We start from the raw sequence: 113,389 nt of genomic DNA, 5'->3' as shown, positions 1-113,389 counted from the left end.
ATCCTCGGTGTCGGGTCCGGCGAGGCGCTGAACGAGATCGCGGTGTCGGGGCGGGAGTGGCCGGAGTTCAAGGAGCGCTTCGCCCGGCTGCGCGAGTCGATCAAGCTGATCCGTGAGCTGTGGACCAGCGACAACGTGAACTTCAAGGGCGACTACTACGAGCTGGTGGACGCCAAGATCTACGACCGGCCGGAGCAGCCGGTGCCGGTGTACGTCGCGGCCGGCGGCCCGGTGGTGGCCAAGTACGCGGGCCGGGCGGGGGACGGGTTCATCTGCACGTCCGGCAAGGGCATGGAGCTCTACACCGACAAGCTGATGCCGGCCGTCAAGGAAGGCGCGGAGGCGGCCGGGAAGGCCGTCGAGGACGTCGACCGGACGATCGAGATCAAGCTGTCGTATGACCGCGACCACGAGAAGGCGCTGGAGAACACGCGGTTCTGGGCGCCGCTTTCGCTGTCGGCGGAGCAGAAGCACAGCGTCTCCTCGGCCGAGGAGATGGAACGGCTGGCCGACGAGCTGCCGATCGACCAGGTCGCCAAGCGGTGGATCGTGGCGTCGGACCCGGACGAGGCCGTGGCGCAGATCAAGCCGTACCTCGACGCGGGCCTCAACCACCTCGTCTTCCACGGCCCGGGCCACGACCAGGAACGCTTCCTGACCCAGTTCTCCGAGGACGTCCTGCCGAAGCTGCGCGCCCTCGGCTGACCGGCCCGCGATGCAGTGAATGACTCATTCCTGACGTCTGATGCCAGGAATGAGTCATTCACTGCGATCGCTTCAGAGGCGTTCGATGATGGTGACGTTGGCGGTGCCGCCGCCTTCGCACATCGTCTGCAGCCCGTACCGGCCACCTCGGCGCTCCAGTTCGTGCAGGAGCGTGGCGAGGAGCTTGGTGCCGGTGGCCCCGATCGGGTGGCCGAGGGCGATCCCGCCCCCGTTCACGTTGACCCGGCCGGGGTCCGCGCCGGTTTCGTCCAGCCAGGCCAGGACGACGCTCGCGAAAGCTTCGTTGACCTCGAACAGGTCGATGTCCTCGATCTTCAGCCCGGCGTTGCGCAGCGCGTGCGCCGTCGCCGGGATCGGGCCGGTCAGCATCCACACCGGGTCCGCGGCGCGCACCGACAGGTGGTGGATGCGGGCCCGCGGCGTCAGGCCGTGCTCCTTGACGAACGTCTCCGACGCCAGGATGGCCGCGCTCGCGCCGTCGGAGATCTGGCTGGCCACCGCCGCCGTCAGCCGCGAACCCTCGCTCAGCGGCTTCAGGCCGCGCATCCGCTCCAGTGACGTGTCCCGGCGCGGGCCCTCGTCGTGCCGGAAGCCGTCGACCGGGGCGATCTCGGCGTCGAACCGGCCTTCGTCGATCGCGGCCAGCGCTCGCCGGTGGCTGCGCAGCGCGTATTCCTCCATGGCCGCGCGGCTGATGTCCCAGTGCTCGGCGATCATGTCGGCGCTGCGGAACTGCGACACCTCGGCACTGCCGTAGCGCTCCTGCCAGCCCTTCGAGCCGGAGAACGGGTCGTCGAAGCCGTACTCGCGCCCGGCCAGCATCGCCGCGCTGATCGGGATGCGGCTCATGTTCTGCACGCCCCCGGCCAGCACCAGGTCCTGGGTGCCGGACATGACGGCCTGCGCGGCGAAGTGCACGGCCTGCTGGCTCGACCCGCACTGCCGGTCGATCGTCACGCCGGGCACGTGGTCGCCGAACCCGGCGGCGAGCCAGGCGGTGCGCGCGATGTTGCCCGACTGCGGGCCGAGGGTGTCGGTGCAGCCGAGGATGACGTCGTCGACCAGGTCCGGGTCGACGCCGGCGCGCGCGACGGCCGCCTTGATGACGTGCGCGCCGAGGTCGGCCGGGTGCCACCCGGACAGTGCGCCGCCGCGCCGGCCGACGGGGGTGCGGACCGCGTCGAGGAGGAAGGCTTCGGGCACGGGGGCTCCTAGGGGTGCTGGCTGGAGACGGAGACGACTTCGCCGGTGAGGTAGCTGGCGTAGTCACTGGCGAGGAAGACCATCACGTTGGCGACCTCCCACGGTTCGGCCGCGCGGCCGAACGCTTCGCGTTTGGTGAGGTCTTCGAGGAGTTCGTCGCTGGTGACCTTGGCGAGGAAGGGGTGCATGGCGAGGCTGGGGGCGACGGCGTTGATCCGGACGCCGTGTTCGGCGGCGTCGAGGGCCGAGCACCGGGTCAGGGCCATGACGCCGGCTTTGGCGGCGGCGTAGTGGGCTTGGCCGGCTTGGGCGCGCCAGCCGATCACCGAGGCGTTGTTGACGATCGCGCCGCCACCGCCTTGGGCGACGAACTGCTTCAGGGCCGCGCGGGTGCAGCGGAACGTGCCGGTGAGGGTGATGTCGAGGACGCGCGACCACTCCTCGTCGGCCATCTCCAGGACCGACTTCGTGCCGCCGAGGCCCGCGTTGTTGACCATGACGTCGATGCGTCCGAAGTGGTCGACGGCGCCGTCGACGAGGGCTTGGACGTGCTCTTCGCGGGTGACGTCGCAGGGGAGGGCGTGGACCTTGCCCAGTTCGGCGAGCTCGGCCGCCTTCTCGGCGAGTCGGCGTTCGTGCCAGTCGCTGATGACCACGCTCGCGCCTTCTTCGAGGCAGCGTCTCGCCACCGCCGAGCCGATCCCGGTGCCGGCCGCCGCGGTGACCACGACGACCTTCCCCCGCAGCAGGTCGTGGCCGGGTGGGTACTGGGGGATCACGGGCGGGCCTCCCGGGGTAGGCCGAGGACGCGCTCGGCGATGATGGTGCGTTCGATTTCGTCGGAGCCGCCGTAGATGGTGTCGGCGCGGGTGAACAGGAACAGCCGCTGCCACTCGTCGAGTTCGTCCCCGTCGGAGGTGAGGGACCGGGCGCCGCGGGCCCGCATCGCGAGTTCGCCGAGGCCGCGGTGCCACTGGGCCCACAGCAGTTTCCCGACGGCGACTTCCGGCCCGGCGGCCTCGCCGAGGGTGCGCAGGGCGTGGGCGCGCAGCACCCGCAAGCCGATGCGGGCGCGGGCGAGGCCGGCGCGCAGGAGCGGGTCGTCGTAGGTGCCGAGCCGTTTCGCTTCGGCGGTGATGTCCTCGAGTTCGCGGCGGAAGCCGATCTGCTGGCCCAGCGTCGAAACGCCGCGTTCGAAGCCGAGGGTGGCCATCGCGATCTTCCAGCCCTCGCCCGGTTCGCCCACGACGTGATCGGCGGGGGTGCGGGCGTCGTCGAAGAAGACTTCGTTGAACTCGGAGGTGCCGGTGAGCTGCTGGATCGGGCGGATGGTGACGCCGTCCTGGCGCAAGGGAACCAGCAGGTAGGACAGGCCGTGGTGGCGCTGGGAACCGGGTTCGGTCCGGGCGACGACGAAGCACCAGCCGGCCACGTGGGCCAGGGAGGTCCAGATCTTCTGGCCGTTGATCACCCACTCGCCGTCGCGCCGCACCGCGGTGGTGGAGACGGCGGCGAGGTCGGACCCGGCGCCGGGTTCGGAGTAGCCCTGGCACCACAGCTCCTCGACTGCGACGATCCTGGGGAGGAAGCGGGCCCGCTGCTCGGGGGTGCCGAACGCGATGAGCGTGGGGCCGAGCAGTTGTTCGCCGATGTGGTTGACCCGGGCGGGTGCGCCGGAGGCGGCGTATTCCTCGTGGAAGGCGACCTGCTCCGCCAGGGACAAGCCCCGGCCGCCGTGCTCGACCGGCCAGCCCACGCAGGTCCAGCCCGCCGCGGCGAGGTGGCGTTCCCAGGCGAGGCGCAGGTCGAACTCCTCGTGCTCCCGCCCCGGGCCGCCGAGACCGCGCAGCCGGGCGAACTCGCCGGTCAGGTTGCCGGCGAGCCAGTCCGCGACCTCACGGCGGAATCGCGACGGTTCCACGCACGCCTCCTTGCTGCCGGGCCGGTCCGGCACCTAGGGTAATGAGAACACGTTCTACTTTGTCGGTCCAGAGGAGGCTGTGGTGGGACAGACCACGATCCCGGCCGTCGTCCGTGATGCCGCCGCGAAGTTCGGATCCGCGGAAGCACTGGTCGACGGCTCGGTGCGGATCGGCTACGACCAGCTTCTGGAACGTGTTCAAACGGTCGCGCGGGCGTTCGCCGCGTGCGGCGTCCAGGCGGGCGACCGGGTCGCGGTCGCCCTGCCCAACACCCACCACTGGGTCTTCGCGGCGCTCGGCGCCCTCTACGCGGGCGCGGCCCTGATCCCGGTCAACACCCGCTTCACCGCCACCGAAACGGTCGACCTGCTCGTCCGCGGCCGGGCCACGGCGCTCGTCGTGGCCGCCGACTTCCTCGGCACCGACCGCCACGCCGCGATCCGGGAGACCGGTGCCGCGCTGCCGGACCTCGGCACGGTCGTCCGGGTGCCGCTGCAGGAGCCGCACCGGCCGGTCGAGGGGACGCTGGGCTGGGACGAGTTCCTGGGCGGGGCCGAGCGGGTCTCGCCGGCCGAAGCCGAGGCACGGGCGGACGCCGTCGGCCCGGACGACGTCAGCGACATCCTCTTCACCTCCGGCACCAGCGGCCGCTCCAAGGGCGTGCTGTCGGCCCACCGCCAGGCGGTCGAGGTCGCCGCGGCGTGGGCGGACTGCGGCCAGGTCACCGCGGACGACCGGTACCTGGTGATCAACCCGTTCTTCCACAGCTTCGGCTACAAGGCCGGCATCGTGGTGGGCCTGCTGACCGGCGCGACGATCGTCCCGCAGGCGGTGTTCGACGTCCGCGAGGCGCTGAAGGCGATCGAGCGGGAGCGGATCTCCGTGGTGCCGGGCGCGCCGACGGTCTTCCAGTCGCTGCTGCACGAGCCGCGCAAGGGCGATCTGTCGTCGCTGCGGCTCGCGGTCACCGGGGCGGCCACCGTGCCCGCGTCGCTCGTGCGCCGGATGCGGGCCGAGCTCGGGTTCGAGACCGTGCTGACCGCCTACGGCCTGACCGAGGCCGTCGTGGTGACGATGTGCCGCCCGGGCGATTCCGCGGAGCTGGTGGCGAGCACGTCGGGCCGGGCGACGGCGGGCTTCGAAGTGGCGATCCAGGGTTCGCCGGGGGAGATCGTGGTGCGCGGGCCGAACGTGATGCTCGGCTACCTCGACGACCCGGAGGCGACGGCGAAGGCCGTCGACGAGCGGGGCTGGCTGCACACCGGTGACGTCGGCGAGCTCGACGCCGACGGCAACCTCACCATCACCGGCCGGCTCAAGGACATGTACATCTGCGGCGGCTTCAACGTCTACCCGGCCGAGGTCGAACACGCCCTGACCGAGCTGCCCGGCGTCCGCGACGTCGCCGTCGTCGGCGTCCCGGACGAGCGGCTCGGCGAGGTCGGAAAGGCGTTCGTCGTCGGAGCCGGGCTGACCGGGGAGGCGGTCATCGCCTTCTGCCGCGAGCGGCTCGCCAACTACAAGACCCCGCGGTTCGTCGAGTTCCTGGACGAACTGCCCCGCAACGCTTCCGGCAAGGTGCTGAAGCGGCTGCTGACCGAGGAGAAGGCATGAGTGAATCGGTGGTCCGGTCGCAGCGGCGGGGGCCGGTCGCGGTCGTGACGATGAACCGGCCGGAGTACCGCAACGCCCAGAACTCGGCCATGACCTACGCCCTCGACGACGCCTTCACCGAGGCGGTGAACGATCCCGAGGTCAAGGTGATCGTCCTGGCCGGGGAAGGGAAGCACTTCTCGGCGGGGCACGACATCGGCAGCCCGGGCCGGGATGCGGACCAGTCGTTCGAGCGGCGGGCCGTGATGTGGTGGGACCACACCGACCGGGCCGGCGGCGATCAGCGGTTCGCCCGCGAGTCCGAGGTCTACCTCGGGATGTGCCGCCGGTGGCGGGAGATCCCGAAGCCGATGATCGCCAGCGTCCAGGGCGCCTGCATCGCGGGCGGGCTGATGCTGGCCTGGGTGTGCGACCTGATCGTGGCTTCCGATGACGCGTTCTTCGCCGATCCGGTGGTGCGGATGGGCATTCCGGGGGTCGAGTACTTCGCGCACCCGTGGGTCCTCGGGCCTCGCGCGGCGAAGGAGGTCCTGTTCACCGGCGAGCGGTTCACCGTCCAGCAGGCCAAGGACTGGGGCATGGTCACCCGGATCGTGCCGCGCGCCGAACTGGAACAGCGCACTCTGGAGCTGGCCGAGAAGATCGCCGGGATGCCGTCGTTCGGGTTGGCGCTGGCGAAGAAGGCGGTCAACCAGGCCGAAGACCTGATGGGGCTGCGGTCCGGAATGGACTCGGTCTTCGGACTGCACCACTTCGCGCACGCCCACAACGCGGAAACCTCCGAAGACGCCCTCGGTGGGCAGTCCGCGCGGTCGATGCGCGACGCGAACAAGGAGGCGTGATGGACCTCGACATCGACGAGGCTTCGGCGGCCTTCCGGGACGAGGCCCGGGCATGGCTCGCCTCGCACGTCCGTTCGCTGCCGTCGATGGACACCGCGGAAGGCTTCGAAGCCCACCGCGCGTGGGAAGCCGAACTCGCCGAGGCGCGCTGGTCGGTCGTGTCGTGGCCGGCGGAGTACCACGGCCGGGACGCGTCGATGCTGCAGTGGCTGTTGTTCGAGGAGGAGTACTACGCCTCGGGGGCGCCGGGGCGGGTGTCGCAGAACGGGATCTTCATGCTGGGCCCGACGTTGTTCGCGCACGGCACGCAGGAGCAGCGCGATCGCATCCTGCCCGCCATGGCGACCGGCGAGCAGGTGTGGGCGCAGGCGTGGTCGGAGCCCGAGGCGGGCAGCGACATCGCCGCGTTGCGCAGCACGGCGGTCCGCACCGACGGCGGCTGGCTGCTGTCGGGCCAGAAGACGTGGAGTTCCCGAGCCACTTTCGCCGACCGTGCGTTCGGCCTGTTCCGGACCGACCCCGAAGCCCGGCGCCACCACGGCTTGACGTACTTCATGGCCGATCTGAAGGCCGAGGGGGTCACCGTGCGGCCGATTCCGCAGCTGGACGGTGAGCCGGGGTTCGCGGAGATCTTCTTCGACGACGTGTTCGTGCCCGACGCGGACGTGATCGGCGAGGTCGGGCAGGGCTGGCGGGTGGCGATGACGACGGCGAACAACGAGCGCGGGCTGTCGCTGCGCAGCCCGGGCCGGTTCCTCGCCGCGGCCGATCGCCTGGTGGACCTCTGGCGGTCCCACGGCGCCGCGGAGTCCACAAAGGACCGGGTGGCGGACGCGTGGATCGGGGCCCGCGCCTACCAGCTCTACACCTTCGGCACGGTGAGCCGCCTGGCCGAGGGCGGCGAGCTGGGGCCGGAGTCGAGTGTGAACAAGCTGTTCTGGTCCCACCTCGACGTCGAACTCCACGAAACCGCGCTCGACGTCCTGGGCCCGGAAGCGGAGACGAACGCGGAATGGGTCGACGGCTACCTGTTCTCCCTCGCCGGCCCGATCTACGGCGGTACCGACCAGATCCAGCGCAACACGATCGCCGAACGGCTGCTGAAGCTCCCGAGGGAGGCCCGCCGATGAGGTTCCTGCTCTCGCCGGAGCAACGGCAGTTCGCCGCGACGCTGCACGAGCTGCTGGGCGGGGCGGACACCGCGGCCGCCGCCCGGGCGTGGGCGGCGGGGGAGCACGACCGCGGCCTCAAGCTCTGGCACGCACTCGCCGACGTCGGCGTCTTCGCGCTGCTGGTCGACGAGGACCACGGCGGTCTCGGCGCCGGCCCGGTCGACCTGGTGGTCGCCTGCGAAGCGCTCGGCTACCACGCCGTCCCGGGCCCGCTCGTCGAGTCGGCCGCGGTCGCGCCGGCGTTGCTGACCGGGCACCGGCTCACCTCGCTCGCCGAGGGCGACCTCGTGGCCACCGTCGTCGCGCCGCCGGAAGTCCCCCTCGCCCTCGACGCCGACATCGCGGGCGTGGTCCTCGACCTGACCGGCGCGCACCTCGCCGGCGCCGGCGCCGGGGCCGGGCCCGTGCGCTCGATCGATCCGCCGCGGCGGTTGTTCCGGGTCCCGGCCGCGGCCGGCCGATCGGGTGGCACCGCGTTCGACCGCGGTGTCCTCGCCGTGGCCGCCCAGCTCCTGGGGGCGGCCCAGTGGCTCCTCGACACCTCGGTGGCGTACGCCGGGCAACGCAGGCAGTACGGCCGGGCCATCGGCGAGTACCAGGCGATCAAGCACCTTCTCGCCGACGTCGTCACCCGGCTGGAACTGGCCCGGCCGCTGCTCTACGGCGCGGCCGTGGCCGGGGAGACCTTCGCCCGCGACGTCTCGGCGGCGAAGGTCATGGCCGGCGACGCGGCGCTCCTCGCGGCGCGGACCGCCCTGCAGGTGCACGGCGCCATCGGCTACACGGCCGAGCACGACCTCGGCCTCCGGCTGACGAAGGTCCGGGCCCTCGCCGGGGCCTGGGGGACCGGGTCGTTCCACCGCGCGCGGGTCCTCCGATGACGGACCCGATGGAGACCGAGGAAGCCCGGGCGCTGCGGGACGCCGTCCGGGCCCTGCTGACGCGCCGGTCGGGACCGGCGGCGGTGCGGGCCGCGCTGGAGTCGCCGCTGGGCTACGACGACAAGCTGTGGTCGACGCTCTGCGAACAGATCGGCGTCGCCGCCCTGGCGATTCCCGAGCAGTACGGCGGCGCGGGCGCCGGGCTCGCCGAGGCGTGCGTCGTGCTCGCGGAACTCGGCCGGACGCTCACCCCCGCGCCGATGCTCGGCTCGGCGGTGCTGTCGGCTCAGGCCCTGCTCCTGACCGGCAACGACGCGGCGTGCGGCGAACTGCTGCCGGGCATCGCCGCGGGCACCACACTGGCGGCGCTGGCCTGGTCCGGCGCGGACGGCCCGTGGACACCGGCCCTGAGCGCGTCGGACGCCGGCCTCGACGGCCGCGCCTGCTACGTCCTGGACGGCGACATCGCCGACGTCCTGGTCGCCGTGGCCCGCACGGACGACGGGACCGGCCTGTTCGAGGTGCCCCTCGACGGGGTCCGCCGGGAACGGGTCACCAGCCTGGACCCGGGCCGGCGCCTCGCGGTCGTCGAATGCGCTTCGGCACCCGCCCGCCGCCTCGACACCGGCGGGTTCGCCGAGCCGCTGCGGCAGCTGCGCGACACGGCGACGGTCGCCGTCGCCGCGGAGCAGGTCGGCGCGGCCGCGCGGGCGTTGGAGCTGACGGTCGAGTACACGAAGCAACGCCGCCAGTTCGGCCGCCCGATCGGATCGTTCCAGGCGCTGAAGCACCGGATGGCCGACGTGCACGTCCACATCGAAGCAGCACGCTCGGCGCTCTACGCGGCCCTGGTGGACGGCGACGCCGAGGCCGTCGCGACCGCGAAGGTGGTGTGCGGCGAGGCGTTCGAGCACGCCGCGGCGGAGATGATCCAGCTCCACGGCGGGATTGCGATCACCTGGGAGCACGACGCCCACCTGTACTTCAAGCGGGCGCACGGGACCGCGCTGCTTTTCGGTGATCCGGGCTCGTGGCTCAGCCGGTGAGCCGGGCGGCTGAGCCGGGTAGTGCGCGGTTGGCTCCGGTCAGGGTGACGGGCACTTCGCGGCTGGCTCCGGTCGGGCCGCGGGCGACCGGCCGGCGGGCTCGGCAGCGGGCGCACGGGACTGCCTTGCTCTTCGGCGGCCCCCGCGGGCTTCCCGGGCTTCCGGCTCAGCCGGTGAGCCGGGCGGCGGAACCGGGCAGTTCGCGGTTGGCCTCGTCCAGGCCGCGGGCGACCAGCCGGCAGGCCGGGCAGCCGGCGACGTGCTCGGCGACCGTGTTCGCCCTCCGCGGCGGCAGGGCCCCGCGGACCCAGGCGCCCATCCGGCGGCGGGGTTCGCGGCAGCTCGGCTCGTCCGGCTCGGGCACCTGGACCTGCAGGTAGGCCTGCCGCAGCCCTTCCCGCGCCCGCATGGCCAGCGCCGCGACGCTGTTCGGCGACAGGCCGAGCGAGGGCGCGACCTCCGTCGGCGTACCGCCCTCGGCCTCGGTCCGCCACAGCACCGTCCGCCACCGGCCGGGCAGTGTGCAGTAGGCCGACCACACGAGGCGGGCGTTCGACCGGCGGAGGGCGAGTTCGTCGGCGCCCCCGGCGGGGGCTTCGGGGAGCGTGGCCCGCAGCTCCACCCGGCTGCGCTGCTTGCTCCACCGCGCCACCAGGTTGCGCAGGGTCACGACGAGGTAGGGCCGCAGATCCCCGTGCGGCCCGCCCCCGGCGCGCACCACGGTCAGCACCCGGGCGAACGTCTCGGCCACGAGGTCGTCGCGCTCGGCGGGCTGCCGCGCCCACGCCCCGGCGGTCCGCCACAGCGGCTCGGCGTGCCGGCGGAAGAGCCGCCCGGCGGCCTCGAGATCCCCGGCCCGCAGGGCGGCGAGCAGCACGGAGTCCGGCTCGTCGTCGGCTGGTTCCATGGCGGTCTCCCCGGGGTCAGGCACGCTCCGTGCCTCCGGGTACCCAAAGTGAAGAGGACATTCATGTCCGTAATCGCCGGTCGGCCCGATCGGGTGGTTAAGCTCGGCCGGCGATTATCGGCACTTCACGAGGGCAGGCCGGGTGGACGACCGAAGGTGGCAGCGGGATCGGCCGGTCCTCGCCCGGCTCCGTGCCGAGTGGACCGCGGCGCTGACCCGCGCCGGGATTTCCGCCGAGACGCTCGCCATCGAGTTCGAGCCGTCGGCCGAACCCGGGCCCGGCATCCTCTGGAACTGGTGGGTTTCGTTCTCGCTCGGCGACGTCACCGTCGACGCGATGATCGCGGAGGGACTCGACACGATGGCGTTCGAGGACGAGGCCGGCTACTTCGACGACGACGTGGCGCCGGGCGACGTGCCGGACTACCTCGCCGGCCGGGTCCGGGGCCTCAGACCGCGAAGACCTGGGCGTCGTCGGCGAAGGCTTTGAACTCCAGGGCGTTGCCGGCCGGGTCGAGCAGGAACATCGTCCACTGCTCACCGGCCTGGCCCGCGAAGCGGACGTAGGGCTCGATCACGAACTCCGTGCCCGCCGCCCGCAGCCGGTCGGCGAGGGCCTGGAACCGCGGCACGGTGAGGATCAGGCCGAAGTGCGGCACCGGCACGTCGTGGCCGTCGACCGGGTTGTGGACGCGCTCCGGCCCCGCCGGGGCCAGGTGCGTGACGAACTGGTGGCCGTGCAGGTTCCAGTCGACCCACGTGTCCGCGCTGCGCCCCTGCTCGAGGCCGAGGACTTCGCCGTAGAACCGCCGGGCGGCGGCCAGGTCGTCCACCGGCATCGCCAGGTGGAACCGGGGGATGGAGGGGGTCATCGGGCTCCCTTCGTCGAGACTCATGTCTTAATGTTAACATTACGACATGAGTGGTTCGCTGGTTCCCGCCCGGCGTCGCGGGCTGGCCGACGAGGTCGCGGACCGGATCCGCGACGCGATCTTCGACGGCGTCTACGCCCCCGGCAGCCAGCTGCGCGAAGTGGAGCTGGCCCAAGTGCTGGGCGTCAGCCGCGGGCCGGTGCGGGAGGCGCTACTCAAGCTGGAGCGGGAAGGTCTCGTCCGCAGCGAGTGGCACCGCGGCGCCACGGTGACCACGCTCTCCGGCGAGGACGTCGCCGAGCTGGACAGCCTGCGGGCGGCCCTCGAGCACCTCGCCGTCGAGCTGGTGGTCGAGCGCGCCGCCGACGATGCCCTGACCGCGCTCGAAGCCGTGGTGCGGCGCATGGAACGAGCGCACGACGAGCACGAAATGGTCCGGTGCGACCTGGAGTTCCACGACGCGGTCTACGCGGCCACCGGCCACCGGCGGCTGCGCGAGGCCTGGCAGGCGATCCGCTCGCAGGTGCACCTGTTCCTGCTGACCCGGATCGGCGTCGCCACCGACGGCTACCTCGCGGGCATCCCGGCCGAACACCGGGAACTCGTGGCGGCCCTGCGCGCCCGCGACCGCGAAACGGCGCTCGCGCTGTTCGCCGAGCACCGCCGCCACGCCTTCGAAATCCTCAATGGACGGACGACCCAGGGCATCAGAGCACCAGGTCCGCCGCCGTCCTGAGCTCCTGGGCTTCGCTCGTCGACTCCAGGCCGCCGAGGGGATCGGCGGCCTCGAGGTCGCCGAACGACAGGCCGGTCAGCTCGGCGATCCGGCGGACCGGCACCTGGTACGTGCGATAAGCGCCGTAATCGAACTCGACCGCCGCCTCCAGCCCGTGGATGAGCTCCTCCTGGCTCAGCAGGTACGCCGTCGCCGAGAGGGCGCCGCCGGACTTGACCATCGCGACGACCTTCCAGAACTGGCGCGGCAGCTGCACCCCGCGGTACCGGTCGTCGTCCGCGGCCAGCACCGGGCCGGTCACCACGCTGACCTTGAGGTCGAAGTTGTCCGCGTTGGTCAGCACGTAGTCCTCGAGCCCGGCCCAGGTCGTCTTGTTCTGGTTGAAGTCCTTGTGCTGCGGCGAGCAGTTCGTGAAGTGGAACGTGTCGTCGTTGCCCAGCTGCGCGATCGGCTCCGTCGCGCCCCACGCCGGGTCGAGGCGGCGGACCAGGTGCCCGCGGTCCAGGGGGTTGTCCCGGTAGATCTCCTCGCCGATCTGCTCGGTCACGGCCACGCGCGGGTCGAGCGACCAGTGGTCGGCTTCGCGCCGCAGCGACCGGCTGGTGCGCCCGTCGATGTTGACCGCGGTGAACATCGCCAGCCGCCGCTCGCGGTGCATGACGACGCTGAAGTGGTGGTACGGCAGCACGTACTTCGGCTCGCCGGTGGCCTGCCGGTTGAGCGCGGCCAGCGGGAGGAGTGCGTCGGACAGGCCGGGCAGCGGCACGGTGTGCCCGGGCAGGAAGGCCGGGTCGTACCCTTCGCGGTTCGAATAGTCGGGATCGATCCGCCCGGTGGCCGCTTCGGCGCGCAGCCGGATGTCGAACGGCATCGAGAGCGACAGGACCGGTGCGGCGCCGCCGGCGGCCGGCCGCGCGCGCTCGGGGCGGGTGGCCAGCCGGTCGAGCAGCGCCTGCTGCGCCGGCGCGAACTGCCGGCCCCGCAGGAACTTCAGCAGTTTGCTGACCCGGATGCCTTCGTTGAGGAAACCGCCGTACTCGGCGTGGCCCGCCGCCGGGACGCTCGCGTGGTGCAGCGCGACGATCTCCCACTGGTCGTTGAACACCGGCGAGCCGGACGAGCCGGGTTCGGTGTCGGTTTCGTAGTGCAGGAATTCGTCGAGGACGTCGACGACCCGGTTTTCCCGCAGCGCGACCTGTTTCTTGCCGCCACCGGGGTGCTGCACGATGGTGACGAAGTCGCCGACGATCGCCTTGCCCTCGCTGGCGATCAGCCGGTTGAAGCCGAAGGGGCGCAGCTCGTCCGCGGTCGCCTTCACCGCGACCAGCGCGAAATCCAGCTCCCGGTCGGCGGCGAAGAACCGGTCCGGGTCGAGGGTGAAGGCCCGCACCGGCCGGGGCAGGCCGTCGATGCCGTCCTGGTAGTCGAACTCGATGACGCTGAACCCGGCGGCCCCGGCGTCCGGCAGCACGTGGTGGTTGGTCAGCAGCAGCTCCGGCGACACCAGCGATCCCGTGCCGTAGCCGACGAGCCGGCCCTGGGCGGTGCGGATGTTCACCCGGCCGACGGCGGCCGACGCCGCGACACCGCCTTCGAGGTAGCCCACGCCGAGCAGGTCGTTCGTGAGCACGATGCGTTCGAGGATCGCGCCGGCGGCCGTCATCGCTTCCGGGTCCCCGGCCGCGATCGCCGCCGGGCTCACCGGCCGGACGTCGGGGTAGTAGCGGCCGAGCCGGTCGATCCGGGTGGCGATCCGGCTCGGCTCGTCGGCCTCGGCGATCCCGCCGGGTTTGCGCAGCAGCGCGATCTTGGCCTGCCGTGGCCCGGTGCGCTCGGCGGCCCGGGCCGCCGCGGCCTGTTCCTGTTCGGACTGCCGGTCCGTTTTGACGTCCACGATGCCTCCCGGCTGGCGGGGCGGAAACACCGCGTTAGTCGCGCGACCGGAGGGTGCGTTACACGATTTCCGGCGAGTCGCCGGGAATTCTTTTTCAATCCACTTCGCGGTATTTTCCCGCGATCGAAGCTATTCCCGAAAATCTCGCACCGGAAGCACGATCGCCGACGCGCGCGCGGGGTCGTGGTGGACCTCCTGGTCCGCCGCGCGCAGTGTGACCGCCGTGGCGTGGGGTTCACCGGTGCCGGGATTGCGGGCGTAGCGCGGGAAAGCACCACTGGAGACCTGGACCCGGATGCGGTGCCCGCGCCGGAACCGGTGCGCCGTCGGCCACAACCGGACCGGGACGGCGGCCAACTCGGCCGCGTCGCGCAAGCTGGTGAGGCCGTCGCAGACGTTGACCGAGCGGCCGTCCGGGCCGACGTCGCAGAGCCGGACGAAGACGTCGGCGAACCGCAGGCTCGAGCGGAACCAGATCTCCGCGTGCACGTCCCCGATCACTTCGACGTCTTCGCCGAGCACGTCCGTGGTGTAGGTGAGGACGTCGGCGCGGGCTTCGAGCGCCGCGTTGTCCACCCGGCCGGCGTCGGGTGCCATGCGCACGCCACCGGCCGCGGGGGTCGGGTCGGCCGGGTCGTAGCGGTAGCGGTCCGGGGCCGACCCGCCGGGAACGTCCGTGGCCAACGTGCCCCCGGCCTGCAGGTGGAACCGTTGCGGCGCATAGCCTTCCGGCGGCCACGAAGCGAAGTCGCGCCAGGCTTCCTCGCCCATGACGAACAGCCGCACCGGCGCCCGCTCCGGCGGTTCCTCGCCGCGCGCGAGCGCGAGCCCGAACTCACACGTTTCCCGGAGGGAGACGCCCGCGCCGGTGAGCAGGTCGCCGGCGTGGGTCCACGGCCCGACCGTGAGCCGCGGCCGCCGGCCGGCGTCCTGCAGGGTCCGGAAGTCGCGGAGCTGGCCGGGCAGGAAGATGTCGTACCAGCCGCCGACCGAGCTGACCGGCACGGTGACGCCGGCGACGCGGTCCCGGTGGTCGAGCGCCGCCCACCGGGGGCTCGTCTCCGGGTGGGCGAGGACGTCCTGGATGTAGTCCGAGCGGTGGCCGATGGCGACGACGTCGGCCTGGGCGAGCGGCAGTGTGGACAGCGCCTGCTGCACTTTCTTCGCCTGCCTGCGTTGCCGGAGCAGCGCGAAGCGGCGCTCCTGGGTCGCGACCTGGACACCCCAGCCGAACGGTGTCTCCAGCGAAAGGCCGTCCTCCCGCAGGAATTCCAGCGTCAGGCCGGACTCGGTGACGTGCGGGACCATCGCCTTGACCTGCGGCGGCAGGCGGTCGGCCACGGCCCACTGCACGTAACCCAGGTAGCTGGGGCCGGTGAGCACGATCGCGTCGCCGAACCAAGGCTGCTGCACGACCCAGTCCAGCGTCGCGAGGCCGTCCTCGCGCTCCTGTCGCAGCGGATCGAAGGCACCGCCGGAACCGAAGCCGCCGCGGGTGCTCTGGATCAGCACCTGGAAACCGCGCTCGGCCAGCGGGCGGGCCATGATCGCCCCGAACACGCCCCGGCGGCCGTAGGGGCTGCGCAGCACCGCCGTCGGCAGGCCCGCACCCCCGGTGCGCGGCGCCCAGTGGTCCGCCAGCAGCTCGGCGCCGTCGGGCATCGGGACCCGCAGGTCCCGCTGGACGGTGAGGCGCCGGGTGGCCGGCGCGGGCAGCTTCAGCAGGCGTTCGACAAGACGGCTGATCATCGGCCGGCCTCCTTCGTGATCATCGCGGTGACGACCGTGCGCATGCGCATCAGCCGGTCGGCGAACTCTTCCGGGTCGAGCGGGTCCGGCCCGTCGACGACCCACGTGTTGACGAACGCCCCCGCGCCCCCGGTCAGGAAGGTGGCCAGGTCGTCGATACCCGCGGCGTCGAGGTGACCGCCGAGTGCGTGGCCGAGGTGCTCCCGGTTGAGCGGGAGGAACAGGCCGGTCAGCGCCTTGTTGAGGGCATACGCCGACGCCCCGGTCAGCAGGGCGCGGTAGAAGCGCCGGTGGGCGGCGAAGTGCCGGCCGAGCGCCAGGAACGATCCGTGCTCGTCGGTGGCGGACGCCAGGCCGTCGAGGTCGCCGAGCAGTTCGCGCCGCACGAGGTCGAGCGCGGCCTCCAGCAGCAGCGTGTCGCGGTCGCCGAACTGCTGGTACAGCACCTGGCGGCTGACGTCCGCGGCCTCGGCGATCTCGGACACCGGGACGCCCGTGGAGTCGCGTTCGGACACGAGCTCGACCGCGGCCCGCATCAGCGCCGCGCGCGACCGGCGCACTCGCCGGTCCTTCACGGGCGCTTCGGTCGTCCAGTCACCGGGCACAGCGTTGATAATGGACAGGTGTCAAGAAAATAGCAAGTGTTCGGTAATTCCGCCTCTGCCGGGGATGCGAGGATGCGGCCATGTCTTCGACCATGCGGGCCTTCGTGCTCACCGGGCCGGGCGAGTGCTCGGTGCAGGAGGTCCCCGCGCCGCGGGCCGTGGCGGGCGAGGTCGTCGTCGACGTCGACCGGGCGGGCGTCTGCGGCACCGACGTCGAGTTCTTCACCGGCGAGATGACCTACCTCCACCAGGGACATTCGGCGTACCCGATGCGGCTCGGCCACGAGTGGGCGGGCACGGTCACCGAGGTGGGGGCGGGCGTGGACCCGGCCTGGCTCGGCCGCCGCGTCATGGGCGACACGATGCTCGGCGACCGGACGTGCCGCCGCTGCCGCCGGGGGCACCAGCACACCTGCGAGCGGCGCCAGGAGGTCGGCATCCGCGGCGGCCGGGCCGGTGCGCTGGCCGAGCGGCTCGCCGTGCCCGCCTGGTCGCTGCACGCCCTGCCCGACACGGTGGACGCCGTGCTCGGTGCCCTCGTCGAACCGGGCGGCAACGCCCTGCGCGCGGCCCGCGCGGCCGGCGCCGGCACGGGCGACCGGGCGCTGGTGCTGGGACCGGGCACGATCGGGCTGCTCACGGCGATGTTCCTGCGCGCGGCGGGTGCCGAAGTGCACGTGCTGGGCGTCGGTTCCCCCGAATTCCCCCGCAGCCTCGGCTTCGCGGACACCTGGACCCGGGAAACGCTGCCGGACCTGCCCTTCGACGCGGTCGTCGACGCGACCGGCGCCGCCGGCGCACCCGCGCTGGCGGTGGAACTGGTGGAGCCCGCGGGCCGGGTCGTCTACATCGGACTGTCCGGGCGGCCCAGCCACCTCGACACCCGCGAGCTGGTGCTGAAGGACGTCACGGCGGTCGGCGTCCTGTCCGCGTCGCCGGGCCTGGCCGAGACGATCGCCGCGTACGCGAGCGGCGCCGTCGACCCACGGCCGCTCGTCGCGGCGACCGTGGGCCTGGGTGAGGTCGGGGCCGTGCTGGCGGGGGAGCGGATCGGCGGTGCGGGACCGAAGGTGCACATCGACCCGCGCCGCTGAGGCGCTCAGTACGGATCGCTCAGGACATCCGCTCTGGCGGCGGACTTGGCGGCATCGCGCAAGCCCGCGAGTTCGGTGAGGTCGTCCTTGATCCGCCAGTTCATTTCGCTGCCCCGCTCGGCGAACCGCTTGGCCTGGACCGCCAGCCGGGTAGCCCGGAACATCTTCGACAGCATCGCGTTGACTTTTTCGGTGACCTCGCTCGACCCGGTCAGCTCCAGGGCTTCCGCCGCGCGTGCGCAAACCGAGTACTGCGACGCGAAGGCCTCCTCGTCGAACGCCATCGTCTTGAGCTCACCGAGTGATGCCGAGGCGAGGTGGCGGACGGCGTTGCTCCAGACTTCGTAGGCGGCGAAGAAGTCGGCGTAGGCGCTCACGCGCTCTGCGCGCCACACCGTTCGAGCGTCATGGTCACGTTGCTCTCGAAACTTCTGCTGTTCGCGTTCGAACCTGAGGTCTTCCCGTTCCCGCTCGCGCTCGTAGCGCGCGTCTTCGCGGTCGCGCTCCCGCACCCAGCGCTTGTCGTCCCGGCGCGAGGCCAGCTGCTGACCGCCGATCGCGCCCAGCAGCGCCAGCGAGCCCGAAACGACCGCGGCTATCCAGTCGGCCATCCGGGCAGCATACGGAGATCAGAGCTGCTTGAAGTCAGAGCTGTTTGAAAAACGCCAGCAGCGCGGTGTTCACCTCGTCCGGGCGTTCCATCTGGACCCAGTGCCGGGCACCCGGGACGTCGACGGCGCCGCGCAGGTCGGGCGCGGCTTCGGCGATCCGGCTGGTGTCGGTGAACGCGCGGGTCAGGTCGCCGTCGCCGCACAGGTAGAACGCCGGCGGTGTGATCGGCGTGTCCCGCCACGCGGCCAGGAGCTCCCAGTTGCGGTCGATGTTGCGGTACCAGTTGAGCCCGCCGGTGAACCCCGAGCGGCCGAACGACTCGACGGCGGCGTCGACGTCCTCGTCGCTCAGCCAGGCCGGCAGCGCGGCCGGTTCGGTGAAGCGATCGAGGAAGCCCTCGCCGTCCCGGACGACCGGTGCGTCCGCGGCCCCGCCGAGCAGTTTGCGGAACGTCGTGCGCAGGTCCGCGCCCAATTCGGCCTCGGCGACGCCGGGCCGCTGGAAGTAGATCTGGTAGAAGCCGTCGCCGAACCGCTCGCGCAGCAGGCTCAGCGGCGGCGCGGGAGCCCGGAGCGTCGGCGGCACGCTGAGGCCGGCGACGCCGCGGACCACGTCCGGGCGCAGCAGCGCGGTGTGCCACGCGACGGGGGCACCCCAGTCGTGGCCCACCACGATGGCCTCGCGCTCGCCGAGGGCGTGGATCAGCCCGACGACGTCGCCGACGAGGTGCAGGAGCGTGTACCGGTCCGCGTCCGCCGGGCAATCGGTGCCGCCGTAGCCGCGCTGGTCCGGCGCCACGACGTGGTAGCCGGCGTCGGCCAGTGGCCCCATCTGGTGGCGCCACGAGTGCGACGTCTCCGGCCAGCCGTGCAGCAGCAGCACCAGCGGGCCGGTGCCCTGCTCGGCGATCTGCATGCGGAGGCCGCCGACCTCGATGGTCCGGTGCGTGGGCATTCGTCTTCCCCTGTTCGCCGTCGTCCACTCAGGACGGTACGGCAGGGTGCGGCGGGCGGCCGCCCGGCGGAGCCGTTTCCGCAGATCGCGGAACCGTTGGTGTGACGGGATTCTCAGCCGGGCGGCCGGGGTTCGGCGAGCGTCGTGGGCCGGGTGCGGCCGCGCAGGGTGACGTCCCCGGTCGCCGTCCAGCGGGCGGCCTCGTCCGCGGCCGCGGACTCGACGGCCGTCCACGAGGCGAGCAGGCGGCCGGACGCGTTCTTGGCCAGTTCGGTCAGCCGGGCGGCTTCGTTGACCGGGTCGCCGATCACCGTGTACTCGAAGCGGCGCGGGTCGCCGACGTTGCCCGCGACCGCGTCGCCGGTCGCCACGCCGATGCCGGCCGGGCCGTCCGGCACCTCGGCGGCCAGCCGGGCCGCGATGGCGCGGCCGGCGGCCAGCGCGCAGGTGGCGTGGTCGGCGAGTGGCGCGGGCGCCCCGAACACGGCCAGCGCGGCGTCGCCGACGAACTTGTTGACCAGGCCGTGGTGCCGGTCGACCTCGTCGACCACCACCGCGAAGAACCGGTTGAGCAGGCCGACGACCTCCTCCGGCGGGCGGCTCGCGGCCAGCGTCGTCGACCCGACGAGGTCGACGAACAGCACCGAGACCGTGCGGACCGTGCCGCCCAGCCCGGTCGACGTGCGCATGGCCTCGACCGCGACCTCGTGGCCGACGTGCTTGCCGAACAGGTCGCGCAGCCGTTCGCGTTCGGCCAGCCCGGCCGTCATGTCGTTGAACCCGGCCTGCAGCAGGCCCAGCTCGGTGCCGTCGTAGACCGGGATTTCGACGCTGAAGTCCCCGGCCCGGACGCGCCCGAGCGCGTCGCGGACCGAGGAGAGCGGGTTGACCACCGAGCGGGCGGTGAACACGGTGACCAGCAGCCCGAAGCACAGCACGACCAGCCCGAGCGCGATCACCGACACGGCGAGCTTCGTGGTGGAGACGTCGCCGCGCACCCAGGCCAGCACCGCGGTGACGACCAGCCCGGCCACCGGCACCCCGGTGCCCAGGCACCAGAACAGCAGCATCCGCCGGTTGACGCCGCCGCTGACCGGCCGCGGCGGCGCGGTGCCCGCCAGCGCCAGCGCCACGTACGGCCGCAACGCGAATTCGCCGAAGAGGTAGGCGATCGCGCAGACGACGACCGCGGCGAACGCGACCACGAGGAACTCGGTGAGCACGACCGCCGGCTGCACGAGCGCGGCGAGCCCGCCGAAGAGCAGCGTCGCGATGCCCCACAGCACGGCCTGCACGAAGGTCAGCCGCAACGGGACACGCAGGCTCGCGGCGCGCTCGGCGTCGGTCGGACGTCGTCCGTCGGCCGCCCAGCGCAGGGTCCGGAGGGCGCCGCGGGTGCCCCACAGCGTGCCGGCGACGACCGCCGAAACGACGTACACGGGTACTGCGACCGCCGTGACGCGGACCAGCTCGCCGGACATCCCGGGCGCCGGCATGAGCAGCGCCGCGAGCCCGACGACGACCAGCGCGCCGATCACGTTGGTGGCGATCAAAGCGGCCGTGAGCAGGCCTTGGACACGCCGGCGCAGGGCCGTGGCGTGCTGGTCCAGTGGTCCGAGCAGACCGGAGCCGAACGGCTCCGCCGGGGCGCGTCCTGGGTTCACCATCTGAGTGTACGGTCGTTCACTGAACTGACCGGAGACGGGTGCCGGGAGTATGTGTTACGGTTGGTAACAGTGAACTTCGGTAACACCTGACGAGGAGGTCGGTCGTGACGAGCATCAGCGAATCGGGCGTGTCGGACCGGGAGACCGTGGCGCGGCGGCTGCTCGACTCGTCGGAGCAGCTGTCCTACGACCCCGTCAAGGAGGTCGACTGGGAGACGCCGCTGGACACCGGCTACCACGGCGCGAGTCCGGAGTGGAGCACGCTCTACGGCACCTCCTACTGGGCCGACCTGACTCCGGAGCAGCAGCGCGAGCTGACCCGCCAGGAGGCGGCGTCGGTGGCCAGCACCGGGATCTGGTTCGAAATGATCCTGCAGCAGATGATGTTGCGCGACTTCTACGCCAAGGATCCGACCGATCCGGCGTTCCAGTGGGCGCTGACCGAGATCGCCGACGAGTGCCGCCACTCGATCATGTTCGCCCGCGGCGCGGCGAAACTGCGGGCGCCGGCCTACCGGCCGCGCCGGTTCGTCGTCGAGCTGGGCCGGGTCTTCAAGGCCACCGCGAGCGGGGAGGCCGCCTACGCGGCGATCCTCGTCGCCGAAGAGGTCCTCGACGTCATGCAGCGCGACTGGATGCGCGACGAGCGGGTGGTCCCGTTCGTGCGCACCATCAACAACATCCACGTCGTCGAAGAGTCGCGGCACATGAAGTTCGCCCGCGAGGAGACCCGCGAGCGGCTGAAGAGCGCCGGGTGGCTGCGGCGGCAGATCAACGCCCTGGTCGTCGCGATCGCGTCGTACTTCATCGTGACGAGCATGGTGAACGGCAAGGTCTACGAGAACGCCGGGCTGGACGGCAAGCGCGCGCGGCGCGAGGCGAAGGCCAACGAGCACCACAAGTCGATGCTGCGCTCCAGCTGTTCCGGGCTGATGGAGTTCCTGCACTCGGCCGGGCTGCTGACCAAGCCCTCGCTGTGGTTCTACAAGCGGGCGAACCTGATCTGACATGGCGTTCGCGATCACCCAGACCTGCTGCACCGACGCGACCTGCGTGTCGGTCTGCCCGGTCAACTGCATCCACCCGACGCCGGACGAGCCGGGCTTCGGGACGACCGACCTGCTCTACATCGACCCGGACACCTGCATCGACTGCGGCGCCTGCGCCGACGCCTGCCCGGTCGACGCGATCTTCCCGGCCGGCGACCTGACCGGGCCGCTGCGGGCGTACGAGGAGATCAACGCGGAGTACTACGCGGGCCGGGACGTCCTGGCGGACGTTTCGGTGGCGCCGAACTTCCACCGGTGGTCCCCGCCGTCGTTCGGGCGGGTGCTGCCGAGCGACTTCGCGCCCTTGGACGTCGCCGTCGTCGGCACCGGCCCGGCCGGGATGTACGCGGTGGAAGACCTGCTGCTGCACACGAACGCCCGCGTGACGCTCATCGACCGCCTGCCGGTGGCCGGGGGGCTGATCCGCTACGGCGTCGCGCCCGATCACCCGTCGACGAAGAAGATCGGCGAGACGTTCGCGCGGTTCCACGACCACCCGCGGCTGCGCCTGCGCCTCGGCGCGCCGGCCGGCCCCGGCCTGGCCGATCGCCACGACGCGGTGATCTACGCGGTCGGCGCGACCGAGGCCCGGCGCCTCGGTGTCCCGGGCGAAGACCTGCCCGGAAGCCTCCCGGCGGCGACGGTCGTGGGCTGGTACAACGGCCACCCGGACGTCGAGCCGGACGCCGTCGACCTTTCGGCGGAGCGCGTGGTCGTGGTGGGCACCGGCAACGTCGCCCTGGACATCGCCCGCATCCTCACGGCCGAACCGGACGCCCTCGCCGCAACGTCGATCGCGCCGGAAGCGCTGGCCCGCCTGCGATCGGCCAAGGTCCGCGAGGTGGTGGTGCTGGCCCGCCGCGGCCCGGAGGCGGCGGCCTACACGCGCCCGGAGCTGCTGGCCCTGGCGGCTCGTGGCGGCTTGGTGGTGGACGCGCACGACCCGCGTGTCGCGGCGGCGATCGAAGGCGACTCGCCGGGCGGGAAGGCGGCGTGGCTGCGGGAAGTGCCGCGCGAGAAAGTCGACTGGTCGACACCGCCCCCGGAGGGCCGCCGCATCGTGCTGCGCTTCCACTCGGCACCGGTGGCCTTCGGGGGCGACACCGAGGTCCGCGCGGTGGTGACGTCGGGACCGGAGGGCGAGGTCGAGATCCCGGCGGGCCGCGTGGTCCGGGCGGCGGGCTTCCGCGGGGTCGCGGTGCCGGGCCTGCCGTTCGACGAGCAGGCGGGGATCGTCCCGAACGAGGCGGGCCGGGTCACCGGGCGGCCGGGGGTGTACGTGGCGGGGTGGATCAAGCGCGGGCCGTCGGGCGGGATCGGCGCGAACAAGGCCTGCGCCCGGGAGACCGTGGGGACGTTGCTGGAGGACGCAGTGTCCGGGCGGCTCCCGGCGCGGCGCAAGGGAAATGGCGCGCGGAGGTTGCTGGGCCGCGCTTGAGCGTTGCCGGTGCTGGGCGAGCGAGGCAACCCTTCCGGCCGGGTGTGGGTGGCTGCCGGCGCGGCGCGGAAAAGGGGCGACGCTCCCGGCCGGAAACCGCGGTGGGAAACGGTTTCCGGCCGAGTCCAAGCCGGGCGATCCGCCGCTGATCCACTCCATGCGCTTTCCCGCACCGGCCACGATGAGCCGCCGCGGGCCTCGGGGCGACCCGGCTTTTCCGGCCGGCGCGGCGCACAGGTACGGCCCGCAGACCGGCTCCGGGGGCTCCGAGCGGCCGGGCGACCGCCCCGGGCGGGGGCGAGATTCGGACTGCCGAGAGCCGCGGAGCGGGGTTAGAATAAACCCGAATCAAAGTCTGATTCAGGTTGGAGGCCGTATGACCGGCCCGGAGCCCATCGAAGCGGGTGTCCGCCTGCGCCGGGTGCCTCGCCAGGCCCGCTCGCGGCAGAAGCTGGCCCAGGTGCTCGCGGCCGCCGACCGGCTGCTCGCCGCGGACGGCGTCGAGGCCCTGACGACCACCCGCGTCGCCGCCGAGGCCGGTGTCTCGGTGGGCGCGCTGTACCAGTACCTGCCGGACCGCGACGCCATCACCGAAGCGCTGGGCGAGGTGTACCTCGCCCGCCTTGAAGACCTCATGACGTCGTTCGCCGAGCGAGCGGCCGAGGAGACCTGGGCGGATCCCGTCGGCCTGCTCGTCGACGCCTTCGCCGGGCTCTACCGCGCCGAGCCCGGGTTCCGCGCGCTGTGGTTCGGCCGCGGCCTCACCGACGGAACCCGGGAAGCCGACCTCGCGCACAAGCGCGTGATGGCCACCGGCGTGCACCGCATCCTCGTCGCGCAGCACCTGCTGCGCGACGACTACGAGGCGGCGGTGGCGTGCCGCACGGCGTTCATCGCCGCCGACGCCGTGATCCAGGAGGCCTTCCGCCGCGACGGTTCCCCCGAGCTCCTGGAGCCGGTCAAGACGATGCTGCGGGCGTACCTCGGGCAGCAGCCCCGCCCGTAGTTCCCGTGGTGGCCACCAGGAATTCTTCGCCTCGCACGACCTGGAGCCCGTCGGTGCGGCCCGCGAAGTACCGCGCGTCCAGCTCGGCGCCCGAAACGTGGACGACGTCGCGGAACCCGGCCGCGCGGGCCATCGCCAGCATTTCGGCGGGGGAGAACGAGCTGAGGAACGGCGTCCCCGCCGCCTTCGCCCTGCTCGCGGTGGCTTGGTGGCGGGCGCGTTCGCCCTCTTCGAGCAGGTCGGCCGGCAGCATGAACGTCATCGCGAGCGTGGAGCCCGGGGCGAACCCGGCGATCCGGTGCAGCGTGGCCGCGTTCACCTCCTTCGTGAGGTACATGCTGACGCCGGTGGACGCCACCACCGCCGGTTCGTCCGGCGCGAAGCCCGCGGCCGTGAGCCGCTCCCACCACGACGCCGTCTCGAAGTCGACCGGCACGAAGTGCAGCCAGTCCGGTGCGTCCAGGCCGAGTTCGGCCAGCCGGGCGCGCTTCCAGGCCTGCGGGCCCGGCTGGTCCACTTCGAACACGCGCAGCCGGGACGCGATTTCCGGGCGCCGCTGGGCGAACGTGTCGAGCCCGGCCCCGAGGATCACGTACTGGCCGACACCCCGGCCGGCCTGCTCGGTGACCAGGTCTTCGACGAACCGGGCCCGGGCCACCATGCCGGCCCGGTAGCGGCCGGCGGTCGCCGGGTCCATGTCGTCGCGGTGCCGCCAGCCCTCGCCCGGGTCCGCGAGCCGCAGGCCGAGTTCGTCGGCGAAGACGTGCGGCGGCGGATCGACGGCGACGTGCAGGGCCCGCCACAGGGCCGTGCGCACCGCCGTGCTGTCCGGCGCGGCCACGTCAGGCCGCACCCGGCGCCGACAACGTCCACGTCCGCCCGTCGGGGTCGCGGACGGTCATTTCCCTTGTCCCGTAATGGGTTTCTTCGAAGGGGGAGACCACCTCGACGATCTCGCCGGCTTCGAACTCGTCCGCGTCGGGGACCTTGAACACGATCTGCGTTCGCGGTTCCCGGCTCTCGGGCACCTCGGCGATGAACAGCCGGGGGCCGTCGCCGTTGCGCAGCTGCCCGGAGTTGTGGTCGGTCGCGAAGTCGATCTCGTAGCCCAGCGCCTGGAAGAACTTGGCCGCCTTGCCCCAGTTGTGCGTCTCCAGGTACATCGCCTCGATGCCCTCGGTCGTCATGTCAGTGCTCCTCTTCGGGATCGGTCGCGAGGTAGGCGCGCAGTGCTTCGGCGACGAGCGCCGAGAGCGACTGCTCCGTCTCGATGGCTCGGTGCTTGACCTGCCGGATCAGGCCGATCGGCAGGTACACGTTGAACTGCTTGACGTCGTCATCGCCCACTCGCCAAGGCTAGCATGCTAGCAAGCTACCCACGCAAGTCCCGCCGACCGACCCTTGACGTGGCGTCGCGAGACGTCAACAATTCAGACGCAGCGCGGAATGTTAGCGCTAACAGTTTTCGACGACGAAGTCGGAGTCATGTCATGAAGCTGCGCCTCGGATTGTCCGCGCTCGTGCTGATCGCCGGAATCATCCCCGGATTCGGGGTCGCTTCGGCGAGCACGACCGCCGCGGAGGTGGCCGTCCCGCCGCCGGCGATGGGCTGGGCGTCGTGGAACACCTTCGCCGCCAAGATCGACTACCCCACCATCAAGGCGCAGGCCGACGCGCTCGTCTCGGCCGGGCTGAAGGACGCCGGCTACAGCTACGTCAACATCGACGAAGGCTGGTGGCAGGGCACGCGCGACAGTTCCGGGAACATCACCGTGGACACCGCCGAATGGCCCGGCGGGATGAAGGCGATCGCGGACTACTTGCACGGCAAGGGACTCAAGGCCGGGATCTACACCGACGCCGGCCGCGACGGCTGCGGCTACTACTTCCCGACCGGCCGGCCCGCGGCGCCCGGGAGTGGCAGCGAGGGCCACTACCTACAGGACATGCTGCAGTTCCAGCGGTGGGGCTTCGACTTCGTCAAGGTCGACTGGTGCGGCGGCGACGCCGAGGGTCTCGACCCGAAGAGCACTTATCAGGCGATCAGCGACGCCAACAAGGCCGCCACCGCGCAGACCGGGCGTTCCCTCACGCTCTCGATCTGCGACTGGGGCAAGAAGAACCCGTGGAACTGGGGTGCCGGGACGGCGCCGATGTGGCGCACCAGCACGGACATCATCTACTACGGCCAGACGGCGAACCTCGGCCAGGTGCTGACCAACTTCGACCAGGCGCAGCACCCCGTTTCGCAGCACACCGGGTACGTCAACGACCCCGACATGCTCACGGTCGGCATGCCCGGCCTCACCGACGCGCAGGCCCGCACGGAGATGAGCCTGTGGTCCGTTTCGGGTGCGCCGCTGCTGGCGGGCAACAACCTCGCGACGATGAGCGCGGCCACGAAGGCGATCCTGGCGAACCGGGAGGTCATCGCCGTCGACCAGGACCCGCGCGGCCTGCAGGGCGTCAAGGTCGCCGAGGACGCCGCCGGGCTCCAGGTCTACTCGAAGGTCCTCAGTGGATCCGGCAAGCGCGCGGTGGTCCTGCTGAACCGGACGTCCGCGGCCGCGACGATGAACGTCCGCTGGGCCGACCTCGGCCTGACGCCGGCCACGGCGCACGTCCGGAACGTCTGGGGCGCCACCGATGCGGGTGATTTCGCCACCGGCTACAGCGTGAACGTCCCCGCAGGGGACTCGGTGCTGCTGACCGTCCGGGGGACCGATGCCGCGTCGGCGAGTTACCCGGCGAGCGGCTCCCGGTTCACCGGCGTCACCGCCGCCGCGACCGGGCTCGCCGTCGCGACCTTCTCCTACAGCGCGACCGCCGCGCAGACGGCGACGCTCGCCGTGAACGGCCAGCAGCCGACCGTCCTCGCCTTCCCGGCCACCGGCGGAACGCCGAAGACCGTCTCCGCCGTCGTGTCGCTGGGCAAGGGCAACACCAACACCCTCACGCTCTCCGGGACTCCGCCGCAACTCGCGGCCGTCGCCATCCTGCCGCTGCCGGGCAGCACCGGCGTCCAGCTCGCCGGTGGCCAATCCGGACGGTGCGTCGACGTCGACGACAACGGCATCACCAACGGGATCCAGGCCCAGCTGTGGGACTGCGCCGCCGGGCCGAACCAGACCTGGGCGCCGGTGCGCGGACAGCTCGTCGTCAACGGCACCAAGTGCCTCGACGCCTACGACAGCGGAACGGCCAACGGCACGGCCGTGGTCGTCTGGGACTGCAACGGCCAGCGCAACCAGCAGTGGACGTTCAACGCGAACGGGACCATCACGAACGCGGTGTCCGGACTGTGCCTGGACGCGAGCGGCGCGGCCACCGCGAACGCCACGAAGATCATCCTCTGGACCTGCGGCGGCGGCGCCAACCAGCAGTGGACCCGCCGTTAGGCGGTCGACTCCCGGATCACCAGCCGGCACGGCCGGGTGTGCCGGCCGGGGGAGGGCTCGCCGTTGATCGCCGCCAGCAGGCGGTCGGCGGCGGTCCGCCCGAGTGCCTCCAGTTCCATGTCGACGCTGGTCAGCGGCGGCTGGCAGCCCAGCGCCATGACGTCCCAGTTGTCGAAGCCGACCAGGGCGACGTCACCCGGCACGCGGCGGCCGGCCGCCCGCAGCGCGTCCGCGGCACCGCGGGCGATCTGATCGCTGCCGCAGAAGACGGCGTCGAACGGGGTGTCGGCGCCCAGCAGCATCCGGACCGCCTGGCGGCCCCAGGCCTCGCTCCACTCGCCGAACAGCGGGGCCCCGGCCGGCTCGAGCCCGGCTTCGGCGAGCCGCCCGGCCGCGGCCGCCGCGCGCACGGTCGCCGAGTGGTGCCGCTCGGGGCCGGTGATGTGGGCGATCCGGCGCCGTCCGGTGGCCAGGAGGTGCTCGACGGCCTTGCGTGCCCCGCCGGCTTCGTCCGGCACGACGGAACAGTCGTTCGGGTCGGTCGAGCTGATGAAGGCGTACACGACCGGGATCGGCAGGTCCGCGCCGATCGGCGGGCGGGCGTGGGTCCGGCGGCCGGTGACGATGATGCCGTCGACCCGGCGGGACAGCAGCGTGCGCAGGTAGTACTGCTCGCGGATCGGGTCGTCGCGGGCGTCGCAGAGGAAGACCGACATCTCCCCGGCGCCGAGGGCGTCCTCGGCGCCCATCATCAGCGGGATGCTGAACCGGCCGATCGTGTCGGTGGTGATCATGCCGACGGTGTAGGTGCGCCCGGAGTTGAGGGACACCGCCGCGCGGTTCGGCTGGAACCCCAGCTGCTCGGCCGCCGACAGCACCCGCTGCCGGGTCTCCGCGCGCAGCGACCCGCGGCCGTTGAGGGCCTTCGACGCGGTGCCGACCGAGACACCCGCCAGCAGGGCGACCTCGCTGATCGTGGCCGGCTTCGCAACGGCGCCGGGAGTTTCCGAAAGTTTCCGCGGGGGCATGGTGGCACAGTACCTCCGCCGACGGCCGCGACCCAACACAACCCACGCCATATCCGGCAAACGGCCCCTTGACGAGCTGATCGATCGGCTCTAGCTTGAGTCGGAAACCGGTTTCTGAAAGTTTCCCGGTTCTTCTTCTTCGACACCGCAGGCGGCGGCCTCCCGTTAGGAGAGAGTCGATGACTTCGCACATCCGAACCAGGGCACGGTGGGGGCGTGCCGCAGCCGCCGTCGCCGGCGTCCTCGTCCTCGTGGCCTGCCAGAGCGGCCCGTCCGGGGCGGCCGCGGGGGACACCGCGAGCGTGGACGACGGCACCACGATCACCATGTGGACCCGGTCGCCGACGGCGACCTTCAGCCAGACGCTGATCGACGCCTACAACGCGAGCCACAAGAACAAGGTCAAGCTGACCGTCTTCCCGGCCGACTCCTACCAGCAGAAGGTCGGCACGGCCGCGGGCGCGAAGCAGCTGCCGGACCTCCTCGCGGCCGACGTCGTCTACGCGCCCGACTACGCGGCCAAGGGCCTGTTCCTCGACCTCACCGCCCGCGTGACGCAGCTGCCGTTCAGCGGCAGCCTCGCCGCGGCCCACATGAAGGCGGCCACCGCCGGCGGCAAGCACTACGCCGTGCCGCACGACATCGACCTGTCCGCGGTGTTCTACAACAAAGTCCTCTTCATCAGGGCCGGCCTCGACCCGGAGAAGCCACCGTCCACTTTAGACGAAATCTCGGCCGACGCGCGCAAGATCGCCGCACTCGGCGGGGACACCAAGGGCTACTTCTTCGGCGGTGCCTGCCCGGGCTGCCAGCTGTTCACCAGCTGGCCGATGATCTGGGCCTCCGGCGGGACCGTGCTCAACGACCAGGGCACCGCCGCCACGCTCGACAGTCCTCAGGCGGCGAAGGTCTATTCGTGGCTGCGGCAGCTCTACGCCGACGGCGTCGTGCCGGCGTCGGCGAAGAACGAGTCCGGGCCCACCTGGACGCAGTCCTTCCTCGACGGCAAGATCGGCATCCAGCCGATGGGCGCGACCGCGTTGCAGGGCATGAAGGAGGGGCCGGACCTGCAGGTCGGCGTGGCTCCGATCCCCGGGCTGACCGGGGGCAGCTCGTCGTTCGTCGGCGGGGACGTGCTCGGCATCGGCGGCAACAGCACGCACGCCGCGGCGGCCTGGGACTTCATCGCCTGGACGCTGTCGGACCAGGCGCAGGTCGACGTCGTCGCGAAGAACAAGAACATCACCGTCCGGTCCGATCTCGCGGACAACACCCACGCCAAGCAGGATCCGCGGCTGGGGGTGTTCAACCGGCTCGCGAGCCAGGGCCAGACGCCGATCTCGGTCAACTTCGGCAAGACGTTCAACGACACGAACGGGCCGTGGACGGCGACGGTGATCGACGCGGTCTTCGGCAGCGGTGACGCCGGATCGATCCTCAAGCAGCACAACACGGCCGTCACCGAGTCCCTCTCCGGCGGCAGCTGATCATGGTGTCGCTGCTTCCCCCGCGGGTGTCGGCGCCGGAGACCCCGGCGCCGACACCCCGCCGCCGCGGCTCGATCGCCCGGGGCCGCCGCCGGCTGGGGATCGCCTACGCCACTCCGATGGCCGTGCTGGTCGCCGTCTTCTTCGTCATCCCGCTCGGGCTGATGCTGTGGATGTCGGTCAGCCACTGGCCCCTGGTCGGCGCGTCCTACCCGAACGGCGTCAAGAACTACGACGCGCTGAGCGACCCGCTCTTCCTGCGCGCGGTCTGGTTCACGCTGAAGTACACGCTGGTCACGACCGTGGTGCTCAGCCTCGTCGCCTTCGGGCTGGCGCTGCTGGTGCAGCACGACCGGCGTGGCACCGGCTTCGCCCGCACGGTCTTCTTCCTGCCCAGCGCCGTGGGCCTGGCGTCGACGAGCCTGCTGTTCTACGGCCTGTTCAACACCGACTCCTCGGCGCTGAACCACCTCGTGGACTTCCTCGGGTTCGGCCGGGTGGACTGGCTCGGCTCCGGCGGCGGCGCGCTCGGCTCGACGGTCGGGATGATCACCTGGCGGTTCGCCGGGTTCTACATGCTGATCCTGATGACCGGCCTGCAGGGCATCGATCCGGCGTTGTACGAGGCCGCGCGCATCGACGGCGCGAACCGGTGGCAGATCCTGGGGCGGGTCACGCTGCCGCTGCTGCGGCCGACCCTCGCCCTGGCGATGGTGCTGTCGCTGACCGGCTCGCTGCTGGCGTTCGACCAGTTCTTCATCCTCACCGGCGGCCGCCACGACACGGCCACGGTCGTCATCGACATCTACCGCGAGGCGTTCCTGTCCCAGGACCTCGGGCGCGCCGCCGCGGTTTCGGTGGCCACGCTCGCCGTGCTCATCGTCCTCAACGTCGCCCAGCTGCGCCTGATCCGCCGGGAGGGGAAGTGAACCGGCTCCGGGCCGCGGGCGTGGGCGTCACGAGCGCCGCCCTGGCCGTGCTGTTCCTGCTGCCGCTGCTGTGGACGTTGTATTCGTCGCTCAGCGGGCGGGAAGCCGGGGACTCCGGGACAGACAACTACCGGCGGCTCGCGGACTACGGCAGTGGCCTGGGCACCTACCTGGTCAACACGACCGTGGTCGCGCTGGTCGCGGTGACCGTCACGGTGGTGGCGACGACGCTCGGCGGCTACGCGATGGCCCGGCTCGCCTTTCCCGGGCGCACGCTGCTGTTCCTGGTCACCCTGGCCATCCTGATGGTGCCCTACACGACGATCCTGGTCCCGCTCTACATCCTGCTCGGCTGGCTCGGCCTGCAGAACTCCCTGCTCGGCCTGGGCCTGGTGATGGCCGTGCTGCAGCTGCCGTTCGGCCTGTTCATGATGCGCAACTCCTTCGAAGCGCTGCCGGTGGAACTGGAAGAGGCGGCGCTGATCGACGGTTGTTCGATCGGCGGCGCGCTGCGGAGGGTGCTGCTGCGTGGCGTCCTGCCCGGCGTGGTCACCGTGGCGCTGTTCTCGTTCCTGGCGGCCTGGAACGAGTTCGTCGCCCCGCTGATCTTCCTCACCGACGGCGAGAAGTTCACCCTGCCGGTCGCGCTGTTCAACCTCCAGTCCGGCAGCCTCGGCTCGGTCGACTTCGGGGCCCTGCAAGCGGGAGTGGTGGTCTCCGCCCTGCCGTGCGTGGCGGTCTTCCTCGTCCTGCAGCGCTACTACGTCCGCGGCTTCACTTCGGGAGCCCTCAAGGGCTGAGTCATTCAACGGCGTGACAGGAGCACTCGATGACCGAACGCATCCTCGGCCCCGTCCACCCCACGGCCACCGCGAAGTCGGCGCTGCGGCCGCTCTTCCTCGGCGCCGCCGCCTTCGCGCCGGACAGCCTGCTCGGTGAGTGGCAGGCGCGCAACGCGACCCGGACCCTGCCGCACTGCGTCGAGCAGCTCGACGTAGCGGGCGCGCTGGACAACCTCCGCCGCGTCACCGGCGAGGTCGACGGCGACCGCCGCAACATGTGGTTCTCCGACTCCGACGTCTACAAGACGCTCGAAGCCGCCGCCTGGCAGCTCGGGCGCGACCCGGGCGACGCCGAACTGCGCGCGTTCCTCGACTCCACCGCGGCCCTGGTCGCCAAGGCCCAGGAGGAGGACGGCTACCTGAACTCCTACTTCAGCGTCGACAAGCCGGAGCTGAAGTGGCGGGAGCTGCACTGGAGCCACGAGCTGTACTGCGCGGGCCACCTGATCCAGGCAGCGGTCGCCGCCGCGCGGGCCGGGGTCGGGGCCCAGCTCGTCACGGTCGCGCGGCGTTTCGCGGACCTCATCGTGGAGCGGTTCGGCGGCGTCGAAGACGTCGACGGGCACCCGGAGATCGAGACGGCGCTGGTGGAGCTGTACCGGGTGACCGGGCACCGGCCGTACCTCGACCTGGCGTTGCGTTTCCTCGACCTGCGGGGCCGCGGCCTGCTCGACGGCGAGCGGTTCGGCTCGCGGTACCTGCAGGACCACGTCCCGGTCCGCGAGGCCGACGAGGTCGCCGGGCACGTCGTGCGCCAGCTCTACCTGCTCGCCGGCGTCGTGGACGTCGCCGTCGAAACCCGGGACGACACCCTGCTGGAAGCGGCCCGCCGCCTGTGGGCCGACGCGTTCGGCGCCAAGACCTACCTCACCGGCGCCCACGGCTCCCGCCACCGCGACGAGGCGTTCGGCGACCCGTACGAGCTGCCGCCCGACCGGGCCTACGGCGAGACCTGCGCCGCGATCGCGAGCTTCCAGTGGAACTGGCGGCTGCTGCTCGCCACCGGGGAGGGCAAGTACGCCGACGAGATGGAACGCGCGCTGTACAACGCGATCGCCGGGTCGACCGCGCTCGACGGCACGCACTTCTTCTACGCCAACCCGCTGCACCTGCGGACTGGCCACGACGGCTCGCACGAAGACGCCCCGTCGCAGCGCCTGCCGTGGTACTCGTGCGCGTGCTGCCCGCCCAACCTGGCCCGGCTGGTCGCCTCGCTGTCCGGTTACGTGGCGACCACCGATCCCGGTGGCCTGCAGGTGCACCTGTATGCGGCCGGGACGATCCGGACCACTGTGGACGGTGCCGACGTCCGCGTCGAAACCCGCACCCGGTACCCGTGGGACGGCCGCGTCGAGTTGACCGTGACGGCTCCGGCGCCGTTCATGCTGTCCCTGCGCGTCCCCGGCTGGGCCGAGGGTGCCCTGATCGACGGCGTCCCCGCCGAGGTCCGCGACGGCTACGCGGAGGTGCGGCGAGACTGGACGGGCGGCACCACGGTGACCCTCGACCTGCCGATGCCCGCCCGCGTCGTCCGCCCGCACCCGCGGATCGACGCCGTGCGCGGCTGCGTCGCGGTCACGCGCGGGCCGCTCGTCTTCTGCGTGGAGCAGGCCGACCTGCCGGACGACGTCACCCTCGAGGACGTGCGGATCGACCCGGCGGCGCCGTTCTCCGAGGCGTCGCTGCCCGACGTACCGGTGGCTCTCACCGCGCGTGGCCGGGTCGAAGTGCCCGCGTCGGGCGAGCTGTACGGCGCCGGGGACACCGCGCCCGGCGAGCCCGTCGAGCTGACTGCCGTCCCGTACTTCCTTTGGGGCAACCGGCAACCCGGCCCGATGCGGGTCTGGCTCCCGGTCGCCACCGAATAGCCGCCACCCCCTGATCGGCACCCGGGAGCGCACCCAGCCGACAAATGTTAACGCTCACAAAACCGAAGATTGCGAGGACTCGATGATGCGTCCTGTGTTTCGGCATTCGCGTGGCATGACACGGCTGGCCGCCGCGGCGGTGGCCTGCCTGGTGGCCGGGCTGCTCTCGGTGAGCAGTGCGCAAGCCGCGACCGCGTTCACCAGCACGATCGTCAACCAGGCCGGCGGTCAGTGCGCCACCGTGCCCAACGGGAACAGCGCGGTGCAGCTGACCCAGTCGGGGTGCACTTCCGCGGCGGGGCAGTCGTTCCGGTTCACCCCGGTGTCCGGGGACGGCTACACGATCAGCACGTTCACTTCAGGCAGCTGTGCGGACATCAATGGTGCGTCCACTTCGGACAACGCCGCGGTGATCCAGTACGCCTGCCACTCGGGAACGAACCAGCAGTTCCGGCTCCAGGCCTCGGGAAGCGCTTTCTTTCTAGTGGCGGTCGGCTCGGGAAAGTGCGTCACGGCGGTGGACGCCCTGCTCGTCCAGCAGTCCTGCGGCACGGCCACCGCGTGGCGGCTGCCCGGTTACCAGTCCGGCGGCGGAGATCCGCAGGTCCCGGCGGAAAAGACCGTGCGGGTGTGGCTGCTGCGGCCGTCCGACGTGCCCTACGACCAGCGCTACCCGGACGGCATCGCGAACGTGCTGCGCGAGGCCCAGCGCTACTACGGGCAGGAGCTCGGCAAAACCTTCCGGCTCGCCGACCCGGTGGTGCAGGTGGTCACCGGCGAGCACGTGAAGAGCTGGTACGAGAACACCCCCAACGGTGGCGAACGCTACTGGTGGGCCGTGTTCAACATGCAGCAGGAGCTGCTGCGGCGGTTCGACGTGCACGCGCCGGACACCCGGTGGATCAACGTCGGCGAAGTCATCGCCGAGGGGCCGGGCGCGGGCGGTGGCGGAGGCGGCGGCTGGGTGATCCTGTGCCAGCACGACGCCGACGGCGCGGCCGGGCTCAACGGCCCGATGAACCGCTGGTACGGCGGCATGGTGCACGAACTGGGCCACGCCTTCGGCCTGCCGGACTCCACCTCGACCGACGGCACGCCGATGTCGGCGTCGTTCTACGACTACCCGAACACGCACTTCAGCCAGAGCCAGAAGACCGCGATCTTCAACGGCCCGTACGGCTCCTTCCTCTTCTGAAACCCCTGAATCGGAGAACCCGATGAGACGTCCGGCCTTGCTCGCCGTCGCCCTCTTGGCGGCCGGCTTCGCAGTGGTGGCCCCGGCGAACGCCGCGGCCACGTTCACCAGCACGGTGGTCAACTCCTCGAGCGGCCAGTGTGCCACCGTCCCCAACGGCAACAGCGCCGTCCAGCTGACCCAGACCGCCTGCACCTCCGGTGCCGGGCAGTCCTACACCTTCACCCCGGCGTCCGGTGACGCCTACACCATCGGCACCTTCACCTCGGGCAGCTGCGTCGACATCTACGGCGCGTCCACCGCGGACAACGCCGCGGTGATCCAGTACACCTGCCACGGGGAGACCAACCAGCAGTTCCGGCTGCAGTCCGTCGGCACGAACACGTTCAACGTCGTCGCCGTCAGCTCCGGCAAGTGCATCACCCCGGCGAACAACGCGCTCGTCCAGCTGCCGTGTTCGAGCGCGAGCGCCTGGCGCGTGCCCGGCTACACCCCCGGCACGTCCGACGCCTACCAGGGCATCCCGAACCTCGCGCCGAACGCGTGCAAGAACTCCGGGCTGCCGCGGTCGTACGGCACGAACTTCCAGACGCCCGACGACCCCTACGGCCAGGGCTTCCAGAACACGACGGCGATCGGCTGGGACGGCAACCACTGGCCGGTCTTCAGCTACCTGTCCGGATCGTTCTTCGCCCGCGGCGTGAACACGACCTACAACGGCCTGTGCGGCGGGATGTACTCGTTCAGCGCCTACACCTACGGCGGCAACCCGGGTGCGCAGTCGGTGCAGTGGACCGAGGACAACGGCTACCTGCCGGCGATGACCACGTCCCGGACCTCGGGCAACGTCGGGATCACCATCAAGAACTTCGCCGACAAGGTGACCGTCAACGGCTCCGCGGTCATGCTCGTCTACACGCGGGTGTCCATCAAGAACACCGGCTCCGGCTCGGTGACCGTCCCGCCGGGTGGTTCCGGTCCGGGTCTCGTCCGGCTGACTTCGTCCGGTTCGGACACCGTCGCGGCGGGACAGACGAGCAACCACGACTTCGTGGTGGCGGTGGACAACTTCGGCAGCGGGGTCGCGCTGCCGACCGGCTCGACGTTGTCGTCGAACGCGCCGAACTTCGACACCGCCTACGGCCAGATGACGGCGTACTGGAACTCCCGGCTGGCCGAGACGAACACCTTCAGCCTGCCGAACACGACCCTGCCCAACACCGGCGGCCTGGCGAACCCGGGCACCGCGATGGCCAACGCCTACAAGGCGGGCACCATCTACAACCTGATCATGCAGGTGGGCAAGGCGCAGTTCTCCGGCGCCAACAACTACAACTGGATCCTCAACCACGACGTCCCCGGCGAGCTGACCGCGAAGTTCCAGACCGGCGACTTCCGGGACGCGCGCAACCTGCTGCTCACCGCCCGGATCTCCCAGCAGGACAACTGGGACGAGGTCGGCGCCAACTGGTACTGGGACGGCGTCTGGAAGACGATGGGTTCCTGGGCGACGTACCTGGCGAAGACGAACGACACCGCGTTCGTCAGCCAGTACTTCAACGACACCGGCTCGTGGGGGCCCAGCCTCCGCACCATCGCCCGGGTGAAGCACCCCGCCCAGCTCGCGTCGGACGGCACTCTGCAGGCCAACTTCGACAACGACTCCACCGGGCGCTGGCTGTTCAGCAACTTCTCGGCGTTGCAGATGCTGGCGTCCTACAAGTACATCGCGACCAAGATCGGCCAGACCTCCGAAGCGACGTGGGCGAACACGGCCTACACGTCGCTGCTGAACGCGTTGAACACCGTCGTCGGCCGCAACCAGTCCGCGAACGGCTTCAACTACCTGCCGTGTGAGGTGGACAAGCCCAACAGCGCCAACCGCTGCAACACCTTCAACGACGCCAACTGGGCCTCGCCCGGGTGGGTCGGGCAGAACCAGTGGTCGACGATGCTCTCCGGCGGCACCCTGACCGGCATCATGGGCGACGCGGGCCAGATCGACCGGATGTACCAGTGGGGCTTCAACCGGCTGTCGGCCAACGGCTACCCGTTCCCGACCTTCGGGGCGTTCAACGGGTACTCGACGGCGTACAACACGTCGTACTCCTCCGACGGGCTGTACTCCAACAACTACCGCGACCTGCCGATCACCAGCTACGCCTGGCAGCTCAAGACCACCACCGGCGGCCCGAACGCCTGGTGGGAGGCCAACGGCAGCGGGCCGAGCGCGACCAACCCGTGGATCGGCAGCCACGCCGGCCCGCAGTTCGGCGCGTGCCCGTACGCGTGGCCGATCGCCGGGCAGCAGCAGGGCCTGCTGGAGTCGCTGGTGGCCGAGGGCCTGGCGTCGAGCGGCTCCGGGCCGTACACGTTCACCCGGCCGCTCTACATCGGCCGCGGGGTGCCGAACGCCTGGCTCACCCCCGGCCAGACGATCTCGGTCGGCAACCTGACCAACACCTACGACGTCGCTTCGGGCAGCCGGTCCACCTACGGGGTTTCCCTCGCGGTGAGCGGCTCGAGCGGCGCCCGCGTCGTCACGGTGACGCTGTCGGGCACCCTGCCGGGCGGCGCGGTCGCCGTCCAGCTGCCGGTGTTCCTCTCCACCGGCGTGAACTCGGTCAGCGGCGGGAGCTACGACGCCGCCACGCACACGGTCACCGCGAACGCGAACACGGTGACCATCACCCTCGCGAGCTGAATCTCCCCGGGGTGCGCCGCGGGCGCGGCGCACCCCGCCCCAGCGAAAGGCGCGATGATGCGCGAACCCACCTTCGACCGCCGCCTGCTGCTCAAAGCCGTGGGCGCCCTCTCCGCGAGCGCCGCACTGGCCCCGGCCTTCGCCGGACCCGCCGCGGCCGCCGCCCGTCCCGACATCGGTGTCTCGGTATTCCCGTTCCCGCTGGGCGCGGTGCGGCTGCAGGCCGGGCCGTTCCTCGACAACATGAACCGGCAGCTGGCGTACTTCCGGTTCGTCGACGCCGACCGCCTGCTGCACACGTTCCGGACCAACGCCGGCCTGGCCAGCTCGGCCCAGCCCTGCGGCGGCTGGGAAAGCCCCAGCACGGAACTGCGCGGCCATTCGACCGGCCACCTGCTGTCCGGGCTGGCGCAGGCGTACGCCAACACCGGCGACACCGCGTACAAGACCAAGGGCGACTACCTGGTCAACGCCCTCGCCGCGTGCCAGGCGGCGGCACCGGGACGCGGCTTCCACGCCGGCTACCTCTCGGCGTTCCCGGAGAACTTCTTCGACCGCCTGGAGAGCGGCCAGTCGGTCTGGGCGCCCTACTACACGCTGCACAAGATCATGGCGGGGCTGCTCGACCAGTACCTCCTGACCGGCAACCAGCAGGCCCTCGACATCCTGCTGCGCAAGGCGGCCTGGACGAAGACCCGCACCGATCCGCTGTCCTCCACGCAGATGCAAGCCGCGCTGCGCACGGAGTTCGGCGGCATGCCGGAGGTCCTGACGAACCTCTACCAGGTCACCGGTGACGCGAACCACCTCGCCACGGCCCAGCGGTTCGACCACGCCCAGATCCTCGACCCGCTGGCCGCGAACCAGGACCGGCTCGCCGGGTCCCACGCCAACACCCAGATCCCCAAGATCCTCGGCGCGATCCGCGAGTACCACGCCACCGGCACGACCCGCTACCGCGACATCGCGGTCAACTTCTGGCGGATCGTGCTCGACCACCACTCGTACGTGATCGGCGGCAACTCCGACGGCGAGTACTTCCAGACGCCCGACGCGATCGCGAGCCGGCTGTCGGACACCACGTGCGAAGTCTGCAACACCTACAACATGCTGAAGCTGACCCGGCAGCTGTTCTTCACCGATCCGGCGCCCGAGCACATGGACTACTACGAGCTGGCGCTGTTCAACCAGATCCTCGGCGAGCAGGATCCGAACTCCAGCCACGGGTTCGTCACCTACTACACGCCGTTGCGCGCGGGCGGGATCAAGACCTACGCCAACGACTACGACGACTTCACCTGCGACCACGGCACCGGCATGGAGTCGCAGACCAAGTTCGCCGACAGCGTCTACTTCTTCGCCGGTGAGACGCTGTACGTCAACCTGTTCATCGCGTCCGTGCTGACCTGGCCGGGCCGGGGGATCACCGTCCGGCAGGACACGACCTTCCCGGCGTCGTCCGGGACGAAGCTGACGATCGGCGGGTCCGGGCACATCGCGCTGAAGATCCGGATCCCTCGCTGGACTTCGGGGGCGGTGGTGCGGGTCAACGGCGTCGCCCAGGGCAGCCCGGCACCGGGGTCGTACTTCACGATCGACCGGACGTGGGCGGCCGGGGACGTGGTCGACGTGTCGGTCCCGGCGTCGCTGACGTTCCCGCGAGCCAACGACGACGGAGGCGTCGGCGCGGTGAAGTACGGCCCGATCGTCCTCGCGGGCCAGTACGGCTCGACGGACCTCGGTGCGCTCCCGACGTTGCAGACGGCGACGGTGAAGCAGGATCCCGCGAACCCGCTGCGCTTCACCGGGACGGCGAGCACGGGCGCGGTCACCCTGCTGCCGTTCTCCGCCACGCACCACCAGCGGTACACGGTGTACTGGCGGCTGACCGGGTCGCCGCCCACCGGGACGTCGTACGAGGCCGAGGCGGGCACGCTGGGCGGTCAGGCCGCGGTGCGGAGTTCATCCGGTGCTTCGGGTGGTGCCCTGGTCGGCTATGTGGGCGGTGGTTCGGCGAATTACCTGCAGTTCAACGGCGTGAACTCGACTGCGGGCGCGCATCCGGTGACGATCTTCTACGCGTCCGGTGAGGCACGGTCGTTGACGGTGAGTGTCAACGGTGGTGCCGCGGTCTCGGTTGCCACGCCGGGCACCGGTGGGTGGGACACGGTCGGGTCGGTGCAGGTGACGCTGACGCTCGCCGCGGGCGCGAACACCATCCGGCTCGGCAGCAGCTCGGGCTGGGCGCCGGACATCGACCGGATCGTCGTCGGCTGAGGTGCGGTGAGGGCCACCTCGGCGAACCCGAGGTGGCCCTCACCGCCTCACTGCGCGGGTTCGCCGGACGGAACCGGGAGCCGGGTGCCCAGGGCGGCCGGGGTGCCGAAGTTCGGCGTGCCGTCGGCGTTCCAGGTGAACTTCTGGGCGCGGGTGGTGCGGTTCAGGTCGCAGCCGCCGTTCACGGAGTCGTTGGCGTGGTAAACGATCCAGTCCTCGGTGCCGTCCGGTGACTTGAAGAACCCGTTGTGGCCGGGCCCGAACACCGAGTTCGGGTCACTGCGCTGGAAGACCGGCTGCGCGGACTTGACCCACGACGACTGCTGCAGCGGGTCACCGCCGTTGTAGGTCAGGATGCCGAGCTTGTAGTCGGGAGTGGAGCAGTGACTGGCGGAGAACACGATGAACGTCTTGCCGTTGCGCTGCAGGACTTCGGCGCCTTCGTTGACCGCGCCGCCCACGGTCTCCCAGCTGTACGTCGGCGACGACAGGATGTGCCGCGTTCCGCTCGCCGTCCACGGGTTCGACAACGGCCGGATGAAGTTCGGCTGGGAGCCGTTGTAGAACGTGCCCAGCAGGTACAGCTTCCCGTCGAGCTGCAGGATGCTCGGATCCAGCTCCCAGGTGTTGTCCTGGGTGGGGTCGAGCAGGTCGGCCTTGAAGCTGTAAGGACCCATCGGATCGGTGCCGGCGCTCTCGAGCACGTGGATGCGCTGGGTCCCCAGGTCGTAGGGTTCCCGGCCGGCGATGTAGTACAGGTACCAGCGCGGCCCGTTCGGCCCGGTGAGCAGGTGGAACTCGGGCGCCCACATCGTTCCGGCGCCGTTGGGCCGGGTCAGGGTGAAGATGACCGTGTCCGGCGCGGTGGCCAGCCCGCCCAGCGTGCGGGACTTGCGCATGGTGATCGTCGAGTTCCACGTCGTCGTGGCCAGGTAGTAGTAGCCGTTGTAGTACTGCAGCCACGGGTCGGGCCCGTGCCGGCTCAACGGGTTCGTGAAGGTGGCCGCGCTCGTCCCGGCGGCGATCCGCCAGAGCCCGCTCGCCGCCGTCGTGCACGGCAGCTGCACGAGCCCGGCTCCGCTCGCCGCCGGGGAAAGGCACTTCCCGGAGCCGACCGAAACGACGGTGAACGTGTTCGTGCCCTGGGGCCGCAGCCGGAATTGCTGGTTCGTGCCGGAATGGCAGGCGTACTGGATGACGGTGGCGTTGTCGGCGGTGGACGCGCCGTAGATGTCGACACAGCTGCCCGCGGTCATCGTCGCGATGGTGTAGACGTCGGCGCCGTTCTGGTAAGGGGTGAAGGTGAAACTCTGATTCGCCGCGGACGAACAGCCGCGCTGGACGAGCTGCACCGCGCTCGAACCGTCGGGCACCTCGGCGCAGTTCCCGCTGCCCTGGTGCACCATCGTGCTGCTGAACGTGGTCGCCGCCCGCGCGGGTGCCGCCACGAAGAGGCCGGTCAGCAGAATGGCCGCCGCCAGCCAGGGTGATCGCCGCATTGTGCCCTCACATCGACCAGAAGGAGAGAAACCCGGAGCCCGCGACGTTACGCCGAAAATGGTCGTATGAACAGAAAGAACAGCCGATTCCCGGATTCGGGAATCGGCTATCCGGTGTTGCATTGAATGGATTATCTGCGTTCGAGATACCGGTCGAAGAATGCGCCGAGGGCCGCCCGCTGGCCGGCGGTGCTCCGGTCCGGGTCGACGGTTCCGATGAACGGCGCGAGCGACGCCGGGTCGAGGCCGAGGCGGGGGAGGAGCGTCTGGTAGTCGGTGTAGCTGAAGTGTTCGCCGTCCGGCAGGTGCCGGGTCCGGACGGGGCCGCGCTGGTGGGCGAGGAACGCCTGCCACGAAGGATCGGACGCCGCGCTGTGGTTGCCCGCGCTCAGCAGCAGGAAGGGCTGATCGAGGCCTTCGTCGGCGACGCGGCCGTACTCGCGGGCCGACTGGGAGTACGCCATGCTGCCGTCGAGGTCGGCCCCGGCGTCGAGGCGGGCGTCCGACACCATCGTCTCGCCGGTGGTGAACCCGCCCGCGGAGTGGCCGAACATGCCGATGCGGGAGACGTCCGGCGTGAGCCCGGCCGGGAGCGGGCGGTGCTCGGCGTCCGGATTCCCGCCGCGGGCCAGGGTTTCCAGTGCGTCGAGGACGAACCGGGCGTCCGCCACGCGGGTGGCGATCAGCTGCCGGCCGGCGTCGGGGCCGGAGGGCAGCACCCGCCGTTCGACGCGGCCGCCGGGGAACTCCACCGCCGCGGGCTCGTGCGTGTGGTCGATCGCCACCGTCACGTAGCCCTCGCTCGCGAGCTGCTCCAGCTGCGCCGTGCCGACCGAGCGCGGGTACTTGGCGCTGGGCGAATAGAGCACGACCGGCCGCCGCCCACCGGCCGCGGGAACGCCGGTGCGGGCGTGCGTGGCGAAGGTGTAATCGAGCCGGCCGGCGGCGATCCCGAGCGTCCGCGCGTCGTCCTCGGCGATCAGCTTGGCGGCTTCCGGCGCCTGGTAGGGCGTTTTCGCGCCGCCGCCGGACCGGGCGGGGTACCGGACGGTCACCATGAGTTCGCGGGTCGTCCCGGCGACCCAGGGATCGGGTCGCGCGTGGTCGACGAGGTGCAGATCGGTGCTGCCGACGGCGTACGCCCCGGTGGGGGCGGGCAACGCGAGCGGGGTGGCCGCGGCCGCGGAGGCGGGAAGCGCGGTCAGGAGCAGGACGCCGGTGAGCCCGGCGACGAGTGGTGGGTTTCGCATCCGTTGACCGTATTGACCGCCCGGGTGCGCCACATCGGGATGATCACCGAGATCGACCCGGACAGGGCTGTGGCCCGGGCACCGGCCCGGGCCACAGCTCACCTGCTCAGAAGCCGTAGATCGTTTCGTGAACGCGCTCGGCGTTGGCCGCGACGAGCCCGTTGGCCCACAGCGAGTTCACCCGGCTGCGCTCGGCGCTGTTGGGCACCGCGTTCGTGCAGGACGGGCCGGGGCCGCCACCCGACATCAGCTCGGAGCACGGACCCGAGTAGTGGTCGGGCAGCCCGAGGGCGTGCCCGGTCTCGTGCGCCGCGATGCGGGTCGGGTTGTACTGGCGGGCCTGGGTGTAGTCGATGAAGATGGTGCCGCTGCCGTGCCCGTTGGTCGAGGCGTAGGAGCCGCGGGGGTCGTTGCCCTCGGTGTAGCGCAGGCTGGCGCCGGAGTTGCGCTCGACGAGCCGGACGTTGGTGACGCTGCGGTTCCAGTTGGCGGCACCGGCGTTGATCACCGAACGGAACGTCGGTGCGCTGGCGGTGCTGTAGTAGACCGTGGTGACGGCGGCCTGCTGCTCGGTGGCGGCCGACGCGGTACCCGCGGCGAGCGGGGTCACGGTCAAGGCGAGCGCAACAGCGCCGGCCAGGGCGAACTTCCTCGACATCGGAAGACTCCTCGTGGGGGGACGGGGATTTGCCGGAATTGCGCGCGCTGTCGAGAATTTACCCGGAATACACCTTCGCCGGAGCCGACTAACGTAGGGGCCGGAAAGTGGTGATTTCCCAACACCAAAGTCTGTTGACAGCGGCCGGTCAGGCGGTCCGGGTCAGGGCGAGGAGCTGCTGCTCCAGCTTCCGCGCGGCGGCCACGTCGATACCCGCGCCCCACAACGGTGCCGTGCTCGCGCCGTCGGCCGCCGCGACCACCAGGGTGACGACGTCGGCCGGGAGGCCGTCTTCGCGGAGTTCGCGCTCCCACCGCTCCGCGTCCGCGCGGGCCAGCTCGGCGATCTCGGGGATCGAGATCAGCTGGGCGATCAGGGCGATGGTCTCGCGGATCGCGACCTCGTCGTAGGAGGTGTCCAGCGACGCCCGGACGTACGCGCGCGTCAGCCGCCCCGGGGCGGTGTCGGCCGGGTCGAGCGCGGCCCGCACCTCGGTGCGGAACGCCTCCAGCAGGTCCTGGGCGAGCGTGCGCACCAGCGCGTCCTTGGCCGGGAAGTGGTACAGCAGCCCGCCTTTGGACACGCCGGCCGCGCGGGCGATGTCGTCGAGGGAGGCCGAGACACCGCGGGTGCGAATGACCTTCGCGGCGGCGTCGAGCAGGGCCCGGCGCGTTTCCTCCGGGCCGCGCCCGGCTTTGCGAGGCATGCTCAGTCCTTTCCGGACGGAATGGTACGCCAGGCGATCAGCGCGGCGACGGCGGTGACGGCGGCCGCCGCGAGGGACGTCACCTGCATGGCGCCGGTGAAAGCTTCGCGGGCGGCCCGGGCCAGTTCGGAACCCGGGTCCAGGACGCTCGCGGCTCCGGCGAGCGAGTCGCGGACCTCGCCGGGTACCGGGTCCGCCGGCAGGAACGCGCGGTAGACCAGGTTCACCACCGAGCCGAGGATCGCGATGCCCAGCGCCGCCCCGAGTTCGTAGGCCGTCTCGGAGATCGCCGACGCCGAGCCGGCCTTGTCCCGCGGGACCGCGGAGAGCACCGAGTCGACGGTCAGCGTCAGCGCCAGCCCCACGCCGAGCCCGACCGGCACCAGCGTCAAGCCCAGCCACCAGTACTGCGGCGCCCGTTCGGCGACCGAGACCAGCGCGAGGCCCAGTGCGGCGATCGCGAGGCCCGCCGCGATGGCCCGGCCCCGCCCGAGCCGCCCGGCGACCACGCCGACGGCGGCCACGACGGCGATCGACGCCAGCGTCGCGGGCATCTCCGCGAACCCCGCCTGCAGCGGCGAGAAGCCGCGGACGAGCTGCAGGTACTGCGAGAAGAAGAACAGCAGGCCCATCAGCGCGAAGACGGCGATGAAGTTCGCCAGGACCGCGCCGCTGAAGGCGCCGTTGCGGAACAGCGTGACGTCGATCAAGGGAGCCGCGGCCCGCCGCTGCCGGCGGACGAAGAGGACACCGGACACCAGCCCGAGCACGGCGGCAACGCCCATCCGGACGTCGAAACCCGTGCTGACGGCGTGCTTGACCGCGTAGACCAGCGGCACGATCGCGGCCAGCGACAGCCCGGCCGAGAGCAGGTCGAACCGGCCCGGGTCCGGATCCCGGGACTCGGGCAGCAGCCACGCACCCGCGATCAGGAAGGCGACGACGATCGGCACGTTGATCAGGAACACCGAGCCCCACCAGTAGTGCTCGAGCAGCATTCCGCCGACCAGCGGGCCCAGCGCGATGCCGCCACCGGACCCGGCCGACCAGATGGCGATGGCGCGGGTGCGCTCGCGCGGGTCGGCGAACAGCGTCCGGATGAGCGACAGCGTCGAGGGCATGATCGTCGCACCGGCGACACCGAGCAGCAGCCGCGCGACGATGAGCACGCTCGCGGTGGGGGAGAAGGCGGCCAGCGCGGAGGCGAGCCCGAATGCCGCGGTCCCGATGAGCAGCACCTTCTTGCGCCCGAACCGGTCGGCGAGGTTCCCGGCCGTGACGAGCAGCCCGGCCAGGGCGAGGGAGTAGACGTCACCGATCCAGAGGATTTCGGTGGCGGTCGGCGCGAGTTCGCGGGTGAGCGACGGCACGGCCAGGTACAGCACGGTGCCGTCGACCGCGAGCAGGAGCACGGCGCCGACGAGCACCCCCAGCGCGGCCCAGCGGCGCCGGGGGCTCAACGGCCGGGCGGAGGTCGGCAGGGTGGTGGTCATGGCAGTTACTATACCGTCTGGACGGTACAGTAAGCCTGGTGAGACCGCTCACGCGTAGGCTGGAGACAGCGGAAGGAGGTGGACGTGACAGCCGAGGACCTGATGATCGAGTTCTCCCTGACGCGCCTGGATCACCCGGAGCTCGACTTCGAGGAGATCGCCGCGCTGGTCGTCCGCCGGGGCGGCCCGGAGCGGGAGCTGGAGTTCGCCGCCCGCAACCTCGCCGACCGCGGGGAGCTGCGCGGCGCCGCCTTCCCGACGGCGGTGGAGTACGTGCTGCGGGTGGTGCTCACCCTGCGCGGACCGTCCGACTAGCCGACTGCGGACGCGGGTGGGGTGCTGCCGTGGCGGTGGGGGTCGCGGGTGGTGGGCACGCCGCGCGAACCGTTCGGCTAGTTCACGGCGGTGGGGCCGCGGGTGGTGTGCACGCCGCGGGAGCCGTCCGACTGGCTCACCGCGGACGCGGGTGGAGCGCACGCCGCGCGAACCTTCACCCTGGTCCACTGCGGACAGGAGCAGGATTCCGCCCCGGCCGCGAAAGCCGTGGTCGAGCGGACTTTCCGGCGGGAGCCCCGCTTTCCGGTGTTCGGGTCGCTCAACCGTCCCCAGCGGCGCGGCGCAGGCCGCGGCGGTCGAACACCAGCTCGCGTGCCGTGCCCAGGGCCGTCGCGATCGCTCCCGCCAGGACCGCGTCCTCGCCCAGCTGGCCCGCCACGATGTCCGGCACCACCGGCGTCGTCGCGGCGAGGGCGTGGCGCATCGGTCCGGCCAGCAGGTCCGTGTTGCCGCCGATGCCGCCGCCCAGCACGATCAAGCGCGGGTCCAGGACCGCCGCCACTGCCGCGACCACGTACGCCAGCTTCTCCGCCTCCTCCTCGACCACGGCCAGAGCCCGCGGATCGCCCGCCCGGGCCAGCCGGAACACGTCCTTCGCCGAACGCGCCTTCGTCAGACCCCGCAGCCTTGCCGCGGCCAGCACCGCCTGGCCCGCCGCCGCCGTCTCCACCGGGCCCGGGCGGCGCGTCCCGGCGCCCGCGCCCGACGGCGTCACACCGAACGGCAGGTCCGCGATCTCGCCCGCCGCGCCGTGGGCGCCGCGGAACAGCTTGCCGTCCACCAGCAGGCCCATCCCGATGCCGGTGCCGACGGTCAGGCAGACCAGCACGTCGACGCCCAGCGCCGCGCCGAGCGCGTGCTCGCCGACCGCGCACAGGTTCGCGTCGTTCTCCACCACTACGTCCGAGCCCGCGACGGCCAGCGCCGAGACGAGCTCGTGCAGCAGCCCGCGGCGTTCCCAGCCCGGCAGGTTGGGCGCGCGGTGCACCGTGCCCGTCGCCGGGTCGGGGACGCCGGGGGTGCCGACCACCGTCGAGACGACTTCGTGCGGGTTCAGCCCGGCCGAGGCGACCGCGCGTTCGACGGATTCGCTGACCGCGCGCACCAGCGCACTCGCCGACCGGCACCGGTTGGGCTCGTCGAGCCGCGCGACGATGCTGCCTTCCAGGTCCGCGACGGCGATCCGGAGCGCCCGCCGCCCGATGTCGACGCCGACGACGTGCCCCGCGTCCGGCGCGGCCTGGTAGACGACCGCCGCGCGCCCCGGGCCGGCCAGGCTGCGCCCGGTGGTCCGGACCAGTCCGTGCTGCTCGAGATCGAGCAGGGCCTGGCCCACCGTGGGTTTCGACAGGCCGGTGTCGGCGGCGATCCGGGGCCGCGTCGCCTCGCCGTGCGCGCGCAGCCGGTCCAGCACCAGGCGCTGGTTCAGCGCCCGCATGTGCGCCGGAGTCCCCACCTGCGGCCCGTTTCGTCCCACGCGTCCTCCTGAGTTGCCGCAAGTTTATCCGCGAACCCTTCCGGCTCGGGGCGTTCTATGTTAAGAAACTTTACTAACTACTAGTCGGAGGCACGTCGTGAGTTCACCCACTCGTTCCGGGGAACCGCCCGCCCTTGAACGCCGGATCGGCCCGCTGCAGGCCACCGCGATCAACATGACCCAGATGTGCGGCATCGGCCCGTTCGTCACGATCCCCACCATGGTCGCCACCATGGGTGGCCCGCAGGCGATGTTCGGCTGGATCATCGGGGCGATCGTCGCGCTGGCCGACGGGCTGATCTGGGCCGAACTCGGGGCCGCGATGCCGGGTGCCGGCGGTACGTACCTCTACCTGCGCGAAGCGTTCCAGTACCGCACCGGACGGCTGATGCCGTTCCTGTTCGTGTGGAGCGCGGTGCTGTTCATCCCGCTGATCATGTCGACCGGCATCATCGGGCTCGTCCAGTACCTCGGCTACCTGATCCCCGGTGTCACCGACGACGCGGGCACGACTCCGCTGGGCAAGATCATCGGCGTCGGCATCACGCTCTTGATCATCCTGGCGCTGTTCCGGAAGATCGGCCAGATCTCCAAACTCACGACGGTGCTGTTCGTGGTCATGCTCGTCGCCGTGCTGACCACGATCGTCGCGGCGTTCTCGCACTTCAGCGCGGCGCAGGCGTTCGCCTTCACCCCGGGCGCGTTCAGCTTCGGCGGCCAAGGCGCGTTCTGGACCGGCCTCGGCGCCGGCCTGATCATCGCGATCTACGACTACCTCGGCTACAACACCTCCGCCTACCTCGGCGGCGAAGTGCGGGAGCCGGGCCGCACGCTGCCCCGCTCGATCATCTTCTCGATCCTCGGCATCATGGGCCTGTACTTCCTGCTGCAGGTCGGGGTGCTCGGCTCGATCCCGCTGGAGCAGCTGAAGACGGCCAAGTCGGTCGCGTCGTCGGTGCTGGAACAGGTGTGGGGCACCGGCGTCGCCAAGTCGATCACCGTCCTGATCGTGATCGCGGCGATCGCGTCCGTGTTCGCCGGGCTGCTCGGCGGCTCGCGCGTGCCGTTCGAAGCCGCGCGCGACAAGGTGTTCCTGCCGGTGTTCGGCAAGCTGCACCCGAAGCTGCACCTGCCCACCGCGGGCGTGCTCGCCATGGGCGCCATCACGATCGTCGGCTCGCTGTTCACCCTGACCGAGGTGATCAACGCGGCGGTCGCGACCCTGGTCATCATCCAGTCGCTGGCCCAGGTCGCCGCGATCGTCGTGCTCCGCCGCCGGCAGCCGAACCTGCGGCGGCCGTACCGGCAGTGGCTCTACCCGGTGCCGACGATCATCGCGCTCGTCGGCTGGGTCTACATCTACAAATCGGCCGAATGGCTGTCCATCTGGCTGTCGCTCGGCTGGATCGCCATCGGCGCGATCGCCTACCTCATTTACGCCAAGGCCGAGCGCACCTGGCCGTTCGGGCCCAAGGACATCAAGGAAGCCTTCGCCACCGAACCGGAAGGGGTTCAGGCATGACGAAGAAGCTCGCGGTGCTCGCCGCGCTGCTCCTCGTGCCCGGCGTGCTGAGCGTGGCGGGACCCGCCGCCGCACAGGACACCCAGGCCGCCGCGAAACCGCACGGGCTCACCACGATCGGCCTGCAGGGCTGGCAGGTCCTCACCACGGCGAGCGTCAAGGACGGCGGCGACAAGGTTTCCACCCCCGGCTACGCCACCCGCGGCTGGCTGCCGGTGAAGCCGGACGACGCCGGCGCGCCCGGCACCGAGATCAACGCCCTGGTCCAGAACGGCCGGTGCCCGGACGTCTTCTACTCCGACAACATGCGCAAGTGCTTCGGGTACGTCGACAAGCTCGGCCCGGTCGTCACGAAGCCGTTTTCCGACCCGTGGTGGTACCGCACCGACTTCGCCCCGGACTTCAAGTCCGGCCAGCACGCGAAGCTGACCATCCCGGGCATCGTCGGCGAGGGCGACGTCTGGGTGAACGGCACGCTCGTCGCCACCAAGGACCTCGTGAGCGGCGCGTTCGCCGGGCACACCTTCGACGTCTCGAAGCTGGTCAAGCCGGGCCGCAACACCCTGGCGATCAAGGTCTACCCGAACGACCCGCTGAAGATGTACACCCTCGACCAGGTCGACTGGGGCCAGATCCCGCCGGACAACGACACCGGCATCCAGTTCCCGCCGACCCTGCAGGTGGGGGACGCGCTCACCGGCGACAACGCGCACGTCGTGCAGGACAACGCGCCCGACCTGTCGAGCTCGAAGCTGACGGTCAAGGTGGACGTCACCAACGACGCGGCCACGCCGCAGAGCGGGGACGTCGCCGCGACGATCACCGCGCCCTCCGGTGCGCCGATCGTCGTCAAGCAGCGCGTCACGATCCCGGCGAACACCAAGCGGACAGTCGTGTTCGCGCCGGTGAAGATCGAGAAGCCGCAGGTCTGGTACCCGTACTCGATGGGCGGCCAGCCGCTGTACACGCTGACCACCGCGGTCTCGCGGAACGGCGTCCTGTCGACGTCGTCGAAGAGCACCTTCGGCATCCGCACGGTGACCTCGCGCCTGGTCGGGAAGTCCGCGCCGCTGCCGGAGGGCGCGCGGCAGTTCACCATCAACGGCAAGGACTTCGTGTTCCGCGGCGGCGGCTTCGCGCCGGATCTGTTCCTGCGCTACGACAAGGCCGACACCGCGCACCAGATCGCGCTGATCAAGAACCTGGGCCTGTCCGGCGTCCGGCTCGAGGGCCACGACATGCCGCAGGACTTCTACGACCAGGCCGACCGCGCGGGTCTGCTGGTGATCGGGGGGTTCCTGTGCTGTGACGCCTGGCAGCCGGACACCGCCGGGCAGCTGGGCGAGCGGGACCTGCGGATCATCCACGACTCGTCGGTGAGCATCGCGCAGCGCGAGCGCAACCACCCCAGCGTCTTCAACTACGGCTGGAGCGACAACGAGCCGTTCCCGAACCAGGAGCACGCCGTCCTCACCGCGTTCGAGCAGGAGGACTTCCAGGTCCCGGTGATCGCTTCGGCGGAGTACAAGAGCACGCCGACCCTCGGCCAGTCCGGGGAGAAGGAGGGCCCGTACGACTGGGTCCCGCCGACGTACTGGTACGACAGCTCGCACTTCGACCCCGAAGACTCCAGCCGCACCAACGCGGGCGGCGCCTGGGGCTTCGCGAGCGAGCAGAGCGCCGGGCACACGGTGCCGACGCTCGACTCGATCAAGCGGTTCCTCTCGCCCGCCGAGCAGGCGAAGCTGTGGCAGGACCCGGCGTACAACCAGTACCACGCCAACTTCGAGCCGGACCACGGCGGTTACGCCTTCGGCACGCTGTACACCCTCGACCAGTCGATCGCGCAGCGGTACGGGAAGTGGAACTCGCTGAAGTCCTATGTGGACCTGGCGAACATCGCGAACTACGAGAACACCCGTGCCCAGTTCGAGGCGTTCCTGCACCACTCGACGGACAAGGCCAACCCGGCGACCGGCGTCGTCTACTGGCAGCTGAACAAGGGCTGGCCGACCCTGCTGTGGTCGCTCTACAACGACGACGGCGACCAGGCGGGTGCGTTCTTCGGCGCCCAGAAGGCGAACAAGCCGCTGCACGCGATCTACGGCTACGACAACGGGTCCGTCACCCTCGACAACCTCGGTGCGGCTACGCAGTCCGGGCTTTCGGTGCAGGCGCGCGTGCTCGACACCGCGGGCAAGGTGCTCGACGACCAGACCGCGACCGGCCTGAGCCTCGGCAGCCAGGGCGTCAAGACCGGCGTCCTGAAGCCGAAGGTGCCCGCCGAGACGAAGGCGCCGGCCCCCGCGCAGGTCTACTTCGTGGAGCTGCAGGTCAGGCAGGGCGGGAAGGTCGTCGACCGGAACGTCTACTGGCTTTCGACGCAGAAGGACGTCGTCGACTGGGCCAAGACGCTGGGCAACCCGCAGGCGACGCTCTCGCAGTACGGCAACCTGCAAGCCCTGCAGAACCTGCCGAAGTCGGAGGTCAGCGCGGTGGCGTCGACGTGTGCGAGCGGCGGCGGCCTCGTCACCACGGTGACGGTCACCAACACCTCGAAGACGCCGGGTGCGGCGTTCTTCCTGCGGGCCGACGTCCGCCGCGGCACGCCGGACGGGCGTGAAGCGCCGGGGGACAACCAGCTCGCGAACGCGACCTGGGACGACAACGACATCACGCTGTGGCCGGGCCAGTCGCAGACGCTGACCGTCACGTACAAGGCGGCCGACCTGCGTGGTGCGGTGCCGGTGATCAGCGTCGACGGGCTCAACACCGGCCGGATCGTGGTGCGGGGGACGGGAGGGACCCACACGTGACGGAGGAACGGATTCTCGGGATCGACTTCGGCGGCACGAAGGTGGCGCTGGGGCTCGCCGATCGCGACGGCACCCTGCTGGCGACCCGCCGGCTGGACACCGACGCGCAGGCGGGGGCCGAGCAGGTGGTGGTGCGCGCGCTCGCCGCGGCCAGGGCCCTCCTGGCCGACGAAGGTGCGGTGCCCGCCTGCATCGGCGTCGTCAGCCCGGGGATCGTGCTGCCGGACCGCATCCTGCTCGCGCCGAACGTGCCGGGGTGGGAGCAGCTGCGCCTGGCCGAGCTGGTGGCCGCGGAGTTCCCCGGCGTGTCGATCGCGGTGGGCACGGACGCGAAGGCGGCGGCGCTGGCGGAATGGCGCTGGGGCGCACTGGCCGGGGCCGACCCGGCGGTGTTCCTGTCCCTGGGCACCGGCATCGCGGCCGCGGTGCTGGTCGGCGGCCGGTTGCTGACCGGCGCCAACGGAGCTGCCGGCGAGATCGGGTACAACCTGCTCTCGCCGCAGGACACCGAGGGTTTCGCGAGCGGAGCGGCGCCGCTCGAGGAAGCCGTCGGTGGGCGTGGGCTGGGCGGCCGGGCGAGCGAACTGCTCGGCCGCCCGGTCACCGCCGGGGAGTTGTTCGCGCTGGCCAAGGAGAACGTCGAGGCCAAGGAGCTGGTGACGGCCGCGCTCGACGAGCTGTCGATGCACGTGGCCAACCTGGCGATCGCCCTCGACCCGGAGCGCATCGCGGTCGGCGGCGGGCTCGTGCGGTCGGCGGACGTGCTGCTGCCGGCGCTGGCGGACCGGCTCGCGCACGCGGTGCCGTTCCCGCCGCAGCTGGTGGCCGCCCGCTTCGACCAGGACGCGGCGCTGCTGGGCGCGGTGGCGCTGGCCTTGGGCGGTTAGCCGTCCGGGTGGTGTGCCGGTGCCCCGACCCGGCACGCCACCCGGCTTCAACGGGTTCAGGCCCGGGCGGCGGCGAGTTCCTCGGTCCGCCGGAACGCGGCGGGGGAGAGCTGGAACCACACGAGGACCGCGCTGACGGCCTGGACGCCCGCGCCCATCACCCAGACGGCACGCAGGCCCCAGTGCGCCGCGACCAGGCCGCCGGCCAGCGCGCCCAGCGGCGTCAGTCCCCAGGCGAGTGCCCGGTGGCTGGTGAGCACCCGCCCCAGCAGCGGCGCCGGCGTGAAGCGCTGGCGGCTGGACTGCGAGCAGACGTTCCAGATCAGCACGGTCGCCGTCAGGGACACCAGCACGACACCCACCAGCGGCGGCCACGGCGGGACGACGGCGATCAGCAGCGTCGCCACGACGCCGAAGCTCTGCGCGAACCGCATCGACCACGAGTAGCCGAGCCGGTCCACCACTTTCTGCACGAAGAACGACGACGCGACCCAGCCGACGGCGAGGCAGGCGAGCAGCAGGCCGTAGCCGACCGGGCCGACGTGCAGGACCTGCGTCGCGTAGAGCACGAACATCGAGTTGCCGGCGCTCGCGGCGAACGAGCCGAGGGCGACGTTGATCGTGATCGACCGCAGCAGCGGCGTCCGCACCAGGTGCCGCAGGCCGCCCGAGAGGTCCCGCAGCGGGTGCGTCGTCGCGGCCACCACGGACGGGGAAGGGATCCGGCGGGCCAGCACCAGCGCGAGGAGCGCGCAGCCCGCGGCCAGCCAGGCGGGCGCCCCGCCGCCGACGGCGATCAGGAACCCGGTCAGCGGCGGCACGACGAACCGCGCGACGCCCTGGTCGATCACGGTGAGCCGGGCGTTGGCGTGGGCGAGCTGCCCGGGCCCGACCAGTTCCGGGACGAGTGCGCCGCTGGCGCCGTCGCCGAGCACCCGCGCCGAGGTGATGACGAAGGCGACCACCAGCAGCACGGGCAGGTTGAGCAGCTTGGCGGAGGCGATGGCGGCGAGCACGACGGCGGCCCCGGCCAGCACGGCATAGGCCCAGGCCAGGACCGTGGTCCGGCGCACCCGGTCGATGAGCACCCCGGCGAACAGGGAGAGCAGCAGCCAGGGCGCTTCCCCGACGACGTTGATCAGCGAGACTTCGCGCGGATCGGTGGTGACGGACACGGCCAGCAGGGGGATCGCGGCCAGCAGCAGGCCTTCGGCGGACGAACCGGACACCGCGACGGCCTGCAGCCGCACCCACCTGGACGCCATGAGCCGAGCTTGCCGAAGAAACCGGTGAATACCAAACGGTTTACCGCGCTTTGCGGGCCGGATCTTCCGGAGCGCGCGGGCTTGACGGCGTGGCGCGAATCCGGGACTCAGCACCCTTGGCGCGCGCCGGGTGCGGCGTCTTCACCCCCGGAGGGAAGAAGTTGGGCAGGATCGACGCGGCCGACCCGCGCTCCGTCGGAACCAACGGCCCGAACGGGGACGTCGACCTCTACTACTTCGCCGACTCGGGGGCTGATGGTCGGCCGGTCGGCGATGTACCACTACAACGGCGGCGAGAACACCGCGGCGGTCGCGTGTCCCAAAGCGGTGGCCAACGACAAGCCCGCGCCGGGCGGGCCGGCCGTGTTGTCCGCGGGAAGCCAGTTCTGCGTGCGGACCTCCGGGGGCAAGGTCGGCTGCGACGACGTGAAGATCTCCAGGGACCACACCGGGTACATCGTCCTGGACCACCGGCTGTTCACCACGGCCTGAGCCGCGGCGTCAGCGGCGCACCCGGGTCGACTCGCGGACGACCAGCTCCGGGGTGAACACCACGGCCTGCCGGTCCGGCTTCGGCTCGGACGTCTCGGCCAGCAGCAGTTCCGCGGCGGTGCGGCCGAGGCGGCGGGCCGGCTGGCGGACCGACGTCAGCGGGACCGCCGCCGCGCCGGCGAACTCGATGTCGTCGTAGCCCACGATCGCCATCTCCTCCGGGACGCGGACGCCCGCGCCGACCATCGCCTGCAGCACGCCCAGGGCGAGGAGGTCGTTCGCGCAGAACACCGCCGTCGGCCGGGGGCTCGCGCCGAGCAGGCGCGCGCCGGCGTCGCGGCCGGAGGTGACGTCGAGGCCGATCGCCTCCAGCACCGTCAGTTCCGCTCCGGAGCCGCTCAGCGCGGTGCGGAGGCCCTGTTCGCGGTCGCGGCACTGGGTGAGGATGGCGGGGCCGTTGACGAACGCGATCCGCCGGTGGCCGGTCTCCAGCAGGTGCCGTCCGCCGAGCGCCCCGCCGGCGACGTCGTCGACCGACACCGAGCTCGCCTCCGACGCCGGGGCCTTGCGGTCGACGAAGACGTACGGCGTGCCGGTGCGCCGGAAGGTGCGCAGGGCTTCGCCGGACGTGGCGACCGGGCTCAGCAGCACCCCGCGGACCCGCTGCTCGGCGAACATCGCCAGGTACGACGCTTCCAGCTCGGACCGCTGGCCGCTGTTGCAGGTGATGATGTTGAGGCCTTCGGCGTGCGCGGCCTGCTCGGCACCGCGGGCGACGTCGACGAAGAAGGGGTTTCCGAGATCGAGCACGAGCAGTCCCATGACGCGGCTGCGCCCGGCCCGCAGCTGCCGGGCGGACTCGTCCCGGACGTACCCGAGCTCCTCGATCACCGAAAGCACGCGGTTGCGCGTCGCGGCCGCGACGACGTGCGGCCGGTTGACCACATTGGACACCGTGCCGATGGAGACGCCCGCCCGCTTCGCGACGTCCTTGATGCCGACCACCGGACCCCCTCGCTGAGAAGAGGTGAGCCTAGCACGATCTGAAACGTTTCAGATCGCGATTACCGACGTTGGTCGGATGATCGCGCCGCTAGGCTTCCGGGCGGGTATGCCTGCCACTGGGAGGAGTCCGGGTGCGGATCTTCACGATCGTCCTGTCGCTGGTGCTGGCGTGGGTGTTCGCCGGGGCGGTCGCTTCGGCTTCGCCGATCGTGGAAGGCGACACCGACAACCCGGTCACCGCCGCGCCGGGGGTCACGCGGCCGGACTCGCCGCACTGCAGCGTCACGCTCGCCGACGGCTTCCGCTCGAACGCCGCCGACGGCAGCCCGCAGTTCTACGAAGGCACCCTCGCGCCGCCGAAGGCCTGTCCCGGGCCGTGGGCGAAGGTCGTCATGGACCAGACCGTCACCGTGAGCGGGCGGCAGTACGACCGGATCGGCGACCTGCGGATCGGCGGCACCGAGGTGTGGTGGGGGACCACCGAGGAGCCCAGCGGCGAGGGTCGCCGGGCGATCACCTACCACTTCGACAAGGACCTGACGCCGTACTCCGCGCTGCTGCGCACCCCGCAGCCGTTCCACGGCGGCATCGAAAACTACAACTCGCCGATCTACACCGGCGTCTACGCCCAGACCGTGACGCTCACCTACTACCGGGCGGACCGGAAGCACCCCGCGCCCGCGACGCCCGACCACGTCGCCGGGTTCGGGCACGCCGACGCGACGCCCGCCGCGCCCACCGTGCACTTCGGCGCGCAGGGCCTGCCGCGCAACATCACCCGCGCCTACCTCGAGGTCACGCTCGAAGGGCACGCCTGCGACGAACAGTGGTTCGACGACGTCCCCGACGACGTGGCCGCGAAGTACCCGGCGGCCGGCCTCTGCGGGAAGGGGCCCTACCGCGAGGCGAACTTCGCGATCGACGGCGCGTCCGCGGGCAGCGCGTTCACCTTCCCGCACATCTACTCCGGCGGGATCGTGCCGCAGCTGTGGCGGCCGGTCGTCGCGATCGACACGTTCAGCCTGCACTCCGAGACCTACGACGTCACGCCGTTCGCGGGCCGGCTCGTCGACGGCGGCACCCACGACCTCTCCTTCTCCTTCCCGGACATCGGCGGCGAATTCACCGTCGTCCCGACGCTGCTGCTCTACACCGACAAGAACGCCACGCAGACGTCCGGCGCGCTGACCCAGCACGACGTCGCGGCCGCGCCGGCCCGGCAGACGACGGTCAAGGACATCTCCGGCGGCGTGAACGTCACGGTCACCGCGAAGCGCCACGACGTCACGGCGGGCTACGTCGACACCTCCGCCGGCCGGGTGTACACCCGGGTCGAGCGCACCCGCGACTACCGCAACAGCGACGACGTCACCGGCGGCGGCTTCACCCAGCACGTCGTGCAGGCCGACGCCGGGCAGCAGACGTCGGTGTCCACAGTGGACGGCCGGGTGCGGTCGGCGGACCGGCACACCTGGTCCTACCCGCTGACGACCGACGCGACGGCGAACATCACCGACGACCAGAACCTGCGGATCTCCGGCTCGGTGGACATGACGAAGACCCTCGCCGACCTGACCGGCGACGGCCGCACCTGGCGGCCGGTGCGCGCGTCGCGCGAGTGGCTGGCCTCGTCCGGCGTGCTGGCCCGCACCAGCGGCGTCAACACCGAGGCCGACGGCCGGTCGAAGACCCTCTTCACCGGGACCGACGACACCGGGCGGCCGTACTTCCACTACGTCGCGAGCGAGCACGGGCTGATCACCGAGAACCGGGAGCTGCCGGGGCGCTGACTACGCTCCCGGCATGCCTTCCGGTCAGGTCTCGGTCCGGGTACCGATCGTCGTGGGGATCATCGGCTTGGTCGGGGTCGTCGCCGGCCAGCTGATCAACAGCCGCCGGGAAGACCGGCGGTGGGAGCGGGAAGCCGCGCGGGAGGAGCTGCGCCACCGGCGGGAGACCGAACGCCTGGCCGCCGAGCGCGCGCACGCCATCGCGCTGCACTGGTCGCAGGAGCGCAAGGACGCTTATGCCGGTCTGCTCAAGGAGACCGGCGAGTACCTGAGCGCCCTGCTGAAGCATGTGGAGGCGCTGGCACGTCACGAACCGATCGGCGAGTCCCAGGCGCTCATGAGCGAGCACGCGAACGCCGCCGCGTCCTTCCACGCGGCCGTCGACATCCTCGCCTCGCCCCGCATCCGCGCGTTGGCCGACGATCTCGTGCGGGCCGCGGTCGGCGCGCGGATCACCGTCACCTCCGAGGGGGTGGACGGCAGCTCCCGAGAGGCGGCTTTGCGGAATGCCGAGCGCGCACAGGACGCCTTCCTCGGCGAAGTCCGCGCCGAACTCGGTGTGGACACTCCGGCCGACCATCCTCAGCCGGCCGAAAAACGCCGATAGGGTGCGGCTCGTGACCGAACCCGCCTTCGTGACCGAGACCCGGACCGCCTACGACACCGTCGCCGACTCGTACGCCGAGGAGCTGCGGGACCTGCTGGACGCCAGCCCGTGGGACCGCGCGATGCTGGCGACGTTCGCCGAACTGGTCGGGAGCGGCGGGCCGGTCGGCGATCTCGGCTGCGGCCCGGGCCGGCTGACCGGGTACCTGGCCTCGCTCGGGCTGGACGTGTTCGGCGTGGACCTCTCGCCCGGCATGGTCGACGCGGCCCGCCGGGCGCACCCCGGGCTGCGCTTCGAAGTCGGCTCGATGGCCGCCCTCGACATCGGCGACGGCGACCTGGCCGGGGCGGTGGCGTGGTATTCGCTGATCCACACCCCGCCGGAGGAACTGCCGGCGGTGGTGGCGGAGCTGGCGCGGGTTCTGGCGCCGGGCGGACGGCTGCTGACCGGGTTCCACGTCGGTGACGAGCGCCGCCACATCGCCCACGGCTACGGCCACGACATTTCCCTGAACGCCTACCGGTTGCCGCCGGACTTCGTCGCCGAGCTGTGCGCCACCGCCGGGCTGGTCGTGGAAGCGCGGCTGGTCCGGGAGCCGCAGCCGCCGTACGAGAAGGCGCCGCAGGCTTACCTGCTGGCCCGCAAGCCGGGGTGAACCGCGTCTCGCTCCCCGTCACCCGATCGGGCTAGTACGGTACTGTCGGTCGCATGGGGAGTCTCCGCTCACGGGTCCTGGGCTGGGTCGGCCGACGGTATCTCGCCCGGCAGTCGAAAAAGGGCTTCGACCTCGAAAAGATGTCGGCCATCCTGCCCGACTCGGCACTGCTGCCGCTGCGGCGGGAGGGCCTCGACCCGGTCCCCGCGATGGCCGCGCAGCGGAGCGAGGCGCCGATCGGCAAGCTCGACCTGCCGTTCGGGATGAACGCCTGGCTCGTCACCGGCTACGACGAAGCCAAGGCCGTGCTCGGCAAGGCGACCGGCTTTTCCAGCGACTTCGGCAACCTGGTCGGCAGCGCGGGTGTGACCGCCGACCAGAACCCGGGCGGGCTCGGCTTCGCGGACCCGCCGGTGCACACCAGGCTGCGGAAGCTGCTGACGCCGGAGTTCACCATGCGCCGGCTGAGCAGGCTGGCCCCGCGGATCGACGAGATCGTCGCCGGCCAGCTCGACGCGATGGCCGCCGCCGACGGCCCGGTCGACCTGTGGCAGGCGTTCGCGCTGCCGATCCCGTCGCTGACCATCTGCGAACTGCTCGGTGTGTCCTATGAGGACCGCGAGGACTTCCAGCGGCTGAGCACCGCCCGGTTCGACCTCTTCGGCGGCGCGGGTGCCTCGCTCGGCGCGATGTCGGAGTCGCTGACCTACCTGCTCGACATCGTCAAGAAGCAGCGCGAACAGCCGGGCGACGGCCTGCTCGGCATGTTGATCAAGGAACACGGCGACGAGATCGACGACCGCGAGCTGGCCGGCCTGGCCGACGGCGTGCTCACCGGCGGCCTGGAGACCACGGCGAGCATGCTGGCGCTCGGAGCGCTGGTGCTGCTGCGCGACGACAAGGCGAGGGAAGCCGTCCGCGGCGACGACGAGTCCGTGCACCGGTTCGTCGAGGAGCTGCTGCGCTACCTGACGGTGGTGCAGATGGCGTTCCCCCGGTTCGCCAAGGAGGACATGGAGATCGGCGGCGTCCACATCGCCGAGGGCGACATCGTGCTGGTGTCGCTGTCCACGGCGGACCGCGACCCGAAGCTGGGCCCGGACATGGAGACGTTCGACGCGACCCGCGACCCGACGTCGCACCTGGCGTTCAGCTACGGCATCCACCGCTGCATCGGCGCGGAGCTGGCCCGGATGGAGCTGCGCACGGCCTACCCGGCGCTGATCCGCCGCTTCCCGAACCTGCGGCTGGCGGTGCCCGAGGAGGACCTGTCCTTCCGTCAGGTGTCCATTGTGTACGGTCTGGACGAGCTGCCCGTCCTGGTGGACTGACCGGCTTTCAGTGCGGGAGCGCCCGCCGCGGCCGGCGCGTGACGCGGTCCCGGTGCGCCTCGATGACCAGGGCGACGTCCACGGCGGTGCTCGTCCCGGTGAGCTCGCCGAGGTAGCCGATGCTCGGCCGGCCCGGGGGCGCACGGTTCGCGTCGACGCGGTGGTCGACGGCGGCACGGACATCCTGCTGTGCGGGGAGGAGTCCGGGCTCGGCACCCCGGAAGAGGACATGTCCAGCCTCGCTGCGTGCGCTGTCGATCCCGTCGGCTGGCGAAGTGGACTTCCTTGCCCTGGGCGCGCAGGGCGAAGGCGAGCGGGAGGCCGGCGTAGACGTCGAACCCGCCGCCCGCGCCGGCGATCAGGACCCGGCGGGCCGGCCGCAGCCGGGTGAACAACGGGGGTTCCGCGAGCGTGAACACCCCGCCGTCGTACGGGGGAGCGGCGTCCATCCTTTGTGGATTTTCACCGCACTCCGCGCGGCCGGAACTGGATGCTGATCCGCGGCCCGGCCGCCCGGGTCGTCTTCGGCACGGCGTGTTCCCAGGTGCGCTGGCACGAGCCGCCCATCACGATCAGGTCGCCGTGGCCGAGTGCGTAGCGGTGGGACTCGCCGCCGCCGCGGGGGCGCAGGGCCAGCTGGCGGGCCGCGCCGACCGAGAGGATCGCGACCATCGTGTCCTCGGTGCTGCCGCGGCCGATCGTGTCGCCGTGCCACGCGACGCTGTCGCGGCCGTCGCGGTAGTAGCACAGGCCCGCGGTGCGGAACGGCTCGCCGAGTTCGCCGGCGTAGTGCTCGCTCAGCGCGGTGCGGGCCTCCGCCAGCACGGGGTGGGGGAGCGGCGCCGCTTCGCGGTAGAAGCACAGCAGCCGCGGGACGTCGACGAAGCGGTCGTACATCCGGCGCCGCTCCGCCTGCCACGGGACGCCGGTGACGAGGCCGGCGAACACCTCGTCGGCGCCGGCGAGCCAGCCCGGCTGCACGTCGACCCACGCGCCGGCGCCCAGTTCGGTGCGGCGGGGCGCGAGGTCGTGCAGCGTGACGGGGCCGGATTCGCCGAACAGCGATGCCTGCAGGGCCGGGGTCGTCATGGGTCCGACCGTACACGATGTTCGAACAGGTGTTCTACCCGAACACCGCGAAAACCGGCCGGACCCCCGGCGGCCCGTCAGTGCGTGACGTCGTAAACCAGCTTCTGGACCCCGTTGCCGTAGGCCTCGCTCGCGACGAGCTTCAGGTTCTGCTTGTCCTTGTCGGTCTCGCTGAACAGCCGCTTGCCCGCTCCGAGCAGGACGGGGAAGACCAGCAGGTGGTAGCGGTCGATCAGGCCCGCGTCGGCCAGGGCGCGGTTGAGGGTGGCGCTGCCGGCGATGATGATCGGGCCGCCCTCGGTCTCCTTCAGGGCCGCGACCTCGTCCAGCGAACGCAGGATCGTCGTCTCGCCCCAGTTGTCCACCAGGTCCGCCTCGGCGAGGGTGGCCGACACGACGTACTTCGGCATCGCGTTGTACCCGGCGAACTCCACGGTCATGCCCGGCCAGACCGGCGCGAACGCTTCGTAGCTGACCCGGCCCAGCAGTAGTGCCGTGGCTTCCTCCTGCTCGCTGCCCTTGATCGCGTAGGCGGCCGGGTCGAACTCGATGTCCTTGAACGTCCAGCCCGAGTTGCGGTAGCCCGGCTCGCCGCCGGGGGCTTCGACGACGCCGTCGAGCGAAACGAACGAGCTGGAGATCAGGGTGCGCATGGGGTTGCTCCTCGGTGGTCGATCAGGCTTCTGCCAGTCTGTCGAACGGGGAAAGCCGGATTCGACACCGCCCCGGCCGAAAACTTCCGACACGTCCCGGCGCGGAAAAGTGGGGTCTTGCCCGTCGTGGCCCGGGCTCGTACAGTCGTGTCCACGCCGACCAAAGGTCTGAACCTGTTGTCGGTGACCGCCGCCTCGAGTGACACAGGAGGTTGACGGTGCGCAGACTTCACGGTGCGGGCGTGCTCGCGGCGGTCGTGACGGGGCTCGCGGTGTTCACCCCGGCGGCGGACGCCCAGGTCGGGACGGGTCCGTGGGTCCCGGATTCGCCGGGCTACTCGGAGCAGGAGCGGGGCTGCGGCGACATCTCCGGGCTGACTTTCAAGCTCACCTGCTCGACCGGCAGCGGTGACCAGCGCGCGGAACGCCGCTACACCACCTACTCCGGCGGCACCCACCAGTTCGAGGGTTCCTTCAAGATCACCAGCATGGGCGGCAGCCGGATCAGCCTGAAGCAGACGTTCCGGGACGGCTCCAGCGCCGGGCCGTTCTTCCTGCTGGCGGTGGAGAAGGGCGGCCGCCTCTACGCCGTGCACGGCGGCGAGACGATCGCCACCGGCGCGACCGTGGGCACCAGCGTCCGGGTGAACACGATCAACCAGGTCGGCAGCACGCACAAGGTGTACATCAACGGCTCGCAGAAGGACTCGGTGTCCAGCCCGGGCGGCAGCTACTACGACAAGTTCGGCAGCTACCGCACCGCGAGCGGCAAGGGGCCGATCACGGTGGAGTGGAGCGGGATCAGGTTCTGGCACAAATAGGCCGTCACCAGGCCGGCGGCGCGGGTGGGTCGAGCGCGCCGCCGGACCGCCGGCCCCAGGCCGGCTGCGGCCGCCGTCGCTGCACCCGGCGGCTGATCGTGGACGGGAACAACCGCAACAGCAGCGCGTAATAGCCGAGGCCGGGCCGGATGAACGCCACGACCACCGCGAGCGCGGGAGGTTGACGACCACGAGCGGGCCGCTGTAGGCGCGCACGTGCTCGAAGGTGCGGTGGTGGGTGAACAGGACCGGCCGATGACGGCGAAGCCGAGCGCGAAGCTGAAGATCTTCGCCCAGTTCCGGGTCACCGCCTCGCTCGCGGGCGCGTGCTCCGCGACCAGCTCCGGCACCGGCTCCGTGAGCGGCAGGACCAGCAATGCCAGGGCGATCGCGACGACGGCGTCGGTGAAGAACACCAGCCGCTCGGCTGATCTCCCGGATTCCACGCCGGCATCCCACCACCAGGCTGTCCGCCGGCGTCCGGCGAAGTTTCACGCCGGGGGCGCCGCCCAGGCCTCGGGGTCGTCCCACGCGGACAGCCGTCGCTTGCTGGTGAAGCGGCGGTGCGCGCCGGTCAGGGGGTCGTCGAAGTCGAGGACCTTGGCCAGCAGCTGCAGGGGTTGCGTGAAGTCGCCCAAGGGTTTCTCGTGCAGCCGCGGGTAGAAGTCGTCGCCGAGGATCGGGATGCCGAGTCCGCTCAGGTGCACGCGCAGCTGGTGGGTCCGGCCGGTGGCCGGGACCAGGCGGTACCGGCCGAGTCCGGCCCGGTGCTCGAGCAGGTCCACGTACGTCTCGGCGTTCGGTTCGCCCGGCACCTCTTGGGCGGCGAGCACCCCGCGTTCCTTGACGATCCGGCTCCGGACGGTCCTCGGCAGCGTCAGCGCCGGGTCGTACGGCGCGATCGCCTCGTACTCCTTGTGCACCCGGCGGTCGCGGAACAGCGTCTGGTACCTGCCGCGCGACTCCGGGGTGATCACGAACATCACCAGCCCCGCGGTGACGCGGTCCAGGCGGTGCGCGGGGGACAGCTGCGGCAGGTCGAGCTCCCGGCGCAGCCGCACCAGCGCCGTCTCCAGGATGTGCTGCCCGCGCGGGATGGTCGCCAGGAAGTGCGGCTTGTCGGCGACGAGCAGGTGCTCGTCGCGGTGCACGACCTCGATGGCGAAGGGCACCGGCACCTCGTCCGGCAGGTCGCGGTGGAACCAGATGAACGAGCCGGGCGCGTAGGGGGTGTCGACGCCAAGGGGGCCGTCGGTGCCGTGGATGCGCTCCTCGCGCAGCATCTCCTCGATGCGGTCCGGTGCGACGCGCGGCAACCGGTCGACCAGGTGCGCCAGCAGGGTCGGCCACTCGCCGTCGGGCAGTTTCAGCCGGGCGGGGTCCAGCCCGTGGCGCGGCGGGATCGGCGGGCGGAGCTTGCGTCTCATCGTGCCCCGACTGTAACTGTGCCTAACCCTCCGACGGCGTCCGGTAGCGCGCGAGGTAGCGGGCGGTCGCCTCGGCGTTCTTCGCTTCGGCGGCCTCGGCGCGGAGGCGGCGGCCGGTGTGGTGCGGGAAGCCCTGCCGGCCGAGCCGGTGCTCGATGCTCTCTTCCATGTACGCGCACGAGTAGAAGTACGCGACCAGGGCGGCCATCAGGACCAGCGAGAGCCGCAGCCAGATCGAACCGGGCAGCAGCAGCCACACCGCGCACAGCGGCACGATGCCGATCGACCGCTGGAGCACGAACCGGGCCCGCCAGTGCTTCGACGTCGCATCGTGCAACGCCCAGTCGTTGTAGCGCTCGGGGAGCCGCACGCCGACGGCGTAACCGAACCAGCGGAGCACACTCGGTCGTTCCATGGCTTCGAGTGTACACTAATACTTAGTGCACTAATCATTAGCGCGACCGATGACACAGTAGGATCGGGACATGATCGACCTGGGTGAGGACCCCCTGAAGCTGGACCGGCAGGTGTGCTTCGCGCTGTCGGTGGCTTCGCGCAGCGTGATCGCGATCTACCGGCCGCTGCTCGAGCCGTACGGCCTGACCCATCCGCAGTACCTGGTGATGCTCGCGCTGTGGGAGCGGTCGCCGCGCTCGGTGAAGGACCTCGGCGCGGCCCTGCGGCACGAGCCCGCGACGCTGTCACCGCTGCTCAAGCGGCTGGAGGCGCTCGGGTACGTGACGCGCACCCGCAGCCGCTCGGACGAACGCCGGCTGACGGTCGAGCTGACCGGGCCGGGCCGGGCGCTGCGGGCCGAGGCGGAGAAGATCCCGTACAAGGTGGTCGAGACCCTCGGCATGGACGTCTCCGAGCTGGAAGCCCTGCACGGCGTGCTGACGCGGGTGATCGACGCGACCGCCTGAGGAATTCCCGGCCGTGCCGCGCGTTGCTCCCGGAGAGAGCCTTCCGGGAGGAACCGTGCTGAAGATCAGGTTGGGCGTCGCGCCCGCGGCCGGCACCGGGCCGGCGGAGTTCGCCGGGCTGGCGGGGCAGCTGGAGGATGCCGGCGTCGACTCGCTGTGGCTGTCCGAGCTGGTCTACTCGCCCGAGGTCGACCCGATGATCGGCATGGCGCACGCGCTGGCGCGGACCTCGAAGCTCAAGGTCGGCACCGGCGTCGCGATCCTGCCGGGCCGGCACCCGGTGCTGGTCGCCAAGCAGCTGCTGACGCTGGCCGGGCTGGCGCCGAAGCGGGTCCTGCCGGTGTTCGGCCTCCGTCCGGCGCGCGCCGCGGAAACCGGCCTGTTCCCGGTGCCGCCGAACCGCCGCGCCGCGGTGTTCGACGAGTCGCTCGTGCTGCTGCGCCGGCTGCTGGAGGAGGACGAAGTCTCGTTCGACGGCGAGTTCTTCCAGGTCGACGGCGTCCGCCTCGGTCCGCGTCCGGCGAAGCGCCTGGACGTCTGGCTGGGCGGAACGGCCCCGGCGGCCCTGCGCCGGACGGGCCGCCTCGCGGACGGCTGGCTGGGCAGTTTCCACACGCCGGCGCAGGCACGCGACGCCCGCATCGCCATCCAGCGGGCCGCGGCGGAGGCGGGGCGCGAGATCGAGGAGGACCACTTCGGTCTCAGCCTGGTCGTGGCGGACCGGGGAATCCCCGGCGAACTCGCGGCGGTGGCGGAACGCCGCAGCCCCGGCGTGCCGGTGACGGACCTGGTGGCGACGAGCTGGCCGGAGGCCCGGCGGCTGGTGGAGCAGCACATCGAAGCCGGGTTGTCGAAGTTCGTGCTGCGGCCCGGCCACGCCGATTTCGACGGCTTCCTGGAGAAGTTCCAGGCGGAACTGGTGCCGCTGCAGAACTAGCGTCGCGAGTTGTTCGACGTTCGGAATGGCCGGAGCCGGCTCGCTCCCCGAACCGGCCCGGTCAGTGCGGACTTCCGGCCGCGGCGATGCAGTGAATGACTCATTCACCTCGTCCGACGCCATGAGTGAGTCATTCCTGGCGTCGGGCCGGCCGCCGCCAGGAAACTGTCAACGAACCTCGAACGCGCGCCACTAGCCGTGGTGGAGGTTGCCGTGCACCTGGCCGACCTGGATCGCGGTCCCGTGTTGTGTGCCGCTGATGATGTTCGTGGTGCTGCCCGGCGCCGGTGCCTCGATGGCGGCCTTCGCCTCGGCCAGGTCCTCGGCGTAGTCGCCGCCGGCGCCGTGGCGCAGCAGGTCTCCGCTCGGGTTCGGGATGTAGAGGTAGACCGTGCCGCGGTACTCCTTGACCCGGACGTCGGCCGGGACGACCTTGGACGCGGGCAGCTGGGCGTATTCGCCGGCCAGGACGTCTTCGAAGATCCGCTGGGAGAGCGCCACCGCGAGGAAGGTCTGGTCGGGGTCCGAGCGCTCCAGCACCGCGCGCACCGGGGCGGCGTCGAGCAGCCGGTGGGTGGTGATCACGGCGCTGCCGATGGCGGCCGCCGAGGTCGTGCCCGGCTCCGGTTCGAGGATCGGGCCGACGTTCAGGCTGGCGCGCATCCGCAGGCGGACCGACCGCGTGGCGGCCCGCAGGCGCGTGTCGCGCTCGGCGAGCACGGCTTGGAGTTCGTCGAAGAACCGGGTCACCACGGCGGGCAGGAACCGGGGGTCGAAGCCCAGTCCGTAGCCGTCGCCGGTGCCGTGCGGGAAGAGGGCGGTTTCCCAGACTTCGCGCAGTCCGGCGCGGGTGAACGCCTGGGACAGCACATCGGGGATGGCGGCGGACACCATCGCCTGGGTGGCGGCGGAGTTGCTGCCGAATCCCTTGGTGTCGACGACCAGCAGGGCGCGGTAGGGCGGCAGTTCGGCGAGCACGGTGAGGCCTTCCTGGTCGTGGCCGTGGCCACCCGATTCTGACGGACCGCGGACCCCCGGTTCTCGTACGTTCGAGGGTAATTCCCCGGTTTTCCGCGCCGCCGGCAGCGGGTGGCGGGGTTGCTCTGCGCGGAACATCCCTGGGCGAATTGCCCGGTACCTATCTTTTGTCCTGTCCGACGAAAGTCGGTACCGCGGCGGCCCGGCGCGGGATCACCCTCGACCCCACCGGATCACCGGTGCCGGGCCGGCCCGTCCGGCTCGTCCCGGCGCGGCCACCCCTCGCGCCGGCTTCGCCCCGCGACCGCGAAAGTGAGTTACCGGCATGCGCAGAACGTCCCCGGGACACCACCTCCTCGCCCGCTCCGCCACCACCCTCCTGGCCGCCACCGCGGCCATCGGCTTCTTCAGCCCCGCTTCGGTCTCCGCCGCCACCATCGACGGCTACTCGGCCACCGTGCAGCGCGAAGCGGTCGCTTCCCTCGCCGCGGCAGCCGGGATCGGCGAGCCCGCCGCCGTCGCCCTGCTGCGCACGCAGGCGGCGAGCGTCGGCACCCTGCAGCACGTCACCGCTTCCCTCGGGTCGCGTGCCGCCGACGGCTACCTCGACGCCGCCGCCAAGCCCGTCGTCAACGTGCTGGACCAGGCCGCCGCCGAACAGGCCGAGCAGGCCGGCGCGCGGGCCCGGCTGGTCCGGCACTCCAGCGCCGCGCTGGCGAGCGCGCAGGACACGCTGCAAGCGCTGCCCGCGGTGGCGCACACCTCGATCGGGCTCGACCCGAAGGCCAACCAGGTCGTGCTGACCGTGGCCGACGCCGCCAAGGACACCGCAGCCCTGCTGAAGGCGGCCGCGTCGCTCGGTGACCGGGTCCGCGTGGAGCGGGTCACCGGCGAGATGCACACCGCGATCTACAACGGCGAAGCCATCACCGGCGGCGGCACCCGCTGCTCGGCGGGCTTCAACACCAGCCGCGGCGGCCAGAACTACCTCATCGACGCCGGCCACTGCACCCGCGCGGTGGCGCAGTGGAACGTCGGCCCGTCGCAGGGCTCGAGCTTCCCGACCAACGACTACGGGCTCATCCGCAACACCACCGGCAGCGCGCCCGGCGCGGTCACCCTGTGGAACGGCACCACCCAGCGGATCAGCTCCGCCGGCACCGCGACCGTCGGGCAGCGGATCAGCAAGAGCGGCAGCACCACCCACCTGACCTCGGGTTCGGTGCAGCGGACCAACGTGACGGTGAACTACGCCGAAGGCTCGGTGCACCAGCTGATCCAGACCGACGCGCTGGTCAACCCCGGCGACTCCGGCGGCTGCCTGTTCGCCGGCAGCGTCGGCCTGGGCATCACCTCCGGCAAGGGCGGCGGGAGCTCGTACTTCCAGCCGGTCGGCGAGGCGCTGAGCGCCTACGGCGTCACGCTGAACTGAGCCGCCGCCGGTGGGGGCACCACGCCGGTGCCCCCACCGGTGCGTCAGTCGCGGCGGTGGAAGATGAGCCGGTAGCCGGCCAGGATGATCAGGGCGCCCAGGACGGCCAGGCCCCAGGTGCGCAGGTCGAAGAACGTGCCCAGCTCGGTGTGGAACAGCGTCTTGCCGACCCAGCCGCCGACGAACGCACCCGCGATGCCCAGCAGGATCGTGATGATGCAGCCGCCCGGGTCCTTGCCCGGCATGAGGGCTTTCGCGATCACCCCGGCGATGAGACCCAGCACGATCCAGGCGATGATGCCCACGGGGGTTGTCCTCTCGTCCGCTGCCTTTGACGGCTGCCTATTGACGGCACAGGATGGCAGGCACCGGCCCCGGGAGCGCGCCGGGCCACGCCGACGTGATCGGGATCTCACCCGGTCAGCCCCGGGGGAACGGACCCCACCCCGTGACGGCGAACGCGCCGCCGCGGCGTTCGACCTCCAGCGCGCTGTGCCCGCCGAAGTGCGCGGGCACGAGCAGGACGTGCTCGTCGGCGGCCCAGCCCAGCAGGCGCTGCCGGGTGGCGCGGGCCTGGACCGGGTCTTCGCAGAAGCAGCTGTTGTGCCCGGGTTCCGCGAGCTGTACGGGTGAGTGCAGGACGTCGCCGGCGAACAACGCGCGATCGCCCCCGGAGGCCAGTTTCACCACGCTGGAGCCGGGGGTGTGGCCGGGCGCGGCCTCGAGCCGGAGGTTCGCATCGATCGTGTGGGCGTCCTCCCACAACCGGACCTGCCCCGCCTCGAACACCGGCTGGATGCTGTCTTCGAAGGCGTGTTCGTTCACGCCCCCGGTGACGGCCGGGTTGCGCGCCGGGTCCCAGTGCTCGAAGTCCGCGCGGGGCATCAGGTGCGTCGCGTTCGGGAACGTCGGCACCCACGTGCCGCCGTCGAGGCGCGTGTTCCACCCGATGTGGTCGAGGTGCAGGTGGGTGTGCACGACCAGGTCGACGTCCTCCGGTCGGACGCCGGCTTCGCGGAGCCGGTCCAGGTAGTCCAGCCGGAGGTGGTCCCAGGCGGGGACGGCCGGGCGGTGCTTGTCGTTGCCCACGGCGGTGTCGATCAGGATCGTGCGGCCTTCGCTGCGCAGCAGCCAGGTCTGCATCGACGACACGACCAGGTCGTCCGCGGTGAGGAAGTCGGGCTCCAGCTCGTGGCGGTGCTCCTGCCACGCCGATTCCGGCAGGTCCGGGAAGAAGTCCCGGGCCGGCATGATCGGGCCGTGCTGCTCTTCGACACGGGTGACGGTGACGTCCCCGAGTTTGATTTCGGTCATTTTTTCCTTCTCGGTGGGGTTTTCCGGGCACGTCGAAGCCGGCCTCCCTCGCGGGTGCCTTCGGACGGGACCGGGTTTTTCAGCCGCGCGCCGGCAAGGTGCCGTGCGCGGTGGCCGTGGTGTGGGTCAGCAGGGTCATCGCCGCGTGCGAGGCGGAGCCGGGCTCGGTGGTGGCGACGACGACGTGCTGCTCCTGCTCGGTGAGCAGCGCCTGGTGCGTGACCGTCATCGGGCCCACCAGGGGGTGGTGCATCTCGTGGACCGCGGTGCCGCCGGCCTTGACGCGCTGGTCCGCCCACCACGCGGCGAACTCCGTGCTGCGGACGGAAAGCTCGCCGACGAGGGCGGCGAGGCCGGGGTCGTCCAGGTGCCGCCCCGACGCCATCCGCAGCATCGCCACCACCGCACGGGCCTTGGCGGGCCAGTCGGCGTACAGCTCGCGGGTGTGCGGGTCGAGGAACACCAGCCGCGCCATGTTCGGGCGCTGTCCGGGCCGCTCGGGCGCGTCCGGCGCCAGGTGCCCGGCGAACAGGGCGTGGCCGGCGGCGTTCCACGCCAGGACGTCGCTGAACCGGCCGAGCACGACCACCGGCACCTCGCCCAGGGTGGCCAGCAGCTGCCGGACGGCCGGCGTGACGCGCTCCGGCGCCGGACGGGGCGTGGGCGGCCGCCGGGCACCGGTGGCCAACTCGTGGAGGTGCCGTCGTTCGGCGTCGTCGAGCCGGAGGGCCCGGGCCAGCGCGTCCAGGACCTCCGGCGAAGCGTTGGCCGACTGGCCCTGTTCGAGCCGCGAGTAGTAGGGCGCGCTCACCCCGGCGAGCTGGGCGAGCTCTTCGCGGCGCAGGCCGGGCACCCGCCGGCGGCCGCCGTAGGTGGCCAGGCCGACGTCCTCGGGCCGCAGGTGGGAGCGGCGGGTCTTGAGGAACTCGCCGAGGCGTCGTCTGGCTTCCATGCAGCCAGTATGGGCAGCGGCGGGGTGGCGCAACCACACCCTCGCGGGGTCAGTCAGGGCGCACGGAAAAGGGCCCGCCCGGGAACTGTCCCGGACGGGCCGTGCGTGCTCGGGCGGCTCAGCCACCGCCGTAGGTGGCCTGGGTGACCGCGAAGACGTTGCGGTTGCCCGCGCCTTCCTGCAGCGACCACAGCAGGTCGGCGCTGGTGTCGTCCTCCCAGTACGAGAGGCTCTCGCCGCTGCCCACCCAGGAGAACGTCTGCGCGGCGGCCGCCGGCTTCCAGTAGTACAGCTGCTTCGAACCGGAGGAGTTGAACCACCAGCGGCCGTTGTGCGAGGCCACGCCGTTGAGCTTGTACCAGGGCAGCTGCAACGCCTGGCTCGCCGTCGTCGTCGCGGCGAAGGTGCCGGTGGACGCGAACGGGTAGCGGATCGCCCGCGGCGCCCGGTTCGGGTAGTCCGTGCAGCCGGACGCGCAGGTGTACTCGGTCATCACGATCGACTTGCTGACGCGGTCGAGGGAGATCGACGACCACGCGAGGTTCGTGCCCGACGTCGTCTTCGAGGCGATCGAGCCGACCTGCGGCAGGACGTAGGCGTAGTTGTGGGCGTAGTACGTGGTGCCGCTCTGGTGGCCGATCTGGTCGGCGGTGCCGCCGCTGTTCGTCTTGAGGATCTTGCGCATGTCGAACACGCGCATGCCCTTCCCGGTGTCGGCGACGTAGAGGTAGTCGCCGTACCAGGACATGCCGCCGGCGTGGATCGGGATGTCCTTGAAGTCCGGCGCGTCCGCGGTCCCGGTCGGCTCGACCAGCAGGATCTTGCGGTAGGCGTTCGGGTAGTCGGCGTCCCAGTCGACCAGGGTGATCCGGCTGCGGGACTGGTCGCCGTCGCAGCCGTCCTTGGAGTACCAGCTGACCGCGATGAGCTGGTGCCCGTCGTAGTTGCCGCCGTTCGCCGTCCCCACGGCGTCGCGGCTGGTGGTGATGCCCTGCGGGTAGTTCGTGCAGTCGGAGTTGTCGCCGCTGTCGAACCGGAAGCCCGTCGAGAGCCCGGCGACGGAGAACGAAGACGGCAGCGCGGTGCGGTCGTGGTTCGCGTTCTCCATCACGGTGTGGACGGCCGCGGTGCCCAGTGTCGAGACGAGAGCACTGTTCACCGCGTCGAACTGGTTGTAGTTGGCGGTCAGGGTGTACTGGCCGGCGGGCAGGGTGGCCGGCGCGGCCGCGGCGGCGGCCGCCGGCGTGGCGACCAGGCCCGCCAGCACGCCGGCGGCCAGCGCGGCCTTGGCGAGTCGGTGTAGTGACATGGGAGCCATCGTCCGGCTCGCTCGTACAAGAGTCGTACAACCGGTCCACATCGGACACTTCAGGCCGGTGGGGCGGCCGCCCGCCGGTCGAGGACCTTCAGCGCCTGTTCGCACCACCGCAGGTTCTCCCGCTCGAACGACAACCCCCGCATCAGCGTCAGGTAGGGGCCGACCCGCTCGGCTCCGGCGAGGTAGTCGTCTTCGAAGCGGCCGTCCAGCAGGCGCGCGCGAAGCCGTTCGTACCCCGCGATCTTGGTTTCCGCCCGGGCCAGCCGCTCCGCCAGCGCGTCCCGGACCGCCGCCCGGTCGCCCGCGTCCACGGCCTGCACCTGCACCAGCAGCTCGTCGCGGATCACACCCGGGCGGGGCGGCCGGGCCGTGAACTCGTGCAGCGACCGGTGCCCGGCCTCGGTCAGCGAGAACAGCCGCTTGTCCGGCCGGCGCTCCTGGTGGACCACCCGCGCCCGCACCAGGCCGTCGGCCGCCATGCGGTCGAGTTCCCGGTAGAGCTGCTGCGGGGTGGCCGCCCAGAAGTTCGCCACCGAGGCGTCGAACCCCTTCGCCAGGTCGTAGCCCGACGCCTCGCCTTCGAGCAGCGCCGCCATCAGCGCGTGCCGCAGTGCCATGCTCAACTAGTTGACTGCTTCGCGCTGGATCTGCTCGAACTGCGCCGCCATCGCCTCCGCGAGCGCCTGGGCCGCCGAGAGCGGCCGGACCATCACCGTGAACTCGTCGATCAGGCCCTCTTCGTCGAGGTGCAGGAAGTCGCAGCCCTCGACCCGCACGTCCCCGATCCGGGCCTCGAAGACGAGGGCGTGATCCCGGCCGTCGCCGCCGGTCAGCTCGCGCACGTACCGGAAATCCTCGAACACGCGGAGCACGCCGCGCAGGATCGCGGCGGTGATCGCCTTGCCCGGGTACGGCTTGAACGCGACCGGGCTGCGGAACACGACGTGCTCCGCCAGTGTCGCGGCCATGGCGTCCGGATCGCGTGTCTCGACGGCCTTGCGGAAGCTGCTCATGCCCACCTCACCTACTCAATTTGTTGACTAACTCGGGAAGCGTACCTTTTCGCCTTGAGTGACCGCTCGACGACGCACAGCTTCACCACAGGCCTGCCACAGCTGCCCTCGCCACGCTGGCCCAAGGCCGGGTCAGGCGGAAGTCAACCGGCCATTACCCACCACGAAGGGACAGGCATGGGAAACGACGATCACGAGGGCCAGCGGGTCAGCCGGCGTCGGCTGCTCGCCGGCGTGAGCTCGGTCGGCTTGGGCGCGCTCGTCACGGCGTGCGCGGGCCGGAGCGCGGTCACGACATCCACCGGGGAGACGGTCGCGCTGCAGGCGGTCACCGACGCGGACCTCACCGCCCTGTTCACCGGCGCGCGGACGTGCACCCTCACCGCGTCCACCACACAGGGGCCGTACTACTTCGACGCCGACAAGATCCGCAGTGACATCCGCGAAGACAAGCAGGGCACGAAGCTGCGGCTCGCCCTGCAGGTGCAGGACAGCGAGACGTGCCAGCCGATCCCGCACGCGGTGGTCGAGATCTGGCACTGCGACGCGGGCGGCCTGTACTCCGGCGCGGAGGCGGCCTCCAGCGGCGCCGGCACCCCGCCCACCGGCACTCCGCCCACCGGGACCCCGCCCACCGGGAGGCCGCCCGGCGGTGGGGGCGCCGATCTCATTCCCACCGACGACAAGCGGTACCTGCGCGGCGCCCAGGTCACCAACCAGCGCGGGATCGTCGAGTTCACGACGATCTGGCCGGGCTGGTACCGCGGCCGCACCGTCCACGTCCACGTGATGGTGCACGTCGGCAACGAGAAGACGCTCACCACACAGCTGATGTTCGACGAAGCGGTGAACGCGCAGGTGCTGGCGACCCAGCCGTACGCGCAGCGCACCGGCCGCGACACCTTCAACGACGATGACTCGATCTACCGGCCGAGCATGCTCCTGAAGGTGACCCGGGCCCGCGACGGGTATGTCGGCTGCATCGTGCTCAACGCCGACCCGGACCACGACGGCGCGTAGTGCCTCAGGGCTGGGCGAGCCACTCGGCGAGCGTGGTCTCCGCGAGCCGCGCGCCCGGTCCCGGCAGGAGGTCCTCCGGCCCCGGCACCGCGCCGAAGTACGGCGCCTCCGGGTCGGGTGACCACCTGCCGCGGGTCGGAGCGCGCGGTCAGCACCGTGCGCACCACTCGTCGAGCCCGAAGACCTCCGGCCCGGCGATCTCGGTGATGCCGCCGATCGGGTCCCCGGCGGCGGCCCGGCCCACGGCCGCGGACACCTCGGCGGCGAACTCGAAGATGATCCGGACTGCACCGGGCCGGGGTCAGACCTTGTCCGTCCGCTCTCTCGTCCCAGGGCACGCAGCCGTCCCCGGGTCTGTTCGGCGGGAATCTCACCACCTGGCCAGCAGTTCGTGATACCGCGGGCGTATAACGGCCTACACGGTGGCGCGACGGGGTTCGTACTGGGCTCGCAGCGCCTTCTTGTCCGGCTTGCCCAGCCCGGTCATCGGCAGCGACGCCGCCACGATCACCTGCTTGGGCACGTGCACCGGGCCCTTGCGCTCCCGCACCGCCGCCTGGATTTCGCCCGTGAGGCGCTCGAGGTCGTGGTCGGCGTCCTCGCGCAGGACCACGACCGCGGTCACCGCCTCGCCCCACTTGTCGTCCGGGGTGCCGATCACGCCGACCTGCGCCACCGCCGGGTGCTCGGCCACCACGTCCTCCACCTCGCGGGGGAACACGTTGAACCCGCCGGTGACGATCATGTCCTTGACCCGGTCGACGATGAACCAGAAGCCGTCCTCGTCTTCGCGGGCGACGTCGCCGGTGTGCAGCCAGCCGTCGCGGAACGTCTCCGCCGTCACCTCCGGCAGGTTCCAGTAGCCGCCGGCGAGCAGCGGGCCGGCCACGCAGATCTCGCCCGGCTCGCCGGGTGCCACCGGGGCGCCGTCCGCGTCGAGCAGGGCGGTGCGCAGGAAGGCCGACGGGCGGCCGCAGGACGCCAGGCGCGCGTCGTCGTGGTCGCCCTTGGCGAGGTAGCTGATCGCCATCGGGGCCTCGGACTGGCCGTAGTACTGGGCGAAGATCGGCCCGAACCGGTCGATGGCCTCGCGCAGGCGCACCGGGTTGATCGACGCCGCGCCGTAGTACACCGTCTGCAGCGAAGACAGGTCGCGGGTGCGCGAGTCCGGGTGGTCCATCAGCGCGTAGAGCATCGTGGGCACCAGCATGGTCGCGGTGATCCGCTGCTCTTCGATGATCCGCAGGACCTCGGCGGGGTCGAACTTCGGCACCACGATCAGCGAGCCGCCCTTGAGCAGCGTCGGGGCGAAGAACGCGGCGCCGGCGTGCGACAGCGGGGTGCAGATCAGGAACTTCGGTGCCTCGGGCCATTCCCACTCGGCCAGCTGGATCTGCGTCATCGTGGTCATCGCCTGCGCGGTGCCCATGACGCCCTTGGGCTTGCCGGTCGTCCCCCCGGTGTAGGTGATCGAGACGACCTGGTCCGGCGGGAGCGCGACGGGCACGAGCGGTCGCGGGTCGAACGTCGCGGCGGCCGCCGTCAGGTCCTTGCCGACGTGGGCGAGCTTTTCCGGGACCGGGCCGATGGTGAGTACCTGGGTCAGGCCCGGAACCTTCTCGAGCAGGCCGAGGGCGCGGTCGGCGAAGGCGGGTACCGGGTCGATGATGAGCGTGGTGATGCCGGCGTCGGCGAGGATGTAGGCGTGGTCGTCGAGCGACCCCAGCGGGTGCAGCGCCGTGCGCCGCGAGCCCTGCAGCTGGCCGGCGGCGATGATGAGCAGGACTTCCGGCCGGTTCAGCGACAGCAGCGCGACCGGCGCGCCCGTGCCCGCCTCGAGCGCCTCGAAGGCCTGGGCGTATTGGCTGACCTGCTCGGCGGTCCGGCCCCCGGTCATCGTGGTCTCGCCCAGCACCATGACGGGCTTGTCCCGGTGGCGCTTCAGGGCGGAGACGACCAGGTGGCCGAGGTGGTTCGGATACCGCATCGCCTGTTCGTCCATCCCGGCCCCTTCGCACGGTCGAATGCGCACAGTCAAACTAGAACATGTTACTGTTTTCGACACCATACGCGGATGGATGCCGGTTTGTCAGCTGGCGAGACGGGTGGAACGAGTTCCAGCGGGCCCGGCCACCGGCCGAGCCCGCTGGATTCCTTTGTGGACGGTTACGGCACCGGCGCGGCCTGCGCCCGGGCCACGGCCTCGTCGCGGTCGGGCTGCAGCAGGTAGCCCGACCGCAGGGCCCGGTCCGCCGCCGCGGTGAACTTCGCGACGTAGGCAGCGTGGTCCGGGTACAGCTGCCGGATCCGGTCCGGCGTCAGCGGCGTGGTCGTGCCCAGCAGCAGGCACGCGCCCGGCACGTTGCCGCCGCTGTTGTTGGGGGAGTACGACGCCACCGGGACGTCGAGGTCGGGCAGCCGGACGCCGCCGAGGGCGTTCTGGTCGCCGTCGCGCAGAATGATGAGGTTGAGCAGCATCGCGATCGGCGTCGCGGCCGGCGGGGCCGCGCCGCCGCGCGCCCAGCGGTCGAGGTGGCGGAACGCGGCGTTCTCCGCGTAGCGGAACGTCATGCTGTTGACCGGCTTGTCGCACGTCGTCGGGGCGCCGTCGTTGATCGACTTGTCCCGGGCGTTGGCCGCGTTGTAGAGGTTCAGGCCGTATTGGTCGGCGTGCGCGGTGCCGGCGACCTCCCAGGTGCGGACCCGGGCGGTGTCCTGCCGGACCGAGGCCGACGCGATGACATCGGTCTCGGACTGCAGGATGAACACCGGGATGCCGAGATCGGTGCGGATCCGGGCCGACAGCGGGCCGACGACGCCGTCGCCGATCGGTGCCGCGAGGGCGGCCCGGCCGTGGATCATCAAGCCGTCGTAGCCGCGCCGCACCGGCTGGACCGCGTTCGCGTAGGTGGTCAGCCGCAGCGCGGACTGCGAGTGCCCGGTGCCCAGCACCACCGTCGCCGCCCGGCCGCCCAGGATCTGCGGGTTCGCCCGCACCGCCTGCGCGGCCTGCGAGAAGACGTCGTAGGAAAGCGCGTCGCCGCTGAGGTTCACCGCGCCGTACCGCGCGGGGTCGAGGCTCTTGAGCTTGTCGGCACCGGCTTTCTGGGTCGTCACGCCGACGTAGGCGTAGCCCTCGCGGACGAAGTGCTCGTAGGACTGCGAGAAGTCCACGGGGATGTCGACGCCGAAGCTGACGTTGAGCCATTCGACCACGACGGTGCCGTTGAACCGCATGGCGTCCCGCGGCCGCACCACGACCATCCGGGTGGTGTACGGGTTGCCGGTGGTGGCCACCCGGGTGGCCCAGCGGCCGTCTTCGGTCCACAGCCCCACCTGGTCGAACGTGTCGGCCTGGCCCGAGAGAAGGTACTCCTCCTCGACGTACCCGCGGGAGGCGAGGTCCAGGACGCCTTGGGCGCCGCTGACCGGCCAGCCCCGCCCGGCGTTCGCGGGCACCGCCGTGACGGTGGGGGTGGCGGCGGACGGCCCGGCTTGGGCGGTCCCGGTGGGCAGGACGGACGGCAGGAGCACGATCAGCAGCACGAGCAGCGCTCTGCGCATGGGGAAACCCTTCTGGCGGTGGCGGTGCCGGAGCGGCTCCCGGCTCCGGTACCGTCCACATCGGACACTGGCTGGTGACGGCCTGGCCGCCGCCTTTGTCTTCTACTCGCGGGTAATCGCGAGGGCAACGGCGTGCCCGCGAAGCGGCGGGAAGCCACCCGTGAACGCTCAGGGATGTGACAAGTCGACGGCGTGGGCGCTCGGCAACGGCCAATTCACGGAAAGTGCTTTCGCGGCCGCAACCTTGCGCAGGTGTCACTCGTTGCGCGACTATCTCGGGACGTTCTGCACGTGCATGCGCACGGCGAGGGGGAGTGGTGACCGAAGTGGCGCCGGCGGTGGCCGGGACGACGGACGTCCCGAGCGACGCGGCCTTGATCGCGGCGGTCCGCGGTGGCGACATCGCGGCGTACGGCGAGCTCTACGACCGGCACCTCCCCGCCGCCCGCCGGGTGGCGGCCGCGATCGCCGCCGACCGGGCGGAGCGCGACGACCTGATCGCCGAAGGATTCACCCGCGTACTGCGGATTCTGCGCTCCGGCGACGGGCCGGACGAGGATTTCCGGCCGTACCTGCTGACGACCATCCGGAACACGATGATCAGCTGGCGTCGGCGCGACGCGGCCGTCTCGGTGGTGGCCGAGGTACCGGACGTCCTGCCGGGTGCGGGCAGTGACGAGCCGGTCGGCAGCCGGTTGCACGCCACGGTCGCGGCGGACGCGTTCGCGAGCCTGCCCGAGCGGTGGCGCACGGTGCTGTGGCGGACCGAGATCGACGGCGAGTCGCCCGCCCGGATCGCCGAGGACCTCGGGATGACGCCGAACGGGGTGGCCGCGCTGGCCTACCGCGCCCGGGAGGGCCTGCGCCAGGCCTACCTGGACCAGCACGTTCCCGAGGCGCGGCGGCGCAACTGCAAGAACGTCTCCGCCCAGCTGGCCCGGTGGGTGCGCGACGGCATCTCCGACCACAAGGCGCACCGGATCACCGCCCACCTGGATCGCTGCGCGGACTGCCGGAAACTGGCCGCCGGCCTGCGGGAGCTCAACGAAGAGCTGCCCGCCACGGTGGCGCCGCTCATCCTGGGCCTGCCGGTCGTCTCGCACTGGCTGACCAGCACCGGGTCGCTCGCTTCGTCCGGCGCTGCCGCCGGCTCGGGTGCGTCCGCCCTGTCGTGGGCCACCGCGGCGAAGGTGGCCGCCGCGGGCGCGGCCCTGGTCACCACGGTGACGATCGGCGCGAGCACGTCGAGTGACGCCCCGCCGCCGCTGTCCGGGGGTGAGGGCACCACGACCCAGCCCGTGCGGACCGGGCCGCAGGCCGGCTCCGGTGTCCCGCCGGGCGGTGTCACGTCGCCGTCGGACGCGCAGGTCACGACCGGGCCCGGAGCCTCCGGCGTGGAGCCGACGGGCGCGCAGCCCGCGGGCGAGTCGTCGGGGGCCGCTGTCTCCGGGCAGCCGGCGGCGGCGGGCAGCGGCAACAACGGCAACGGCAACGGGAACGGGAACAACGGCAACGGGAACGGGAACAACGGCAACGGGAACGGCAACAACGGGAACGGCCTCGGGAACGACCCGGCCGCGAAGGAGTCCAAGCAGGCGGCCAAGTCCTCGTCGAAGGCTGCGAAGGAATCCGCGAAAGAGTCGAAGAAGGCCGAGAAGACGAAGAACCCCGGGGAATGACCCGGCGGCGCCGCGCGACGCCGGGTCATCCCGGTCAGCAGGGCTGCAGCAGCCAGCAGAGCCGGTAGTTCGCCTGGTAGGTCGCCCCCGTCGGCGGCGCGACGACGTTCTGCGTCCGCGCCCCGCCGTGCACCCAGCTGGTGAAGGCGTACTTCATGTTCAGCGGGGGCAGGTTCTGCGGGCTGTTCGCGCTGATCGAGTTGGTCGATCCGGCGATCACCGTCCGGGAGAACGGCGTGCGCTGCTGGGTCCCGCCGACGGTGAGCATCGCCTGGCTGGGGCTCGAGGTGAAGTTCAGCGTCACCGTCTTCGGCTGGAGGTCGATCGTCGTGGACCCGGTGCGGCCCGTCGAGTCCGTCGCGGTCAGCGTCAGCTGCAGGTACGACGGGTATTCGTGGTCCGGCGCGACGAACGACCCCGCGGCGACGCCGGGGAAGTCCTGGACGTTGTGGGTGTGGCAGGTGCCGTTGGCCGCGCAGTGCCGGATGGCGAGCCGCCACGACAGCGCCGAGGGTGGCAGTTCGCCGTCCTGGGCGTCGACGGCGCGCCCGGAGAACGGCACCGTCTGCCCGACCGACCAGGTCAGCGTGGCGGCCGGGGTGTCGATGACCGGCACCGGGTCGAGCCCGGGCGGGGTCCCGACGGTCACCCGGACCGTCGTGGTCGCCGACGCGCCGTGGGAGTCGGTCACCCGCAGCCCGGCGTCGACCGCCGCGGCGGTGGTGTAGGTCCAGGTGGGTCGCGGGGCCGCGGAGTCGTCGTAGGCGCCGTCCGCGTCGAGGTCCCAGGCGTAGGAGAGCGTGTCGCCGGCGTCGGGGTCGGTGGAGCCGGTGCCGTCGAACTGGACGGTCAGGGGCGCCGCCCCGCTGGACGGCGTCGCGGTGGCCGCGGCGACCGGCGGCCGGTTGGTGCCACCGGCGTAGCTCACCCGGCGCAGTTCACCGCTGCCCAGCGCGACGTAGAAGAGGTCACCGCCGGGGCCGGTGAGCACCTGCACCGGCGTGCTGACGCCGGTCACGAAGGGCACCAGCTTGGTGGGGCTGGGCTGGCCGGCGACGGTCTGCATCGCCCAGATGCAGCCGCGGGAGGAGTCGGCGAAGAACAGCGCGCCGGCGTACTCGGCCGGGTAGGTGCTGCCCGACTCGAAGGCGATCCCGCTGATCGAGGAGCCGCCGGTGGGACACGGGTCGGTGGCCACGACCTTGGCGCCGTGGTTGTAGGCGTAGAACGGCGCGGTCTGGCCGCCGGCGGAGTACAGCGATTCGCAGCGGTCGAGGTTCGCGCCGTCGTAGCCGGCCTGGCGTCCGGTGCCTTCGAAGCAGGGCCAGCCGAAGTTCTCGGCCACGGCGTCGCCGGCGTTCGGGATGCGGTTGATCTCTTCCCAGGTGTTCCAGCCGACGTCACCGGCCCACAGTTCGCTCGTGCCGGGGCGGAACCCGAACCGGAACTGGTTGCGCGAGCCGTAGGCGATGACGCGCCGGGCGTTGGCGTCGGTGCTGCTCGCGAACGGGTTGCCGGGCAGGCCGTCGCCGGTGTCGGGGTCGATGCGCAGGAGCGCGCCGTTGAGCAGCACGGGCTGCCCGGCCGCGCGGCGCGGGGACTGCGACCGCAGCGCGCCGCCTTCGGCCGACGGCGGGGACAGGTTCGTGCCGGCCGGCGAGGGCGGGTCGGCGCAGGGGTTGCCGACCTGGCCGTAGTCGGCGAAGTTGAAGCTGGCACCGTCGCCGCCGCCCGCGTACAGGGCGCCGTCCGGGCCGAAGGCCAGTGCGCCGACCGAATGGCTGGGGAACTGCTGGCACCAGCCGGTGACCAGCGGTTTCTCGCTGACCGCCGTCCCGTCGGGGCCCATGGTCAGCCGGGAGACGCGGCCGGTCACGACGCAGCCGGAGTCGGTCGCGCCCGGCGGGGTCGGGCAGGTGTCGCCCCACTTCGGCGCGGTCCCGCCCGGCAGGGCGTCGAGGGTGTAGGAGACGTAGACGTACGGCCGGGCCGGGAACGCCGGGTCGACCGCCAGCCCGAGCAGGCCGCGGTCCCAGAAGTCCTGCGTGGGTGTGCGGAGGTCGGCGAACACGGTCGCCGTCGGGTCGGCGAGGGAGTCGAACACCTTGAGCAGGCCGCTCTTCTCCGCGACGAACACCCGCCCGTCGGGGGCGAACGCGGCGGCGGTCGGCGAGCTGAGGCCGCCGATGGCGACCGTGTCGGTGAAGCCGGCGGGCACGGCGGCGGCCGGGGCCGCGGCGGCGACAGCCACCGCGAGGGCACCGGCGAGGGGCACGACCACCCCCGCCGCCAGTGCGCGTCTTGATCTTCGCGGAACCAGGGAACGACGAATACCCATCACGAACTCCTCGTGCGGCGGGGACCGGACTGGCGCGAACGCCGTCCGTTATGGCGCGGGAAGCCCGAATGTTGTTACGGCACAGACAAGAATGTGCACGAACAGCTCAATCCCGTTGAGGGTCAATGACTTACCGGCACTCGCGCGGCCGCCGCGGTGCCGCCATGCTGGTGACGTCCGGGGAGCGAGGAGGTCATCCGTGGTGGCGCTGCCGACGACGATGCACGCGTGGCGCGTCCTGCGGCCGGGCCCGATGGCGGCCGGGCCCGTGGACCTGGTGCGGGCGCCGGTGCCGCGGGCGGGCGCGGGGGAGCTGCTGGTGCGGGTGCTGGTGTGCGGGGTGTGCCGGACGGACCTGCACGTCGCCGAGGGTGATCTGCCGGTGCACCGGCCGGGGGTGACGCCGGGGCACGAGGTCGTCGGCGAGGTGGCCGGGCTCGGCGCCGGCGTCACGGGCTTCGCGCCCGGCGACCGGGTGGGGATCGCGTGGCTGCGCGCCACCTGCGGGCGGTGCCGGTACTGCCTGCGGGGGCGCGAGAACCTGTGCCCGGAGTCGCGGTACACCGGCTGGGACGCCGACGGCGGGTACGCGGAGTTCGCGGTCGTCCCGGCCGCGTACGCGCTACCGCTGCCCGGCGGCTACCGCGACGACGAGCTGGCGCCGCTGCTCTGCGCCGGGCTGATCGGGTACCGCGCGCTCGCACGGGCGGACCTGCCCGAAGGCGGCCGGCTGGGCGTCTACGGGTTCGGCGGGAGCGCGCACCTGACCGCCCAGGTGGCGATCGCGCGCGGCGCCACGGTGCACGTGCTGACGCGCAGCGCGGCCGCCCGTGAGCTGGCCCTGGCGCTCGGTGCGGCGTCGGCGGGGGACGCGGCCTCACCGCCTCCGGAACCGCTGGACTCGGCGATCCTCTTCGCGCCGGTCGGTGACCTGGTGCTCCCGGCGCTGGCCGCGCTCGATCGCGGCGGCACGCTGGCCATCGCGGGCATCCACCTGTCCGACGTTCCGCCGTTGGACTACCAGCGGCACCTGTTCCAGGAACGCCAGGTGCGCAGCGTCACCGCGAACACCCGGGCCGACGCGCGGGAGTTCCTGGACTTCGCCGGGCACCACCACCTGGAGGTCAGCACGGTGCCCTACGCGCTGGACGCGGCGGACCGGGCCTTGACCGACCTGGCCGCGGACCGGGTGAACGGTGCGGCGGTGCTGCGCGCAACGTGATGACGATGGTAACTCGATCGTGGTATCACTGATGATAACGTGGTTAGTATCAGTGTGAACATCGAGAAGGGGTGCGCCATGATCGTCATCACCGGGGGAACCGGGAAGCTCGGGTCGCGGATCGTCGACCGGCTGCTCGAGCGGGTGCCGGCCGCCGAGATCGGCGTCAGCGTCCGGGAGCCGGAGCGCGCGGCCGAGCTCGCCGCCCGGGGCGTCCGCGTCCGGCGGGGTGACTTCGCCGACCCGGGCTCGCTCGCCGAGGCGTTCGAGGGGGCGGCGCAGGTCCTCGTCGTTTCGACGGACGAGCTGGGCGAGCGGGCCGTCGAGCACCACGTCGCGGCGATCGACGCCGCGCGCTCGGCGGGGGCGAAGCGTGTCCTCTACACCAGTCACCAGGCCGCGGCGGACGATTCGCTGTTCGTTCCCATGGCCGACCACGCCGCTACCGAGCGCAGGGCCGGCGAAGGGCCGTTCACCGCGCTCCGGAACGGTTTCTACGCCAGTACGGTGCCGCTGCTGCTGGGTGAGGCGCTCGAAACCGGTGAACTGGCCGCGCCGGCCGACGGGCCGGTGTCCTGGACGGCGCACGCCGACCTCGCCGAAGCCGCGGCGATCATCCTCGCCGACGAGGGCCGGTTCGACGGGCCGACACCGCCGCTGACCGCACCGGTGGCCCTCGACCTCGGGGACGTCGCCGCCCTGCTCACCGACCTCGCCGGGCGGCCCGTGCGGCGAGTGGTGGTCTCCGACGAGGCGTGGGTGGCCACGCTGACCGGACACGGCGTCCCGGCGGCGCAGGCGGAGCTGTTGCTCGGCATGTTCCGGGCCGCCCGGCGCGGCGCGTTCGCCACCGCCGGGCCGGAGCTCGAAGACCTGCTCGGCCGGCCGGCGACGCCGCTTCGGGCGGTGCTGGCCGGGGCGCTCGAGCGGTGACCGGGGCAGCGGCGGCGCGGCGCGGAATCCACAGTGGACGGCCACGGGGCCGGCGGAGGGTACAAGAGGTATACAACGCCGGTGTATGCATTTTGGACGGCCGGCTGGCGTACTCCTCCCCATGCGAACTCCGAAAGTGATGCTGCTCGCGCTGGCCGTGGCGGCCGGCGCACTGGCCCTGCCCGGGACGGCGAGTGCCGCCTACAGCGACCCGCTGACGACGACGGCCAAGCAGAACCTGGTGTGGCACGCCACGCCGGCCGCCGCGCTGACCGCGCTGGACGGCGCGCTGCCGAACGTCAGCCTCAACACCGTCGTCAACGACACCAGCTACGACATGACCGGCTGCACCGCCGCGGAAAAGGCCTCGCTGCCCAAGGCGCCGGTGGCCACCAAGTCGATGTGCTGGGACGCCGACCGCGCCGGGACGAAGACGTGGACCCCCCAGGGCCTCACGACCTCCGGTGACGCCGACAACGACGGCAAGTGGGGCGACGACAAGATCATCCTGTCCGGCTGGCACGGCACCGCCGCACTGAGCACCGACGACCGCGATCGGTACAACGACGCGCGGATCCAGGCGATCAACTACAACGACCCCGCCAAGCCGTCGTACCGGATGATGTACCTGGCCGTGCCCAACAGCACCGGCAGCACCTTCTCCGCCGCCCAGGCGCACATGGGCGGGATGGCCTGGTACGGCGACAAGATCTACGTGACGGCCGAGGGCGACACCTCGACCGCGATCCGGGTGTTCAGCACCAAGCACATCCTGCAGATGACCGACACGACGTCGGACACGATCGGCAAGACGTCGTCCGGGTATGCCGCCTGGACCTACAAGTACGCGATGATGCAGATCGGCTACTACAGCTACGCGGGCGGTACCTGCACCATGAAGTCCGACACGGCGGTGCCGTGCTTCTCGTCGATGTCGCTGGACCGCAGCACCAGCCCGGCGAGCATCGTGACGTCGGAGTACTTCAAGGAGACGAACCTCCACGGCCGCCTCTACCGCTACCCGATGGGCGAAGACTTCCTGCTGGCGGCCTCGTCCGGCACGGTCCCCGCGAGCGAGGCCTTCCGCAGCAACGTGGGCAACGTCCAGGGAGTCCTGTCCAACGGCGGGAAGTGGTACGTGGCCCACAGCTCGGCGACCACCAACGGCCAGCTCTGGGCCCAGACGACGGCGAAGAGCACCTCCGCGACGTGCGGCACCGGGACGACGGCCTGCTGGGCCATGCACCCGGAGGCGTTGACGTACGACTCGTCGACGGGCCTGGTGTGGTCCTCGGCGGAGTGGTCCACGGCCGAATGCACGGCCGGCAGCCAGACCTGCGGCCGCTCGGTGTTCGCCGTGCCGCTGTCCTCGCTGCCCGCGTGAGCTGAACTAAGACGCAAGCAGGGCCGCTCCGAGCGCCGTGATCAGGTACACGACCTGGCGCCCGGAGCGTTCCCGCGCGACCAGGCCGTTCTCGCGCAGGACTTTCAGGTGCTGTGACACGGCGCTGGGGGTGACCCCGAGAGCCCGGGCCAGATCGGTGGTGGTCGCGGGCGAGCGCACGGCTTCGAGGAGCCCGGCCCGCGCCCGGCCGAGCAGCCGGACCGTGCCGCCCGACGGCGGCCGGGTCCCCGCCGTCCACAACGCGCCGCATCCGCGAGCCGGGTAGCGGACCGTGGTCTGCGTGGATGTGTGCCCCTTCACCAGCACGTACGGCGAGCCGAGCGCGACGGGGATGAGGACCAGGCCGTCCGGACCCCGGTCGACGGCACTGTCGGCCCGCTCCCGGTCGCCGGTCAGCAGCAGCCTGCCGTCGCGCCAGTGCAGGTCCGGGTGCAGGCCGTCGAACAGCTTTTCGCTGCCGCCGCGGCGAGGACCCGCGCCCGGTGCGCGACGTCGGCGTCGAGCGTGGCCCGGATCCGCGGCCAGTGCGGCGCGACCAGCCGGTCGTGCGCCGCCCGGAGCTCGGCGGCGATGGCCCGGAGCCCGGCCGCCGGCCGGGCGGCGAGTTCGGCGGTGGTCCCGGCGAGCCCGGCACCGAACACCCGGCCGAGGCTGGCCCGGACCTGCCCGGCGGTCGTCCGCCGCAGTGCGGCCAGATCGTCCTCTATGGACGGTCCGGCACCCCGTGGCGCGGGGACGAGGAACTCCGGCCAGTTGGGCCGGTCGCTCACGATCAGCGGCCAGGTCCACGGGAGCTCGAGCGGCGCGCGGGCGAGTTCGTCCTCCGCCCAGCGCAGCCACGGCAGCGTGACCTCCTGCCGGCCCCGGCCGGCCAGCTGCTGGAGGCACGCGACGGTTTCCGACAGCGGCGAAATCGCGAACCGGGTCCTCGCCAGCTCGGCCACACCGAGCTCGATCGCACACGCCATGGCCCGATTATGTAGCGCAGCGCTAAATGGTGTCCCGCGTTCGCGGCGGGCCCGAGGTTCCGGAATGGCCCGGACCGACGCGAAACCCCGGCTTCCGCAGGCCTATCTGCGGCTTTGGCTGGCGACCGGCATCGACAACTTCGGCACCGGGGCGTTCACCGCGGCGGTGCCCCTCCTGGCCGTCACGGTCACCCACGACCCACGGCTCGTGTCGCTGGTCGCGACCGCGGCGTACCTGCCGTGGCTGCTGCTGTCCCTCCCGGCCGGCTCGCTGGCCGACCGGCACGACCGCGCCACGCTGATGTGGCGGGCCCAGGCGGGGCAGGCCGCGCTGGCCGGCACCGCCGCCGTCGTGGTCGCCTGCGGTGGGCTCAGCCTCCCGGTCCTCGTCGTCACCGCGTTCGGGCTCGGCGCCGGTGAAGTCGTCTTCGGCACCGCCGCGCAGGCGATCGTGCCGGATCTCGTCGCGAAGCCGTTGCTGCCGCGGGCCAACGGCCGCCTGCAGGCGATCACCACCTTCGCCGATCAGTTCGCCGGGCCGCCGGCGGGCAGCCTGCTGTTCGGCTTGGCGGCGGCCCTCCCGCTCGGGCTCGACGCCGTCTCGTTCGGGTTGGCCGCGGTGCTGGTGGCGACGGTGCCCCGGCGAGCCGGGAACATCCCTGCGCGCACCGGACTCAAGGAAGGCGTCGCCTGGCTCTGGCGGCACCGGCTGCTGCGCATCCTCGCGATCCTGCTCGGCGTCAACACCTTCTGCGGCCAGCTCGCCTACGCGACGCTGGTCCTGCTGGCGACCCAGGTCCTGCACCTGGACGCGCGCGGCTACGGGCTGCTGCTCACCGGAGCGGCGCTCGGCAGTGTGCTCGGCGGCCTGGTCGGCGTCCGGGTCGTGACCCGGATCGGCGCCTTGCCGGCGCTGCTGACCGCGCTGATCGTCAACGCGGCGGCGTTCGCGGGGATCGGCTTGAGTCCCGGTGCCGTGGTGCTCGGCGCGTTCCTCGCGCTGAACGGGTTCGTCACGACGCTGTGGAACGTGGTCACCGTCGGGCTCCGCCAGCAGTGCGTGCCGTCCGGCTTGCTCGGCCGGGTCACCAGCGTGTACCGGCTGGTGGGCTGGGGACTGATCCCGGCAGGCACCCTGACCGGCGGGCTGGTGGCGCACGCGCTCGGCCTGCGCGCGCCCTACCTCGTCGCCGGCGCGGTGCGGGGGATCGCGCTGGTGGTCGTGTTGCCGGTGCTGATCCGTGCCCTGCGGGATTCCGGCTGACCGGCGCTGCACGTGGCGGCGGCGGTCAGGCGCCGGGGTGCCCGCAGGCGTAGACGTTCGCCGAGGCCAGCGTCACGCAGGCGGGACAGGTGTTGACCGGCCGGTCCCGGCGGCCGAAGTACGGGTGGCGGGCGCCGCACAACGCCTGGATCACGTCCCCGGGCCGGGGATCCGGGTGGCACCGGGGACAGTAGGCGTGCGCGGCGCGTTCGACGTCGGCGCTCATGTCACCCGGGTACCCGGATGTCATGGGCGCCAACCCGCCGCCACGCCCACACGGACCGGCCGCCGGTGAAGCACCAGATCGCGATGACCGGGTCGCAGATCGCGCAGCCGAACGACGAGCCGTGGGCGAACGGCAGGATCGGCTGGCCCTTGAGGTGGTGGACGATGTCCCAGCCGGTGTGCAGCAGCCAGCCGATGCCGATGAACGTCCACGAGTCGAGCCCGCGGAACGCGACGTAGGTCAGCAGCGCGCAGAACACCAGCTCCCACGGCCCGAGCGCGCCGCCGGAGAGGTAGGCCGCTCCCGCGCCGCCCACCATGACGGCGTTGAACCGCTGCCGGTGCCGCTCCGGGATCAGGGAGTTGAGCATGACGTAGGCGAGGCCGATGAGGATCGGCGCCAGGATCTCGATCACGGGGTTCGACGTTAGGAACCGGTGGTGCCGGCGGCCAGCGGCCCGGAAGTCAGGGAGCGCCGAGATCCAGCCACCATTTTAACTCAAGCGGTTGACTTAAAATCGGGTACGCTGCGGCCATGACCCCGACCGAACCCGCGCGCTCCCGCGAGAAGCCGTCGCGGCCCGGTGCTGCCATGACCGTGCCGTGGTCCGCGGTGGCGCCCGAGCTGCGCGGCCGGGTCCGGTGGGTGCCGCGGCTGCCGCTGGAACGGGCCTGGGTGCGGCGCCTGGTGCGGGCGGCGAGCGCGCGGACGCGGCCGCCGGCACTGCCGGACGTCACCGTCGAGCTGCGCCCCGGCCTGCGCGTGTACCGGCCGCGGACGCCCCGGTCCGGCCGCACGCTGCTGTGGATCCACAGCGGCGGCCTGGTCATCGGCGGGGCCGCCCAGGACGACCGGTTCTGCGCGGGGACGGCGGCCGGGCTCGGCATCACCGTCGTGTCGGCCGAATACCGCCTCGCGCCGGAACACCCGTACCCGGCGGCGCTCGAGGACTGCCACGCCGCCTGGACGTGGCTGCGGGGCCACGTCGCCGCCGAGCAGGTTGTCGTCGGCGGCCAGAGCGCCGGCGGCGGGCTCGCCGCGGCGCTCGTGCAGCGCCTGCACGACGAGGGCGAGCGACCGCGTGCGCAGTGGCTGTTCTGCCCGATGCTCGACGACCGCACCGCCGCCCGCCGCGGTCTCGACACCGCCGGGCACCGCGTCTGGGACAACCGCCTCAACCGCTTCGGCTGGCGGGCCTACCTCGGGACCGAACCAGGCGCGCCGGTCGTGCCGCTGTACGCGGTACCCGCGCGGCGGGACGACGTCACCGGGCTGCCGGAGACCTGGATCGGCGTCGGCGACATCGACCTGTTCCACGACGAAGCCGCCGAATACGCCCGGCGCCTTCGCGCGGCGGGCGTCGCCACCACGTTCCACGTCGTGCCCGGCGGGCCGCACGGGTTCGAGGCCTGGGCGCCGTCGAGCGAGCTCAGCCGCCGCTACCTGGCCGCGGCGCGGGCGTGGCTGGGCCGGCTCCGGTGATCGCGTCCGTAAGGTGGAGCCCGGCAGGGCGGACGGGTGACCGGGTGGGTGGATGAACGTCAAGGCGGATCGCGCGAGTGCCACGCGGGAGAGCATTCTCGTCACCGCGGAGCGGCTGTTCGCCGAGCACGGCGTGCACGCGGTGTCCAACCGGCACATCAGCGAGGCGGCCGGGCAGGGCAACAACGCCGCCGTCAACTACCACTTCGGCACCAAGGTGGACCTGGTCCGCGCGATCGCCCGCAAGCACTTCGGCCGGATCGAGCGGCTGCGCGAGGAGCTCGTCGACGCCATCGACGGCGACGGTGAGCTGCGGGACTGGGTGGCCTGCCTGGTCCGCCCGAGCACGAGCTACTTGCACGAACTGGGCTCCCCGACGTGGTTCGCGCGGTTCAGCGCCCAGGTGATGACCGACCCGGCGCTGCGGGCGATCATCGCGGAGGAGTCGCTGTCCTCGCCGGCGCTGGCCCGCGCGGTCGAGGGCCTCAACCGCTGCCTGGACGGCCTCCCGCCCGACGTCCGCGCCGAGCGCGGCGACATGGCCCGCCAGCTGATGATCCACATGACGGCCGAGCGCGAGCGGGCCTTGGCCGAGGGCACGCCCACCCCCCGCGCGAGCTGGAACGACGCGGGCACCGGCCTGATCGACGCCGTCACCGGCCTGCTGCTCGCCCCGGTGACCCCGGCTTCCTGACCCGCCCGGACGGCACCGGGTTCGGGTTCTGACCCGGCGCGGTCGCGGTCGCTGCCATCTCGGTTGATCCGAGACCACGGCTGCCGTACTACTTGCCGCATGAGCCGACCGCGCGAATCGACCTCAGCAGGTCTCGTGTTCCGCAGCCAGAGACCTGCCCGCGTCTCTCCGCGGTCACTGTTCCTGCACGTCGCCCTCCTCCTGCTGCTGGCGACCGTCGTCGCCATCGGCTTCGGCACGCTGCTCTGGCTCGGGCTGGGCAGTCCGGACGTCACGTCACCGGCGGCCCCTTCGACCGCCGTTCCCAAAACCGGCGGTACGACAGCACCACCCGCGCTGACCGCCGGCGAACGGCTGGAAGCCCTGAAGGTCGTTCTCGCGGTGGTGGCCGGGATCGGCGCGGTCGTCGCATTGACTGTCGCCTACCGCAAGCAGCGCGACGCGGAGCTGGCCGAGTACCGCGAGGACGCGAAGGCCTACGCCGACCGGTTCGGCAAGGCGGCCGACCAGCTGGGCAGCGCGGAATACGTCGTGCGAACCGGAGGCGTCTACGCGCTGGCGGAGCTGGCGGACGAATGGATCGACGGCCGGCAGACGTGCATCGATCTCCTCTGCGCCTACCTGAGGATGCCCTACGTCGCCGACACGGCTTCCGCCGACTACTCCGAGGGCAATCGTGAAGTCCGTCGCGTCATCATCCGCGTGATCCGCAACCACCTGCGTGACGACTGGAGCGCCGTGTCCTGGCGCGGCTACCGGTTCAGCTTCGAAGGCGCGGTGTTCGACTGCGGGGACTTCTCGAAGGCTCATTTCCGCGGCGGGAACGTCACCTTCCACAAGGCTCGTTTCGTGGCGGGGCACGTCGAGTTCCAGGATGCCGAGTTCGAGGGCACCCCGGTCTGGTTCAGCAAGGCCGAATTCACCGGCGCGCACGTCGATTTCCGCCGGGCAACCTTCGCGGGCGCCAAGACCTCGTTCAAGGGGGCCGTGTTCTCGGCGGGTCGAGTCGAGTTCGACGGTGCACATTTCGCCGCTGGAGAAGCCAGCTTCGAAAATGCCGTGCACGAGGGATCCGTCGCCACCTTCGAAGGCCTCACGCACACCGGTGGAACCGTCGACTGGGGGCCGTTCCCCGAACCTTCGGCCTGACCGGGACACTCCACGGACCCGGCCGGACGACACGCGTGCCTGGGTGGACGACACGCGTACCTGGATGGACGACACGCGTACCTGGACGGTCGGTTCGTCCGGGCGGATGGATCGGGCCGCCGGAGTTCGTCGTCTCGGACGAACGGCCGCGCCGCCGATCCTCCTAACGTCACCTCGATCGGGTGGTGACGAGGAGGCGGCGGGTGCGGACACTCTTGCGGGGCGGCCGGGTCGTCGATCCGGGGACCGGGTTCGACGGCGTCGCCGACGTGCTGCTGGCCGGTGGCGCCGTCGAGGCGGTCGGGGCCGGGCTGACGGCGCCGGACGCGACCGAGGTCGACGTCACCGGGCTCGTCGTCGGGCCCGGGTTCGTCGATCTGCACAGCCACGTCCACTCCGTCGCCGGGCAGCGGCTGCAGGCGATGGACGGCGTCACCACCGCGCTCGACCTCGAAGCCGGCCTGATGCCGGTCGAGCGGGCCTACGCCGAAGCCGCCGCGGCCGGGCGGCCCCTGCACTACGGCTTCTCCGCCTCCTGGGGCGCGGCCCGGGCGCAGGTCCTCGCCGGGATCGAGCCCGACGCGAACATCGACAGCGGCCTCGCCGTCCTGGGCAACCCCGCGTGGCAACGCTCTTCGTCACCGACGGAACTGGCCGCCTGGCTGTCCCTTTTGGACACCGAGCTCGCGGCCGGTGCCCTCGGGATCGGGGTGCTCATGGGGTACGCGCCGCAGACCGCGCCCGGCGAGTTCCTGGCGGTCGCCCACCTCGCGGCGACGGCCGGGGTGCCGACCTACACCCACGTCCGCGAGCTCGTCGAGGTCGATCCCGCGATCCCGGTCGACGGCTCGGCCGAGATCGCCGCCGCGGCGGGGGAGACCGGCGCCGCGATGCACCACTGCCACGTCAACAGCACCTCCGGCCACCACATCGACCGCGTCCTCGCCACCCTCGACGACGCCCGCCGCGCCGGCTCCCGCGTCACCGTCGAGGCCTACCCCTACGGCGCGGGCAGCACGGCGGTCGGTGCCGCCTTCATCGAGCCGGACCGCCTGCGGCTCAAGGGACTCCGGCCGTCCAGCGTGGTCATCCTCGAAACCGGGGAACGCGTGCGCGACGAAGCCCGCCTGCGGCAGCTGCGGCGGGACGACCCGGGCGCGCCGTGCCTGCTGGAGTTCCTCGACGAAGAGGACCCCCGCGAACGCGCGCTGCTGCACCGGGCCCTGGCCTTCCCGGACGCCGTCGTCGCCAGCGACGCGATGCCCGTGTCCTGGCCGGACGGCCGCGGCGAAAGCCTCGAGTGGCCGCTGCCGCCCGGCGGCCGGACGCACCCGCGCACCGCGGGCACCTTCGCCAAGACCCTGCGGCTGATGGTCCGCGAAGCGGGCGCCTGGAGCTGGCTCGAGGCGTTCCGGCGCTGCTCGTACCTGCCCGCGCGGCTGCTCGACGACGTCGCGCCCGCCGCCCGCCGCAAGGGCCACCTGGGCACCGGAGCCGACGCCGACCTCGTCGTCCTCGATCCGGAGCGCATCACCGACACCGCCACCTACGCCGACCCCACCCGGCCTTCCCGGGGGGTCCGGCACCTGTTCGTCGCCGGCGTTCCGGTGGTCGCCGGCGGAAAGCTGGACGCGCGAGCGCTGCCCGGCAAGCCCCTGCGGGGTGAGCCCCGGTGAGCGACCTGATCGCGGACATCGAAACGCTCGTCCGCTGCGAATCGCCGTCGGACGACCACGAAGCCGTCGCGCGCAGCGCCGAAGCCGTCGCCGCCGTCGGCCGGCGCCTCCTCGGCGCCGAGCCGGAGCGCCTGGTCACCGACGGGTGCACGCACCTGCGGTGGCGCTTCGGCGACGGCCCGCCCCGGGTCCTGCTGCTCGGCCACCACGACACCGTGTGGCCGCTGGGCTCCCTGCGGACGCACCCCTTCGCCGTCGAGGACGGCATCCTGCGCGGCCCGGGGTGTTTCGACATGAAGGCCGGCGTGGTGTTGGCCCTGCACGCGGCCGCGGCGCTGCCGGACCGCACCGGCGTGGCCATCCTCATCACCGGCGACGAGGAGATCGGGTCCCCGCTGTCCCGCGCGCTCATCGAGGAAGAGGCTCGCAGCTGTGACGCGGTGTTCGTGCTCGAAGCCTCGGCCGACGGCGGCGCGCTGAAGACCCGCCGCAAAGGCGTTTCCCGGTACTGGATCGAAGTCGAGGGCCGGGCCGCGCACGCCGGCCTCGAACCCGAGAAGGGCGTCAACGCCGGGATCGAGGTGGCGCACCAGATCCTCGCGGTGGCCGCCCTCGCCGACCCGGACCGCGGGACCACCGTCGTCCCGACCGCGCTGAGCGCCGGGACCACGACCAACACCGTCCCCGCCGCGGCCACCGTCGCGGTGGACGCGCGGGTGTGGGACACGGCCGAGCAGGACCGCGTCGACCGGGCCGTGCGGAGCCTGGCCCCGGTGCTCGCGGACGCGCGGATCCGGATCGGGGGCGGGATCAACCGGCCGCCGCTGGAGGCGGCCGCGTCCGCGGAGCTGTTCGAACTCGCGGACGCAGTGGCGGGGAAGCTCGGGATCGGACCGCTCACCCGCGCCGCGGTCGGCGGCGCGTCGGACGGCAACTTCACGGCGGGGCTGGGCATCCCGACGCTCGACGGCCTCGGCGCGGTGGGCGGGGGAGCGCACGCCGACGACGAACACGTCGTCGTCGCGGAGCTGCCCCGGCGGACCGCGTTGCTCGCCGCCCTTGCCGAAACCGTGCTGGCGCAACGCAGTTCGTCCGATCCGACGAACGCGCACGAAGAATCCGGTGCGGGACAACGGTGACCGGCGACGAGCGTCCGGAAAGGATGGTGGGCGTGACAGAAGTCGTGACGAACACAGCCCCGCCGCTGCGGGACGAGGCAGCCGCCGCCGCGGCCGGTGCCGCCCTCGCCTCGGGCGTCCGGATCCGCACCCTGGCCGAGGTCGCCGACCTGGCCGCGGTGTCCCGGCTCTTCGAATCGATCTGGCGGCCCGCACCGGGGAACCCCCTGGTCACGGCCGAACTGCTGCGGGCGATGGCCTCGGCGGGCAACTACGTCGCCGGGGCCTTCGACGGACCCGAGCTGCTCGGCGCCTGCTTCGGGTTCTTCGGCGAGCCCGCGAAGGGAGGACTGCACAGCCACATCGCCGGGGTCGCGACCACCGGGCACGGCCGCGGCATCGGCTTCGCGCTCAAGCTGCACCAGCGCGCGTGGGCGCTGCGCCAGGGAGTCGCGGAGATCTCCTGGACGTTCGACCCGCTGGTGCGCCGCAACGCGCACTTCAACCTGACCAAGCTCGCCGCCCGCCCGGCGCACTACCTGCCGGACTTCTACGGCCCGATGCAGGACGGCATCAACGGCACCGGCGACACCGACCGCCTCATGGTCGCCTGGGACCTGGCGAGCCCGTCCGTGCGGACGGCCGCCGCCGGCCGGCCGGACCGGGTGGACGCGGCGGCGCTGCGGGCCCGGGGAGCCGCCGTCGCGCTGGCGGCCGGCCCGGACGGCGGCCCGGTCACCGGTGCCGCGGACGCGCCGGTGGTGCTGGTCGCCGTCCCACCGGACATCGAGGCGCTCCGGCGCACCGACCCGGACCAGGGCCGGGCGTGGCGCGTCGCACTGCGGGAGGTCCTCGGCGGCCTGCTCGCCGGCGGCGCCTCGGTCACCGGATTCGATCGTGCCGGCTGGTACGTGCTCACCAAGGAGCCTTCGTCGTGAAACTCACCGGTGTGGAACTCCTCCGCGTGCGGATGCCCTTGGTGGCCCCGTTCCGGACGTCGTTCGGGACGCAGTCCGCGCGCGAACTGCTGCTCCTGCGCGTGGTGACGTCCGAGGGCGAAGGCTGGGGCGAGTGCGGGGCGATGGCCGGCCCGCTCTACTCGTCGGAGTACATCGACGGCGTCGAGCACGTGCTGCAGGCCTTCCTCGTGCCCGCCCTCCTCGCCGCCGGAGACCTCACGGCGCACAAGGTCGCGCCGCTGCTGGCGAAGGTCAAGGGCCACCGGATGGCCAAGGCCGCGCTGGAAATGGCCGTGCTCGACGCCGAGCTGCGAGCGCACGGCCTGTCCTTCGGCACGGCGCTCGGGTCCACGACGGACTCCGTGCCGTGCGGGGTGTCGGTCGGGATCATGGACTCGATCCCGCAGCTGGTGGACGTCGTCGGCGGCTACCTCGACGCCGGGTACCTCCGCATCAAGCTGAAGATCGAGCCCGGCTGGGACGTCGAGCCGGTGCGCGCGGTCCGCGAACGCTTCGGCGACGACATCCTGCTGCAAGTCGACGCGAACACCGCGTACACGCTCTCGGACGTCCCGCAGCTGCAACGGCTCGACCCGTTCGGGCTGCTGCTGATCGAGCAGCCCCTGGAAGAGGAGGACGTGCTCGGCCACGCCGAACTGGCCCGGCACCTCCGGACGCCGATCTGCCTGGACGAGACCGTCGTGTCGGCGGCGTCGGCCGCGGCCGCGATCCGGCTCGGCGCCTGCCGGATCGTCAACATCAAGCCGAGCCGGGTCGGCGGCTACCTGGAAGCGCGGCGGGTGCACGACGTCTGCGCCGCGCACGGCATCCCGGTCTGGTGCGGCGGGATGCTCGAAACCGGGCTCGGCCGGGCCGCCAACGTCGCGCTGGCGTCGCTGCCCGGGTTCACCTTGCCCGGCGACACCTCGGCGTCGGACCGGTTCTACCGCACCGACATCACCGAGCCGTTCGTGCTCGAGGCCGGACGGCTGCCGGTGCCGTCCGGGCCCGGTCTCGGCGTCACGCCGATCCCGGAGCGGCTGGCCGAGGTGACCACCGCGAAGTCCTGGCTCGCCTAGCGAAACGAGAGGTCCCCATGCCGAAACTCCCCGAACTTTCCGCCTGGCTGGAATCCCGGCTCCCCGCCCTGCTGGCCGAGCACCACGTGCCCGGCGCGGCCGTCGCTGTGTACGCCGGCGGCGAGATCGTCGACCACGCCGCCGGGGTGCTCAACACGGGCACCGGCGTCGAAGCGGACGTCGATTCGGTGTTCCAGATCGGCTCGATCACCAAGGTCTGGACGACCACCCTGGCCATGCAGCTCGTCGACGAAGGCGCCCTCGACATCGAGGAGCCGGTCCGGAAGTACCTGCCGGAGTTCGTCCTCGCCGACGACGACGCGGCCGCACGGATCACCGTCCGGCAGCTGATGTGCCACACCGCCGGGTTCGAGGGGGACATCTTCACCGACACCGGCCGCGGCGCCGACTGCATCGAGAAGTACGTCGCGACCCTCGGCGACGTGCCCCAGCTGTTCGCCCCCGGCGAGATGTTCTCCTACAACAACGCCGCGTTCTGCGTGCTCGGCCGGATCGTGGAAGTCCTGCGCGGCAAGACCTACGGCGAATGCCTCCAGGACCACCTGTTCACCCCGCTCTGCCTGACGCACGCGGCGCCGAGCCCGTACGAGGCGATCCGGTTCCGGGCCGCGCTGGGCCACCTGACGCCGGCGCCCGGCGCCGACCCGGAACCCGCCGGCACCTGGGCGCTGGCGCCGTCGAACGCCCCCGCCGGCTCGATGCTCGCCATGCGGCCGCGCGACCTGGTCACGTTCGCCGCGATGCACCTGAAGGACGGCGAAGGCCCCGACGGCACCCGCGTGCTGGGCGCGGACAGCGCCCGCGCCATGCGGGAACGCCTGGTGGAGCTGCCCGACCTGGGTATCTTCGGCGACGCGTGGGGTCTCGGCTGGTCACTGTTCGACTCGCCCGGCGGCAAGGTGGTCGGCCACGACGGCGGCACGATCGGCCAGTCCGCGTTCCTGCGCGTGGCCCCGGAGCACGGCGTCGCGGTGGCCCTGCTGACCAACGGCGGCGACCCGATCGCCGTCTACACCGAGGTGATCGGGCACGTCCTGCGCGAGCTGACCGGCATCGAACTGGCCGCGCCGCCGGTGCCCGACCCGGCCGCGCCACGCTTCGACGCCTCGCGGTACGTCGGGGAGTACTCGTCGTCGGTGGCGGACATCGTGGTCAGCCAGGACGAAGACGGCCGCGTCTGGGTCGAGCGCGTCCCGAAGGGGATCTTCGCGGAGCTGGCCAAGCCGGAGAAGATCGAGCTGGTCGCGCTGAACGGCGACACGCTGATCCTGGCCGAGCCGATGCAGGGCATGTACGTGCCGTACGCCTTCGTCGGGGACGACGGCACCGGCCGCGCGCTGTACCTGCACACCGGCCGGGCCGATCGGCGGGTGACCGCGTGAGCGGCGTCGAGGCGGAGATCGCCGGGGTCTTCGCCGCGGTGGGCGCGCACGGCTTCCTGCACGCGCGGGAAATCGGCGGCGGACCCGAGGTCGCCGTCGGCGCGGACGACCCGGTGGTGCTGGCGTCGGTGTTCAAGATCCCGGTCGCCGTCGCCTACGCCCGGGAAGTGGCCGCGGGCCGGCTGGACGAGACCGCCCGGACCCGCGTCGGCCCGCGCTACCGCATCGGCGGCATCGGCACCGCGGGCTGCGCCGACGACGTCGAACTGAGCTGGCGCGACCTCGCGCTGTTCATGCTGACGATGAGCGACAACGCCGCCACCGACGTCGTCTACCACCGGATCGGCCAGGACGCCGTCGACCGCCTGCTCGCCGACCTGGACCTGCGGCGCACCCGGCTGATCGGCTGCTGCGAGGACCTGTTCGCCTCCGTCCTCGCCGACGTCGGGGCGCCCGAAGACGCCGACGTCGACGCCGTGTTCGCGGGTGCGACCGCCGAGCAGACGTGGAAGCTCGCGGTGCTGGACCCCGCGCGCACGACGTCGTCCACCCCGCGCGAGATCTCCGAGCTGCTCGACGCGGTGTGGACCGACCGCGCCGCCGAGCCGGCGGCGTGCGAGCGGGTCCGCTCGATGATGGCCCGGCAGATCTGGCCGCACCGGCTCTCGTCCGGCTTCGGCTCGGACGTCGCGGTCGCGGCCAAGACCGGCACGCTGCCCGCGGTCCGCAACGAGGCCGGCGTCGTGTCCTTTCCGGACGGCCGCCGCTTCGCCGTCGCGGTCTTCACCCGCGCGAACTCCCTGGCCGAACGGCAACCCGCCATCGACGCGGCGATCGGCAAGGCCGCCCGCCTCGCCGTGGACCACCTGCGGAAGGAAACCCCATGACCCAGACACGGACGGCGGTGGTCCTGCTCGGCGCGCTCGCCCTCGCGGCGACGGCCTGCGGGGGACCGGGTGGCGCCGGCGCGCCCGGCGGCGCGTTGGCCGACGGCAAGACGTTCACCCTCGGGATCGCGTCCGACCCGGGCAACCTGGACCCGCACATGTCGGTGCTGTCGGTGACCGGCCAGGTCGACCGGTTCCTCTACGACTCGCTGCTCGAACTCACCCCCGACGGCAAGCCGCTGCCCGCGCTCGCCGAAAAGTGGGACGCCACGACCACCACGGCGTCGTTCACCCTGCGGCCCGGCATCACCTGCGCGGACGGCACTCCGCTGACCGCCGCCGACGTCGCCGCGAACATCGGGTTCGTCGGCGACCCGGCGAACAAGTCGCCCTTCGCCGGCCTGACGATCTCGCCCGGCACGAAGGCCACCGCCGACGAAGCCACCCGGACGGTCACCGTGACCAGCGGCGCGCCCGACGCGTTCCTGCTCCGCAACGCCGGTGGCCTGCCGATCGTCTGCGGCAAGGGACTGGCCGACCGGAAACTCCTGGCCAAGGGCGGCAGCGGCACCGGCATGTTCGCCGTCTCCGAGATCGTGCCGAACGACCACTACACGTTCACCCGCCGCAAGGACTACACGTGGGGTCCGGGGGACTGGAAGGCGCAGCAGGCCGGCCTGCCGGACAAGGTCGTCGCCCGGGTCATCCCGAACACCTCGACGGCGACGAACCTGCTGCTCTCCGGTGAGCTGAACGCGAGCCAGATCAACGGGCCGGACCGCCAGCGGCTGGAAGCGCGGAAGCTCTACCACGCGGACTTCCTCGCGCCGCTCGGGGAAATCTTCTACAACCAGGCCGCCGGGCGCCCCGGCCAGGACGAGTCCGTGCGCCGCGCCCTCACCCAGGCCCTCGACCTGGCCCAGCTCGGCAAGGTGCTGACCAACGGCACCGGCAAGTCGTCGCAGAGCCTGGTCACCGCCGAGCCGAAGGCCTGCTCGGGCGACACCGTCACCGGCCACCTGCCCACGCACGACCCGGCGGCGGCCGCGTCCGCTTTGGACAGTGCGGGCTGGAAGGCCGGCCCGGACGGCGTGCGCGTCAAGGGCGGCAAGCGGCTGGCGCTCACCGTCCTCTACGGCACCCAGCTCGGCCCGACGATGGCGCCCACCGCCGAACTGGCCCAGCAGACGTGGAAATCCCTCGGCGCCGACGTCACGCTCAAGGCCGTCGACAGCCCGGGGCTGTCCCAGGTGCTGTTCGGCACCGGCGAGTGGGAGGTCTCCCTCGGCCCGGTCGGGCTCACCCTGCCCAGCCAGCTGGTGCCGTTCGTGTCCGGTCCGGCGGCGCCGGACGGGACGAACTTCGGCCACATCGCCAACCCGGAATACGAGCAGGGCGTGAAGCAGGCGGCCGCGATGAGCGGCGAGGCCAGCTGCCCGGCCTGGCAGGCCGCGGAGACCGCGTTGGTCAAACGCGTCGACGTGGTGCCCTACATCGACTCCGTCGTGCCGTACTACGCGAGCGGTTCGCGGTTCGACGTCAGCCAGGGCAGCGTCACGCCGTCGTCGATCCGGATGTACGCGCGATGACCACCGCGGCGGCGCCCGCCCGCCTGCGCGGCGGACCGTGGCCGGCGTTCGCCGCCCGGCGGCTGACCCGGTTCGCCGTCTCGTTGTGGGCGCTGGTCACCGCGGCCTTCCTGATGATCCACCTGGTGCCGGGCGACCCGGTGCGCGCCGCGCTCGGGATGACCGCCCCGGCCGACCTGGTGCGGGCGAAACGGCTGGAGCTCGGCCTGGACGACCCGCTGTGGGTGCAGTACGGGCACTACCTGCGCGGCCTGCTCACCGGCGACCTCGGGACGTCGATGGCGAGCGGCCAGCCGGTCACGCAGGTGATCGGCGACCGGCTGCCGGCGACCCTGCAGCTGGCGATCCCCGCCTTCGCCGTCGTGGTGGCCGTCGCGATCCCGGTCGGCGTCGTCTTCGCGGTGCTGACCCGCGGCGGCCGCCGCCGGGGCAGCGAGCTGGCGTTCACGTCGGTGAGCGTCTTCCTCGCGGCCGTGCCGGAGTTCCTGGTGGCGGTCGCGCTGGTGGCGCTGTTCGCGGTCGGGCTCGGCTGGTTCCCGGTGGCCGGCGGCGACGACGCGAGCGCGTACGTGCTGCCGGTCGCCGCCCTGGCGACCGGGCCGTCGGCGGTGCTCGCCCGGATGGTCCGGGTGGAGCTGCTGTCCGTGCTGGGCGCCGACTTCGTCCGCACCGCGCGGGCGAAGCGGCTGCCCGCGCGGCTGGTCTACGTCCGGCACGCGCTGCCGAACGCGCTGACCGCGACCCTGACGCTGGGCGGGCTGATGCTGACCGGCCTGGTCGCGGGCACGGTGCTGGTGGAGAACGTGTTCGCCTGGCCCGGCCTCGGCTCGACGATCGTGCAGTCGATCCTGCAGAAGGACTACCCGCTCGTCCAGGGGATCGTGCTGGTCTACGGCGTCGGCGTGCTGTTGGTGAACCTGCTGGTCGACGTCGTGCTCGGGCTGCTCGACCCGCGCTCGGCCATTCGGGAGGCGTGAGATGGCTCGACGCGGTTCGGTGTGGACGGCGGCCCTGCGCACGCCGGTGGGCGTGTGCTCGGCGGTGCTGCTGGCCCTGGTCGTCGTCCTGTCGGTGCTGGCGCCGCTGCTGTGGGGGGACGGCGCGGCCGCGATCGACACCGACGCGATCGGTCAGGGACCGTCCGGGGCACACCCGTTCGGCACCGACTCCCTCGGCCGCGACCTGCTGCTGCGCACCCTGGTGGCGACCCGGCTCTCGGTCGGGCTCGCCGTGCTCGCCACCGCGATCGGCGCCGGCACCGGCGTCGTCCTCGGGACGCTGCCGTCCGTGCTGCCCCGCCGGGTGGCCCGGCTGCTCACGGCGGTCGTCGACATCGCCGTCGCGTTCCCCGGGCTGCTGCTGGCCCTGTTCCTCGCGGTGATCTTCGGCGTCGGCACGCACGGCGCGGTGCTCGCGATCGGCTTCGCGATGGCGCCGGCGTTCGCGCGGCTCGTGCAGACGCTCTCGGCGTCGGTCAGCGGGCGCGACTTCGTGGCCGCGGCGCGGATCGCCGGGGTCGGCCGGGTCCGGCTGCTGGCCCGGCACGTGCTGCCGAACATCGGCGAGCCGCTCGTCGTCAACGCGACCATCGGGGCCGGCTCGGCGCTGCTCGCCTTCGCCGGGCTGTCGTTCCTCGGGATCGGCGTGCAGGCACCGGACTACGACTGGGGACGGCTGCTGCGCGAAGGCCTGGACGGCATCTACGTCAACCCCGCGGCCGCGCTCGCCCCCGCCGCGGCGGTGGTGCTCGCCGGGCTGGCGTTCAACCTGGTCGGCGAGACGGTCGCCGCGGTGGTCGGGGTCCGGACCCGCGCGAGGAGGCGTGGGGCACCACCGCTGCCGGCGGCGCGGCCCGCGCTCGCGCAGCCGCCCGCGGACGCGGTGCTCGTGGTGGAGAACCTCCGGGTGGCGTTCCCCGGCCCGGACGGGTGGACGGTCCCGGTGCGTGGAGTCAGCTTCAGCGTCCGGGCCGGCGAAGCGATCGGCGTGGTCGGCGAGTCCGGTTCCGGCAAGAGCCTGACCGCGCTGGCCGTGTCCCGCCTGGTCGAAGCCCCCGGCGTGGTCACCGCCGACCGGCTCGAGTTCGCCGGGACACCGCTGGCGGAGGCGTCGGACCGCGAGCTCGGCACGGCACTGGCCATGGTGTTCCAGGACCCGATGACGTCGTTCAACCCGGCCCGCCGCGTCGGCGGCCAGCTGGCCGAGGTGTCCGAGCAGCACCACGGCCTGTCGCGGCGTGCGGCGTTCGCCCGCGCGGTGGACCGGCTGGCCGCGGTGCGCGTCCCGGCCGCCGAGCGGCGCGCCCGGCAGTACCCGCACGAGTTCTCCGGCGGCATGCGGCAGCGGGCGATGATCGGGATGGGGCTGATGGGCCGGCCGAAGCTGATCGTGGCCGACGAGCCGACCACCGCCCTCGACGTCACCGTGCAGCGGCAGGTGCTGCGCCTGCTGGCCCGCACGCGCGAAACCGAGGGCGCGGCGATCCTGCTGATCAGCCACGACATCGCCGTGGTTTCCCAGACGTGCGAACGGATGCTGGTGATGTACGCCGGCCGGATCGTCGAGGACCTGCCGACCGGGAGCCCGGCCCGGCACCCGTACACGCGGGCGCTGCTGGCCACCACGGTCGACCTGGAAACCGACCGCGACCGGCCCCTGGAAGTCATCCCCGGCCGCCCGCCGGAACCCGACCAGGTGCCCGAGGGCTGCGCGTTCGCCGCCCGGTGCCCGCTGGCTTCGGAGCGCTGCCGCACCGAAGACCCGGTGCTCGAACCGGCCGCGGACGGCCACCGGGTCGCCTGCTGGCACCCGCAGGTCACCGTCCTTTCCGGACAGTCCCATGAGGAGGGTGCCGCATGAGAGAGCCTGCGAACGAATCATTCAACACTGCGCCTTCCGCTCAGGCCGCGCCGAGCGTCAGCGAGGCGTGCGCATGAGTGCGCTGGAGTTCGACGCGGTGAGCGTCCGCTACGGCAAGCTGACCGCGGTCGACGGCGTCAGCCTGACCGTCCCTTCCGGACAGGTCGTCGGCCTGGTCGGCGAATCCGGCTCCGGCAAGTCGACCCTCGCCAGGGCGGCCGCGGGACTCGCTCCGGTCAGCGCGGGCCGGGTGCTGCTCGACGGCGTCGACGTGCGGCGGCTGCCCCGGCGGCGTCCGCTGCAGATGGTGTTCCAGGACCCGTATTCGTCGCTGGACCCGCGGATGGCGATCGGCGAGTCCATCACCGAGGCGATGCCGCCGGGCCCGTCCCGGGCCGAGCGGCGGGCCGAGGTCGACCGGCTGCTCGAACTGGTGAACCTCGACCCGGGCAGTGCCGCGGCGCTGCCCGGCCGGCTCTCCGGCGGGCAACGGCAGCGCGTCGCGCTCGCCCGGGCGCTGGCCGGGCGGCCGAAGGTGCTGGTCGCCGACGAGATCACCTCCGCACTCGACGTCTCGGTGCAGGGCGCCGTGCTCAACCTGGTCCGGGACGTGCAGCGGCGGCTGGCGCTGTCGATGCTGTTCATCTCGCACAACCTCGCCGTGGTGCGGCACGTCAGCGACGTCGTCGCGGTGATGTACCTCGGCCGGATCGTCGAGGCCGGGCCCGCCGAGCAGGTCCTCACCGAGCCGAAGCACCCCTACACGCGGGACCTGCTGGCCGCCGCGCCGTCGGCGCACCGGCGCCTGCTCGACGACACCGGTGCCGACACGCTCGCCGACACCGAACCCGCCGACCCGCACCACCCGCCGGCCGGCTGCCGCTACCACCCGCGCTGCCCGATCGGGCCGCTCGTGCACGCCGACCGCACCCGCTGCCTCACCGCCGACCCGGCCGACGAGGCGGCGGCCCGGCCCCACTCCGCGGCGTGCCACTACGCCGCGAGCCATCCCACGAGGAGATCCGCATGACCCGACGTCCGGGCACCGACGACCTGTACGCCCTCGAGTTCCCCGAGCACCCGGCGATTTCGCCCGACGGCAGCCGGATCGCGTACGTGCTGCGCACCGCCGACCGCGACCGGGACGAGGACACCCGCTCGCTGTGGCTGGTCTCGACCGAATCCGGTGAGGCGCGCCGGCTCACCCGCGGCCCGGCCGACCTCGAGCCGGCGTGGTCGCCCGACGGCACGCGGCTCGCGTTCCTGCGCGCCCAGGACGGCCCGGCGCAGCTGTGGCTGCTCCCCACCGGCGGCGGCGAGGCCGAGCAGGTCACCACGCTCCCGCTCGGCGCGGGGACCCCGGTCTGGCGGCCGGACGGTGCCGAGATCGCCTTCGCCGCCCCCGTCGACCTCGCCGCGGACGAGGGTGAGGACGACGCGGCCCGGACCCGCCGCGCGGGTGCCGCGGTGGTCGCCGACCGGCTCGACTTCAAGGCCGACGGCGCCGGGCTGTTGCGGACCCTGCGCAAGCACGTCCACGTCCTCGACGTCGCCACCGGCGAGGTCCGGCAGGTGACGTCGGGGGACTGGCACGCGGGCGACCCCGCGTGGTCGCCGGACGGCGAGCGGCTGGCCTTCCCGGCGGGACCGGAGGCGGACACCGACCTGACCTTCCGCTCCGGCGCGTACGTCGTCGAGCCCGGTGACCGCGCGAGCGAACCGCGGCTGATCGGCTCGGCCGAGGGCATGTGCGGCGCGGTCACCTGGACCGCCGACGGCGCCGCGCTGCTCGCGGTCGGCCGCCGCGACACCGCGCCCGGGCACCTCGGGCTGCTGCGGATCCCGGTGGACGGCGGCGAAACCACCGACCTGGCCGCGCCGCTGGACCGGAACGTCATGCCCGGCGGGGCGGGCTACCCCGGCGCGCTCCCGCAGCTTTCCGGCGCCACCGTGCTGTTCTGCGCCCGCGACCGCGGGTACACGCAGCTGTACGCGGTCGACGCCGAAGGTGGTGAGCCGCGGCTCGTCGCCGGCGGAGCCGGGACCGCCGTGACGGGGATGGCCGTCGCCGGGGAGGCCGCGGCGATCGTGCTGGCCACCCCGACGTCCTACGGCCAGATCGCGACGGTCGCCGTCACCGGGGGAGCGGTGGACGTCCGCACCGCGCACGGGCCCGGCGAGCTCGAGCCGTTCGTCTCGGAGGAGCGGGAGTTCACGATCTCCGACGGCACGGTCGTGGCCGGCTGGCTGCTGCGCGACCCCGCCCGCACCGGCCCGCGGCCGCTGCTGCTGGACATCCACGGCGGCCCGCACAACGCGTGGAACGGCACCGCCGACGCCGTGCACCTCTACCACCAGGAGCTCGTCGCGCGCGGCTGGGCGGTGCTGCTGCTCAACCCGCGGGGCAGCGACGGCTACGGCGAAGCGTTCTACACCGCCGCGGTCGGTGCCTGGGGCGTGGCCGACGCCGGCGACTTCCTCGAGCCCCTGGACGACCTGGTCGCCGAGGGCGTGGCCGACGCGCGCCGGCTCGCCGTGGCCGGCTACAGCTACGGCGGGTACATGACCTGCTACCTCACCAGCCGCGACGACCGGTTCGCCGCGGCGGTCGCGGGCGGGGTCGTCAGCGACGTGGTCAGCATGGCCGGCACGTCCGACAGCGGCCACTACCTCGGCGTCTCCGAACTCGGCGCGATCCCGGCGGAGAACCGGGCGCACTACGGCGCGCTTTCTCCCCTGTCCCAGGTGGAAAAGGTCCGCACGCCGACCCTGGTGGTGCACGGCGCCGCCGACGACCGGTGCCCGGCCGGGCAGGCCGAGCAGTGGTTCACCGCGCTGCGCGAGCAGGGCGTGCCGACCCGCCTGGTGCTCTACCCCGGCGCGTCCCACCTGTTCATCCTCGGCGGAAAACCGTCGCACCGGCGGGACTTCAACCGCCGGATCGCCGACTGGGTGGAGCAGCACGCGGGGGAGCCGGGCAAGCCGGCGCGGGTGCCGCTCGACGCCGCGCACTGGCGGCGGCGCCTGGCCGCCCTCGCGCGCAAGTACCGCGTTCCCGGTGCGTCGCTGGGCATCCTCCGCGGCGACGACCAGGTGCTCGCGAGCCACGGTGTGCTGAACACCGCCACCGGCGTCGAGGTCACCGACGACTCGGTGTTCCAGATCGGCTCGATCACCAAGGTGTGGACGGCCACGGTGGCGATGCAGCTGGTCGACGAGGGCCTGCTGAAGCTCGATGCGCCGATCGCCGACGTGCTGCCCGAGCTGCGGCTGGCCGACCCCGACGTCACCAAGCAGGTGACGTTGCGGCACCTGCTCACCCACACGAGCGGCATCGACGGCGACGTCTTCACCGACACCGGCCGCGGCGACGACTGCATCGAGAAGTTCGTCGGCCTGCTGGAGGAGGTCGCGCAGAACCACCCGCTCGGGGCGACGCTGTCCTACTGCAACTCCGGGTTCGTGCTGGTGGGCCGGGTGATCGAGCAGCTCACCGGCCTGACCTGGGACGCGGCGCTGCGCGAGCGGCTGTTCACCCCACTGGGGCTCACCCACACGGGGACGTTGCCGGAGGAGGCGTTGCTGCACCGCGCGGCGATGGGCCACGTCGCGGCCGGAGAGGGTGAGCCGCAACCGGCCCCGGCGTGGGGCCTGCCGCGGTCGGCGGGCCCGGCGGGGCTCATCACGGCGTCGGCGGCGGACGTCCTGGCGTTCGCGCGGATGCACCTGGCCGGCGGCCGCGACGTGCTGTCCGAGGCGTCGGCGGCGGCGATGACCGAGTGGCAGGCGGAGATGCCCGACAAGCACACCCTCGGCGACTCGTGGGGCCTCGGCTGGATCCGCTTCGACTGGGACGGCCACCGCGTCATCGGCCACGACGGCAACACGATCGGGCAGTCGGCGTTCTTGCGGCTGCTGCCCTCGCACGGCCTGGCCGTCACGTTGCTCACCAACGGCGGCAACACGCGCGACCTGTACGAGGAGCTCTACCGCGAGATCTTCGCCGAGCTGGCGGGGGTGGCGATGCCCCGCCCGATCTCGCCGGCCGCCACCCCGCCGTCCGTGGACTTCGCGGAGTTCCTCGGGGTCTACGAGCGCGCGTCGATGCGGATCGAGGTCTTCGAGGGGGACTCGGGCCTGCGGATGCGGCAGACGATCACCGGCCCGATCGCCGCGCTGGTCCCGGAACCGACGACGGAACACGACCTGGTCCCGATCGGCGGGCCCCAGTTCGCCTTCCGCGAGCCGGGCGCACGGTCCTGGATCTCGGCGACGTTCTACACGCTGCCGACGGGGGAGCGGTACCTGCACTGCGGTGTCCGCGCGACCCCGCAGGTCGAGGCCGGGTAGTCCGTTCTCTCCGAACTCCCGCTTCCGCTCGCGGGCCTGCCCCCGGCCTTCGTCGAGCGGAAGCGGGACCTTCGCTCAGTGCTCCGAAGTGGACGGTGTGGCCGGCCCGCGCCGGATCAGCCAGCTGCCCGCGAAGGCGACCAGCCCGATGACTCCCGCGAGGATGAACGCCGCCCGCAGGCCCGAGCCGTCCGGGCTGGCCGCCGTCGCGTCGTGGCTGCCCAGCGTCGCCACACTGATGAACACCGCGGTGCCGAGCGCGCCCGCGACCTGCTGCAGCGTCGAGAGGATCGCGCTGCCGTGCGAATACAGGTGTTCGGGCAGCGAGCCGAGCGACTCGGTGAACAGCGGCGTCATCATCAGCCCGAGCCCGGCCATCATCAGCACGTGGATCCCGATCACCGCGATCAGCGGCGAATCCGGCCCCAGCACCGCGAACAGCCACAGCGAAGCGGCCATCGCCGCCGCGCCGGGGATGACGAGCGGGCGGCCGCCGACCTTGTCGAACAGCGCGCCGACCGGGCGGCCCAGCAGCCCCAGCACCAGCCCGCCGGGCAGCACGGCCAGCCCGCTGACGAACGTGCTCGTGTGCAGCACCGTCTGCAGGTACAGCGGCAGCATGATCGCCGCGGCGCCGATCAGGCACATGAACAGCAACGCGGTCAGCACCAGCGAGACGACGAAGCTGCGGTGGGTGAACGGCCGCAGGTCCAGCAGGGCGCGGTCCCGGCGCTGCAGCCGCAGCTGCCGCCAGGTGAACGCCGCCAGCGACACGACCCCGACGACGATCGGCACCCAGCCCGGCACCGGCGGTTCGGCCCCGGCCTGCTCCCCGCTCGACGACAAGCCGTACAGCACGCCGCCGAACCCGATCGCGGACAGCAGCACCGACGGGACGTCCAGCGGCACCTGACGGCGTTCGCCGTCGATGCGCAGCAGCAGCCCCCCGGTCACCAGCGCGGCGACCGCCAGCGGCAGCACGATCCAGAACATCCAGCGCCAGCCCAGCGACGACAGCACCGCGCCGCCGATGGTCGGCCCGATCGCCGGCGCGACCGCGATGACGATCGTGATCGTGCCCATCGTCGCGCCGCGCCGCTCCGGCGGCACCAGCCGCATCACCGTCGTCATCAGCAGCGGCAGCATCACCGCCGTGCCGCACGCCTGCACCACGCGCCCGGCCATCAGCAGCCCGAAGCCGGGCGCGAGCGCGCTCAGCAGCGTGCCCAGGCTGAACGCCGACAGCGAGAACAGGAACACCTGCCGCGGCGAGAACCGCTCCAGCAGGAACCCGGTCGTCGGGATGACGACCGCCATCGTCAGCAGGAACCCGCTGGTCAGCCACTGCACAGTGGTCGTCGGCACGCGCAGGTCGACGGTCAGGTCGCGCAACGCGACGCTCAGGATCGTCTCGTTGAGGATCATCACGAACGCGGAAAGCACGAGAACCCCGATGAGGAGTCCCGAGCGCGCCGGGGGGCGGTTCACGTCGGCGGGCGGGGTGGACACGGTTTCGGTCATCGGGGTGGGACTCTCCTGGTCGGCCGGGACGGCCGTGCCGAACACGGACGTCCTTCGCAGTGTGCCCGTTTCGGACCTCTCCTGTCAGGCGGTTTTCGGTACACCGGACCCCCCGCACGGCCCCGCGAGGCGTCCGATATGCTCTGTCTCAACACGGAGTTCCGCAGCGCGCGATTAGCTCAGCGGGAGAGCGCTTCCCTGACACGGAAGAGGTCACTGGTTCAATCCCAGTATCGCGCACCACGAGTCCACCCCCGGATTTCGTGGGAAGTTGGCACCACGGGCGATTAGCTCAGGGGGAGAGCGCTTCGTTCACACCGAAGAGGTCACTGGTTCGATCCCAGTATCGCCCACGAGAATCGCTGGAAGAGCCCTGTTCGCGGAAAGCGCGAACAGGGCTCTTCTCGTTGTGTCTTGTGGGGGCCGAGCCCCCACACCCCCGCCGGGGGCACGCCCCCGGACCCCCACGTGTGGTTGCGTTTGTGCTGCCGGTGCGGCCCGGTTGGATCAAAGCAGGCGGCGTTGGAGCACGTCGGCCATGAGTGTGTGGACCATTTTCTCCAGCTCCCCGGTTTCGGGGAGGGTTCCCCGGCGGCGGCCCGCGAAGAGCAGGTGGGCTGCGCCGATCAGGGACAGGGACAGCGACTCCACCTCGGCGTCCGCCGCGATGCGGCCCTGTTCGCGCTCGGCTGACAGGTAGCTCTTCAGCATGTCCCGGGCCTCCGCCAGGATCGGGAGGCCGGTTTGGTGGCGCAGGCGGATGCGCAGCTCGTCGCGGAAGAAGACCAGGCTCGTCAAGGCCAGGGTGACCGGGTCGAACAGCTCCGCCAGGGCGTCGATGAGGTTTTCCGCGACCGTCCGGGTGCCCGCCGCCGCGCGCAGGAGGGCCGCCTGATCCGTCAAGCGGGTGATGCGCTCCCGGGCGAACTCGGCCAGGAAGTCGTCGAAGTCGGCGAAGTGACGGTGCAGGACGCCCTTCGCGACGTCGGCCTCCGTCGTCACCGCGCGGCTGGTCAACGCGTGCGGGCCGTCGCGGAGCAGCACCCGCCCGGCCGCGTCGAACAGCTGCTTGCGCACGTCGCGCAGGTGGACCCCGGTCGGCATGCCCCCATTCTCCGGTACGAGCGCCGGTTGCCCTAGTGGGCGAGCGCCCATTAAAGTGGGCGCATGCCCACTCAACCTCATGAAGCGCGTGCGATGGCGGAATCCTTCGGGACGGACGCCGAACGCTACGACCGGGCGCGGCCGGAGTACCCGCGCGAGCTGGTGGACCGGATCGTCGCCGCGAGTCCGGGGCCCGACGTCCTGGACGTCGGCTGCGGCACCGGGATCGAAGCCCGCCAGTTCCGCGCGGCGGGCTGCCGCGTGCTCGGCATCGACCCCGACGCACGAATGGCCGCCTTCGCCCGTCGCGGCGGGCTCGACGTCGAGGTGGCGAAGTTCGAGGACTGGCAGCCGGGCGATCGCACCTTCGACGCGGTGGTCGCCGGCCAGGCTTGGCACTGGGTGAACCCGGTCACGGGCCCGCCCAAGGCGGCGCAGGTCTTGCGGCCTGGCGGCCTGCTCGCGGTGTTCGCCCACGTGTTCCAGCCGCCGGCGGAGGTGGCGGCGGCCTTCGCGGCGGCGTGCCGGCGAGTGCTGCCGGACGCACCGTTCGCCGCGGAGTCCCGCCCGGCGGCGGAGATCTACGACGTGATGTTCACCGGATTCGCCGACGCGATCGCCAAGGCGGACGGCCTCGGCGTCCCGGACCGCTGGCGTTTCGAGTGGGAGCGGACGTACACGCGCGAAGAGTGGCTCGACTTCCTGCCCACAACGGGCGGCTTGACGAGACTGCCCCCGGACGCACTGGCGGAGGTGCTGTCCGAGGTGGGCACGGCCATCGACGCGCTGGGCGGCAGCTTCGTGCTGCCGTACGCAACCTTGGCGGTGGTCGCAACTCGCCTTGACAAATAAAGTTGTCGGTGAGATCGTGGAGCCGCACGAGGAAAACCTCGAATCGTCCGGCTCGACTGGGGGAGAAACCATGTCTTTTCAGGCTTACCTCGACAACGCGGAGAAGCAGACGGGCATCACCCCGCGAGCCTTCCTCGACCTGGCGGCGGCGAAGAACCTCACAAAGCCGGCCGAGATCATCGCGTGGTTGAAGGAGGAGCACGCCCTCGGCCACGGCCACGCAACGGCAATCGCCCGGCTGATCACCAAGGGCCCGCAGTTCGTAGCGGAGCACCACACAGGAGGGGTACTCCACCTCGACGGCCTGGCGGCGCGCGCCTAGTCAGCCCCCCGCGGGCCTCCGGCGCCCTAACTCTGGGCCGTCCTGGCCGGCCCGGACCCACCTGAACAGGTCGGGCCCGCCCTAACCCCGGCCGGGCGCCTGGCCTCTGCCTCTGCCTCTGCCTCTGGCCACGGCCCACGCCCCTGGCCACGGCCCACGCCCCTGGCCACGGCCCCTGGTACCCGGCGCCCGCCGCCTAGCCCGACCCCGCCCCTGGCCGGCCCGGCGAGCACACCTCCCAGCCGAACCGATACGCAGCCGCATCAGCGGCCGGCACGCCGGGTCAAGGCACGCTTTCCCGCCTTGACGCGGCGTGACGGCCGTTGAACAATCCGGCGTTCGGGTCGGCGGAAAGAGAATCCCCATGATGCCTCGCGTCTCACGGGCGATGCCCCGCCAGACACGGGAGACGCCCCTTCGATCACGCGAGATGCCCCGCCAGTCACACGAACGAGCAGGAACTCCCGTCACTGAGCGCGGGTTTCGCATGGTTGAGCACGGTTTCGCATGGCTGAGCACAGATCTCCCGTGGCTGAGCACAGATCTCCGGCCACAGACCACGATCCAGGCCCGCCTGACCCAGCAAAAACCCTTACCCACCCGCAATAGGCCCAAGAAACGTCCCACCCGAAACATCCAGGGTCTGCCCAGTAACCCACCGACCCCCCACCCCGGCCAAAAACCCCACCACCTCAGCCACATCCTCCGGCTCCCCAACCCGCCCCAGCGCCGCAATCGCGGCAAGCCCGGCCGCCGCCTCCGGAACCGCGAGCATCGGCTCGGTCATATCCGTCCGAATCGGCCCCGGCGACACCGTGTTGACCGTGATCCCCCGATGCCCCAACTCGTTCGCCAGCGTCGGCGCCATCGCCTCGACCGCTGCTTTGCTGACCGTGTAACCGATCTGCGACGACACCGCGATGCGCGTCGCCATCGAACCCACCGTCACGATCCGGCCACCGTCGTTGAGCACCGGCAGCAGCCGCTGGATCAGCAGCATCGGCGCCTTCACGTTGACCGCCAGAAGCCGGTCCAGCTCCTCCTCGGTCAAGGCGCCGATCGGGCTGTGCGAGCTGATGCCCGCATTGTTGACGAGGATGTCCAAACCGCCGCCGAACGCCGAAGTGACCGCCTCGGCCAGCCGGTCGACCGCCCCCGGTTCACCGAACCGCGCCGCCACCGGGAAGGCGTGGCCGCCCGCGTTCTCGATCAGGGCGACCGTTTCCTTGGCCGCGACCTCGTTGCCACCGTGGTGCACGGCGACCACCGCCCCGTCCGCGGCCAGCCGCAGCGCCACCGCGCGGCCGATGCCCCGCGAAGCCCCCGTCACCAAAGCGCTCTTCGTCATGTCCGGCTCCTCCGGGTCGGTGCCGGGCCTGGGGTGGCCCGGCGCTGACCCGAAGGTTTCCGCCCGCCGCTGACCGGACGCGCACCACGCGCGCACCGGCCGGCGGGCGGCCGGTCAGCGGGCGGCCGCGACGGCGGGTTCCAGGGGCGCGGGCACCGGGGACCACCGCGGCAGGAACGCGGCCACGGCCAGCGCGATCAGCGCCGCCGCCGAGCCCATGCCCAGCACCAGCCGGAACCCGTTCTGCGACGGCCACGTCGCCGGTCCGAACGAAATCGTCAGGCGGGCGAGGACCAGCCCGGCGGTGGCGCTGGAAACCGACGTGCCGATCGAGCGCATCAGCGTGTTGAGGCTGTTGGCGGCCGCGGTTTCCGACACCGGCACCGCACCCATGACGAGTGCGGGCATCGCGCCGTAGGCGAGCCCGATGCCCGCGCCGATGATGCTCGAGATCAGCACCAGGTGCCAGGTCGCGCTCATCAGGACGATCCCGAGCGCGTACCCGGCGGCGACGACCACCGCGCCGAGCATCAGCGTCGTCTTCGGGCCGCGCGTGGCCGAAATGCGCGCTGACACCGGTGCCAGCGCCATCATCACCAGCCCGGACGGCGCCATCACCAGGCCCACCGCCAGCATCGACTTCCCGAGGCCGTACCCGGTGGCCGCCGGCAGCTGCAGCAACTGCGGCAGCACCAGGGACATCGCGAACATCGCGAAGCCGAACACCGCGGAGGCGATGTTGGTCAGCAGCACCTGGCGCCGCGCGGTCGTCCGCAGGTCCACCAGCGGCTGCGCCGTCCGCAGCTCCCAGCGGTCCCACAGCAGCAGGACGACGGCGGCGGACGCGAACAGGCTCAGCGTCGCCGCGCTGCCCCAGCCCCAGTCGGCGCCCTTCGAAATGGCCAGCAGCAGGCACACCAGTGCGATCGAAAGCCCGGCCGCGCCCGGTACGTCGAACCGCCCGCCCGTGCGGACCGGCGATTCCGGCACCAGCGCGACGACCAGCGCCGTGACGACCACGCCGAGCCCGGCCGCGGTCCAGAAGAGCGCGTGCCAGTCGGCGTTTTCGGCCAGCAACGCCGCCGCCGGCAGGCCCAGTGCACCGCCGACGCCGAGCGACGCGCTCATCAGCGCCGTCGCGGAGCCGAGCCGTTCGGCGGGCAGCTCGTCGCGCATGATGCTGATCCCGAGCGGGATGACGCCGGCGGCGAGGCCCTGCAGGGCTCGCCCGGCGACCATCGGCACGAGGCTGTCGGACAGTGCGCCGATCGTGGAGCCGGCGACCAGCGCGCCGAGGCTGATCAGCAGCATCCGCCGTTTCCCGTACATGTCGCCGAGCCGGCCCATGGTCGGCGTCGCCACCGCGCCCGCGAGCAGGGTGGCGGTGATGGCCCAGGTGGCGTCGGCCGCGGAGGCGTGCAGCAGCCCGGGCAGCGCCGGGATCAGCGGGATGACCAGTGTCTGCATCAGCGAGACCGTGATGCCCGCGAGCGCGAGGACCGCGACGACGAGGTTCGCGCGCGGCGAGGCCTCCCGGGCGGACGTGGATGGGTCGGGCACGAGCGGTCCTCCGGGAAAGTCGGGTGGCGCGGTCGAAATTAAATCAGTCGCTTGACTTAGCGTAGCAGTCTTCGGTTGACTGATCACGAACCGACGGACACCGCGGAGGAACGATGACGAGCACCGCCGAGATCCCCGAGTTCCCGATGACCCGGGCCGCGGGCTGCCCGTTCGACCCGCCGCCCGCCGCCCGAGCGCTGCAGGAAGAGACCCCGCTCGCCCGGGTCCGGCTGTGGGACGGCAGCACGCCGTGGCTGGTGACCCGCTACGCCGACCAGCGGGCGCTGCTGGCCGATCCCCGCGTCAGCGCCGACGTCACGCGGCCCGGGTACCCGAGCCCGGCGCCGCTGCCGAAGGGCGGCACCGGCATCGGCTTCATCCTGATGGACAACCCCGAGCACGCGCGGCTGCGCAAGATGGTGACGGCGCCGTTCACGATCCGCCGCGTCGCCGCG

At 72.1% G+C, this 113,389-nt stretch carries 102 protein-coding genes, 2 tRNA genes and 1 pseudogene (2 of these 105 running past the window's edge); 58 read left to right on the top strand and 47 right to left on the bottom strand.

What is annotated here, in order from left to right:
• Positions 1-705, top strand: the 3' portion of a protein-coding gene (fgd, locus tag AB0F52_RS17865; protein WP_360171552.1) for a glucose-6-phosphate dehydrogenase (coenzyme-F420). Its footprint begins 297 nt before the window's first position; the window shows 705 of its 1,002 coding nt (coding positions 298-1,002); its start codon lies off the left edge, out of view; its stop codon occupies positions 703-705.
• A 72-nt stretch (positions 706-777) separates the two neighbouring features.
• Here the strand turns inward: fgd and AB0F52_RS17860 are convergent, their stop codons facing one another.
• From AB0F52_RS17860 to AB0F52_RS17850, 3 genes are read right to left on the bottom strand one after another with little or no spacing between them, the layout of a single operon-like run.
• Positions 778-1,929 (bottom strand): acetyl-CoA C-acetyltransferase, encoded by a 1,152-nt coding sequence (locus AB0F52_RS17860; protein ID WP_360171549.1) that lies wholly within the window; start codon positions 1,927-1,929, stop codon positions 778-780.
• An 8-nt stretch (positions 1,930-1,937) separates the two neighbouring features.
• Positions 1,938-2,708 carry an SDR family oxidoreductase gene (locus AB0F52_RS17855; RefSeq protein ID WP_360171546.1) on the bottom strand — a complete coding sequence of 257 codons (771 nt, stop codon included), beginning with the start codon at positions 2,706-2,708 and terminating at the stop codon, positions 1,938-1,940.
• The gene (locus AB0F52_RS17850; RefSeq protein ID WP_360171543.1) at positions 2,705-3,850 is read right to left on the bottom strand and encodes an acyl-CoA dehydrogenase family protein; all 1,146 of its coding nucleotides are present in this window, start codon (positions 3,848-3,850) and stop codon (positions 2,705-2,707) included. Before AB0F52_RS17850 ends, AB0F52_RS17855 begins: the two co-directional genes overlap by 4 nt.
• Positions 3,851-3,932: 82 nt before the next feature.
• On the opposite strand from AB0F52_RS17850, the gene AB0F52_RS17845 reads away from it, so the two are divergent.
• From AB0F52_RS17845 to AB0F52_RS17825, 5 genes are read left to right on the top strand one after another with little or no spacing between them, the layout of a single operon-like run.
• Positions 3,933-5,465, top strand: coding sequence for a FadD3 family acyl-CoA ligase (locus tag AB0F52_RS17845; RefSeq protein WP_360171540.1), 1,533 nt, complete (start codon positions 3,933-3,935; stop codon positions 5,463-5,465).
• Positions 5,462-6,307 (top strand): enoyl-CoA hydratase, encoded by an 846-nt coding sequence (locus AB0F52_RS17840; protein ID WP_360171537.1) that lies wholly within the window; start codon positions 5,462-5,464, stop codon positions 6,305-6,307. Before AB0F52_RS17845 ends, AB0F52_RS17840 begins: the two co-directional genes overlap by 4 nt.
• Complete coding sequence (locus tag AB0F52_RS17835) at positions 6,307-7,437, top strand: acyl-CoA dehydrogenase family protein (protein ID WP_360171534.1); 1,131 nt, start codon at positions 6,307-6,309, stop codon at positions 7,435-7,437. Before AB0F52_RS17840 ends, AB0F52_RS17835 begins: the two co-directional genes overlap by 1 nt.
• Positions 7,434-8,360, top strand: coding sequence for an acyl-CoA dehydrogenase (locus tag AB0F52_RS17830; RefSeq protein WP_360171531.1), 927 nt, complete (start codon positions 7,434-7,436; stop codon positions 8,358-8,360). The genes AB0F52_RS17835 and AB0F52_RS17830 overlap by 4 nt, the downstream gene beginning before the upstream one ends.
• On the top strand, positions 8,357-9,406 hold the full coding sequence (locus tag AB0F52_RS17825) for an acyl-CoA dehydrogenase family protein (RefSeq protein ID WP_360171528.1): 1,050 nt from the start codon (positions 8,357-8,359) through the stop codon (positions 9,404-9,406). Before AB0F52_RS17830 ends, AB0F52_RS17825 begins: the two co-directional genes overlap by 4 nt.
• Before the next feature lie 166 nt (positions 9,407-9,572).
• Here the strand turns inward: AB0F52_RS17825 and AB0F52_RS17820 are convergent, their stop codons facing one another.
• Positions 9,573-10,313 (bottom strand): sigma-70 family RNA polymerase sigma factor, encoded by a 741-nt coding sequence (locus tag AB0F52_RS17820; protein ID WP_360171525.1) that lies wholly within the window; start codon positions 10,311-10,313, stop codon positions 9,573-9,575.
• A gap of 142 nt (positions 10,314-10,455) precedes the next feature.
• On the opposite strand from AB0F52_RS17820, the gene AB0F52_RS17815 reads away from it, so the two are divergent.
• On the top strand, positions 10,456-10,803 hold the full coding sequence (locus AB0F52_RS17815) for a hypothetical protein (protein WP_360171522.1): 348 nt from the start codon (positions 10,456-10,458) through the stop codon (positions 10,801-10,803).
• Here the strand turns inward: AB0F52_RS17815 and AB0F52_RS17810 are convergent.
• A complete protein-coding gene (locus AB0F52_RS17810) occupies positions 10,763-11,185 on the bottom strand; it encodes a VOC family protein (RefSeq protein ID WP_360172046.1) in 423 nt (140 codons plus the stop codon). The two genes, AB0F52_RS17815 and AB0F52_RS17810, sit on opposite strands and share 41 nt — an antisense overlap.
• 46 nt (positions 11,186-11,231) lie before the next feature.
• Here AB0F52_RS17810 and AB0F52_RS17805 point away from each other — a divergent pair, with 46 nt between their 5' ends.
• Positions 11,232-11,921 carry a GntR family transcriptional regulator gene (locus AB0F52_RS17805; RefSeq protein ID WP_360171519.1) on the top strand — a complete coding sequence of 230 codons (690 nt, stop codon included), beginning with the start codon at positions 11,232-11,234 and terminating at the stop codon, positions 11,919-11,921.
• On the opposite strand, the gene AB0F52_RS17800 is transcribed toward AB0F52_RS17805, so the two are convergent.
• The 3 genes from AB0F52_RS17800 to AB0F52_RS17790 form a co-directional block, all read right to left on the bottom strand.
• Positions 11,893-13,815, bottom strand: coding sequence for a DNA/RNA non-specific endonuclease (locus AB0F52_RS17800; protein WP_360171516.1), 1,923 nt, complete (start codon positions 13,813-13,815; stop codon positions 11,893-11,895). The genes AB0F52_RS17805 and AB0F52_RS17800 overlap by 29 nt on opposite strands.
• Positions 13,816-13,944: 129 nt before the next feature.
• A complete protein-coding gene (locus tag AB0F52_RS17795; RefSeq protein WP_360171513.1) occupies positions 13,945-15,564 on the bottom strand; it encodes a CocE/NonD family hydrolase in 1,620 nt (539 codons plus the stop codon).
• Positions 15,561-16,169: a TetR/AcrR family transcriptional regulator gene (locus AB0F52_RS17790; RefSeq protein ID WP_360171510.1), complete on the bottom strand. Its 609-nt coding sequence runs from the start codon at positions 16,167-16,169 to the stop codon at positions 15,561-15,563. Before AB0F52_RS17790 ends, AB0F52_RS17795 begins: the two co-directional genes overlap by 4 nt.
• 80 nt (positions 16,170-16,249) lie before the next feature.
• On the opposite strand from AB0F52_RS17790, the gene AB0F52_RS17785 reads away from it, so the two are divergent.
• A complete protein-coding gene (locus AB0F52_RS17785) occupies positions 16,250-17,263 on the top strand; it encodes an alcohol dehydrogenase catalytic domain-containing protein (protein ID WP_360171507.1) in 1,014 nt (337 codons plus the stop codon).
• Positions 17,264-17,268: 5 nt separating this feature from the next.
• On the opposite strand, the gene AB0F52_RS17780 is transcribed toward AB0F52_RS17785, so the two are convergent.
• From AB0F52_RS17780 to AB0F52_RS17770, 3 genes are all read right to left on the bottom strand, one after another.
• On the bottom strand, positions 17,269-17,874 hold the full coding sequence (locus AB0F52_RS17780) for a hypothetical protein (protein ID WP_360171504.1): 606 nt from the start codon (positions 17,872-17,874) through the stop codon (positions 17,269-17,271).
• A gap of 34 nt (positions 17,875-17,908) precedes the next feature.
• Positions 17,909-18,829, bottom strand: coding sequence for an alpha/beta hydrolase (locus AB0F52_RS17775; RefSeq protein ID WP_360171501.1), 921 nt, complete (start codon positions 18,827-18,829; stop codon positions 17,909-17,911).
• Between the two features lie 113 nt (positions 18,830-18,942).
• The gene (locus AB0F52_RS17770) at positions 18,943-20,493 is read right to left on the bottom strand and encodes an adenylate/guanylate cyclase domain-containing protein (RefSeq protein WP_360171498.1); all 1,551 of its coding nucleotides are present in this window, start codon (positions 20,491-20,493) and stop codon (positions 18,943-18,945) included.
• Positions 20,494-20,600: 107 nt separating this feature from the next.
• Here AB0F52_RS17770 and AB0F52_RS17765 point away from each other — a divergent pair, with 107 nt between their 5' ends.
• From AB0F52_RS17765 to AB0F52_RS17755, 3 genes are all read left to right on the top strand, one after another.
• The gene (locus AB0F52_RS17765) at positions 20,601-21,503 is read left to right on the top strand and encodes a diiron oxygenase (protein WP_360171494.1); all 903 of its coding nucleotides are present in this window, start codon (positions 20,601-20,603) and stop codon (positions 21,501-21,503) included.
• A gap of 1 nt (position 21,504) precedes the next feature.
• On the top strand, positions 21,505-22,983 hold the full coding sequence (locus AB0F52_RS17760; protein WP_360171491.1) for an FAD-dependent oxidoreductase: 1,479 nt from the start codon (positions 21,505-21,507) through the stop codon (positions 22,981-22,983).
• Between the two features lie 376 nt (positions 22,984-23,359).
• Entirely contained in the window at positions 23,360-23,989 is a 630-nt protein-coding gene (locus AB0F52_RS17755; RefSeq protein ID WP_360171488.1) for a TetR family transcriptional regulator, read from the top strand.
• Here AB0F52_RS17755 and AB0F52_RS17750 read toward each other — a convergent pair.
• The 3 genes from AB0F52_RS17750 to AB0F52_RS17740 are packed head-to-tail and all read right to left on the bottom strand — an operon-like array spanning position 23,943 to position 25,336.
• Positions 23,943-24,830 carry a class I SAM-dependent methyltransferase gene (locus AB0F52_RS17750; protein ID WP_360171485.1) on the bottom strand — a complete coding sequence of 296 codons (888 nt, stop codon included), beginning with the start codon at positions 24,828-24,830 and terminating at the stop codon, positions 23,943-23,945. The two genes, AB0F52_RS17755 and AB0F52_RS17750, sit on opposite strands and share 47 nt — an antisense overlap.
• Before the next feature lies 1 nt (position 24,831).
• Positions 24,832-25,176, bottom strand: coding sequence for a VOC family protein (locus AB0F52_RS17745; RefSeq protein ID WP_360171482.1), 345 nt, complete (start codon positions 25,174-25,176; stop codon positions 24,832-24,834).
• A 1-nt stretch (position 25,177) separates the two neighbouring features.
• Positions 25,178-25,336, bottom strand: a complete 159-nt coding sequence (locus AB0F52_RS17740) for a CopG family transcriptional regulator (RefSeq protein ID WP_013225262.1) — start codon at positions 25,334-25,336, stop codon at positions 25,178-25,180.
• Between the two features lie 143 nt (positions 25,337-25,479).
• Here AB0F52_RS17740 and AB0F52_RS17735 point away from each other — a divergent pair, with 143 nt between their 5' ends.
• Entirely contained in the window at positions 25,480-27,387 is a 1,908-nt protein-coding gene (locus AB0F52_RS17735; protein ID WP_360171478.1) for a ricin-type beta-trefoil lectin domain protein, read from the top strand.
• On the opposite strand, the gene AB0F52_RS17730 is transcribed toward AB0F52_RS17735, so the two are convergent.
• On the bottom strand, positions 27,384-28,415 hold the full coding sequence (locus AB0F52_RS17730) for a LacI family DNA-binding transcriptional regulator (protein WP_360171475.1): 1,032 nt from the start codon (positions 28,413-28,415) through the stop codon (positions 27,384-27,386). The two genes, AB0F52_RS17735 and AB0F52_RS17730, sit on opposite strands and share 4 nt — an antisense overlap.
• A 179-nt stretch (positions 28,416-28,594) precedes the next feature.
• On the opposite strand from AB0F52_RS17730, the gene AB0F52_RS17725 reads away from it, so the two are divergent.
• The 7 genes from AB0F52_RS17725 (at position 28,595) to AB0F52_RS17695 (ending at position 39,717) form a co-directional block, all read left to right on the top strand.
• Positions 28,595-29,902 carry a sugar ABC transporter substrate-binding protein gene (locus AB0F52_RS17725; RefSeq protein WP_360171472.1) on the top strand — a complete coding sequence of 436 codons (1,308 nt, stop codon included), beginning with the start codon at positions 28,595-28,597 and terminating at the stop codon, positions 29,900-29,902.
• 2 nt (positions 29,903-29,904) lie between these two features.
• Positions 29,905-30,831, top strand: a complete 927-nt coding sequence (locus AB0F52_RS17720) for a sugar ABC transporter permease (RefSeq protein ID WP_360171469.1) — start codon at positions 29,905-29,907, stop codon at positions 30,829-30,831.
• Positions 30,828-31,631: a carbohydrate ABC transporter permease gene (locus tag AB0F52_RS17715; protein WP_360171466.1), complete on the top strand. Its 804-nt coding sequence runs from the start codon at positions 30,828-30,830 to the stop codon at positions 31,629-31,631. The genes AB0F52_RS17720 and AB0F52_RS17715 overlap by 4 nt, the downstream gene beginning before the upstream one ends.
• A gap of 29 nt (positions 31,632-31,660) precedes the next feature.
• A complete protein-coding gene (locus tag AB0F52_RS17710) occupies positions 31,661-33,541 on the top strand; it encodes a beta-L-arabinofuranosidase domain-containing protein (RefSeq protein WP_360171463.1) in 1,881 nt (626 codons plus the stop codon).
• 115 nt (positions 33,542-33,656) lie between these two features.
• Positions 33,657-34,736 (top strand): RICIN domain-containing protein, encoded by a 1,080-nt coding sequence (locus AB0F52_RS17705; RefSeq protein WP_360171460.1) that lies wholly within the window; start codon positions 33,657-33,659, stop codon positions 34,734-34,736.
• A gap of 22 nt (positions 34,737-34,758) precedes the next feature.
• Positions 34,759-37,440, top strand: coding sequence for an RICIN domain-containing protein (locus AB0F52_RS17700; RefSeq protein ID WP_360171457.1), 2,682 nt, complete (start codon positions 34,759-34,761; stop codon positions 37,438-37,440).
• A gap of 57 nt (positions 37,441-37,497) precedes the next feature.
• Positions 37,498-39,717, top strand: coding sequence for a beta-L-arabinofuranosidase domain-containing protein (locus AB0F52_RS17695; protein ID WP_360171454.1), 2,220 nt, complete (start codon positions 37,498-37,500; stop codon positions 39,715-39,717).
• Positions 39,718-39,764: 47 nt separating this feature from the next.
• Here AB0F52_RS17695 and AB0F52_RS17690 read toward each other — a convergent pair whose 3' ends face one another.
• From AB0F52_RS17690 to AB0F52_RS17670, 5 genes are all read right to left on the bottom strand, one after another.
• Entirely contained in the window at positions 39,765-41,216 is a 1,452-nt protein-coding gene (locus tag AB0F52_RS17690) for a family 43 glycosylhydrolase (RefSeq protein WP_360171451.1), read from the bottom strand.
• 131 nt (positions 41,217-41,347) lie between these two features.
• Positions 41,348-42,466 carry an alpha/beta hydrolase gene (locus tag AB0F52_RS17685; RefSeq protein WP_360171448.1) on the bottom strand — a complete coding sequence of 373 codons (1,119 nt, stop codon included), beginning with the start codon at positions 42,464-42,466 and terminating at the stop codon, positions 41,348-41,350.
• A 106-nt stretch (positions 42,467-42,572) separates the two neighbouring features.
• Positions 42,573-43,124 (bottom strand): snapalysin family zinc-dependent metalloprotease, encoded by a 552-nt coding sequence (locus AB0F52_RS17680; RefSeq protein ID WP_360171445.1) that lies wholly within the window; start codon positions 43,122-43,124, stop codon positions 42,573-42,575.
• A gap of 148 nt (positions 43,125-43,272) precedes the next feature.
• Positions 43,273-43,830 (bottom strand): TetR family transcriptional regulator, encoded by a 558-nt coding sequence (locus AB0F52_RS17675; RefSeq protein ID WP_360171442.1) that lies wholly within the window; start codon positions 43,828-43,830, stop codon positions 43,273-43,275.
• A 2-nt stretch (positions 43,831-43,832) separates the two neighbouring features.
• Positions 43,833-45,323, bottom strand: a complete 1,491-nt coding sequence (locus tag AB0F52_RS17670; RefSeq protein ID WP_360171439.1) for an MFS transporter — start codon at positions 45,321-45,323, stop codon at positions 43,833-43,835.
• Positions 45,324-45,407: 84 nt separating this feature from the next.
• On the opposite strand from AB0F52_RS17670, the gene AB0F52_RS17665 reads away from it, so the two are divergent.
• Entirely contained in the window at positions 45,408-45,638 is a 231-nt protein-coding gene (locus AB0F52_RS17665) for a hypothetical protein (protein WP_360171436.1), read from the top strand.
• Positions 45,639-45,918: 280 nt separating this feature from the next.
• Here AB0F52_RS17665 and AB0F52_RS17660 read toward each other — a convergent pair whose 3' ends face one another.
• Positions 45,919-47,097 (bottom strand): ROK family protein, encoded by a 1,179-nt coding sequence (locus AB0F52_RS17660; RefSeq protein WP_360172043.1) that lies wholly within the window; start codon positions 47,095-47,097, stop codon positions 45,919-45,921.
• Between the two features lie 136 nt (positions 47,098-47,233).
• Between AB0F52_RS17660 and AB0F52_RS17655 the strand changes: the two genes are divergently transcribed.
• From AB0F52_RS17655 to AB0F52_RS17645, 3 genes are read left to right on the top strand one after another with little or no spacing between them, the layout of a single operon-like run.
• A complete protein-coding gene (locus AB0F52_RS17655; RefSeq protein ID WP_360171433.1) occupies positions 47,234-48,658 on the top strand; it encodes an APC family permease in 1,425 nt (474 codons plus the stop codon).
• Positions 48,655-51,474: a beta-mannosidase gene (locus AB0F52_RS17650; protein ID WP_360171430.1), complete on the top strand. Its 2,820-nt coding sequence runs from the start codon at positions 48,655-48,657 to the stop codon at positions 51,472-51,474. The genes AB0F52_RS17655 and AB0F52_RS17650 overlap by 4 nt, the downstream gene beginning before the upstream one ends.
• Positions 51,471-52,361, top strand: a complete 891-nt coding sequence (locus AB0F52_RS17645) for an ROK family protein (RefSeq protein ID WP_103335905.1) — start codon at positions 51,471-51,473, stop codon at positions 52,359-52,361. The genes AB0F52_RS17650 and AB0F52_RS17645 overlap by 4 nt, the downstream gene beginning before the upstream one ends.
• A gap of 56 nt (positions 52,362-52,417) precedes the next feature.
• Here the strand turns inward: AB0F52_RS17645 and AB0F52_RS17640 are convergent, their stop codons facing one another.
• Positions 52,418-53,626 (bottom strand): MFS transporter, encoded by a 1,209-nt coding sequence (locus AB0F52_RS17640; RefSeq protein WP_360171426.1) that lies wholly within the window; start codon positions 53,624-53,626, stop codon positions 52,418-52,420.
• Positions 53,627-53,881: 255 nt separating this feature from the next.
• Between AB0F52_RS17640 and AB0F52_RS17635 the strand changes: the two genes are divergently transcribed.
• On the top strand, positions 53,882-54,118 hold the full coding sequence (locus AB0F52_RS17635) for a hypothetical protein (RefSeq protein WP_360171423.1): 237 nt from the start codon (positions 53,882-53,884) through the stop codon (positions 54,116-54,118).
• 9 nt (positions 54,119-54,127) lie between these two features.
• Here AB0F52_RS17635 and AB0F52_RS17630 read toward each other — a convergent pair whose 3' ends face one another.
• The gene (locus AB0F52_RS17630) at positions 54,128-55,123 is read right to left on the bottom strand and encodes a LacI family DNA-binding transcriptional regulator (RefSeq protein WP_360171420.1); all 996 of its coding nucleotides are present in this window, start codon (positions 55,121-55,123) and stop codon (positions 54,128-54,130) included.
• A gap of 131 nt (positions 55,124-55,254) precedes the next feature.
• On the opposite strand from AB0F52_RS17630, the gene AB0F52_RS17625 reads away from it, so the two are divergent.
• From AB0F52_RS17625 to AB0F52_RS17610, 4 genes are read left to right on the top strand one after another with little or no spacing between them, the layout of a single operon-like run.
• On the top strand, positions 55,255-56,913 hold the full coding sequence (locus AB0F52_RS17625; RefSeq protein WP_360171417.1) for a peptide-N4-asparagine amidase: 1,659 nt from the start codon (positions 55,255-55,257) through the stop codon (positions 56,911-56,913).
• A 13-nt stretch (positions 56,914-56,926) separates the two neighbouring features.
• A complete protein-coding gene (locus AB0F52_RS17620) occupies positions 56,927-57,520 on the top strand; it encodes a hypothetical protein (protein ID WP_360171414.1) in 594 nt (197 codons plus the stop codon).
• Positions 57,521-57,530: 10 nt separating this feature from the next.
• A complete protein-coding gene (locus tag AB0F52_RS17615; protein ID WP_360171411.1) occupies positions 57,531-58,175 on the top strand; it encodes a class I SAM-dependent methyltransferase in 645 nt (214 codons plus the stop codon).
• 53 nt (positions 58,176-58,228) lie between these two features.
• A complete protein-coding gene (locus AB0F52_RS17610) occupies positions 58,229-59,506 on the top strand; it encodes a cytochrome P450 (protein WP_360171408.1) in 1,278 nt (425 codons plus the stop codon).
• A gap of 462 nt (positions 59,507-59,968) precedes the next feature.
• Here AB0F52_RS17610 and AB0F52_RS17605 read toward each other — a convergent pair whose 3' ends face one another.
• Positions 59,969-60,595 carry an alpha-ketoglutarate-dependent dioxygenase AlkB gene (locus AB0F52_RS17605; RefSeq protein ID WP_360171405.1) on the bottom strand — a complete coding sequence of 209 codons (627 nt, stop codon included), beginning with the start codon at positions 60,593-60,595 and terminating at the stop codon, positions 59,969-59,971.
• Between the two features lie 77 nt (positions 60,596-60,672).
• The gene (locus tag AB0F52_RS17600) at positions 60,673-61,248 is read right to left on the bottom strand and encodes a dihydrofolate reductase family protein (RefSeq protein ID WP_360171400.1); all 576 of its coding nucleotides are present in this window, start codon (positions 61,246-61,248) and stop codon (positions 60,673-60,675) included.
• Between the two features lie 242 nt (positions 61,249-61,490).
• Between AB0F52_RS17600 and AB0F52_RS17595 the strand changes: the two genes are divergently transcribed.
• A complete protein-coding gene (locus tag AB0F52_RS17595; protein WP_360172040.1) occupies positions 61,491-62,069 on the top strand; it encodes a hypothetical protein in 579 nt (192 codons plus the stop codon).
• Between the two features lie 4 nt (positions 62,070-62,073).
• Here AB0F52_RS17595 and AB0F52_RS17590 read toward each other — a convergent pair whose 3' ends face one another.
• The 4 genes and pseudogenes from AB0F52_RS17590 to AB0F52_RS17575 all read right to left on the bottom strand — a co-directional run bounded on the left by AB0F52_RS17590 (position 62,074) and on the right by AB0F52_RS17575 (position 63,911).
• Positions 62,074-62,229 (bottom strand): hypothetical protein, encoded by a 156-nt coding sequence (locus AB0F52_RS17590; protein WP_360172073.1) that lies wholly within the window; start codon positions 62,227-62,229, stop codon positions 62,074-62,076.
• A gap of 151 nt (positions 62,230-62,380) precedes the next feature.
• Positions 62,381-62,485 (bottom strand): annotated as a pseudogene (locus tag AB0F52_RS17585) (DUF1211 domain-containing protein); the annotation flags it as partial.
• Positions 62,486-62,560: 75 nt separating this feature from the next.
• Positions 62,561-63,496, bottom strand: a complete 936-nt coding sequence (locus AB0F52_RS17580) for an RluA family pseudouridine synthase (protein WP_360171397.1) — start codon at positions 63,494-63,496, stop codon at positions 62,561-62,563.
• A gap of 22 nt (positions 63,497-63,518) precedes the next feature.
• On the bottom strand, positions 63,519-63,911 hold the full coding sequence (locus tag AB0F52_RS17575; RefSeq protein ID WP_360171394.1) for a DUF5313 domain-containing protein: 393 nt from the start codon (positions 63,909-63,911) through the stop codon (positions 63,519-63,521).
• A 70-nt stretch (positions 63,912-63,981) separates the two neighbouring features.
• Between AB0F52_RS17575 and AB0F52_RS17570 the strand changes: the two genes are divergently transcribed.
• Both AB0F52_RS17570 and AB0F52_RS17565 read left to right on the top strand, forming a co-directional pair.
• On the top strand, positions 63,982-64,419 hold the full coding sequence (locus tag AB0F52_RS17570; RefSeq protein ID WP_360171390.1) for a MarR family transcriptional regulator: 438 nt from the start codon (positions 63,982-63,984) through the stop codon (positions 64,417-64,419).
• Between the two features lie 55 nt (positions 64,420-64,474).
• On the top strand, positions 64,475-65,356 hold the full coding sequence (locus tag AB0F52_RS17565) for a TIGR03854 family LLM class F420-dependent oxidoreductase (protein WP_360171387.1): 882 nt from the start codon (positions 64,475-64,477) through the stop codon (positions 65,354-65,356).
• A gap of 192 nt (positions 65,357-65,548) precedes the next feature.
• Here the strand turns inward: AB0F52_RS17565 and AB0F52_RS17560 are convergent, their stop codons facing one another.
• Positions 65,549-66,334 (bottom strand): hypothetical protein, encoded by a 786-nt coding sequence (locus AB0F52_RS17560; protein WP_360171384.1) that lies wholly within the window; start codon positions 66,332-66,334, stop codon positions 65,549-65,551.
• A gap of 325 nt (positions 66,335-66,659) precedes the next feature.
• Between AB0F52_RS17560 and AB0F52_RS17555 the strand changes: the two genes are divergently transcribed.
• Entirely contained in the window at positions 66,660-67,766 is a 1,107-nt protein-coding gene (locus tag AB0F52_RS17555) for a S1 family peptidase (RefSeq protein WP_360171382.1), read from the top strand.
• Between the two features lie 44 nt (positions 67,767-67,810).
• On the opposite strand, the gene AB0F52_RS17550 is transcribed toward AB0F52_RS17555, so the two are convergent.
• The 6 genes from AB0F52_RS17550 to AB0F52_RS17525 form a co-directional block, all read right to left on the bottom strand.
• On the bottom strand, positions 67,811-68,071 hold the full coding sequence (locus AB0F52_RS17550) for a GlsB/YeaQ/YmgE family stress response membrane protein (RefSeq protein WP_103335934.1): 261 nt from the start codon (positions 68,069-68,071) through the stop codon (positions 67,811-67,813).
• A gap of 115 nt (positions 68,072-68,186) precedes the next feature.
• Complete coding sequence (locus AB0F52_RS17545; protein ID WP_360171379.1) at positions 68,187-69,080, bottom strand: MBL fold metallo-hydrolase; 894 nt, start codon at positions 69,078-69,080, stop codon at positions 68,187-68,189.
• Positions 69,081-69,159: 79 nt separating this feature from the next.
• Positions 69,160-70,032: a helix-turn-helix transcriptional regulator gene (locus tag AB0F52_RS17540; protein ID WP_360171376.1), complete on the bottom strand. Its 873-nt coding sequence runs from the start codon at positions 70,030-70,032 to the stop codon at positions 69,160-69,162.
• Positions 70,033-70,150: 118 nt separating this feature from the next.
• Positions 70,151-71,341, bottom strand: a complete 1,191-nt coding sequence (locus AB0F52_RS17535) for a hypothetical protein (protein WP_360171373.1) — start codon at positions 71,339-71,341, stop codon at positions 70,151-70,153.
• A 59-nt stretch (positions 71,342-71,400) separates the two neighbouring features.
• Entirely contained in the window at positions 71,401-71,967 is a 567-nt protein-coding gene (locus tag AB0F52_RS17530; protein WP_360172037.1) for a PadR family transcriptional regulator, read from the bottom strand.
• 6 nt (positions 71,968-71,973) lie between these two features.
• A complete protein-coding gene (locus tag AB0F52_RS17525; protein ID WP_360171370.1) occupies positions 71,974-72,363 on the bottom strand; it encodes a nuclear transport factor 2 family protein in 390 nt (129 codons plus the stop codon).
• Positions 72,364-72,540: 177 nt separating this feature from the next.
• On the opposite strand from AB0F52_RS17525, the gene AB0F52_RS17520 reads away from it, so the two are divergent.
• Positions 72,541-73,383: a protocatechuate dioxygenase gene (locus tag AB0F52_RS17520; RefSeq protein WP_360171367.1), complete on the top strand. Its 843-nt coding sequence runs from the start codon at positions 72,541-72,543 to the stop codon at positions 73,381-73,383.
• A gap of 415 nt (positions 73,384-73,798) precedes the next feature.
• On the opposite strand, the gene fadD8 is transcribed toward AB0F52_RS17520, so the two are convergent.
• Both fadD8 and AB0F52_RS17510 read right to left on the bottom strand, forming a co-directional pair.
• Positions 73,799-75,385: a fatty-acid--CoA ligase FadD8 gene (gene fadD8, locus AB0F52_RS17515; RefSeq protein WP_360171364.1), complete on the bottom strand. Its 1,587-nt coding sequence runs from the start codon at positions 75,383-75,385 to the stop codon at positions 73,799-73,801.
• Positions 75,386-75,549: 164 nt separating this feature from the next.
• Complete coding sequence (locus AB0F52_RS17510; RefSeq protein ID WP_360171361.1) at positions 75,550-76,947, bottom strand: alpha/beta hydrolase domain-containing protein; 1,398 nt, start codon at positions 76,945-76,947, stop codon at positions 75,550-75,552.
• Positions 76,948-77,264: 317 nt separating this feature from the next.
• On the opposite strand from AB0F52_RS17510, the gene AB0F52_RS17505 reads away from it, so the two are divergent.
• On the top strand, positions 77,265-78,626 hold the full coding sequence (locus tag AB0F52_RS17505; protein ID WP_360171358.1) for a sigma-70 family RNA polymerase sigma factor: 1,362 nt from the start codon (positions 77,265-77,267) through the stop codon (positions 78,624-78,626).
• Between the two features lie 34 nt (positions 78,627-78,660).
• On the opposite strand, the gene AB0F52_RS17500 is transcribed toward AB0F52_RS17505, so the two are convergent.
• Entirely contained in the window at positions 78,661-80,964 is a 2,304-nt protein-coding gene (locus AB0F52_RS17500; RefSeq protein ID WP_360171355.1) for a PQQ-dependent sugar dehydrogenase, read from the bottom strand.
• A gap of 220 nt (positions 80,965-81,184) precedes the next feature.
• Here AB0F52_RS17500 and AB0F52_RS17495 point away from each other — a divergent pair, with 220 nt between their 5' ends.
• From AB0F52_RS17495 to AB0F52_RS17485, 3 genes are all read left to right on the top strand, one after another.
• Positions 81,185-82,186, top strand: coding sequence for a zinc-binding alcohol dehydrogenase family protein (locus AB0F52_RS17495; RefSeq protein ID WP_360172034.1), 1,002 nt, complete (start codon positions 81,185-81,187; stop codon positions 82,184-82,186).
• A 78-nt stretch (positions 82,187-82,264) separates the two neighbouring features.
• A complete protein-coding gene (locus AB0F52_RS17490; protein ID WP_360171352.1) occupies positions 82,265-83,119 on the top strand; it encodes an NAD(P)H-binding protein in 855 nt (284 codons plus the stop codon).
• A 121-nt stretch (positions 83,120-83,240) separates the two neighbouring features.
• Positions 83,241-84,503: a hypothetical protein gene (locus AB0F52_RS17485; protein WP_360171349.1), complete on the top strand. Its 1,263-nt coding sequence runs from the start codon at positions 83,241-83,243 to the stop codon at positions 84,501-84,503.
• A 6-nt stretch (positions 84,504-84,509) separates the two neighbouring features.
• Here AB0F52_RS17485 and AB0F52_RS17480 read toward each other — a convergent pair whose 3' ends face one another.
• Positions 84,510-84,824, bottom strand: a complete 315-nt coding sequence (locus tag AB0F52_RS17480) for a helix-turn-helix domain-containing protein (RefSeq protein WP_360171346.1) — start codon at positions 84,822-84,824, stop codon at positions 84,510-84,512.
• A gap of 92 nt (positions 84,825-84,916) precedes the next feature.
• Complete coding sequence (locus AB0F52_RS17475) at positions 84,917-85,492, bottom strand: hypothetical protein (RefSeq protein ID WP_360171343.1); 576 nt, start codon at positions 85,490-85,492, stop codon at positions 84,917-84,919.
• Between the two features lie 64 nt (positions 85,493-85,556).
• On the opposite strand from AB0F52_RS17475, the gene AB0F52_RS17470 reads away from it, so the two are divergent.
• Positions 85,557-86,756 (top strand): MFS transporter, encoded by a 1,200-nt coding sequence (locus AB0F52_RS17470; protein WP_360171340.1) that lies wholly within the window; start codon positions 85,557-85,559, stop codon positions 86,754-86,756.
• Positions 86,757-86,781: 25 nt separating this feature from the next.
• Here AB0F52_RS17470 and AB0F52_RS17465 read toward each other — a convergent pair whose 3' ends face one another.
• Positions 86,782-86,982, bottom strand: a complete 201-nt coding sequence (locus AB0F52_RS17465; RefSeq protein WP_360171337.1) for a hypothetical protein — start codon at positions 86,980-86,982, stop codon at positions 86,782-86,784.
• 1 nt (position 86,983) lies between these two features.
• Positions 86,984-87,397 (bottom strand): DUF6010 family protein, encoded by a 414-nt coding sequence (locus AB0F52_RS17460; protein ID WP_360171334.1) that lies wholly within the window; start codon positions 87,395-87,397, stop codon positions 86,984-86,986.
• Positions 87,398-87,516: 119 nt separating this feature from the next.
• On the opposite strand from AB0F52_RS17460, the gene AB0F52_RS17455 reads away from it, so the two are divergent.
• The 14 genes from AB0F52_RS17455 to AB0F52_RS17390 all read left to right on the top strand — a co-directional run bounded on the left by AB0F52_RS17455 (position 87,517) and on the right by AB0F52_RS17390 (position 106,227).
• Positions 87,517-88,464: an alpha/beta hydrolase gene (locus tag AB0F52_RS17455; RefSeq protein ID WP_360171331.1), complete on the top strand. Its 948-nt coding sequence runs from the start codon at positions 87,517-87,519 to the stop codon at positions 88,462-88,464.
• Between the two features lie 52 nt (positions 88,465-88,516).
• Entirely contained in the window at positions 88,517-89,158 is a 642-nt protein-coding gene (locus AB0F52_RS17450; RefSeq protein ID WP_360171328.1) for a TetR/AcrR family transcriptional regulator, read from the top strand.
• Between the two features lie 99 nt (positions 89,159-89,257).
• Positions 89,258-90,307, top strand: a complete 1,050-nt coding sequence (locus AB0F52_RS17445; protein ID WP_360171325.1) for a pentapeptide repeat-containing protein — start codon at positions 89,258-89,260, stop codon at positions 90,305-90,307.
• A 203-nt stretch (positions 90,308-90,510) separates the two neighbouring features.
• Positions 90,511-91,983 carry an amidohydrolase family protein gene (locus tag AB0F52_RS17440; RefSeq protein WP_360171322.1) on the top strand — a complete coding sequence of 491 codons (1,473 nt, stop codon included), beginning with the start codon at positions 90,511-90,513 and terminating at the stop codon, positions 91,981-91,983.
• Positions 91,980-93,122, top strand: a complete 1,143-nt coding sequence (locus AB0F52_RS17435) for a M20 family metallopeptidase (protein ID WP_360171319.1) — start codon at positions 91,980-91,982, stop codon at positions 93,120-93,122. The genes AB0F52_RS17440 and AB0F52_RS17435 overlap by 4 nt, the downstream gene beginning before the upstream one ends.
• Positions 93,123-93,145: 23 nt before the next feature.
• Positions 93,146-94,039 (top strand): GNAT family N-acetyltransferase, encoded by an 894-nt coding sequence (locus AB0F52_RS17430; RefSeq protein WP_360171316.1) that lies wholly within the window; start codon positions 93,146-93,148, stop codon positions 94,037-94,039.
• Complete coding sequence (gene menC, locus AB0F52_RS17425; protein WP_360171313.1) at positions 94,036-95,139, top strand: o-succinylbenzoate synthase; 1,104 nt, start codon at positions 94,036-94,038, stop codon at positions 95,137-95,139. The genes AB0F52_RS17430 and menC overlap by 4 nt, the downstream gene beginning before the upstream one ends.
• A 17-nt stretch (positions 95,140-95,156) precedes the next feature.
• Positions 95,157-96,542 (top strand): serine hydrolase domain-containing protein, encoded by a 1,386-nt coding sequence (locus AB0F52_RS17420; protein ID WP_360171310.1) that lies wholly within the window; start codon positions 95,157-95,159, stop codon positions 96,540-96,542.
• Positions 96,539-97,429: a serine hydrolase gene (locus tag AB0F52_RS17415; RefSeq protein WP_360171307.1), complete on the top strand. Its 891-nt coding sequence runs from the start codon at positions 96,539-96,541 to the stop codon at positions 97,427-97,429. The genes AB0F52_RS17420 and AB0F52_RS17415 overlap by 4 nt, the downstream gene beginning before the upstream one ends.
• Entirely contained in the window at positions 97,426-99,018 is a 1,593-nt protein-coding gene (locus AB0F52_RS17410; protein WP_360171304.1) for an ABC transporter substrate-binding protein, read from the top strand. The genes AB0F52_RS17415 and AB0F52_RS17410 overlap by 4 nt, the downstream gene beginning before the upstream one ends.
• Complete coding sequence (locus AB0F52_RS17405; RefSeq protein ID WP_360171301.1) at positions 99,015-99,995, top strand: ABC transporter permease; 981 nt, start codon at positions 99,015-99,017, stop codon at positions 99,993-99,995. Before AB0F52_RS17410 ends, AB0F52_RS17405 begins: the two co-directional genes overlap by 4 nt.
• Position 99,996: 1 nt before the next feature.
• A complete protein-coding gene (locus AB0F52_RS17400) occupies positions 99,997-101,877 on the top strand; it encodes a dipeptide/oligopeptide/nickel ABC transporter permease/ATP-binding protein (protein WP_360171298.1) in 1,881 nt (626 codons plus the stop codon).
• A 73-nt stretch (positions 101,878-101,950) separates the two neighbouring features.
• On the top strand, positions 101,951-102,907 hold the full coding sequence (locus AB0F52_RS17395) for an ABC transporter ATP-binding protein (protein WP_360171295.1): 957 nt from the start codon (positions 101,951-101,953) through the stop codon (positions 102,905-102,907).
• On the top strand, positions 102,904-106,227 hold the full coding sequence (locus AB0F52_RS17390) for a serine hydrolase (RefSeq protein ID WP_360171292.1): 3,324 nt from the start codon (positions 102,904-102,906) through the stop codon (positions 106,225-106,227). The genes AB0F52_RS17395 and AB0F52_RS17390 overlap by 4 nt, the downstream gene beginning before the upstream one ends.
• A 75-nt stretch (positions 106,228-106,302) precedes the next feature.
• Here AB0F52_RS17390 and AB0F52_RS17385 read toward each other — a convergent pair whose 3' ends face one another.
• Positions 106,303-107,748 (bottom strand): DHA2 family efflux MFS transporter permease subunit, encoded by a 1,446-nt coding sequence (locus tag AB0F52_RS17385; protein WP_360172031.1) that lies wholly within the window; start codon positions 107,746-107,748, stop codon positions 106,303-106,305.
• A gap of 168 nt (positions 107,749-107,916) precedes the next feature.
• Here AB0F52_RS17385 and AB0F52_RS17380 point away from each other — a divergent pair.
• Together AB0F52_RS17380 and AB0F52_RS17375 are read left to right on the top strand one after the other, a co-directional pair.
• A tRNA-Val gene (locus AB0F52_RS17380) sits at positions 107,917-107,991 on the top strand.
• A gap of 38 nt (positions 107,992-108,029) precedes the next feature.
• Positions 108,030-108,101: transfer RNA gene (locus AB0F52_RS17375), tRNA-Val, on the top strand.
• 154 nt (positions 108,102-108,255) lie between these two features.
• Here the strand turns inward: AB0F52_RS17375 and AB0F52_RS17370 are convergent.
• The gene (locus AB0F52_RS17370; protein WP_360171289.1) at positions 108,256-108,852 is read right to left on the bottom strand and encodes a TetR family transcriptional regulator; all 597 of its coding nucleotides are present in this window, start codon (positions 108,850-108,852) and stop codon (positions 108,256-108,258) included.
• Positions 108,853-108,945: 93 nt separating this feature from the next.
• Here AB0F52_RS17370 and AB0F52_RS17365 point away from each other — a divergent pair, with 93 nt between their 5' ends.
• Positions 108,946-109,704, top strand: coding sequence for a class I SAM-dependent methyltransferase (locus AB0F52_RS17365; protein WP_360171286.1), 759 nt, complete (start codon positions 108,946-108,948; stop codon positions 109,702-109,704).
• 70 nt (positions 109,705-109,774) lie between these two features.
• Positions 109,775-110,026, top strand: a complete 252-nt coding sequence (locus AB0F52_RS17360; protein ID WP_360171283.1) for a DUF4287 domain-containing protein — start codon at positions 109,775-109,777, stop codon at positions 110,024-110,026.
• Positions 110,027-110,618: 592 nt separating this feature from the next.
• On the opposite strand, the gene AB0F52_RS17355 is transcribed toward AB0F52_RS17360, so the two are convergent.
• A complete protein-coding gene (locus tag AB0F52_RS17355) occupies positions 110,619-111,374 on the bottom strand; it encodes an SDR family oxidoreductase (protein ID WP_360171280.1) in 756 nt (251 codons plus the stop codon).
• A 114-nt stretch (positions 111,375-111,488) separates the two neighbouring features.
• Complete coding sequence (locus tag AB0F52_RS17350) at positions 111,489-112,934, bottom strand: MFS transporter (protein WP_360171277.1); 1,446 nt, start codon at positions 112,932-112,934, stop codon at positions 111,489-111,491.
• A gap of 113 nt (positions 112,935-113,047) precedes the next feature.
• Between AB0F52_RS17350 and AB0F52_RS17345 the strand changes: the two genes are divergently transcribed.
• Positions 113,048-113,389, top strand: partial view of a cytochrome P450 gene (locus AB0F52_RS17345; RefSeq protein WP_360171274.1) — the 5' end (the start) only. 864 nt of this gene lie beyond the right edge of the window; only the first 342 of its 1,206 coding nucleotides appear in the window; the start codon lies at positions 113,048-113,050; the stop codon falls past the right edge of the window.

The sequence above is a fragment of the Amycolatopsis sp. NPDC024027 genome, from assembly GCF_040638975.1.
Classification (GTDB): domain Bacteria; phylum Actinomycetota; class Actinomycetes; order Mycobacteriales; family Pseudonocardiaceae; genus Amycolatopsis.
The sequence above is the reverse complement of the archived record's forward strand: the minus strand, read 5'-3'. Positions and strand labels throughout refer to the sequence as shown.

Coding starts and splice junctions, on each gene's coding strand:
- AB0F52_RS17600 (WP_360171400.1), bottom strand. CDS start 61,248: ATGCGCACCCTGATCTCCAGCTCGTTCGTTTCGCTCGACGGCGTCGTC.
- AB0F52_RS17525 (WP_360171370.1), bottom strand. CDS start 72,363: ATGAGCAGCTTCCGCAAGGCCGTCGAGACACGCGATCCGGACGCCATG.
- AB0F52_RS17810 (WP_360172046.1), bottom strand. CDS start 11,185: ATGACCCCCTCCATCCCCCGGTTCCACCTGGCGATGCCGGTGGACGAC.
- AB0F52_RS17745 (WP_360171482.1), bottom strand. CDS start 25,176: ATGACGACCGAGGGCATCGAGGCGATGTACCTGGAGACGCACAACTGG.
- AB0F52_RS17390 (WP_360171292.1), top strand. CDS start 102,904: ATGACCCGACGTCCGGGCACCGACGACCTGTACGCCCTCGAGTTCCCC.
- AB0F52_RS17780 (WP_360171504.1), bottom strand. CDS start 17,874: ATGGCCGACTGGATAGCCGCGGTCGTTTCGGGCTCGCTGGCGCTGCTG.
- AB0F52_RS17485 (WP_360171349.1), top strand. CDS start 83,241: ATGCGAACTCCGAAAGTGATGCTGCTCGCGCTGGCCGTGGCGGCCGGC.
- AB0F52_RS17795 (WP_360171513.1), bottom strand. CDS start 15,564: ATGATCAGCCGTCTTGTCGAACGCCTGCTGAAGCTGCCCGCGCCGGCC.
- AB0F52_RS17760 (WP_360171491.1), top strand. CDS start 21,505: ATGGCGTTCGCGATCACCCAGACCTGCTGCACCGACGCGACCTGCGTG.
- AB0F52_RS17675 (WP_360171442.1), bottom strand. CDS start 43,830: ATGCCTCGCAAAGCCGGGCGCGGCCCGGAGGAAACGCGCCGGGCCCTG.
- AB0F52_RS17660 (WP_360172043.1), bottom strand. CDS start 47,097: ATGCGGGCGCTGAACCAGCGCCTGGTGCTGGACCGGCTGCGCGCGCAC.
- AB0F52_RS17395 (WP_360171295.1), top strand. CDS start 101,951: ATGAGTGCGCTGGAGTTCGACGCGGTGAGCGTCCGCTACGGCAAGCTG.
- AB0F52_RS17755 (WP_360171488.1), top strand. CDS start 23,360: ATGACCGGCCCGGAGCCCATCGAAGCGGGTGTCCGCCTGCGCCGGGTG.
- AB0F52_RS17710 (WP_360171463.1), top strand. CDS start 31,661: ATGACCGAACGCATCCTCGGCCCCGTCCACCCCACGGCCACCGCGAAG.
- AB0F52_RS17470 (WP_360171340.1), top strand. CDS start 85,557: ATGGCCCGGACCGACGCGAAACCCCGGCTTCCGCAGGCCTATCTGCGG.
- AB0F52_RS17365 (WP_360171286.1), top strand. CDS start 108,946: ATGGCGGAATCCTTCGGGACGGACGCCGAACGCTACGACCGGGCGCGG.
- AB0F52_RS17610 (WP_360171408.1), top strand. CDS start 58,229: ATGGGGAGTCTCCGCTCACGGGTCCTGGGCTGGGTCGGCCGACGGTAT.
- AB0F52_RS17635 (WP_360171423.1), top strand. CDS start 53,882: ATGGTCGGCCGGTCGGCGATGTACCACTACAACGGCGGCGAGAACACC.
- AB0F52_RS17575 (WP_360171394.1), bottom strand. CDS start 63,911: ATGGAACGACCGAGTGTGCTCCGCTGGTTCGGTTACGCCGTCGGCGTG.
- AB0F52_RS17385 (WP_360172031.1), bottom strand. CDS start 107,748: ATGACCGAAACCGTGTCCACCCCGCCCGCCGACGTGAACCGCCCCCCG.
- AB0F52_RS17520 (WP_360171367.1), top strand. CDS start 72,541: ATGGGAAACGACGATCACGAGGGCCAGCGGGTCAGCCGGCGTCGGCTG.
- AB0F52_RS17360 (WP_360171283.1), top strand. CDS start 109,775: ATGTCTTTTCAGGCTTACCTCGACAACGCGGAGAAGCAGACGGGCATC.
- AB0F52_RS17510 (WP_360171361.1), bottom strand. CDS start 76,947: ATGCGCAGAGCGCTGCTCGTGCTGCTGATCGTGCTCCTGCCGTCCGTC.
- AB0F52_RS17650 (WP_360171430.1), top strand. CDS start 48,655: ATGACGAAGAAGCTCGCGGTGCTCGCCGCGCTGCTCCTCGTGCCCGGC.
- AB0F52_RS17420 (WP_360171310.1), top strand. CDS start 95,157: ATGCCGAAACTCCCCGAACTTTCCGCCTGGCTGGAATCCCGGCTCCCC.
- AB0F52_RS17775 (WP_360171501.1), bottom strand. CDS start 18,829: ATGCCCACGCACCGGACCATCGAGGTCGGCGGCCTCCGCATGCAGATC.
- AB0F52_RS17805 (WP_360171519.1), top strand. CDS start 11,232: ATGAGTGGTTCGCTGGTTCCCGCCCGGCGTCGCGGGCTGGCCGACGAG.
- AB0F52_RS17695 (WP_360171454.1), top strand. CDS start 37,498: ATGCGCGAACCCACCTTCGACCGCCGCCTGCTGCTCAAAGCCGTGGGC.
- AB0F52_RS17670 (WP_360171439.1), bottom strand. CDS start 45,323: ATGACCACCACCCTGCCGACCTCCGCCCGGCCGTTGAGCCCCCGGCGC.
- AB0F52_RS17490 (WP_360171352.1), top strand. CDS start 82,265: ATGATCGTCATCACCGGGGGAACCGGGAAGCTCGGGTCGCGGATCGTC.
- AB0F52_RS17705 (WP_360171460.1), top strand. CDS start 33,657: ATGACACGGCTGGCCGCCGCGGCGGTGGCCTGCCTGGTGGCCGGGCTG.
- AB0F52_RS17690 (WP_360171451.1), bottom strand. CDS start 41,216: ATGCGGCGATCACCCTGGCTGGCGGCGGCCATTCTGCTGACCGGCCTC.
- AB0F52_RS17495 (WP_360172034.1), top strand. CDS start 81,185: ATGCACGCGTGGCGCGTCCTGCGGCCGGGCCCGATGGCGGCCGGGCCC.
- AB0F52_RS17430 (WP_360171316.1), top strand. CDS start 93,146: ATGGTGGGCGTGACAGAAGTCGTGACGAACACAGCCCCGCCGCTGCGG.
- AB0F52_RS17825 (WP_360171528.1), top strand. CDS start 8,357: ATGACGGACCCGATGGAGACCGAGGAAGCCCGGGCGCTGCGGGACGCC.
- AB0F52_RS17540 (WP_360171376.1), bottom strand. CDS start 70,032: ATGGAAGCCAGACGACGCCTCGGCGAGTTCCTCAAGACCCGCCGCTCC.
- AB0F52_RS17835 (WP_360171534.1), top strand. CDS start 6,307: ATGGACCTCGACATCGACGAGGCTTCGGCGGCCTTCCGGGACGAGGCC.
- AB0F52_RS17535 (WP_360171373.1), bottom strand. CDS start 71,341: ATGTCACTACACCGACTCGCCAAGGCCGCGCTGGCCGCCGGCGTGCTG.
- AB0F52_RS17455 (WP_360171331.1), top strand. CDS start 87,517: ATGACCCCGACCGAACCCGCGCGCTCCCGCGAGAAGCCGTCGCGGCCC.
- AB0F52_RS17620 (WP_360171414.1), top strand. CDS start 56,927: ATGCCTTCCGGTCAGGTCTCGGTCCGGGTACCGATCGTCGTGGGGATC.
- AB0F52_RS17820 (WP_360171525.1), bottom strand. CDS start 10,313: ATGGAACCAGCCGACGACGAGCCGGACTCCGTGCTGCTCGCCGCCCTG.
- AB0F52_RS17475 (WP_360171343.1), bottom strand. CDS start 85,492: ATGGCGTGTGCGATCGAGCTCGGTGTGGCCGAGCTGGCGAGGACCCGG.
- AB0F52_RS17465 (WP_360171337.1), bottom strand. CDS start 86,982: ATGAGCGCCGACGTCGAACGCGCCGCGCACGCCTACTGTCCCCGGTGC.
- AB0F52_RS17370 (WP_360171289.1), bottom strand. CDS start 108,852: ATGCCGACCGGGGTCCACCTGCGCGACGTGCGCAAGCAGCTGTTCGAC.
- AB0F52_RS17640 (WP_360171426.1), bottom strand. CDS start 53,626: ATGGCGTCCAGGTGGGTGCGGCTGCAGGCCGTCGCGGTGTCCGGTTCG.
- AB0F52_RS17445 (WP_360171325.1), top strand. CDS start 89,258: ATGAGCCGACCGCGCGAATCGACCTCAGCAGGTCTCGTGTTCCGCAGC.
- AB0F52_RS17685 (WP_360171448.1), bottom strand. CDS start 42,466: ATGCGAAACCCACCACTCGTCGCCGGGCTCACCGGCGTCCTGCTCCTG.
- AB0F52_RS17730 (WP_360171475.1), bottom strand. CDS start 28,415: ATGCCCCCGCGGAAACTTTCGGAAACTCCCGGCGCCGTTGCGAAGCCG.
- fadD8 (WP_360171364.1), bottom strand. CDS start 75,385: ATGGACGAACAGGCGATGCGGTATCCGAACCACCTCGGCCACCTGGTC.
- AB0F52_RS17840 (WP_360171537.1), top strand. CDS start 5,462: ATGAGTGAATCGGTGGTCCGGTCGCAGCGGCGGGGGCCGGTCGCGGTC.
- AB0F52_RS17580 (WP_360171397.1), bottom strand. CDS start 63,496: ATGAGACGCAAGCTCCGCCCGCCGATCCCGCCGCGCCACGGGCTGGAC.
- AB0F52_RS17700 (WP_360171457.1), top strand. CDS start 34,759: ATGAGACGTCCGGCCTTGCTCGCCGTCGCCCTCTTGGCGGCCGGCTTC.
- AB0F52_RS17680 (WP_360171445.1), bottom strand. CDS start 43,124: ATGTCGAGGAAGTTCGCCCTGGCCGGCGCTGTTGCGCTCGCCTTGACC.
- AB0F52_RS17530 (WP_360172037.1), bottom strand. CDS start 71,967: ATGGCACTGCGGCACGCGCTGATGGCGGCGCTGCTCGAAGGCGAGGCG.
- AB0F52_RS17570 (WP_360171390.1), top strand. CDS start 63,982: ATGATCGACCTGGGTGAGGACCCCCTGAAGCTGGACCGGCAGGTGTGC.
- AB0F52_RS17405 (WP_360171301.1), top strand. CDS start 99,015: ATGACCACCGCGGCGGCGCCCGCCCGCCTGCGCGGCGGACCGTGGCCG.
- AB0F52_RS17720 (WP_360171469.1), top strand. CDS start 29,905: ATGGTGTCGCTGCTTCCCCCGCGGGTGTCGGCGCCGGAGACCCCGGCG.
- AB0F52_RS17830 (WP_360171531.1), top strand. CDS start 7,434: ATGAGGTTCCTGCTCTCGCCGGAGCAACGGCAGTTCGCCGCGACGCTG.
- AB0F52_RS17410 (WP_360171304.1), top strand. CDS start 97,426: ATGACCCAGACACGGACGGCGGTGGTCCTGCTCGGCGCGCTCGCCCTC.
- AB0F52_RS17355 (WP_360171280.1), bottom strand. CDS start 111,374: ATGACGAAGAGCGCTTTGGTGACGGGGGCTTCGCGGGGCATCGGCCGC.
- AB0F52_RS17605 (WP_360171405.1), bottom strand. CDS start 60,595: ATGACGACCCCGGCCCTGCAGGCATCGCTGTTCGGCGAATCCGGCCCC.
- AB0F52_RS17735 (WP_360171478.1), top strand. CDS start 25,480: ATGAAGCTGCGCCTCGGATTGTCCGCGCTCGTGCTGATCGCCGGAATC.
- AB0F52_RS17500 (WP_360171355.1), bottom strand. CDS start 80,964: ATGGGTATTCGTCGTTCCCTGGTTCCGCGAAGATCAAGACGCGCACTG.
- AB0F52_RS17400 (WP_360171298.1), top strand. CDS start 99,997: ATGGCTCGACGCGGTTCGGTGTGGACGGCGGCCCTGCGCACGCCGGTG.
- AB0F52_RS17725 (WP_360171472.1), top strand. CDS start 28,595: ATGACTTCGCACATCCGAACCAGGGCACGGTGGGGGCGTGCCGCAGCC.
- AB0F52_RS17555 (WP_360171382.1), top strand. CDS start 66,660: ATGCGCAGAACGTCCCCGGGACACCACCTCCTCGCCCGCTCCGCCACC.
- AB0F52_RS17785 (WP_360171507.1), top strand. CDS start 16,250: ATGTCTTCGACCATGCGGGCCTTCGTGCTCACCGGGCCGGGCGAGTGC.
- AB0F52_RS17545 (WP_360171379.1), bottom strand. CDS start 69,080: ATGACCGAAATCAAACTCGGGGACGTCACCGTCACCCGTGTCGAAGAG.
- AB0F52_RS17450 (WP_360171328.1), top strand. CDS start 88,517: ATGAACGTCAAGGCGGATCGCGCGAGTGCCACGCGGGAGAGCATTCTC.